This window comes from Leptospira fletcheri, from assembly GCF_004769195.1.
Taxonomy (GTDB): Bacteria; Spirochaetota; Leptospiria; order Leptospirales; family Leptospiraceae; genus Leptospira_B; species Leptospira_B fletcheri.
In genome coordinates, this window is sequence record NZ_RQET01000002.1 from 115344 (window position 1) to 213126 (window position 97783).

At 48.5% G+C, this 97783-nt stretch carries 88 protein-coding genes (1 of these 88 running past the window's edge); 42 read left to right on the forward strand and 46 right to left on the reverse strand.

The window, feature by feature from the left end:
- From omp85 (EHO60_RS02570) to EHO60_RS02600, 7 genes are all read right to left on the reverse strand, one after another.
- On the reverse strand, positions 1–1128 hold the 5' portion of the coding sequence (gene omp85 / locus EHO60_RS02570; protein WP_135766613.1) for an Omp85 family outer membrane protein. It extends 396 nt beyond the left edge of the window; only the first 1128 of its 1524 coding nucleotides appear in the window; its start codon is at positions 1126–1128; its stop codon lies off the left edge, out of view.
- A gap of 21 nt (positions 1129–1149) precedes the next feature.
- A complete protein-coding gene (gene lsa25, locus EHO60_RS02575; protein WP_135766614.1) occupies positions 1150–1839 on the reverse strand; it encodes a surface adhesin Lsa25 in 690 nt (229 codons plus the stop codon).
- A 19-nt stretch (positions 1840–1858) separates the two neighbouring features.
- Positions 1859–3379, reverse strand: coding sequence for an Omp85 family outer membrane protein (gene omp85 / locus EHO60_RS02580; protein ID WP_135766615.1), 1521 nt, complete (start codon positions 3377–3379; stop codon positions 1859–1861).
- A 225-nt stretch (positions 3380–3604) separates the two neighbouring features.
- Positions 3605–4093 (reverse strand): acyl-CoA carboxylase biotin carboxyl carrier protein subunit, encoded by a 489-nt coding sequence (locus EHO60_RS02585; protein ID WP_167880139.1) that lies wholly within the window; start codon positions 4091–4093, stop codon positions 3605–3607.
- Complete coding sequence (locus EHO60_RS02590; protein WP_135766617.1) at positions 4090–5565, reverse strand: acetyl-CoA carboxylase biotin carboxylase subunit; 1476 nt, start codon at positions 5563–5565, stop codon at positions 4090–4092. The genes EHO60_RS02585 and EHO60_RS02590 overlap by 4 nt, the downstream gene beginning before the upstream one ends.
- Positions 5562–6359 (reverse strand): lysophospholipid acyltransferase family protein, encoded by a 798-nt coding sequence (locus EHO60_RS02595; RefSeq protein ID WP_135766618.1) that lies wholly within the window; start codon positions 6357–6359, stop codon positions 5562–5564. The genes EHO60_RS02590 and EHO60_RS02595 overlap by 4 nt, the downstream gene beginning before the upstream one ends.
- A 173-nt stretch (positions 6360–6532) precedes the next feature.
- Positions 6533–7657 carry an LIC11274 family protein gene (locus tag EHO60_RS02600; protein WP_135766619.1) on the reverse strand — a complete coding sequence of 375 codons (1125 nt, stop codon included), beginning with the start codon at positions 7655–7657 and terminating at the stop codon, positions 6533–6535.
- A gap of 137 nt (positions 7658–7794) precedes the next feature.
- Between EHO60_RS02600 and EHO60_RS02605 the strand changes: the two genes are divergently transcribed.
- Genes EHO60_RS02605 through EHO60_RS02620 form a run of 4 tightly spaced genes read left to right on the forward strand, consistent with a single transcriptional unit; the run spans position 7795 to position 11679 of the window.
- Positions 7795–8676: a DUF2225 domain-containing protein gene (locus EHO60_RS02605; protein WP_135766620.1), complete on the forward strand. Its 882-nt coding sequence runs from the start codon at positions 7795–7797 to the stop codon at positions 8674–8676.
- A gap of 44 nt (positions 8677–8720) precedes the next feature.
- Complete coding sequence (gene truA, locus EHO60_RS02610) at positions 8721–9557, forward strand: tRNA pseudouridine(38-40) synthase TruA (protein ID WP_135766621.1); 837 nt, start codon at positions 8721–8723, stop codon at positions 9555–9557.
- Positions 9558–9583: 26 nt separating this feature from the next.
- Entirely contained in the window at positions 9584–10381 is a 798-nt protein-coding gene (locus EHO60_RS02615; protein ID WP_135766701.1) for a hypothetical protein, read from the forward strand.
- On the forward strand, positions 10378–11679 hold the full coding sequence (locus tag EHO60_RS02620; protein WP_135766622.1) for an LIC11270 family surface protein: 1302 nt from the start codon (positions 10378–10380) through the stop codon (positions 11677–11679). The genes EHO60_RS02615 and EHO60_RS02620 overlap by 4 nt, the downstream gene beginning before the upstream one ends.
- 3 nt (positions 11680–11682) lie before the next feature.
- Here EHO60_RS02620 and EHO60_RS02625 read toward each other — a convergent pair whose 3' ends face one another.
- From EHO60_RS02625 to EHO60_RS02640, 4 genes are all read right to left on the reverse strand, one after another.
- On the reverse strand, positions 11683–12678 hold the full coding sequence (locus EHO60_RS02625) for an adenosine kinase (protein WP_135766623.1): 996 nt from the start codon (positions 12676–12678) through the stop codon (positions 11683–11685).
- Between the two features lie 78 nt (positions 12679–12756).
- A complete protein-coding gene (locus EHO60_RS02630; RefSeq protein ID WP_135766624.1) occupies positions 12757–13668 on the reverse strand; it encodes a 50S ribosomal protein L11 methyltransferase in 912 nt (303 codons plus the stop codon).
- The gene (locus tag EHO60_RS02635) at positions 13658–14431 is read right to left on the reverse strand and encodes a PrsW family glutamic-type intramembrane protease (protein WP_135766625.1); all 774 of its coding nucleotides are present in this window, start codon (positions 14429–14431) and stop codon (positions 13658–13660) included. The genes EHO60_RS02630 and EHO60_RS02635 overlap by 11 nt, the downstream gene beginning before the upstream one ends.
- Positions 14428–16107, reverse strand: coding sequence for an energy transducer TonB (locus EHO60_RS02640; RefSeq protein WP_135766626.1), 1680 nt, complete (start codon positions 16105–16107; stop codon positions 14428–14430). The genes EHO60_RS02635 and EHO60_RS02640 overlap by 4 nt, the downstream gene beginning before the upstream one ends.
- Positions 16108–16211: 104 nt before the next feature.
- On the opposite strand from EHO60_RS02640, the gene EHO60_RS02645 reads away from it, so the two are divergent.
- Entirely contained in the window at positions 16212–17609 is a 1398-nt protein-coding gene (locus EHO60_RS02645) for a glycine--tRNA ligase (protein ID WP_135766627.1), read from the forward strand.
- A 15-nt stretch (positions 17610–17624) separates the two neighbouring features.
- On the opposite strand, the gene EHO60_RS02650 is transcribed toward EHO60_RS02645, so the two are convergent.
- The gene (locus EHO60_RS02650; protein ID WP_135766628.1) at positions 17625–18437 is read right to left on the reverse strand and encodes a hypothetical protein; all 813 of its coding nucleotides are present in this window, start codon (positions 18435–18437) and stop codon (positions 17625–17627) included.
- Between the two features lie 126 nt (positions 18438–18563).
- Here EHO60_RS02650 and EHO60_RS02655 point away from each other — a divergent pair, with 126 nt between their 5' ends.
- The gene (locus EHO60_RS02655) at positions 18564–19046 is read left to right on the forward strand and encodes a GNAT family N-acetyltransferase (protein ID WP_135766629.1); all 483 of its coding nucleotides are present in this window, start codon (positions 18564–18566) and stop codon (positions 19044–19046) included.
- 242 nt (positions 19047–19288) lie between these two features.
- A complete protein-coding gene (locus EHO60_RS02660; protein ID WP_135766630.1) occupies positions 19289–20578 on the forward strand; it encodes a hybrid sensor histidine kinase/response regulator in 1290 nt (429 codons plus the stop codon).
- A 48-nt stretch (positions 20579–20626) separates the two neighbouring features.
- Here the strand turns inward: EHO60_RS02660 and EHO60_RS02665 are convergent, their stop codons facing one another.
- Positions 20627–21100 (reverse strand): hypothetical protein, encoded by a 474-nt coding sequence (locus tag EHO60_RS02665; protein WP_246028102.1) that lies wholly within the window; start codon positions 21098–21100, stop codon positions 20627–20629.
- Between the two features lie 295 nt (positions 21101–21395).
- Positions 21396–23510 (reverse strand): sodium-translocating pyrophosphatase, encoded by a 2115-nt coding sequence (locus EHO60_RS02670; RefSeq protein ID WP_135766632.1) that lies wholly within the window; start codon positions 23508–23510, stop codon positions 21396–21398.
- A 145-nt stretch (positions 23511–23655) separates the two neighbouring features.
- Between EHO60_RS02670 and EHO60_RS02675 the strand changes: the two genes are divergently transcribed.
- The 3 genes from EHO60_RS02675 to EHO60_RS02685 are packed head-to-tail and all read left to right on the forward strand — an operon-like array spanning position 23656 to position 26033.
- Complete coding sequence (locus EHO60_RS02675) at positions 23656–24825, forward strand: tetratricopeptide repeat protein (RefSeq protein ID WP_135766633.1); 1170 nt, start codon at positions 23656–23658, stop codon at positions 24823–24825.
- 32 nt (positions 24826–24857) lie between these two features.
- Positions 24858–25499 (forward strand): hypothetical protein, encoded by a 642-nt coding sequence (locus EHO60_RS02680; RefSeq protein ID WP_135766634.1) that lies wholly within the window; start codon positions 24858–24860, stop codon positions 25497–25499.
- Positions 25500–26033 (forward strand): hypothetical protein, encoded by a 534-nt coding sequence (locus tag EHO60_RS02685; protein WP_210409311.1) that lies wholly within the window; start codon positions 25500–25502, stop codon positions 26031–26033.
- Here EHO60_RS02685 and EHO60_RS02690 read toward each other — a convergent pair.
- Together EHO60_RS02690 and EHO60_RS02695 are read right to left on the reverse strand one after the other, a co-directional pair.
- A complete protein-coding gene (locus EHO60_RS02690; protein WP_135766636.1) occupies positions 26009–26890 on the reverse strand; it encodes an alpha/beta hydrolase in 882 nt (293 codons plus the stop codon). The genes EHO60_RS02685 and EHO60_RS02690 overlap by 25 nt on opposite strands.
- Complete coding sequence (locus EHO60_RS02695) at positions 26853–29030, reverse strand: Lnb N-terminal periplasmic domain-containing protein (RefSeq protein ID WP_135766637.1); 2178 nt, start codon at positions 29028–29030, stop codon at positions 26853–26855. Before EHO60_RS02695 ends, EHO60_RS02690 begins: the two co-directional genes overlap by 38 nt.
- 401 nt (positions 29031–29431) lie before the next feature.
- On the opposite strand from EHO60_RS02695, the gene EHO60_RS02700 reads away from it, so the two are divergent.
- Both EHO60_RS02700 and EHO60_RS02705 read left to right on the forward strand, forming a co-directional pair.
- Complete coding sequence (locus EHO60_RS02700) at positions 29432–29929, forward strand: DUF3015 domain-containing protein (protein ID WP_135766638.1); 498 nt, start codon at positions 29432–29434, stop codon at positions 29927–29929.
- A gap of 12 nt (positions 29930–29941) precedes the next feature.
- Positions 29942–30427 (forward strand): DUF3015 family protein, encoded by a 486-nt coding sequence (locus EHO60_RS02705; RefSeq protein ID WP_135766639.1) that lies wholly within the window; start codon positions 29942–29944, stop codon positions 30425–30427.
- Positions 30428–30491: 64 nt separating this feature from the next.
- Here the strand turns inward: EHO60_RS02705 and EHO60_RS02710 are convergent, their stop codons facing one another.
- Entirely contained in the window at positions 30492–31010 is a 519-nt protein-coding gene (locus tag EHO60_RS02710) for a hypothetical protein (protein WP_246028103.1), read from the reverse strand.
- 15 nt (positions 31011–31025) lie between these two features.
- Between EHO60_RS02710 and EHO60_RS02715 the strand changes: the two genes are divergently transcribed.
- From EHO60_RS02715 to EHO60_RS02740, 6 genes are all read left to right on the forward strand, one after another.
- Complete coding sequence (locus tag EHO60_RS02715) at positions 31026–31466, forward strand: hypothetical protein (protein ID WP_135766640.1); 441 nt, start codon at positions 31026–31028, stop codon at positions 31464–31466.
- Entirely contained in the window at positions 31463–32839 is a 1377-nt protein-coding gene (locus EHO60_RS02720) for a class I SAM-dependent RNA methyltransferase (RefSeq protein ID WP_135766641.1), read from the forward strand. Before EHO60_RS02715 ends, EHO60_RS02720 begins: the two co-directional genes overlap by 4 nt.
- 58 nt (positions 32840–32897) lie before the next feature.
- Entirely contained in the window at positions 32898–34016 is a 1119-nt protein-coding gene (locus EHO60_RS02725) for a SpoIID/LytB domain-containing protein (RefSeq protein WP_135766642.1), read from the forward strand.
- Between the two features lie 101 nt (positions 34017–34117).
- Positions 34118–34816 carry an ABC transporter ATP-binding protein gene (locus EHO60_RS02730; RefSeq protein WP_135766643.1) on the forward strand — a complete coding sequence of 233 codons (699 nt, stop codon included), beginning with the start codon at positions 34118–34120 and terminating at the stop codon, positions 34814–34816.
- Positions 34813–37317 (forward strand): FtsX-like permease family protein, encoded by a 2505-nt coding sequence (locus EHO60_RS02735; protein ID WP_135766644.1) that lies wholly within the window; start codon positions 34813–34815, stop codon positions 37315–37317. The genes EHO60_RS02730 and EHO60_RS02735 overlap by 4 nt, the downstream gene beginning before the upstream one ends.
- 93 nt (positions 37318–37410) lie before the next feature.
- Positions 37411–38361 carry a hypothetical protein gene (locus EHO60_RS02740; protein ID WP_135766645.1) on the forward strand — a complete coding sequence of 317 codons (951 nt, stop codon included), beginning with the start codon at positions 37411–37413 and terminating at the stop codon, positions 38359–38361.
- On the opposite strand, the gene EHO60_RS02745 is transcribed toward EHO60_RS02740, so the two are convergent.
- Both EHO60_RS02745 and pyrE read right to left on the reverse strand, forming a co-directional pair.
- The gene (locus tag EHO60_RS02745) at positions 38358–39068 is read right to left on the reverse strand and encodes a hypothetical protein (RefSeq protein ID WP_135766646.1); all 711 of its coding nucleotides are present in this window, start codon (positions 39066–39068) and stop codon (positions 38358–38360) included. The genes EHO60_RS02740 and EHO60_RS02745 overlap by 4 nt on opposite strands.
- A 3-nt stretch (positions 39069–39071) precedes the next feature.
- The gene (gene pyrE, locus EHO60_RS02750) at positions 39072–39629 is read right to left on the reverse strand and encodes an orotate phosphoribosyltransferase (protein WP_135766647.1); all 558 of its coding nucleotides are present in this window, start codon (positions 39627–39629) and stop codon (positions 39072–39074) included.
- 170 nt (positions 39630–39799) lie between these two features.
- Between pyrE and EHO60_RS02755 the strand changes: the two genes are divergently transcribed.
- Positions 39800–40885 (forward strand): acyl-CoA desaturase, encoded by a 1086-nt coding sequence (locus EHO60_RS02755; RefSeq protein WP_135766648.1) that lies wholly within the window; start codon positions 39800–39802, stop codon positions 40883–40885.
- A 94-nt stretch (positions 40886–40979) separates the two neighbouring features.
- On the opposite strand, the gene EHO60_RS02760 is transcribed toward EHO60_RS02755, so the two are convergent.
- The 7 genes from EHO60_RS02760 to EHO60_RS02790 all read right to left on the reverse strand — a co-directional run bounded on the left by EHO60_RS02760 (position 40980) and on the right by EHO60_RS02790 (position 54093).
- Positions 40980–41885: a transglutaminase family protein gene (locus EHO60_RS02760; protein ID WP_135766649.1), complete on the reverse strand. Its 906-nt coding sequence runs from the start codon at positions 41883–41885 to the stop codon at positions 40980–40982.
- Positions 41878–44388 carry a circularly permuted type 2 ATP-grasp protein gene (locus EHO60_RS02765; protein WP_167880140.1) on the reverse strand — a complete coding sequence of 837 codons (2511 nt, stop codon included), beginning with the start codon at positions 44386–44388 and terminating at the stop codon, positions 41878–41880. Before EHO60_RS02765 ends, EHO60_RS02760 begins: the two co-directional genes overlap by 8 nt.
- A 124-nt stretch (positions 44389–44512) precedes the next feature.
- On the reverse strand, positions 44513–46948 hold the full coding sequence (locus EHO60_RS02770) for a TonB-dependent receptor family protein (RefSeq protein WP_135766651.1): 2436 nt from the start codon (positions 46946–46948) through the stop codon (positions 44513–44515).
- Entirely contained in the window at positions 46948–48024 is a 1077-nt protein-coding gene (locus EHO60_RS02775; RefSeq protein ID WP_246028104.1) for an imelysin family protein, read from the reverse strand. The genes EHO60_RS02770 and EHO60_RS02775 overlap by 1 nt, the downstream gene beginning before the upstream one ends.
- 312 nt (positions 48025–48336) lie before the next feature.
- Positions 48337–51636, reverse strand: a complete 3300-nt coding sequence (locus EHO60_RS02780) for a transglutaminase family protein (protein ID WP_135766653.1) — start codon at positions 51634–51636, stop codon at positions 48337–48339.
- A 9-nt stretch (positions 51637–51645) separates the two neighbouring features.
- Entirely contained in the window at positions 51646–52590 is a 945-nt protein-coding gene (locus EHO60_RS02785; protein ID WP_135766654.1) for an alpha-E domain-containing protein, read from the reverse strand.
- A 72-nt stretch (positions 52591–52662) separates the two neighbouring features.
- Entirely contained in the window at positions 52663–54093 is a 1431-nt protein-coding gene (locus EHO60_RS02790; protein WP_135766655.1) for a circularly permuted type 2 ATP-grasp protein, read from the reverse strand.
- A gap of 548 nt (positions 54094–54641) precedes the next feature.
- Here EHO60_RS02790 and EHO60_RS02795 point away from each other — a divergent pair.
- The 4 genes from EHO60_RS02795 to EHO60_RS02810 are packed head-to-tail and all read left to right on the forward strand — an operon-like array spanning position 54642 to position 57967.
- The gene (locus EHO60_RS02795; RefSeq protein ID WP_135766656.1) at positions 54642–54974 is read left to right on the forward strand and encodes an ArsR/SmtB family transcription factor; all 333 of its coding nucleotides are present in this window, start codon (positions 54642–54644) and stop codon (positions 54972–54974) included.
- A 41-nt stretch (positions 54975–55015) separates the two neighbouring features.
- Positions 55016–56080: an ACR3 family arsenite efflux transporter gene (arsB, locus tag EHO60_RS02800; RefSeq protein ID WP_135766657.1), complete on the forward strand. Its 1065-nt coding sequence runs from the start codon at positions 55016–55018 to the stop codon at positions 56078–56080.
- Positions 56077–56706: a low molecular weight phosphatase family protein gene (locus EHO60_RS02805; protein ID WP_135766658.1), complete on the forward strand. Its 630-nt coding sequence runs from the start codon at positions 56077–56079 to the stop codon at positions 56704–56706. Before arsB ends, EHO60_RS02805 begins: the two co-directional genes overlap by 4 nt.
- Complete coding sequence (locus EHO60_RS02810; protein ID WP_246028105.1) at positions 56693–57967, forward strand: circularly permuted ATPgrasp domain protein; 1275 nt, start codon at positions 56693–56695, stop codon at positions 57965–57967. Before EHO60_RS02805 ends, EHO60_RS02810 begins: the two co-directional genes overlap by 14 nt.
- An 8-nt stretch (positions 57968–57975) precedes the next feature.
- Here EHO60_RS02810 and EHO60_RS02815 read toward each other — a convergent pair whose 3' ends face one another.
- From EHO60_RS02815 to EHO60_RS02845, 7 genes are read right to left on the reverse strand one after another with little or no spacing between them, the layout of a single operon-like run.
- Positions 57976–58857: a hypothetical protein gene (locus EHO60_RS02815; RefSeq protein ID WP_135766659.1), complete on the reverse strand. Its 882-nt coding sequence runs from the start codon at positions 58855–58857 to the stop codon at positions 57976–57978.
- Positions 58854–59606: a hypothetical protein gene (locus EHO60_RS02820; RefSeq protein ID WP_135766660.1), complete on the reverse strand. Its 753-nt coding sequence runs from the start codon at positions 59604–59606 to the stop codon at positions 58854–58856. Before EHO60_RS02820 ends, EHO60_RS02815 begins: the two co-directional genes overlap by 4 nt.
- Positions 59603–59932: a TRL domain-containing protein gene (locus EHO60_RS02825; protein ID WP_135766661.1), complete on the reverse strand. Its 330-nt coding sequence runs from the start codon at positions 59930–59932 to the stop codon at positions 59603–59605. The genes EHO60_RS02820 and EHO60_RS02825 overlap by 4 nt, the downstream gene beginning before the upstream one ends.
- On the reverse strand, positions 59929–60285 hold the full coding sequence (locus EHO60_RS02830; RefSeq protein ID WP_135766662.1) for a TRL-like family protein: 357 nt from the start codon (positions 60283–60285) through the stop codon (positions 59929–59931). The genes EHO60_RS02825 and EHO60_RS02830 overlap by 4 nt, the downstream gene beginning before the upstream one ends.
- Positions 60282–60713, reverse strand: coding sequence for an adhesin Lsa14 (lsa14, locus tag EHO60_RS02835; RefSeq protein ID WP_246028106.1), 432 nt, complete (start codon positions 60711–60713; stop codon positions 60282–60284). Before lsa14 (EHO60_RS02835) ends, EHO60_RS02830 begins: the two co-directional genes overlap by 4 nt.
- A gap of 1 nt (position 60714) precedes the next feature.
- On the reverse strand, positions 60715–61122 hold the full coding sequence (lsa14, locus tag EHO60_RS02840; protein WP_135766663.1) for an adhesin Lsa14: 408 nt from the start codon (positions 61120–61122) through the stop codon (positions 60715–60717).
- A gap of 43 nt (positions 61123–61165) precedes the next feature.
- Positions 61166–62230: a saccharopine dehydrogenase family protein gene (locus EHO60_RS02845; RefSeq protein WP_135766664.1), complete on the reverse strand. Its 1065-nt coding sequence runs from the start codon at positions 62228–62230 to the stop codon at positions 61166–61168.
- Between the two features lie 166 nt (positions 62231–62396).
- Between EHO60_RS02845 and EHO60_RS02850 the strand changes: the two genes are divergently transcribed.
- The 7 genes from EHO60_RS02850 (at position 62397) to EHO60_RS02880 (ending at position 69832) form a co-directional block, all read left to right on the forward strand.
- Entirely contained in the window at positions 62397–63731 is a 1335-nt protein-coding gene (locus tag EHO60_RS02850) for a sterol desaturase family protein (RefSeq protein WP_135766665.1), read from the forward strand.
- Positions 63732–63847: 116 nt separating this feature from the next.
- Positions 63848–64477 carry a TIGR04282 family arsenosugar biosynthesis glycosyltransferase gene (locus tag EHO60_RS02855; protein ID WP_135766666.1) on the forward strand — a complete coding sequence of 210 codons (630 nt, stop codon included), beginning with the start codon at positions 63848–63850 and terminating at the stop codon, positions 64475–64477.
- On the forward strand, positions 64459–65199 hold the full coding sequence (locus tag EHO60_RS02860) for a TIGR04283 family arsenosugar biosynthesis glycosyltransferase (protein WP_135766667.1): 741 nt from the start codon (positions 64459–64461) through the stop codon (positions 65197–65199). Before EHO60_RS02855 ends, EHO60_RS02860 begins: the two co-directional genes overlap by 19 nt.
- Before the next feature lie 166 nt (positions 65200–65365).
- Positions 65366–65950, forward strand: a complete 585-nt coding sequence (locus EHO60_RS02865) for an ABC transporter substrate-binding protein (RefSeq protein ID WP_135766668.1) — start codon at positions 65366–65368, stop codon at positions 65948–65950.
- The gene (locus EHO60_RS02870) at positions 65950–68865 is read left to right on the forward strand and encodes an efflux RND transporter permease subunit (protein ID WP_135766669.1); all 2916 of its coding nucleotides are present in this window, start codon (positions 65950–65952) and stop codon (positions 68863–68865) included. Before EHO60_RS02865 ends, EHO60_RS02870 begins: the two co-directional genes overlap by 1 nt.
- The gene (locus EHO60_RS02875) at positions 68862–69458 is read left to right on the forward strand and encodes an MXAN_6521/LA_1396 family lipoprotein (protein WP_135766670.1); all 597 of its coding nucleotides are present in this window, start codon (positions 68862–68864) and stop codon (positions 69456–69458) included. Before EHO60_RS02870 ends, EHO60_RS02875 begins: the two co-directional genes overlap by 4 nt.
- A gap of 107 nt (positions 69459–69565) precedes the next feature.
- The gene (locus tag EHO60_RS02880) at positions 69566–69832 is read left to right on the forward strand and encodes a hypothetical protein (protein WP_246028107.1); all 267 of its coding nucleotides are present in this window, start codon (positions 69566–69568) and stop codon (positions 69830–69832) included.
- A 36-nt stretch (positions 69833–69868) separates the two neighbouring features.
- Here EHO60_RS02880 and EHO60_RS02885 read toward each other — a convergent pair whose 3' ends face one another.
- Positions 69869–70342 carry a PaaI family thioesterase gene (locus EHO60_RS02885; RefSeq protein ID WP_135766672.1) on the reverse strand — a complete coding sequence of 158 codons (474 nt, stop codon included), beginning with the start codon at positions 70340–70342 and terminating at the stop codon, positions 69869–69871.
- 8 nt (positions 70343–70350) lie between these two features.
- The gene (locus EHO60_RS02890; RefSeq protein ID WP_135766673.1) at positions 70351–70923 is read right to left on the reverse strand and encodes a TetR/AcrR family transcriptional regulator; all 573 of its coding nucleotides are present in this window, start codon (positions 70921–70923) and stop codon (positions 70351–70353) included.
- A gap of 120 nt (positions 70924–71043) precedes the next feature.
- Here EHO60_RS02890 and EHO60_RS02895 point away from each other — a divergent pair, with 120 nt between their 5' ends.
- Positions 71044–71535 carry a hypothetical protein gene (locus EHO60_RS02895; RefSeq protein WP_135766674.1) on the forward strand — a complete coding sequence of 164 codons (492 nt, stop codon included), beginning with the start codon at positions 71044–71046 and terminating at the stop codon, positions 71533–71535.
- Between the two features lie 46 nt (positions 71536–71581).
- On the opposite strand, the gene EHO60_RS02900 is transcribed toward EHO60_RS02895, so the two are convergent.
- Positions 71582–72499 (reverse strand): NAD(P)H-dependent flavin oxidoreductase, encoded by a 918-nt coding sequence (locus EHO60_RS02900; protein WP_246028108.1) that lies wholly within the window; start codon positions 72497–72499, stop codon positions 71582–71584.
- A gap of 84 nt (positions 72500–72583) precedes the next feature.
- On the opposite strand from EHO60_RS02900, the gene EHO60_RS02905 reads away from it, so the two are divergent.
- Together EHO60_RS02905 and EHO60_RS02910 are read left to right on the forward strand one after the other, a co-directional pair.
- Complete coding sequence (locus tag EHO60_RS02905) at positions 72584–72898, forward strand: putative quinol monooxygenase (RefSeq protein WP_135766676.1); 315 nt, start codon at positions 72584–72586, stop codon at positions 72896–72898.
- Positions 72899–73062: 164 nt separating this feature from the next.
- Positions 73063–74091 (forward strand): S1C family serine protease, encoded by a 1029-nt coding sequence (locus EHO60_RS02910; RefSeq protein ID WP_135766677.1) that lies wholly within the window; start codon positions 73063–73065, stop codon positions 74089–74091.
- A gap of 6 nt (positions 74092–74097) precedes the next feature.
- On the opposite strand, the gene EHO60_RS02915 is transcribed toward EHO60_RS02910, so the two are convergent.
- The 7 genes from EHO60_RS02915 to EHO60_RS02945 form a co-directional block, all read right to left on the reverse strand.
- Entirely contained in the window at positions 74098–74808 is a 711-nt protein-coding gene (locus tag EHO60_RS02915) for a pirin family protein (RefSeq protein ID WP_135766678.1), read from the reverse strand.
- A gap of 98 nt (positions 74809–74906) precedes the next feature.
- Positions 74907–75260 (reverse strand): hypothetical protein, encoded by a 354-nt coding sequence (locus tag EHO60_RS02920; RefSeq protein ID WP_135766679.1) that lies wholly within the window; start codon positions 75258–75260, stop codon positions 74907–74909.
- Positions 75257–75550: a hypothetical protein gene (locus tag EHO60_RS02925; protein WP_135766680.1), complete on the reverse strand. Its 294-nt coding sequence runs from the start codon at positions 75548–75550 to the stop codon at positions 75257–75259. Before EHO60_RS02925 ends, EHO60_RS02920 begins: the two co-directional genes overlap by 4 nt.
- Before the next feature lie 65 nt (positions 75551–75615).
- The gene (locus tag EHO60_RS02930) at positions 75616–76773 is read right to left on the reverse strand and encodes a DUF445 domain-containing protein (RefSeq protein WP_246028109.1); all 1158 of its coding nucleotides are present in this window, start codon (positions 76771–76773) and stop codon (positions 75616–75618) included.
- On the reverse strand, positions 76758–79253 hold the full coding sequence (locus tag EHO60_RS02935) for a hypothetical protein (protein WP_135766681.1): 2496 nt from the start codon (positions 79251–79253) through the stop codon (positions 76758–76760). Before EHO60_RS02935 ends, EHO60_RS02930 begins: the two co-directional genes overlap by 16 nt.
- Before the next feature lie 103 nt (positions 79254–79356).
- The gene (locus EHO60_RS17305) at positions 79357–79491 is read right to left on the reverse strand and encodes a hypothetical protein (protein ID WP_135766682.1); all 135 of its coding nucleotides are present in this window, start codon (positions 79489–79491) and stop codon (positions 79357–79359) included.
- Positions 79492–79607: 116 nt separating this feature from the next.
- Complete coding sequence (locus tag EHO60_RS02945; RefSeq protein WP_135766683.1) at positions 79608–81731, reverse strand: PP2C family protein-serine/threonine phosphatase; 2124 nt, start codon at positions 81729–81731, stop codon at positions 79608–79610.
- 238 nt (positions 81732–81969) lie between these two features.
- Between EHO60_RS02945 and EHO60_RS02950 the strand changes: the two genes are divergently transcribed.
- The 8 genes from EHO60_RS02950 (at position 81970) to EHO60_RS02985 (ending at position 92303) form a co-directional block, all read left to right on the forward strand.
- Entirely contained in the window at positions 81970–82962 is a 993-nt protein-coding gene (locus EHO60_RS02950) for a sulfate ABC transporter substrate-binding protein (protein ID WP_135766706.1), read from the forward strand.
- 107 nt (positions 82963–83069) lie between these two features.
- Positions 83070–83897 carry a sulfate ABC transporter permease subunit CysT gene (gene cysT, locus EHO60_RS02955; RefSeq protein WP_135766684.1) on the forward strand — a complete coding sequence of 276 codons (828 nt, stop codon included), beginning with the start codon at positions 83070–83072 and terminating at the stop codon, positions 83895–83897.
- Positions 83894–84793, forward strand: a complete 900-nt coding sequence (gene cysW / locus EHO60_RS02960; protein ID WP_135766685.1) for a sulfate ABC transporter permease subunit CysW — start codon at positions 83894–83896, stop codon at positions 84791–84793. Before cysT ends, cysW begins: the two co-directional genes overlap by 4 nt.
- Before the next feature lie 9 nt (positions 84794–84802).
- Positions 84803–85867, forward strand: a complete 1065-nt coding sequence (locus EHO60_RS02965) for a sulfate/molybdate ABC transporter ATP-binding protein (protein WP_135766686.1) — start codon at positions 84803–84805, stop codon at positions 85865–85867.
- 205 nt (positions 85868–86072) lie between these two features.
- Positions 86073–87944 carry an alginate export family protein gene (locus EHO60_RS02970; protein ID WP_342775986.1) on the forward strand — a complete coding sequence of 624 codons (1872 nt, stop codon included), beginning with the start codon at positions 86073–86075 and terminating at the stop codon, positions 87942–87944.
- A 181-nt stretch (positions 87945–88125) separates the two neighbouring features.
- The gene (locus EHO60_RS02975; RefSeq protein WP_135766688.1) at positions 88126–89154 is read left to right on the forward strand and encodes a DUF4384 domain-containing protein; all 1029 of its coding nucleotides are present in this window, start codon (positions 88126–88128) and stop codon (positions 89152–89154) included.
- Positions 89155–89205: 51 nt separating this feature from the next.
- Positions 89206–90108, forward strand: a complete 903-nt coding sequence (locus tag EHO60_RS02980) for a prohibitin family protein (protein ID WP_167880141.1) — start codon at positions 89206–89208, stop codon at positions 90106–90108.
- A gap of 14 nt (positions 90109–90122) precedes the next feature.
- Positions 90123–92303, forward strand: coding sequence for a WD40 domain-containing protein (locus EHO60_RS02985; protein ID WP_135766690.1), 2181 nt, complete (start codon positions 90123–90125; stop codon positions 92301–92303).
- Positions 92304–92308: 5 nt separating this feature from the next.
- On the opposite strand, the gene lfb1 is transcribed toward EHO60_RS02985, so the two are convergent.
- From lfb1 to EHO60_RS03000, 3 genes are all read right to left on the reverse strand, one after another.
- A complete protein-coding gene (gene lfb1 / locus EHO60_RS02990) occupies positions 92309–92668 on the reverse strand; it encodes an LIC10280 family protein (RefSeq protein ID WP_135766691.1) in 360 nt (119 codons plus the stop codon).
- Positions 92669–92714: 46 nt separating this feature from the next.
- Positions 92715–95960 (reverse strand): acetyl-CoA carboxylase family protein, encoded by a 3246-nt coding sequence (locus EHO60_RS02995; protein WP_135766692.1) that lies wholly within the window; start codon positions 95958–95960, stop codon positions 92715–92717.
- Between the two features lie 69 nt (positions 95961–96029).
- Entirely contained in the window at positions 96030–96416 is a 387-nt protein-coding gene (locus EHO60_RS03000; RefSeq protein WP_135766693.1) for a hypothetical protein, read from the reverse strand.
- Positions 96417–97002: 586 nt separating this feature from the next.
- Between EHO60_RS03000 and EHO60_RS03005 the strand changes: the two genes are divergently transcribed.
- Positions 97003–97275, forward strand: coding sequence for an HTH domain-containing protein (locus EHO60_RS03005; RefSeq protein WP_425460263.1), 273 nt, complete (start codon positions 97003–97005; stop codon positions 97273–97275).
- Positions 97276–97783: the final 508 nt, after the last annotated feature.

Here is a 97783-nt window from a genome sequence, read left to right on the forward strand (position 1 = left end):
GAATCGGCTCGCCAAGACCAACTTGTCGAAAACTTTCGGAAAAGGACTATAAAAGAATTTACCCTGGGTAAAAAATTTCTGGAAATCGAAATCGGAGCCGATGGCCTTACTGGACTTTTCATACGTTCCTTCGATGAACATCCCGCTGTTCGGGTCCGGCTCGAAGTCGCGGGTATCGTACACTAGTCCGATCCGGACCGTGTTCACATATCCTCCCCCGTATCCCAGGATTTTTCCCGCCTCCTGATCCTCGGTCAATCTAGTCTTACCGTTCGGAACCTTGGCGCCGGTTTTGAACGGATCTCCTCCCAAAACCGGATCATGACCTTGCACGAATTTTCCGTCGAAGGTATGGACGATATTATTCGAAGCTTTGATCCCAGCGACTAACCTCACCGTTCCGCCTACGTACGACCTTTCCGTACTTAGATTGATCATCGGAGTCTGGATCTCGTACCGATTGTACATCCGGTCCGTAACCACGAATCCCGGCTGACTTGGAATCCCGGTATACGTGTTGCCGTTGTAGCGTACCGGATCCTGAGGTCCCCCGGGACGCCAATAATCCAGATTGTCCGCTTGATTTTGGTACGTCGTATTTGTATATAAATTGCCGCCCGGTTGGTTTCTATCCCGATAACTCAGGTTTTTCATGGAATCTTCCCCGATTCCGAAATACAAGGTGGTTGGGGTGATCGTCATAAAAGCGTCCGCCCTCAACCTCCACTGCGTATTCGCGATGAACGGCATATCCAAACTGAGCTGATGGTACTGCGCGTTCTTATTCGTGTCGAAGTACTGCGCAAAAAAGCGCAGTCGGTACGGGGTATAATCGAACAATGGATCGGTTTTTTTCCCGTTATTGTACGCGTAAGCGCGAACCCCGTATCCGATCCCTTCGTTAGGATCCGAATTGATAAGCGGCAAACCGGTCGGATACCAACCTTCCTTTTTTTGATCCAGGTCCTTTTTACAGAGCTGCTTGGTAGGATCCATAGGAAAAGGAAGGTTCGTTCTGGGAACTGGTTTTTCGCATCCTCCCGAGGGAGGAGGAGCTTCGGAGCGGATCGATTCGGCAGTAAATGCGAATATTAGAATATAAAGAAATTGGATCCTATGAATCTTCATGGCTACAAGCCAATTCGGAGATCAGGGTCGGACGCAACGGATATAATATCGGCTAGTTTTGGACGCCATAAAATCGGCGCCGAACTGACTCTGCGCAAAGCTGACCGCTCTTGCTGTCTGTCCCGAGGAATCCTGCTCGTTGGCCCAGGAACTCCAATAATAATCCTCGATCGTATCCGGAAATTTGAGGAGCATTTCGTTTCTACCCGAAGAACCGAGAGCTTTCAACTCGCCGTACGTCGCCACCCTCCAATCCGTTTTTCCCGCAGTCCTGTCCGAAGAACAGTTGTTAAAAGCTTCCGAAGAACCTCCTACGCCGATTTGGGAAACGTTCGTAAGAGTTTGAGGAGTAGAAACGGTATTGCACGCGTTGGAAGTCTGATTGCAATATTGGTATTGCGCGGCGCCGAATCCGGAATTCGAAATGCCTCCTCCTTCGCAGGAATAACCTCCGGAAGTATTTACGTACGTTTGGCCTTGGGAACAAACCTTCCAGGTCAACCCGGTCGCGGAATTCGTAATCGTTCCGTCTCCGTTGGAATGAAAGACACTGAAAAAGATCGCACCCGCAATCAGGAGACTTGCATCCTCGTTCTGGAACCCCAGAGTGTTTTTTGCCGGTTTTTCCTCGCATCCGATCACGGATAGCCCCAAGGATAAGATCAAAAGTGCCGCTTGGTAAGAGAAACGGAAACGTTCGAATTTTTTCATGACGACTGGCGACCTCTCGTTAGAATGCATGGTTAAAGTTGATGAAGAGCTGCTTGTCTTCTCTAGATACTGCGTAATCCAAAATGATAACCGTAGTTTGATTCCATGCCACTCGGAAACCGACCCCTTTGGAATATTTATAATCCTTTAATCCTGCCTTATGTTCGTCGTCCCAGATTCTTCCGAAGTCGAAGAACGGCACGAGCATCAGCGCGAAGTGTTGCCCCAAAACCGAAAATTGGGTGAATCTCCAACGTACTTCCACGTTACCCCAACCCATGGACCTACCCACGAACCGATCCTGTTTGTAACCGCGCAAAGTCGTCCGACCTCCCAATCCGGAGATCACACCTTCCGTTCCCCACATATTCCTATATTCAAAGAAAGGAGCATCTCCCGAAGTGAGGGAAAATCCCGCTCTTCCCGCCAAAACCAGCTTATCGAATATCTTCGGAAACGGACTAAAAAAGAACTTACCTTGGGCAAAGTATTTGGAGAAATCGTAGCCCGATCCCATCGTCTTGGACGCCTTCTCATAGGTGGCCTCCAGAAACATCCCTTGGTTCGGATCCGGTTCCAAATCCCGGGTATCGTACACGAGTCCCAAACGGACGGAGTTCACGTTTCCTCCGTGGTACCCCAGAATTTTTCCGGCATTATAATCCTGAGTCAGCTTGGTCGTCTGGTTGAATGCGTTTCCGGCCGAGTTGATGACCTGTCCATCCAGAACGGGATCCAAACCTTTGCTCATGGTTCCATCGAACGTCCGAACGATGTTTTGAGACATACGAAGACCCGCCACCAAACGCACCGTTCCGCCGAAATAAGAATGCTCCGCACTTAGGTTCGCGGTAGGAGAGATGATATTGTACCGATTGTATTGCGCGTCCGTTACCTGAAATCCGTTCGCGCTAGGAAAACCGCCGTAGGTCCCTGCCCCTAGAGCCACCGGATCCCCGGGGCCTCCGGGTCTTGTATACGCTAAGTTTTTCTGCTGGTCCGAAAACGTCGCGTTCGTGGTCACAGGAGCTCCGGGTTGGTTCCTGTCCGTATAGCTCAAAGTCTGGAGAGAAGCTTGCCCGATTCCGAAGTACAGAGTATTCGGATTCGCATCGTACACTCCTTCTCCTCTCAGCCTCCATTGGGTACCGAAAACGAAAGGAGCGTCGAAAGCGATATCCTGGTACTGTCTGTTCTTCGACGTATTGAAATATTGCGCGTAAATCCGGAATTTGTACGGAGTATATTCGAAAAACGGATCATCCTTGGTTCCGTTATTGTACGCGAACACCCGAACTCCGTACCCTACACCTGTGTTCGGATCCGAATTCAGAAGAGGAAGACCCGTGGGAAACCAACCTTCCTTTTTCTTTAACAGATCTTTTTTACAAAGTTGTCTCTGTTGGCTGATCGGAAAGGGAAGGTCTTTTCGAGGTTCAGGCTTTTCACAACCTGTGATGATTTCCTGAGCAGAGATCGGTTCATAGAGAAAGGCGGCAACAAGCCCTGTAAAGATAATACGGATCGGGAGATTCTTCATTCAACGCTCGGGAAATTTAAATACGATTTCGCAAGTTATAGAGGCCTCCTAGACCCTGTCAAATTTATTCCAGGAAAAGCAGATGATCGACAAGGTTGGAAAGAGCGGAACTAGAATCTTGGACCTAAAACAAAACAATTGTTCGAAATAGAATTGTAATCTTGGAATGGGAATTCCGAAAGGAAACCCTCAGGTCTTTCCGAAATCCAGAACGATGCGTTTGATTTAATTCTGGAGTATTAGAATTATTTGATCTTGTAAGACCAGGTCTCCGGGGGAAACCCGGACCTCTTCCACTTGGGAATCCGATCCCGCCTTTAAAGCATGCTCCATCTTCATCGCTTCGACCACGGCAAGGATCTGTCCTTTCCGGACAGCATCTCCGGTTGCGACTTCCACTCGAATCACTTTGCCAGGCATGGGACTTTTGATTTCCCTTTGAGCGGAATCGGAGGAACCGCTTTCCCTACCTTTCAGAAGAAATTGAAAACTCCTTCCTCTCGTATGAATGAAAATCCTTCCTCCGGAAAATAGTGCGATGGATCCGTCGGGGAGAGAATAATGTCCTTCCTTTTCCAAGGTCCAAACGGAATGGGCCAAAACGGATTCCCAATTTCCCGTCTCCGAATCCAAGAGCCTTGCGGACGCGGTTCCTTCTCCCAAATCCAACAGAAATTCCCTGTCTTTCCAGCGAAGTCTGTACAAAGTGCTCATTTCCGAATTTCCCATAGATCCTTTGGCCCGATCGCATCCCAAATCGAGGAGGCTTTTTTTCGTCTTCCGAGCAGCAAAGAGGCGACTTTTGCCAAAGCGTCCTTTTCCTCCCCTTCTCCGCCGACGGAAATCTGATGCCGCTCTAAGAAGTGAGTGTTCGTGTTTCCCTTGGTAAATTCGGGATGGGCAAGAATTCCCTTCAGGTAAGAAGCATTCGTGGTCGGCCCGAAAACCACCGTATTTTCCAAAGCCTGGATCAGGTTTTTACGCGCCTCTTCTCTCGTTTTTCCGTTGCCGATGATCTTTGCCAGCATGGGATCGTAATACAGGGAAACCTCGGAGCCGGTTTCCACTCCGCTATCCACCCGTACGTTTTGGATCTCCGGAAAGGAGGCATATTCGATTTTTCCGATAGAAGGGAGAAATTCGTTCTCAGGATCCTCCGCATACAACCTGGCTTCTATCGCGTGTCCGGACTGCTTGACTGCCGAACCTGCTAAGAGCTCGCCCAAGGTTTTTCCTTCCGCGATTCGGATCTGCCATTCTACCAAATCGATTCCGGTTACAATTTCGGTGACTGGATGCTCTACTTGGAGTCGTGTATTCATCTCCAGAAAGTAGAACGCTCCGTCTTCCCCTAAAATAAATTCCACCGTTCCGGCTCCGAGATACCCGATGGAAGAAGCTGCCTTCACGGCGACCGCGCAGATTTCTTCCTTCAATTTCGGATCCAGATTCGGTGCAGGCGACTCTTCGATCACCTTTTGGTGCCTCCTCTGGATGGAACATTCCCTCTCGAAGAGATGGATCACCTTCCCCTTGGAATCTCCGAAAACCTGTACCTCTATATGTCTAGGATTGGATACGTATTTCTCCAAGAAGACGCGCGAATCTCCGAACGCGTTGGAGGCTTCCCTTTGAGCGGATTCCAAGGAAGAAAGGAATTCCTCTTCGGAATATACCCTCTTCATACCTTTTCCCCCGCCTCCCGCGCTCGCCTTGATCATCACGGGAAAGCCGATCTTCTTTGCTTCGTTTAACAAAATTTTAGAATCTTGCGTATTCCCGTCCGTCCCGGGTACTACCGGAACTCCCGCAGCGATCATCGCTTCCCGGGATCGTATCTTGTCTCCCATCAAATCCACGCTTTCCGGTCTGGGGCCCAAAAAAAGGATCCCCGCCTGCGCGAGCGCCTGTGCAAATTCGGTCTTTTCGGAAAGGAATCCGTAGCCGGGGTGCACGGCGTCCGCACCGGTTTCACGGACTGCCTTCAAAACCGAAGGAACGGAAAGATAGGATTTGGACGGCTCGGACTCTCCGAGGTAATAGGAAAGATCCGCGTTTTTCACGAAGGGAGAATTTCTGTCCGCATCCGAATAGACCGCCACGGTTCGGATTCCCAACCGTTTGCAGGTTCTCTGGATTCGAAGTGAAATTTCTCCTCGGTTGGCGATGAGTAGGGTATGGATCACTTCGCCTTTACCGTCTCGGGCTGACGGACGGTTCCGATCTGTTTGTCCAATGCATCTTTTTCCCGAACCATGATTTCTTGTAAGGAATCGCGAAAGGCTTCCCAAGTTTGGAATTCCGTAGGATCGAATCTCCCCACGTATTTGTAGCCTACAGTCACGTTTTTCGGATCGGTTTGGTAGCGAGTAATCCCCGATTTCAGTACGATTACTACCGGTATCTTATTTTCGAAGGCGATCTTGACCATCCCTTTCAGAAGCGGTTGGATCTCCTCCGAATACGAATTGTGTCCTTCAGGATAGACGATATAGGAGGTCGTACCCAGACCTTTCAGCAGGTTTCGTACAGAAACCGCGATGGTAGTCGCTTTGGAGGCTTCGAAGACCTGCGATCCCATCGCTTTCATCCACCAATACGCGACCAGGGTTTTCTTGATCACTTGGTTTGCGAGATAGGGTTTGTTTACGACCAGGCAATCATAGGGAAAATCGATCTCGTTCACGTGATTCAAAAAAATCATATGCCCGGTTTCCGGAATCGGAATTTCATTCGTAAGAATCAGGTTCGTGTTGGTCATCTTACGCACTGCTCCGCCCCAGGTCTTGGATCCTTTCAGGAAGGCTGCATACTGCTTGGAACGGTTTCCGGATAAAGAATAAAAAATTCCTTTGATCATGGAAGGGAAAGCGGTGGTTAACACCAATCGAACGGTGATCACGTAGGTACGGACAACCAGCTTCCTATATTCCTTAGAGAATCGACCCAGCCGACTTTCCATAAACTTGAATGGATTCATGCAAGGCTATGCTCTCGGAAAGGACGCCGCGTGAAAAGTACTTTATGAAGGTCCGGAAATTCCGGGAATCGGTTCGGATCCGAAATCGTAATATTCGATCCGAACCTTTGCTTAACGAACGGCATTCAGCGAAATCCTTTCCTCCGAAAAGGAACGGAAAGGATTCTAGAAAATCATTTGTTTTGGCCGGCCGGTTGGTTCGCTTTGGCCTTGTTTGGAGGAACTTTGTCCCCTAGGAGAGCTTTCCTCTTTTCGAAGTCCCACTTCAGGTACAATCGGTTCGCGATCTCGTCGTCGAACACCCGGCCGAGTACGTCCACTGCATCGCGACGATATTCGTCAGGAATCCGTTTGTCAAACACCGGGCTCATCCTCGCGTCCAAACGGACCAAAGGGTTCTGAGTGAAATCGTACGTAACCCCTTCGATGGAGACCACCTCTGCCGGAGTGATCTCTCCGTATTCGTTCCGAAGTTCTTCGGACTTAGCGTCGGATCTCTGGATGAAATAATTGTCGTACGGATATTTCAGTTTGAATATGTTGATCGCGTTCGATCTCGCGTCCCTACACAGATTGATGGCCGCAAGATAATTTTCGATCCGGAATTTCCGGTGTACCGGTTGCAGCTTCTGGTGTTTTTCCAGATGCTTCTCTATCTTGAGAGCGTTGTTTCTGGTTTCCTTGGCTTCACCTAGGAATTGGTATCCCAGTTCCATATTCTTTTCGATGACATACTTGCTGGTAACGTAATGATACTCGCGCGGGTTATACATCCTTCTGAAAAACGGCGCCTCGCGGTTTTCCTTGATGTCGGCGCGGGCATAGCTTCCCGTTCCATACTCGACGGCTATGTCGACCAAGGCCTTGTCTTGAGGATTGTTAGGATTCTTTTTTTCTATGGCCGTCTTCAGGATCTCTTCCGTGCGTTCCACGTAGGTCTGGGAAATCTCCTCCAGGAGAATTTCCATCCCGAGTTGGGCTTCCAGGAAACGTCTGTAGGAATTCACGTGATTTCCTTCGAAGAAATACAGTAATCCTTCCTGATAGAGCCGTTTGAGTTCCTTGTATTTCGCAAGGCGATCCCCTTCTCCCTGTTGCTGAACCCCGGCCGCAGGTTGGGCCTGTTGGTTCTGCGCGTTTTTGGGATCTCCAGGGTAATTTTTTACGATCGGCTCTATCTCCCGTAAATACGTTAGTAGTTCGACCCGTTTCTTATATGCCTTCATCGAAACGGCTTCGCCGTGGAGGATTGCGGGCGCGACAAACATCGCGATCGTGAAAACGAGAAGTTTCTTCATTGGCGGACCTTTTCTTTACTATCTCCCATCGGAGACCGGGTTCAACCCGAAAATCGTGCTTTTCTTCTTAGTCTATCGGTTAGAATACGGTGAGAATTGACGCTTCCGGAGGGATTTTTCCGGAAATTCTCCTACAAATGACGGCAACTGCACTCGCACAAGGTAAGAAGATCTCCTTTCGGAACAAAGAAGACACGGTATGCCCTGTCTGTAGCGAGGTTCACCAAAGGGAGAGTATGTTCCAGGGAGGAGGCCGACTCATCGCCGGACGCTTAACCCAGGAATTGCGCCGTCTCTACGAAAAAAACAAGAAATTCGGCCGAGTCAATCCGAACGATTATATTCTCTCCGTGTGTCCGCGGTGTTTATACACCGCCTTTCCCAAAGACTGGTCTAGTTTAGATGCGGAAGAAAACGGAAAATTGCGGGAAAGCGTAGACAATCGAAGGAAGAATATAGAACTCATCTTGGGTCCCTTGGACTTTTACCAGGACAGAAACCTGGTGTTAGGATCCGCTTCCTATTTGTTGGCCATCGAATGCTACCAAGTCCGGAAGGGAACCGTGGCCCCCACCCCCAAAAAGGCGGTCTGTGCCATCCGGGGAGCCTGGTACTTCGACGATTTACACACGGAATTTCCGGAAATCGGCTTCGATAAGATCCGGGACCTTCTCTACCAAAAATCGGCGGGTTGGTATACGGAGACCATGGAAATCATGCAATCCGGTTCCGAGCCTGTGGATGCCGCCTCTTATCTTCTGGGACCGGATACCGACAAGAACTGGGGCTTTGACGGCGTCATTTATCTTTCCGCATACCTCACCATGAAATTCAAGGACGAGCTGGCTTCGGACCCGCAATCCAAATTGAATCTTCTCGTCCGCGCCAAACGGACCCTATCTCGCCTGTATGGTTCCGGGAAGGCTTCGAAATCCAAACCATCCGTCATCATCGATATGGCAAAAGAGCTCTACGATAGTTACAATAAGATCATCGACGAGATGGGAGGGGAAAAATAACCCTCTTCTTCTTCCGCCTGCGATCCTTTCCGGGGCAATAATCCATGAAGAAGGAGGAAGCCGCGAAGGAAAATTATGCCCTCCTTGTGGAATACGACGGAGGTTGTTTTTATGGTTACCAAAGCCAGAGACAATCCCCTACCGTCCAAGAGGAAATCGAAAAAGCTCTTGCCATCCTTTTGCGGGAACCCGTTCGGATCTACGGCGCTGGACGTACGGACACCGGAGTGCACGCGAGAGGAATGATTGTGAACTTCCGGACAAAATTTCCGATTTCCGAGCCTTCTCGTTTCTTACTCGGAATCAACGCACTCACAGACCGCGGTCTTTCCATCCAAGGAATCCGTTCCGTTCCGGAATCCTTCCATTCCCAGTTTGCCTGTACCGCAAGAGAGTACGAATACCTGTTGTTGAATTCCCGTTTTCCACAGCCGGTTTGGAAAAACCGTGCCTTTTGGTCCCAACATCGGATTGACGTTTCCCGCTTACGGCAAGAACTGGAACTATTAAAAGGCGAACATGATTTTCGGAGTTTGGCAAAAGCCAATTCCATGAGGAACCGAAAAAGCACGGTACGGGTCATCTATGATGCAAGCCTGAAGGAAAATCGGGAAGAACCCGGATTGTTTCGATTGCGTATCAAGGCAAACGGCTTCCTGCATAACATGATTCGAATCCTTACCGGCACCTTATTTGAAATCGCCATAGGCAAGCGGAACGAGACGAATCTATTGGAAATCTTATCTTCGAAAAATCGTACCATCGCCGGAATGACTCTTCCGGCTTACGGCCTGTACTTTCTGCGAGCATATTACGATTCTTTTCCGCAAATCGATTCCTTGTACGAGGAGCGGGACTCGTTCGGAGGAATTCCTTGGTAAAACGATTCCTTCCCCTCGCCTTTTTGATGTTCCCTTGGTCCGGAATCCTAGCCGTTCCCGACCAACTCGGCAAGCGAGCCCTGAATTATTTGGGAGGAGCCTCCGTACCTGGTACTTGGAATTTGCCGAAATTCGGCAATTCCTTTCGGAACGGGGAGCTAGTCGCCCAGGGAGGAAACCTCCCTTCTTCAGGATTAGTCCGTTCCAACCGAAATGAACCGACGGGAGAAGAGGACGAGGAAGAAGAAGGAGCGGACAAACCCAGCTTCTTTGACAATCGAAAAGCGGAAATCGGCTTTTGGATGGGTGCTTCGAATCCTTTTCCGGGGAGTGTCTCTCAATCCGTTTTGAATACCACTCTGGGTGCCGGGCTGTTTTTGCGGATTCCTTGGCCTTGGATTTTTTATTTGGAATTCGGAGCTTCCTACGCGAACTATCTTTCCCGCTCGGAACGAGCCCTAACTACGATTCCCACGTACGGTGCGCTGGTGTACAAACTTCCCTTCGAGATCCCCATCAATTTCTTGGTAAAAGCGGGAGGAGGAGAATCTTTCGTAGTCGCCAGACCCGCGAATACCTCCCGTTGGGACAAAACCATTTACGCCGGTTTTGAAGCCAGTTTTATCGCTGGAAAAAAAGTCAGAATCGGAATCCGAGTGGATTATTATAAGATCCTGGAAACGGATCTCGAACCTCCTAGCGCCGCAAAGTACAATAATTATATCGGTCCCACGGAAGATTATAGATTGAGCAACCCGGCCAACTATAATAGGGTAAATACGGAATTTTTCAACTTCGGGTTAATGCTGAGTATGTTCCTATGATTCGAAACGTTTATGGTATCTTAATTCTATTCCCGCTTTGGATCGGTTGTCGGGTGGGAGCCTGGCACGGACACCAAACCAGCGATCCAGTCATCAGTACTCTCTTTAACCAGAGAATGCTTCTTTTGTTAAAGGCGACGTACGCCACGGACAATCCGTTAAATTTTACGGACTACAATAACGGTACCGGTGCGCTTTATTTGGACAACCAGGGAGCTACGGGAGTAGGCGACCCGACTCTCAACCTAGGCGGGATTCCTTCCGCGGCAAACCTTCCGATTTACATAGACGTCGGAGAGATTCGAATCTCCTCCAAGTACAGGGACGGCTTGGGGAACCTATCCCAAATCACGACTGCAGCTAAGTCCAAATCCTTCTGGGATTTTATAGCGCCGAATCGGGAAGTGTACTGTACGACGGCCTACACTCTGAATTCGAATACCTGTCAGCAGCAAAACGGATTCGTTAAGATGCAGCAGCTATTTGACGGCGAAGGGGCCCAATACCCTTCCAACGACCCGACCCAAGGTGTGGATTGGTTCTACCCGAGCCAATACTATTATACCGGTGTCTTTTTACGGAACCTAGTTACCGGTTGGGGAGTGCTCCCCGGCGTGGATCTGACCACCATCACTTTCTTTGACAACTACGGAATCAACGGATTCAATATCGTACCCTACAATGCCTACGTTCCCGGTACGGTCAACTATGCGACTACCCCTCTGATATTCCCTGTTCTCTATTCTTTGGGAGCGGATGAAGGAGGTCCGATCGGAAACGGAGACATGGAATTTCGTTCCGGATACGAGCCTTATATTCTGGAAGTCCGGATGAACCTTAAGGAAAACTTAATGGTTCATTCCATTTTCGCGGCGGATGGAGTGTCGACAGCTCAGACCATGGTGGGAATCAGCGACTGGAAATACGACCATCAGGGGCAAATAGACATAGGAGGAAATCTACTCCTCCGTTCCCGCACGATCTATCCGAGTTCCGCCTCCAAGCTGGTCATTTACGGAGGCAGCGGATCCAAAGTGCACTATTACGGAATTTTCAGGGATACGGAAATCAATCTTCTTTCCAAACTTCCGTTGATCGCATCCCCCGCCCTATCCGGCGGAACTCCGATCAAATACATCATGCCGGGGCAATACCAATTGGTGTGCCTGCAGGACACCACCAACGTGATCGACGGAACGTTGGACGGATTTCCGGATACGATCGTACGTCAGATCAATTTTTCCGTCCCCGAAAACGGAAACGGAAACTCGATGGCGGTTTCCCTAAGCTGCCCTTAAATTTCAGGCCTTTCCTAAAATCTCTTCTTGGCGACCCATTAATCGAACGCTCAACCTAGGACCGATTTCTTGTACGATTCGAGAGGCCACGTAGTTTCCCCATTTTGTCGATCTTTCCAGGGAAAATCCTTGCGCTAAACCGTAAAGTGCGCCCGCCGCAAAACTATCCCCTGCCCCTGTCGTATCCAGGAGTTTTTGAACGGGAAACCCCGTAACATGACGTACATTCCCTTTTTCGGATACGAATGCTCCGTTGGAACTGTCCGTCATGAAGACCGTCGGGCAAAGCGAAGACACGAATTTTATCGCGTCTTCCTTGGACTCCGTTCCCGCTAAGGCCTTTGCCTCTTCCACATTACAAAAAACGAAATCACAATAATCCTTGGTCAAACGTACGAAATCCTCTCTGGAGCGATGAACGCAAAAAGGGTCGCTGTACGTGAAGGCGACTTTTACCCCGGATTTTTTAGCTTCTTCCATTGCCAGGACGCAGGCCTGCTTGGTCGAAGGAACGTCCCATAGGTAACCTTCCAAATATGTGTAGGAGGATGCCTTCAACCTCTCCAAGTCTATATCCCCTACCGTCAGAGTGGAGGAAATGCCCAGATGAGTCAGCATAGTACGCTCCGCATCGGGAGTAGTCAAGATCACGCAGGTTCCCGTATGTCCTTCCGATACCGGAGGAACTTCGAATAGGATCCCCGCGTTTTCCATGTCCTTTTTATAAAATTCTCCGTAGGTGTCGGAACTTACTTTTCCGGTATAAGTGCCTGTTCCTCCGGAATTTGCGAGCGCGATCATGGTATTCGCCGCGCTCCCTCCGGACCTCAACTCCTTCTTATGCCCTTCCAAAGCGGTCAGAACCGTACCTTGCGTCTCCGAATCCACCAGGGTCATGATTCCTTTGGTCCAGCCCATTTTTTTTAGGAAGGAATCCTCCGTTAATACGAGGATGTCCACAAGGGCGTTTCCCACCCCGAATACGTCGTAATGCCTCATTTCAATCTCCAGATCAGATAAATATTATAAAAACGGAATTTAATTGCGACGAAGATCCGATTCCCTCGCCCGTGCGCTCTACCGGATTTCCCTCTTCCATTCCACCAATTCCCAACCGTTCCAGGAAGTTTCGAATAGGAGCTTCCCTCCCACGATATTCGAAAGCAATTCCAGGAATTCCGCTTTTCTCTCCGTGATCACTCCGCTGAAAAGAAAATGGTCCGTCTTTAGCGCGGCGATCTTATCCATATTCGCCCTTAAGACCGCAAACGTGATATTGGCGATACATAGATCGAATCGGCCTTCGGCGACAGGAGGATGATCGAATCCCCCTTCTTCCACTCGAAGTTTCGTTTCCGGAATTCCGTTTTCGTCCCGGTTGAATACGGAGGAGCGGACCGCGTTCGGATCTATGTCCACGGCGAGAATTTCGGAAGCCCCGAGTTTGGAGACGGCGACGGATAGGATTCCGGAGCCCGTTCCGATATCGGCGATTCTCTTTCCGGAAATTTCCAGGCTTCCCAGTCTGGACAGGACGAGCCGAGTCGTCTCATGGTGTCCGGTCCCGAAGGCCAATCCCGGATTGATATAGATCGGAATGCCCGCGGCAGGATCCGTTTTTGCCAGCTCCCAGGATTCTTTTTCCCAAGTCGGAACCACCCAAAAAACTCCGATCGAAAAGGGTTTATAGAATTCCTTGTATGCTTCCTCGTATTCCTTGGTTTCGATCCATCTAGATTCCGCAAAAGAGTCTTCCGGCACTCTCGCCTTGAGATAAATCCAGATCTTCGCTTCGGAAGCAGAGTCCTCTTCCGCCAAATATACTCGAATCGGAGTGTTATCCGAAATGATCGCCTCTCCGGATTTTCTGGGTTCTTCCCTGTCGAATAGGATTTCGTAAAAACCCGCGACCTGCCACTCCTCCAAAAGGGAGGAAAACTCCTCCGCAAATTCCTTGGGTATGGATACCTTAATTTCCTTATACTTCACCCGACCGTCCCGGAGAAAGATTGGGAAGAGAAGAATCCTCTTCCCGTATGATTTCGGCATCCATGGGAACCAAAAATTTCCTGCGATCTCTTACGATCCAAACCCAGATCCCTACGAACAACGCCGTCGCGATCCAAGAACCGAAACGACCGTTCGGAAGGACGAAAAAGTCGAAGAGCCCGTGCTGCACTACCGCCAGGAGGAAGGCATATCCGAGATATTTGGCCTTTTCTCCCCCTTCCTTGAAATTGCTCTTAAATAAAAATAGGGAAAAGCAAAGATTGATCAGTAAGTGTGCGTTCGTGGACTTCAGCATTCTCGCGATAAAGGTGGCGACCCTATCGTGCTCGTTCGCGGATTTAATGTAATGGTAATTCTCCACTCCGGCAAATCCGAGCGCGACGAAGCCTCCGATCAGGAATACTTCGGGTAAAAAACGCCTCGCCTTGCGATCGAAGGAAATTATATAAGAAAAAATTAATATTAAAGCGGACTTACACGCTTCTTCCATCATTCCCGCCTGCACGAAAGCGATGTGCAACGTCTGGGACAAAATGGAACTGGAAGTTTTCTTTCCGGGTACGGGAACGTTGGGCCAAAACCAGGAATTGAGCTGTAGCACGAGTTCCGTGGAAAGCCATCCTAAAAGAATGGAACCGGCCACGGTGAGAAATAATCTCTGCACGGAAATTTTGGAATGAATATAAATCAGAACGAAAGCCCAAGGGAAAACGCTAAGGAGGGAAAGCAATTCTACGCTCACAATTCCTCCATGTATCTGCCGTCGAACATTTGAACCAGATCGCTCTGCAGTTTGGTCGGCATACTCTCCGGATTGATGGTCCCGTTCCAGAAAAGTTCCGTAACTCTCACATACCCTTTCGTACCGGGAGGAGGCATCATAGGAGAAAGATTTTCGATCAATTCCAAAGTCCTGCGATCCTGTTCCGGGTAAGAGGAATTTTCCACCAACTCTATGTCCACGACGTCCCCTTCCGGAGTGATGGTGTATGCGACCACGCAGGAATAATTCTGGGGAGCGGTCTTCCAATACTCCATAAAGGATTCGAAGGCCCTCATTTTTGCGGAGATATAATTGGAATACGTGGGAGGAAGTTTTTTCCCACGGATCCGCCGAACGTCTCCCTTGACCCGTCCTTCATCCGACGGTTTCTCGTTCGGGATCTTCTCCCCTTCGTTCTTATTCGGGGTATCCGTTCCGGTGATCACTCCTCCGTTCAATCCCTGTACTTCGTCGGGAACGTTCGGATCGATGAAATAGTACTCCATCGTATTCTCCGGAGTGTAATGTCCGTCCGGTTTGGATTTTTCCTTTTCCGACTTTCTGTTGATCATCGCAGGAATGATCAGAACCAAGGAAAGGAGTACTAGATGGATCAGAATACTCAGTGCCACGTTATTCGCAAACCCGGGACGGAGGCCTCTCCAATACATCGCTTTCCGGAAAGATTTACGTAAGAGCCAGTGCGAAAACGCACCTACGGAAATCAAAAGCAAAAGCGCGACCGCCCAGGGAATAAAAGAGGACGCCACTTCGAAAAACTTCTTATCCGGGATTCCGGGCTTTAATCCCAAAGAAGCCAGGTACCGGATCCCGAAAGCGGGTTCGATCCAGGAGAAAAAGAAAGTCGCAAAAAATAACAGGAGCAAAAGGAACACGAAGAGAATGGGAAATCCCCTCCAAAGGTTTCCGGAATAGATATGCCCCCACCCAGGAACCAAAGCGTCACGAAGGATCGCATATTTCCTCTTCTTTGCGGAAGAGATCGAATCCCCCGATTCATCCGCCCTCGAAACGAAAACCTGTTTAGAAAACCAGGCCCAAGGGCGGCGGAATAAAAAAATCTGTTTTCCTCCGGAGATCATCCCCGCAATCGCGATGAGCCAGGGAAAAAAAATCCAGATGCTTTCCGACAGGACGACGAACGGAGCCATCTTCACCCGGAATTCGTCTTCAAACGCGAGATGATGGGTCAGAATCAGCACACAGAACAAGGACAGCAAAAGAAAAATAGGAGCGAGAATCAGGGGCCGCTTTTCCCCCGAACGCAAATGCGCTTTTACGAACCTTGCCTGAAGGATGAGAAAGACGAGACCGATCACGAAGAAAATCGGCAATAAAAACCAACCGTGCATGCCGGAAACTTCCGGAACCACCAGGACGAAAACGGAAATCCATTGTTCCGCCTTGGTAGAGAACAGTTGCAGGATCTCCAAAGGATAGAGCAGACCTAAAATGGCGACCTGAAGGATGAGAGAAGAAAACGCGTTCCTACGGACATTACGACCCGTAGGAAATGCAAAAAGCACTCCTAACGGGAAAAAGATACCGAATCCGACAAAAGGGGAAATCCAAGAAAGAAAATTGATCCCCCAATCCAATATCCGTCGTCTGCGGGATTGCGTGGTCTCGAACATCCTCCGCCCATTGGATCCCCCTAGTCCCGCAAAGCAAACAAGAATTGGAGGCGTCTCCGGAATTTAATACTTTATCGCGACAAGGATTCGGGAATTCTTGGAGCATGGAGAAGAAAGAAACACTCGATTCCTCGTTAAAAGACATCGTATCTATTTGTAAAAGACGGGGTTTCGTTTATCCCGGCTCGGAGATTTACGGAGGACTATCGAATACTTTCGATTACGGTCCTTACGGAGCCGAACTTCTTCACAATCTGAAGAGACTTTGGTGGAAGCATTTCGTACACCTAAGGGAAGACGTAGTGGGACTGGATTCTTCCATCCTCCTGAATCCGAAGGTTTGGGAAGCCTCGGGGCACGTTTCCAACTTCAACGATCCTCTCATCGATTGTAGAAATTGTAAGGCGCGAATCCGTGCCGACAAATTTTTGGAAGACCAAAAGGGAGAAGGCGCCGCCACCGGACTCTCTCTGCAGGAAATGAACCGTGTGATTCAGGAAGGAAATTTTCCCTGCCCCACCTGCGGAAACAGAGGTACGTTTACCGAAGCCCGAGACTTCAATCTGATGTTCAAGACCTCGCACGGAGCCTCCGCGGAGGACGCGCAGGATATTTATCTTCGCCCGGAAACGGCGCAGGGGATTTTCATCAATTTCAAGAACGTCGTTTCGACCACCAGAAGGAAAATCCCGTTCGGAATCGCGCAAATCGGAAAGTCTTTCCGGAACGAAATCATGGCGAGACAATTCGTGTTCCGAACCCGCGAATTCGAGCAGATGGAAATGGAATATTTCTGCGAACCGGGTACACAAAAGGAATGGTTTACCCACTGGGTGGAATATTGTCTCCGTTTCTTGATCGAGCAGGTCGGTTTAAAAAAGGAAAACCTAAAAATCCGGGAGCACGAAAAAGAAGAACTCTCGTTTTACAGCGAAGCCACTTCCGACATAGAATACAAGTACGGATTCGGCTGGGGGGAACTTTGGGGAATCGCGTCCAGAACGAACTACGACCTTTCCCAACATGAAAAATTTTCCGGGGAAGACCTGAAATACCAGGACCAAGCGGCCAATAAAAAATATGTGCCGTACGTCGTGGAGCCCGCACTCGGATTGAATCGATTGTTTCTTGCTACCGTTACGGATGCCTATGCCGAAGAGACCTTGGCGGATGGGGAAGTCCGAACCGTTCTCCGTTTCTCTCCGAAGATCGCCCCGGTCAAAGTGGGAGTATTCCCCCTGATGAAAAAGGACGGACTCCCAGAATTGTCCCGGTCCATCTTCGGCGAACTTTCGGCATTGGGAAATATGGAATACGACGACGGAGGCGCGATCGGAAAAAGATACCGGCGCCAAGATGAAATCGGAACGCCGTACTGCGTGACCGTGGATTACGAATCTCTTTCGGACAAGACTGTGACCGTACGGGAAAGGGATAGCATGTCCCAGGAACGATTACCGATCGCCGGCTTAAAATCCTTCTTCGCGGACAAGATATTGTAGAAGAGAACGTTCGGTTCAAGGGCGAAAATTTCGGACGTCCCGGATGCATTCGTCCCCGAAGACCAAAGGGTTTTGCGGATTGAAGTTTCCCAATTGGATGGAGTAGTACATTGTGCATTTGATGTTCGTACAATGGGCTCCATGCGAGGAATCTTGATGTCCCGAAGCCAGAGGGATTCCGTTATTTACCAAACCGAAGGCATGCCCTAACTCGTGTACCACGGTGGATTGTTCCGCCGACTTTCTGTACTGAAGCGGGAAGGCATTGATCGCATCCTTAAAAACGAATACTGCGGGGGCGCCTAGATTAAAGACTCCTGAAATCGTGATCGCAACGACGTTACTATTCGCCATTCTACCTTTTACGAAGGCCACGAAGAAATTCGCATTTTGAAAATCGGATTTCTTTTTCCGATATGTCGAAGCGAGAGCCGCCAGATCCGCCGCACTCCAAAGCGATTTTCCCTGGCTTGGAATTTCCTCCATATCTCCGGGATTTCCGGACGGAACGGAAACCGATACGGTATATCCTCTGTCGTCGAAAATGTTTTGTACATTGCGTCGGGTCACTTCCCACACCGGAAGCGAAGGAGAAGTGGAAATAAACCCGTCCTCCGGCGCGGCTCCGAATTCGTATGCCACTTCCATTCCTACGCTTCGCACGGAAGAAAAATAGACGGCGGACCTGTCGGGATCCAGCGAGATCACATAATCGAGAGCGATAAAATCCAACAAAGCGATCGGAAGAGTCGATCCTTGGTTTTGGCAGCCTGCGAGAAGCAAAAGACAAGCCGAGAAGATTGCGAAACGCGATTTTATCCCTTTCATTCCGAATACCACAACAGCCGGTTTCCGCGGTTTTTGACTCCATATCCGGCGCATTTCCGCTTTCACTCCCTTGGTATGGATAAAAAGTGATCCTAAATCAATTTCTTTTTCTCCCGACGAGACTTAATGATTCCGAAAGATTTTACCGTACGACAGATCGGACCGGAGCACAGAAAAGCGGTGATCGAACTAGTGAACCAATTTTTCCGGATGCTCAACAAATTGAAATTAGACGGAGTATTTCGCGTCCGCCCCAGAGCAGCGGCGAAAATGGTAGATGTCTATCTGAAGATCCGAGGTACGGATAAGATTGTGTTCTTAGGCGGATTCCTGGGGGAAGAACTCGTGTCCATTCTGATCGCGAGAGTGGAAGACAAGCCCTACTTGGAGGAAGAGAGAAATCTTTTCATAGACCTTACCGTCACGAAACAGGGAAAAAGAAAATCGGGATTCATGAAACCCTTAGTTGAGGCCGCGTTCCGATGGGCAAAAGAAAACGGAATTCGAGCGGTGGAATTACGGGCAGTTGCCGAAAACGAAAACGCGGTCGCTTTTTGGAAGGCAATGGGATTCGATCCCTTTTACGTCCGCTTTCGCAAACTGGTTTGAATCAGGCTCAAAGTACCATTCGAATCAAACGACGCATTTTTTACCCGATTTCAAACAATCCGATCTTTTAAAACCGGAAATTCTCGCACTTTCAATTTTCGGTCGATATTCCCAAAATCGATGAATTCTGCCACTCCAAAATAAAATCGTAAAATAATAAATTTCTTATTTTCTATATTTCGAATATTTCGTATAATTTTCCTCTTAAAAGCGTCTTTTAGATCAACCCCGGGGGAAATTAGATGAAAGAGAGCGTCGCGCAAAACAACCCGATAAGACAAGAAAGGATAACGCCGAGCAGCATCAATACCCTTCTGGAAGAACCTATTCTGATCATCGAAGACTCCGAGGAGATTTCGATGTTGTACGCTTCTTACTGCAAGCGTTTAGGCTTAACATGCGAATTCGCTACCAACGGAGAAGATGGTTTAAAAAAAGCCCGGGAAAAAAAGTATTCCCTATTCATCGTAGATTTGATGATGCCGATCATGGATGGCAGGACCTTTACTCAAAAACTCAAGGAAATGCAACCGGACGCTTGCATCATTATAGAAACGGCGATCGACGAATCTCAAGCGGTAATAGACGTGATGAAATTGGGCGTATTCGATTATCTGATCAAGCCGATCCATCCCGATTCTTTTTTCAAATCCGTCAAGAAGGCCGCGGACCGGGTCCGGACGCTCAAGACGGAAAAGGAAATAGACAGCATAGGAAGCAAACAATTACGGGAACAGTTGGAATGGCTGACGTTCAAGGAAGCCCAAAGAAAATCCACGAAGGAATCCTGGGAAATCTCCTCTCTTTATTCCCTGAAGACTTCCCTATCCCAAGGATCCGGTATCGGAGCCTTGCTCACTCTATTAGATATATTGAAACTTTCGCAAAAAGAATCGGATGAAGGATATGTAGTCAGCAAAGAAATCATGGATATGATCTACGCGAACCAACAGGCTGCCAAAAACATACTGACCGGGATCTCCGACCTCTTGGACATCGTGAACAGGGATGCGAAGTTGGAACCCATGTCCGCCGGAGATTTGATCGATCAGATCAAGGAAAAAGCGAAAGCGCTTTCTCCGATCCTGCAATCCAGAAATCTCACGTTTTCCTTTTCGGAGCTGAAAAGCAATCCATCCTTGGAAGTGGAAAGCAGTTCCTTATTGATGGCGGTCGAAGAAATTCTGCTGAATGCCTCCAAATACTGCTCGTTGGGAACGAGGATCGACGTGTACACGAGCGTCGTACAGGGCTATTTCTGCATTGCAGTCAAGAATCTAGTGGATCATGAGTCCCGAGGAATAGAGGAAAAATACGAGGACTTAGTGGTTCAACCTTTCTTCCGAGTATTGCCTCCGGTCGAAGAAGCCGCCGATCTGGAAAGGTTCGGCTTCGGACTCGGATTGACTGCCGTGGATCATATCGCTCACAAACATAACGGGATGTTCTTCATCCACAACGCGAAAGATCACACTTCCGACTCGGTCAAAATGTCCGTCATCTCGGAACTCTTTTTGCCCTTGAACGGCTGAGAAAAACGGACGAAAATCCGCTATTTCCGAAACCTGCCACTCTAAGCATCAGCCGCTATCGAAATAGCTGAGAGTTACCGAGCCGAGATTGGTTCCTACGGGCAGTGCCGAGTTATTGGAGGCGCTTACCGTATGGGTATAAATACATGTGTCGACATATCCGAAATTCGCAACGGAAATGGAAATGTTAGAACTCCCGCCCGAAAAATCTCCGGGGTAATTCAGAGTGTACGTATTCGAAGTCGGATTCGATCCGGGAAAATTAAAGGAGTCGGGAGCGCCAAGGGTCGGACAACTTTTCTGGATCGTAATCGTTATATTACTAGCGGAGGCCACGTTCGAAGCTACAATCTGATAATTGAACGTATAACTCGCACTTGTCATGGAGATTAAACCGGTGGGAACGTTCGCAAACGAAAACGATCCTCCGCTCGGGCCGGAATGGGTAAGGGCCAAGAGACTCGCGACATTCTTATCCGTACTCGACGACGGATTCGGAAAAATATTTTTCGAATCCGTCATCAAAAAGGCTCCGCAATGAAAAAGGAAGAGAGTGGAAGCCAAACAAAAGCCCTGCAAAAGCGAGTACTGGACTTTTTGAACAGATCTTGGATTCCGCATTTCTTTTATCCCTGTTTTGCCCCGAAAGAATTGTACACAAAACGAAAAGAGATTCAAATAAAATCCTTCTACATCGCGCTTTGTGAGTCAATAAATTTCCAATTATGTGCCGGAAGATGTGGAAATAAAAAAAGGGACCGTTTCCGGTCCCCTTTGACTCCCTTTCGGGAGACCTTTTATCGGATCATCCGTTCGATCAATGGAAGAGCCGGAGCAACAGTCCACCTTGCTGGACAAAGAATTCCGCAAACACGAGACTCGTAATTGCCATCAATTTGATCAGAATGTTGATCGAAGGACCGGAAGTATCCTTTAAGGGATCCCCCACGGTGTCTCCCACGACCGCTGCTTTATGCTGCTCGGAACCTTTTCCTCCGACAGCTTTTTCGATATATTTCTTGGCATTGTCCCAGCCTCCTCCGGAATTTGCGGAGGAAATCGCGAGCACCACCCCGGCGACCAAGGCTCCGGCGAGCACTCCCGCAAGAGACTTAATTCCGAAAAGATATCCCACTACGATGGGGGTCAAAAGAACCAAAAGTCCTGGGAGAATCATTTCCCGGAGTGCGGCAGAAGTGGAAATGTCCACGCATCTTTTGTAATTCGGTTTCGCTTTTCCTTCCATGATGCCCGGAATTTCGCGGAACTGCTTTCTAACCTCTTCGACCATATCTACGGCCGCTTTTCCGACGGACTTCATCGTCATTGCTGTGAATACGAACGGAAGCATAGCTCCGAACATCAACCCGCCGAATACTTCCGCATTCAGGATATCCAACCCCGTCGTGCCGGTTCTGGTGATAAAGGCCGCGAATAAGGCCAGAGAAGTCAGAGCCGCAGAACCGATAGCGAAGCCTTTTCCGATCGCGGCAGTAGTGTTTCCCGCAGCGTCTAGGGTATCCGTACGATTCCGAACCTCTTTTCCGAGTTCCGCCATCTCTGCGATCCCGCCTGCGTTATCCGAAACGGGACCGTAAGCGTCTATCGTAAGACCGATAGCGATGGTCGAAATCATTCCGAGAGCTGCGATAGCGATTCCGTACATTCCCGCGAGAAGATTCGCGGTCACGATGCTGACCACCAACAGGATCACAGGCACTACGGAACTTTGATAGCCTAGAGCCAATCCGTAAATGATGTTCGTTGCCGCCCCTGTTTTAGACGCGTCCACAACTTCGCGAACCGGCTTATACGAATGGGAAGTATAGTATTCGGTGATCAGACCGATGAACATTCCCGAAAAAAGACCTACGATCAAGGAGATATATACGTTCCATTTGGTGATCGTTTTTCCCGCGATTTCGAAGGAGTCCGCCATATAAGCGTCGGTGACGAAATACATGACTGCCGCGACCAAAAGTGTGGAAACCCAAAGCTGGATCTTCAAAACCTTTTCCACGTTTCCGCCTTCCTTAACGCTGGCGATAAACGAAGTCAAAAGGGATGCTGGAATTCCGAATGCGGAAATCAGCAAAGGATAAAGAAGAGCATCGACATTTCCGGAAAGACCGGCAGCGGTCGCTCCGATCACTAAAGCCGCGCAGGTCGCTTCCGCGCAGGATCCGAAAAGATCGGCTCCCATCCCGGCCACATCCCCTACGTTATCCCCTACGTTATCCGCAATCGTTGCCGGATTTCGAGGATCATCTTCCGGAATCCCTTTTTCCACTTTTCCGACAAGGTCTGCACCTACGTCAGCGGCCTTCGTATAAATCCCGCCGCCTACCCGACCGAAAAGAGCCACAGCAGAACCGCCGAGACCGAATCCTGCGAGAGCTTCCATCAGATACAGTTTGCTTACGTTCGGAAAGAGTCCGGTATACAATAGAAAGAGTCCGATCATCCCGAGTACGGCCAATCCGACTAGGCCGAATCCCATGACGGCTCCGGAATCGAAAGCGACCCGAAAAGCTTTTGCCATGGAAGTCTTGGCTGCTTGAGCGGTCCGCACGTTTCCGGCCGTAGCGATTTTCATCCCGATAAATCCGGAGAGGCAGGAAATCAATGCGCCGGAAACGAACGCGATCGCGGTAAACAATCCGTCGTTAAAATCAGCCGATTCCGGATTATCCAAAAGAAAGAAAATCAGCAGGGCCATAAAGCCGATAAAAAGGGAAATGGTTTTGTATTCCCGCACCAGGAAGGCCATAGCGCCTTCGGAAATGGCGGAGGAGATTTCGACCAGTTTTTTGGATTCCTGGTCTTTACCGCCCTCGGTTCCGATGGTAATCCTGGTGACCTTCAAGGCATATACAACCGCGGTCAAAATGGCCAGGACAGCCAAAGACAAAATAATCGTTACCGAATTCATTCAGAGAAACCTCTTGTTTTTTTCAAAATGTCCGATGGTTTAAAAAGATGGGAATGAGCATATTTTCGATCACGGAAGGCCGGATTCGCGGAGTTTCGCGCCCGGCAGTGAACAGAGAAATTCCGTCAAAAGGCGGATCTCTCTAATGCGACGCACATTTTCCATTTGTTTCTTTCTAGTTATTTGCACTATAAAATCCGTCCTGGCCTTGAATTCAACCTTTTCTTGGGAAGAACTCCTGGAGCAAGCCGCCGAGGAGGTCCAGAGAGGAAGGTACGAGCAGGCGATGGAAAAACTAGCTATTGCCGATGAATCCGGAAAACCTCGAGACTTCAGATATTACTGGGTACTCGGCAAAGCCTTCCGAGGCCAGGGCGAAAATTTAGAGGCGTTGCGGAATTTCCGGATCAGCCTCCAGATGCAGCCGGACCAAGAAGGGTTGTTGCGAGAGATGACGGACCTGTACGACGAACTCCGAATTCCCGACAAAGCCCTGGAAACTGCCCGCGTCTTACTGACAAAACGTCCCGAAGACAGGGACCTCCGTTACCGAGCCCTGCTCTGGGCCTCACGCACCGGTAATCTCGAATATTACAAAAATGCATTGGGCTTGTTGGAATCGAAGCACGCTTATAGCTCCGATGAAAAAGCCGTCCTGCAGGAGATCGGAACCCTGCAAGCGGCAAAAAAGAATCCGGAAGTGGCGGACCGCTGCCGCAAGTTCCTTCCTTTCTTTCCCCGAAACGAAGATCTCCATAGGATCTGCATCTTGGCCAATAAAGGAAAAGACCGAGGATCTCTGGAAAAAAGTCTGACCGAGAGAGCGCTTATCTTCCGGGAAAACCCGATCTTCCATCATATTCTTTCCATGGAATATTTGGACCAAAAAAAATACGTGGAATCCGGCGCTTCCGCTAGACGTTCCCTGCTCCTCGCGTTGCAGAGCGATCGGATCCCGGAAAAGGATTATCTGATTCCGATCCGGAGGATCTACCAGCAAAACGGATCCGTCATAGACCAATTGGCCATCGATATTTTAGAAGAAATAATATTAAAGAAAAGGAAACTCGGCCCTGAGGAATGGGAATCCTTGTTGAAGCAAACTAGGTTCAATTGGGAAATTTTGGTTTTCGCTTTGTCGGAATGGAAAAACCGAGAAAACTCCCTTCGTGCGGAGACGGCCGAGAATTGGCGGGAACGCTACCTAAGTCTCCGTTCCGCGGAACGGGAAAGGGATCTGTCCAGATTTGCCGGTCCGTATTATTTGGATCGAAGTTTCGAACTCTACCTGGAAAATGCGTCCTCCGAAAAGTAAGGATCTCGCTCGACTTAAAGGAATCCTCTTCAATGCTCCGTCTGCTCGTTCTGATCCTTGTATCCGCCTCTCCGCTTTTTCCTTGCGATTTTCTTTCGCGTTGGATTCCCAGAGCTCCCGATCCGACGGAATCGGCGCGGATCGAAAGTTTACGCGCCTTCATACGGTCCTTGGAACCAAAACAACTCGTAGTCGATCGCGATTTCTATCGGAAAACCTCCCGATTCGAAGAGAGGTTCGGCTTTCCGTTCTCGGGCCAAAAACTGGATTCATGGTTCGGAGATCGAATCCGATTTTTTAAAATCGGTCGCACCGATCCATATTTAGCTTACTATAATGGAGAAGCGATCGTCTTAGGAAAAGGATTCTTTCTGCTTTCCAAGATCGAACAGGCCTTGGTTCTGGTCCACGAAGCGAGGCACGCAGACGGCAAAAAGTATTCCCACGTGGATTGTCCGTCAGACTTTCCGTATCTCAGCTTGCGGATTCCGGAAACGAAACCGGCCGGCCTGAAGGCCTGCGACGACATTTCCGACGGAAGCTACGGATTCGGAGCTGCATTTCTGTTCGAAGTGTTCGCCTACGGACTGGCGGAAAGGACGGAAGAAAAATACATATTAGGATTGTATAATTCGGAACTGACTAGAATCCTTCTCCCGAAGGGGGATCGATAATTGGGGAATCGTTTCGGAATTTCTGCTTTTTTAAACTCGGGCTTCGCTTTTGCCTTCCGCCTCCTTTTTCTCTTTTCCGTTTTGGGTTGCACCGCACGGGAGAGATTTTCCTCTTTGGAGATTCCACCTCCTTCCTCTACGATTCTCTATCTGATCAGACCCGTAGGAACGTCCATGGCCATATGGGATTACGATTTGGACGTCTACAAGTACCGCCGCCATTTCAAGGAGGAGAAGGAACCCGAAAAGGTCGCATCCGTTTCCCTATCGAACGGCACCTTTTGGGCGGGGAATTTTCCGGAGGGCTTTTATAAAATCTCCCTTCGCTCGGATCCTTCTGCGGAAAAAATCCTACTGTTGAAAAAGGATAGAATCGTATTTTTGGAATTTCTGATCTTCAATAAGAACGAACTCTCGGGGCCGGAATATTTTCTGAAAGAGGTGGATCAGGCTACCGCCTTGGAAGCGTTGTTGGAAAACGAAAAATTGTTCAAAGAAACCGCGAAATTCTATTCCGGAGGGGAAAGGAATTGATTCAGTAATTTAACGAAATTCTTCGCACCTTCGCTCCTTCCCAATTGCATCCAGTCCACGTGACCGCCGCCTCGTATTTCCCAAAACAATTTCGGTTCCGCCGCCAGACGAAACACCTCTTTTCCGTTGGAAAACGGGACCACAGGGTCCTCCGTCCCGTGGACGACCAAAAGGGGAATCGGAGAAATCTTAGAGATGAAATTCTTGGGACTCATCGTATCGCTGAAGAAAGGTCCGAGTAGATAACCCATCGGCGGGAACAATATCTTGTTCCCGGTCTGAACCGCCACATCCCGGTACGAAGAAAAGGTACCGTCCGCCACTACCAAACTTAAGTGATCTTTCGTCTTCATATCCGGAACTGCGCGCAGGGCCACCGCTCCACCCAAGCTCTGTCCGTATACGATCAATTTCCTATCTATGGAACGGGCATAGGAATGCACTTGTTCCAAGACCAGCAGACTATCCTCGTACAGACTTTCCGGATCTGGTTTCCCTCCCGAGGCTCCGTACCCCCGATAATCGTACGTGTACAATTCATAACCGTAATTGACCAACCAAACCAGAGAAATGAAATGAGTACTCATATTTTCCCCGTTTCCGTGGAACTGAAGTATGATTCCTCTAGGCGATTTGGGAGCGTCCGAGTTCTGCGAATGGATCTTCCAGAGATGTAGTTTTACTCCGTCTTTCGCGTTTAAAAACGAACTCTCGGCCTTGAAACCGAATTTATCCGGAGTAAAGTATTCCAACTTAGTCGGATGATAATAGAGACTTGTGCAACCGAACATCAGGATCGGAAGGAAACAAGGAAGTCGTTTAAAAAAGTAGATTATACGATAATAGAACTTCGTCATAATGTCTCATCGAATTCAGCTCAAGCCGTAACTCGTTTTCCTTATTGAATAAATAACGGATCCTAAGATTCCCCGAATAGTTATCTTCGTTTCCGCTTCCCCTAAAATATTGGTAGGAACCGTACAACTGGAATTTCCAAGCGCCGAATTCCTTTAATACGTTCAGCACGGCTTCCGGCCCGTATCGAACTCCTCCTTCGAAAAACGCTCCGGGCTGCGCCTTGAGACCGCCCAAGAAGGAAATTAGAAAAGGAGCTTTTTTACCGGAAAATTCATCCTGGAAGGAATATCCGTACAGAACCTCCAGATTACCTGCCTGCTTCCGAATGTACTGCCTGCCTTCTCGATCCCCTTGTTGCGTTAGATTTAGATTCGCCGACTGGATCGCGGGGTCGGACGGAAGAACGGAACCGAATCGATTCCAATCCAAATTCTTCTGGAATTTTTCCTTTTCCACCATCACCGTGTCCGTACCCAAATCCACACCGTACGAGAATTGTTTGGAAATCGGATTATAAGGGGAAAGCGACATGAGACGCAGAATGTTCATAGAGGTAAATTCCGCGATACTTCCCTCGTATTTCCGAACGGTCAAATTCAAAAACTGAACCTCGGAATTCGGAACATGACCCCTATCCGTATTCAGAAAATCGTGATACGCGACCCTATATTTCAGTTCCGTAAATGCGCCCAGATTGGATGCCCCGAAACCCATAGCCACCCTACTCAAAGAATGAGATTCCTCGGGAGGAGTAGTCACCTGTATGCTCTCGTCTATCTGCACCTGGTCCTGGGTCTTGCTGCGAAGCAGTAGATATTTCTTATATTTCATCTGCTCTGTGTCCGAACTTTTATCCCTGGATTTCCGATAACGATAGGAATCCAAAAGAGCGTCCAGAACGAGAGATGAACGGATCTCCAGATCGGGAAGCCCGGAAAAGTCCCGGACTTCCGGAGCATCCAAAAGAGACCAATAGAGTTCCTGTTCCTCGGCGGTCATCGAGATCAGTTTTTGTTTTATTTTCGAATATAAGGAAGGTCTGTATTTCCGTTCGACGACCAATCCGGGAACGGAAAGATAGATTTTCACCGTGTCGGGAGGGGAAACGATCCAATTCGCCTTCTGGGTCAGGTCCAAATCGGGTTTGGCCACGTCCAACAGTCCCAACATATGGAAGGAACAATTCTGAGTGAAGAAAAAATAGTCGAAATAGTTCCGACCCATTTCCCAAAGGTGTCTCAGGAATCTGTCCCTTTCCTCCTTGTTCAAAGACAACCTGTATTCCCAGAGATCGCGGCTTTCCATGTCGTTGTATTCGTTTACCTTTAAGTAATAAGGGAAGATCGCGAAAGTGCCGGGATACCCGCCGGTCAATCCGCGGATCGTGTACGTAAAAGGGTTTTGGTCGTCCGTATTCGCCGCGTAATTCACTCCGTAGTCGAGTAATTCCGAATCCGCGTTTTTTGCGGAGTCGATCTTAAAAAGCGTATGCCCTAAGACCGAAGCGGGAGACTGCATATAGTAGGAGGAAAAAACGACGGTAACGCTTTTGGGATCCAAAGAATCCCTCCAAGTTGTAAAACGGGTACATTCGATTTCTTTTAACAACTTTTGATCGAAATGGAGTTTTTCCTTCAACCAAAAATACCTCTCCGGATATGTACATTGGGGATGCATCAACTCCGTCCGATCCGACTCCGGACCGAAAAAGGCGCGAAGCGTCGCCTTCATTTCCGCCTTCGGATCCGATTTTCCGTCGGGGGAAAGAAAATACAAAAGACTGTCCGCCTCGCTCTCCACACCTCCGAAAAATCCCTTTTTGTATCTTTGCATCCTGAACCAATGCGGATCCAGATACAATTTTTCATTTTCCATCCCATGCAAAAGCTCGTTGAGATAGTTCTTTTGTTCCGGAGTTTCGGGTTCGAAGGTTCCGTAAAAATAGTTCCTCTTCAATTCCTCCTCGGGGCTGTGCGTTTGAGAGGGCGCGTTCTCTTCGCTCTTCTCCGTTTCTTCGGGGTCTGGCGCTAGCGTAGGTTTGGCGGGGGAAGTTTCCGAATCCGCCGAGAGATTCATCCAAAAGAAAAATAAGATTGGGAATAAAAGCGGGAAGAATCCGAGGAATTTGACTTTCGTCACAAAAAAAATACCCTAGGGATCATCGGCCCCCAGGGTATTTTCGAAGGAATTCCTATGCAAACACGATTTTCAGATTTTGCAGGAATTTTTAAGTTCGATGTCGCTTCCTACCTGATCGCGCAGGTTGGACAGAACCACACTAGGATTTTTCATTCTTTTTCTTTTTGTCAGAGAATTGAGACTTATCTTATTTACGAAAACGCAATAATGAATATTTTTTCCGATCTCTTCAAGTCACCTTTACAGGAGTCCGATTCATACCCGTTTGTTTCCGAAATTCTAATTTGCTTCCGATTCCGTCTTATTGCACAAAAATAAGCTATATTGGAAAGGTTATTCTTGTTGACACACTTCTTTTAAGGAATCAGATGATCCTCTTTAAAAAAGGAGAAGGATCGTATATGAATAAAAGGCTTATTTCGATCGGATTAGGCGCTTATTTATTACTTCTGACTGGAGCAAATCATTTGTCCGCCGAATACGGCGCCGCCGGATGCGGTTTGGGTTCGGTGATTTTTGAAAAAAATACCGCGATAGTACAGGTACTTGCCGCAACGACCAATCATGCTCTCTCGGGGAATCAGACGTTCGGAATTTCCACAGGTTCGCTGAACTGTACGACAGACGGGCTCGTTAAAAACGAGAAAGCGCAGGAGATCTTCATAGCTCAGAATTTCGAATTCCTCGAATCAGAAATGTCTGCAGGAAAGGGGGAAAGATTGAGTACCCTATCCCATCTTTTGGGATGCCCTACCGAAACGATCCCACAGTTCGGAGCGCTGACCAAGTCCAACTACTCCCGGTTATTCGGTAAAGAGACTACCCCCTCTTCCCTACTAGCCGCGGTGAAAAACGAAATCAAAGATGACGAGCTTTTGGCTCGGAGCTGCGGAATTTAAGGAAATTAAAATATGAAGAAGATATTCATTGCATTTTTATTGGTCGCCATGGCGGGACTTCCGACGATCCTTTCCGCAAGAGACGGTTACGGCGCTGCAGGCTGCGGATTAGGAGCCGTTGTCATCGCTGAAAACAAAAAAGTCCACCAAGTCATCGCCGCTACCGTTAATGTCCTTTTTTCCGGAAATCAGGTGTTCGGGATCTCCACCGGAACGTTGAATTGCAAAACTGCAGGAATTTCCGAAAAACAAAGACAACAGCAAATATTCGTTCACGTAAATTATCGCCTGCTGGAACATGAGTTCGCGCGCGGAAACGGGGAAAGGGTTGGAGCTCTTGCTTCTCTCATGGGATGCAAAGACTCGACCGCCTTCGGCCGTGTAGGTAAGGAAAAATTCGCGACATTATTCCAGGAAAACACTCCGGATTCGTTTCTAGATAAAATGAGAAGCGAAGTTTCCTCAGACGCACGTCTCGTTTCGAGCTGCGGTATTTGATCGAAAGAAAAAAGACCCTTTCTTTTTCGGAAAGGGTCTTTTTTTGCTCCTTCCTTGAGTCCCGCTATTCTCCGACCGGATTTGTCCGGTTCATCCTAGCGCCTTCCAACAAAAATTGAACCGACTCTTCGGTTTCCGCATTCTTAATAAAAATCCCGGGCACGGCAAAGGTCCCTCGATGGAACAACTGGATGAGTAGAAAGATTCTTCCGCCCTCCTTTGCATAAAAGATCTTATCCATATCGCGGCAAACTAGGGAATAAAATCCCGGCCGAAGTTCCATCGAAAAAAAATCGGCGGAGTCCAGGGAAAGTTTCGCGATGGAACTTCGTTTTCCATTCTGGAACGGACCTTCGTAACGAAACAATTCGACGGGAAAGGACCAGAGGGACAAGGCGGTCTGCGCAGGTCGGAGCACGTACAAAAGAGATTTTCCGGAGGAAGGCTCTTCCAATTTTTCGAATTTCGACGTGCTCGCACAGGAACAAAACGCGAATAAGAAAAGACAAGGAAAAAGAAACGGGTTTAAATTCTTCAAAAATCTGGTAGCCCCAAGCCGTACTTGCCTAAAACTGTCCCTCATACCAAGGATTTTCCGATGAAAATTGAATTTACTCCGGAGCAGTACGAAACATTGCTTAAGTCCGTCGCCATTTCGAGCTGGATGATAAACGCCTTCAACGAAGGCGGAGAAGAAACGCCTGCATACTCGGAGCTCGAGCAATACATTCTCTCCTTTGCTACGGATTTTGGAAAGCAGGATTTCGTGGATTACGACGCTGCGGACAATGTGTATTACCCGACGAGAAAATTCGAGGACCAGACCGATATCTTCGACATCATCTCGGATTATGACAACGAACTCTTCTGGGATGAGTTGATACACAGAATGGCAAGAAGGGATTTCGCTTTGGAATACGGAGAGGACGGAATCGCCGGAATGGCGATCGAGGAAAGAATAGAAAAGGAAGCCCCGTTTATAGCCAAGTACGAGGAGATTTTCGCGAACCAAGGCTTGGATAATATAGAGGTCAGATGAGTTCCGATCCCTTTCGGAATAGCGCCCCCTCGCCGAATCCGGAACCTGCAGGTGTCGTTAAGATCGAATCCATCGGTGCGAACCTACGGGGAAAAACGAAACTCGGAAACAAATCCATAGAAATTCCCTATTCCCTACCGGGAGACGTTTACACGGTTTATAAATTCGGAAAACGTAAGATTTTTTATAAGTGGGAAGCGGATTTTCTGGAGAATCGGACATCCGCTCCTCGTTGTCCGCATTTCGGATCATGCGGCGGCTGCTCGGGCCAACATTTGGAATACGAGAGACAATTTGCGCTGAAATCGGAACCGATACTCGGAGGATTGGAAGACTCGGGAATCCGCAAATTCTCTGTGCGTCCGGCAGAGCGGGAATACCATTATAGAAACCGAATGGACTTTGCCGTATTTCCCCGAAAAGTCGTAGGCTTAAGGATGGCGGGGAATTTCAGAAGAATCATCCCCCTGAACGAATGTCCGATCCAATCGGAATGGGCAAACGCGGAACTACATCGCGTCAAACTCCTGTTAGACGAATTTCCTGAGATAGAGTACGATCGAAAAAAGGAAACCGGTTTTTTAAAATACGTCACTTTGCGAAAATCGACTTTTACGGAAGACTCCATGACGATATTCACGTTCACCGAGGATTTCCGAAAAAGTGAATCATTAAGCGAAGTAATGCGATCCGCAGGTCGGATATCGGAAGCCGAAAATGTCGTGTTTTGTTTCAATCGTAAAAAAGGGGAAGTATCGGCTTCGGGAGAAAGCCTCGTAGTCAAAGGAAGGGATTTCCTCGAGGAAAGGATTTTAGGAAGAACGTTTAAAATCCCTTTCGACGGATTTTTCCAACCGAACCCGAAGGAATTCCTGAATATCCTGGAATTCATCCGACCCAGAATCATCGATTCGGATTTCCTAGTCGACCTATTCTGCGGCAGCGGATTCTTTTCCGTTCTATTCGGGGAACGTTTTAAAAACATCTTGGGGGTGGACGTGGTACCTTCCTCGGTTTCCTCGGGTTCGGAAACGATCGCAAAGGAATTCCCGGACAAAAATGCGGAATTACTCGCCTTCGATCTGTTCCATAAAAAGGGACTGGAAAGGATGCAAGCCGCTTCCCTCCCTTGGTCCGAATCCGTAGTGATCGCGGACCCTCCCAGAAGCGGATTGTCCCCCGAACTCTGCTCTTTTCTGAATCGGAACCCGGTAAAACAACTCTTTTACGTTTCCTGTAATCCGGAAAAGATGCTGAACGATCTCCGTATCCTTTCCGATTCCTACGAAGTTTCGGACTGCCTCCTCTGCGACCCGTTTCCCCAGACCCCCCACTTGGAAGCGGTCTCCTTACTCGTCCCTAAAAATCGCTGAAGGAATCGGAAAAATCCTTCGATACTGTACCCAAAGACGTTTTTTGGGGTTCCTAAAGATGAAATTCCGCATTTTATTTTCTATCCTAGCATTCCTTGCCGCGATCGGTTGCAATACCGTCGTCATCAAACCCTGGAATCCACCCCACCAAATGAGATCCGTCGAAACAATCCGGGTCTTTTTGGGAAAAGCGGAATCGGACCTGCTCCTAAAGGCGGAAGGAACCATTTCCGTCTACGACGTAAACAACCTATTGATCAAACGCGCCTACGATATCATCTCTTTGGACGCGCGCAAAGTCAAGGCTCCGATCCGTTTCGTTTCGGAACATCCCGGATTGGAATACAAAGGAAAACGGTATCGGGGAGAAATCCTACTCCAGCCCGATCGTTCCGGATCCGTTCTGATCCTAAACCAAGTTCCGTTGGAAGAATATTTGTATGCGGTCGTTCCTTCCGAAGTCCCCGCTACCTGGCCGACGGAAGCACTCAAAGCACAAGCGATCTGCTCCAGAACCTACGCTGTGCGGGAAATGTTGAATAAAAAGGATTCTCCGTACGACGTCGAAGCCACCGTCAGTTCCCAAGCCTACGCGGGTCTGGATAAGGAAAACCCGAAGACCACAAAGGCAGTACGGGAAACCGAAGGAGTTCTGGCCGTTTATGAAGAAGACCCGATCCACACATTCTTCCATTCCAATAGCGGAGGAAGAACCGAAACCCCCGATCAGGTATGGGGTGGGAAAAAAATTCCGTATTTGGAATCCGTGTCTTCACGCTTTGACGATGCGGGAGACAATTTCATGTGGAAGGATGTACTGAGCCACAACACGATGGACCAAGCGTTGTCTTCCCTAGGAGTCGGTCAGATCCAATCCGTCCAAGTACTTTCCAGAACCGCATCAGGTAGAGTGGATCTGATCGAGGTAGTAGGCTCGAGAGGAACGAGTAAAATCAAAGGGAAAGAATTCCGCAGCCTTCTAGGCGCCTCGGTCAAATCCTTACGGTTCGGAATCAAACGGGATCACGAAGGGTTCCTGATCAAGGGAATGGGTTCCGGACACGGAGTAGGCCTAAGCCAATGGGGAAGTTTCGGAATGGCGAAGCAGAACTATACGTACACGGAGATCCTTCGGCACTATTATCAGGGAATCGATTTTGCGAGGATTATAAAGTAGGTTCTCCCTACAAACCTCGGTTCATTCGTTAGACATCAAACCGAAGATCGCAGATCCCTTTCTTTTCCTTGCATTCGAACGCCGGGGAAGAAAATAGCTGCATGCCCGAATCGTCCGATCGGATCTTGGTCCGAAATCTTCGAAAAGAATACAAAACCGGAAAGCTGATCACCCCTGTCCTGAATGGAATCGAAGTGGAACTTCCGAATTCCTTCATAACCCTTATGGGTCCTTCCGGTTCAGGAAAATCAACTTTTTTGAATATTCTCTCCGGAATTGATACGGCGGATTCCGGAGAAGTATGGGTAAACGGGAAGGAATTGACTTCCCTCTCCGAATCGGAACTGACCGAATACAGACGGTCGGACACCGGAATCATATTCCAATTCTTTCATTTACTTCCCTATCTGAACGCAGTAGAAAACGTCGCCATGCCTTTGTACATAGCCGGCATGGGGAGAAAACGGGCGCGCGAAATCGCGGAAGAATCCCTGTTGAAAGTGGGCCTAGCGGAGCGAAAGACTCATAAACCGGACGAACTTTCCGGCGGAGAACAGCAGAGAGTTGCCATTGCGAGAGCTTTGTGTAAAAAGCCTAGGATCGTACTCGCCGACGAACCTACCGGAAATTTGGACACCGTACACGCCGGCAAAGTATTGGATCTCTTGCTGGAATTGCAGGAAAAGGAAAAATTCTCCCTCATCGTAGTGACCCACGACCGAGAAATCGGAGCGAAGGGTAAAATCAAACTGAAGATGAGGGACGGAAGAATCTTCCGGGAGGGAGAAAAAGTACGGTGAATCTATACCTACTGTTTTTATTCGAATATTTCCGGACCCATGTTCCGAGAGTGATCTTTGCCTTACTGGGAATTTCTCTGGGAGTGGGATTGTTTCTCTCCACCTCCGCCAACGCACTTAAAGCGGAAAACTCTTTGGTGGATTTTGCATTAGGTTATTTTAAAGGAGAATACAAACTGAAACTGGGGCCTTCCCAAGCGGGGGAGCGGATCCCCTGGGATACCCTTTCCAAAATCTTTTCCGACTCGGAACTCCGGAAGATTACGAAGATTCTTCCCCGCACCCAAAGAGAGGCGATCGCTTCGGGCAATCTTAGAATCGTCTATTTGGCGATGGATCTGTTAAAGGAAGTTCCCGGCGATCTCGCTACGAAAGACATGGGGAAAGATCGCTCTCCCTCGGATACCACGTTCGTATCCCAAGCGGTTTGGAATCGATACCGAGGAAAACCCTTCCAGCTCTCCATCGACGGAAAAAACCGGGAAATCAAGGAATACGTACCTATCCGATCCGACGGAGGATATCTTGTCTTTGAGGACTTCTCACTCGCTTCTTCTTGGATCGAATCCGACAAAGGACCCGATTACCTGCTTTTGCGCTGTCAGGAAAACGAAGTGGAATCTCTGAAGAATGTCCTGACCAGGAACCTAGGCGGTAAGTACCAGGTGGAAACCTCCCGGGAAATTCGGGAGAAATCCGAAAACGCGCTGCGCTCCTTCCAATTGAATCTATTAGTGATCTCTTTCATCTCCCTTCTGATCGCATTCTTCATGGTTTCGAATACCATGTCGGGCCTCTACCTGAGTAGGGAGAAGGAGTTGGGAATTCTCAGGACCCTAGGATTGGACCACCGCAAAGCGGTCCTTCTCTTCCTGAGCCAATCTCTGATATTGGGAATCGTCGGAAGCTTTTTGGGACTAGCGCTCGGAACCTTCTTCGCAGGATTGGATTTTTTTCGGCCGGAATCCACCTTAGTGGACCGGGAATTTCTCTCCACGTACGAAAGCATTTCTTGGAAGGATTACGCTACCGCCTTAACCCTAGGAATTCTAGGTTCCGTTTTTTCAGCGCTCCTTCCTTCTCTTCGTGCGGGAAGTGTACCTCCCCTTTCGATCCTACGCGAATCCGAGAGAAACGGAAATTCGTTTAACCGAAAAAAATTCGCGATCGCAGGAACGGTTCTATTTCTGATTTCATTCGGAATTTCTAATCTCCCTTCCCCCTGGAAACTTCCGGTACCGGGATTGCTCGGCATAGGAGGGATCGTGATAGGGATCACCCTCATGTTTCCGTACGGGATCAAAGTGATCACCTCCAAGTCGGTTCTGATGCTCGAAAAAGGAGACAGGGTCTTTCCGTTTCTGAAAATCGGCCTGGAAGAATTGAAGGAAAACCCGGGGAGGAATACCCTCACATCTGCGACCGTAATGCTCTCCGTATCTCTGGTATTATGCCTTACCGTCCTTACCGACAGTTACAAACGATCCTTGAACGATTGGGTGGACTCCGAATATCCGTCGGATATCACGATTATCAACAATCGTTATTTTCATTCGGGGATCCACGGAGGCGTCCCCAAAGATCTGCTCCCGAAAATAGCGGATCTAAGGATCACCTCCTATCTTGACGGCTTTCTGGTGAACACGAGATTCGAAACGGACCAAGGAGTATTTACGGTCCACGCCTACGACTTCAAGGCGTACGCGAATACCGGAGAGAGACCCGAAAAATCCGTAAAGGGAGAAACCGACGTCCTGATTTCCTCCAATATGGCCTATCTTCACGGATTGAAGATAGGAGATGCTCTCGTTTCCGGAACTCCCCAGGGTCCCAAGAAATTCGTCGTCAAGGGCATCAAGGAGCACTTCTTTTCCGAACGCGGCACGGTGATGATGGACATAGACTCCTATGAAAAATTATTCGGAGTACGATCTCTAAATTCCATCAAATTGTTTCTTAAAAGCGAATATAGATCGGAGAAAGGCCTGGAAATCGCGACCGAGTCCTTACGGAAACTCTTCTCATCGGATCCTAGATATTCGGACCTTGCGCTTTTGGATTCCAAGCAATTGCGTTCTTTGTACCTTTACGAAGTAAACAAAGTATTCCGTGTTTTGGATTCTTTAAAAGTGACCGCGCTCCTCATCACTCTTATTTCGCTATTGTCCTCTCTGGTACAGAACCTGTACGACAAACAGAGAATTCTCGGTTTGCTGAAATATCTAGGGGCCTCCTCCGCTCAACTCGCTTCCATACTGAGATCGGAAGCGATCTTCCTGACCGTATTCGGAGTATTATCCGGAATTCTCGTCTCCTTAATGATCTCTCCGATCATTCTGTATGTGATCAATCGTAACGCTTTTGGTTGGACCCTCACGTTTACGTTTCACTTCTGGATGCCGGCCCTCATCTTCTGCCTGGCCCCTCTTTTGGGATGGCTCGCTTCTTTTTACCCTTTACTCCTTTTAAGACGCCTGCATTTCAAACTGAGTCCGGAGTGAATCGCCAAGGAGATCTTGTTTCCGAACATCGGTGTGAAAAAAGGCAGAAATCTCTCTTGATCGAAAAACAGACGGGATTAAGCTGAGAAATCGATGGCTACCCCTCTTGAAACCGCACTGGAAATACTCGAGGAAATCAAAAAGATCAACCTTCAAGAAGACGACCGCATTCCCTATTCGGACATGTTTTTAAAGGATATGATGAGCATTATGTCCAGAGACGCGATGAAAATCCGGGAAACTCTGGAAATGCTGCGCGAATCCAAATACATCTTCATCATCAAAGTGGTGACCCCGGATCCCCATAAGGACTCTAGGAACCAGGATATGGGAGTCGACGCCTATATCTATGCGGATTCAAAAATCGTAAACGATCTCAAGGCCTATGCGGAAAAGAAACTGGAAAAGGCCTACGAAGCCACCTATTACAAACGGAAGTCCCCTTTCCAAATCACGCGGGAACTGTTTCCTAAAATCAAAGAGCACAACAATACCGTTCTAGGACGGTACGTCAACGTAGCCGTGATGTTGGAAGAGTACCAAAGAGTATTGACTGCGAATCCGAACGATTACGAAGAAAATCGGAAAAGAAACAACCTATCCTCCTTATTGGAGAATTCCGGAACTCCGACCGTCATCGCAAGGGATATTCCGGAATTCGAGATCGGACCTTCCTCCGCAGCTTCCGCAAAGTACGGTACGAAAAGAGCCGTAGATAAGATCGAAGCCGACGAAGCGCTGGTCAATCCGAAGAGCCCTTGGTCCAGACTTACTTCCAAGTTTTCCGCGGAGTTTCTGATCCGGATCCATCTACGCAAATACGAGTTCGATACGGTTCGGAAACTCGTGCAAACGGGAAAGATTTCGGAGTACGAGGACCTGAAATTCGTCCGGGATGCCCTTCAGGAAATGGAAGGGAGAACCCACCTAGACCCTCACTTGTCGAACTTCACGGCGGAGATGGTGGATCTGCGGAGACTCGCCCAAAAAAAAATGAATCTCTTAAAAGGGATCACGAATTCCGGATCCATCGGTTCCCTTTAGATCAGACCGAAATATCGGACCGTCAGAACGACCAACAAAATCGCCAAGATAAATACGTACCTTCTTCTCGCGGATCCGCCAGTATTCATTCTGTCCTTAGGCAAATAGAGCAGGAAAAGAAGCAAATTCGCGGTCATCACGATATAAATCAGATCCTGCTTAAAACCCCACGGACCTAGGAAATAAGCCAGTATGATACCGAAAGTCGGTAAAAATGCGAAAGGTGTCTTCCAGGTCAGGATCCTGGAATCCTCTTCGAACACGGTCGCTTTCATTCCCGTTTTCTTTTCCAACTCCGCTAAAAATTCGTTCATGTCCGTCAGATTTAGAATCGGAACGTACGTCCCTTGCTTCAAGACGAGGAGAACGCGATCGTAACCTCGAAATCGATCCTTTTCGATTCCGTTCACTTCTTTAAGATCTAGTTCCATGCATTGCCCTTGTGCATTCCATTGCTTCAGGCTGTTTCCGCTCAATTCCACCTTGGAACCTTCCAAGGTTTTTAACTGGCGGGAATAGTTTTTTGCTAAGAGAAATACCAAAAGTCCTCCCAACACCAGAAACATAGTGAGAAAGGATTCCTTACTCTCGGACGCAACCTGACGAAAATTTACGGCAAGGAACAACCCGAAGACGAGCACTACCATGGAAGTACGTTGGATCAGTTTTTTCTTAAAAACGGGGACGTCGTAGGAATAATTCGCCATGGCTTACTCCACATGACCGAATTCGGATTTTTTAAAAATCGGAAAAACCCGGATTCCTTCCGCTTCGATCGCGTCTCTCCCGCCCTCTTCCCTGTCCACAATACAGATGCAAGCCGTAACTTCCAGGCCCGCGTCCCGCAAACTTTTGACCACTTGCAAAGTGGAAGCTCCCGTAGTTACCACGTCGTCCACGACGACGCAGGTTTTGACGGCATTCACCGCGCCTTCCACCAGATTTTTCGTTCCGTGGTCCTTGGCTTGTTTTCTCACGATCAGAGGAAAAACGTTCCTTCCCTGATGGCGGAATTCCAAAGAAATTCCGTAGCAAATCGGATCGGCCCCCATGGTCAGCCCGCCGTAGGATTCCTTTCCGGAGAGACCGGAATCGGGGATATGTTTCTCCACTAAATACTTACAGAGCAGCTCCAACCGTTCCGGGTGAAGCGTGATTTCCTTACAATTGAAGTAATGCCTCGACTTTCTGCCGCTAGCCAGCGTAAAAGGCTCTTCCCTGAATCTATAAGCGTGATTTTGTAGGAGTCGAAATAATTCCTCTCTCAATTTTGGATCCTCCGAGACGTCTCAAGATTTCTTTTCCATGATCGAAAGCCCCGGAAAAGCAAAAACCGCTTTTTCTTGGCCGGAAAAAAATACGAAAAAATCGTCCTTTTTCCGCAACCTAACGGACACTTTAGGCTCATATCAGACAAACCAGAACAGGATTAACTGATATGGAACAAACGAAAAAAATTGCATGGAAAACGAGCATCTTTCTGATTCTTACCCCGATCGTGGGTATTGTCGGAACGGCTGCTCTAATACTTACCCGAGGAATTCCCACTTATACTTGGATGACCTTCTTTTTTATGGTCGGAGCGACCGGTCTATCCATTACCGCAGGATATCACCGTCTTTTCTCGCATAGGGCATACAAAGCCGCTCTGCCTGTCCGACTTTTTTATCTTTTATTCGGCGCGGCAGCCTTCCAACAATCCGTGATCGAATGGAGTTCAGATCATAGAATCCATCACAGATATGTGGACAAGGATGAGGATCCGTATTCCATTACGAAAGGTTTCTGGCACGCGCACATTTTCTGGCTCTTCAAAGACAGAAGTTACCGCGAACCCACCAATGTGAACGATCTATGGGAAGATAAATTGGTGAAATTCCAACACGACTATTACTACCCGGTGGCTATTTTCATGGGCTTCCTCTTTCCGATGCTCGTCTGCGGTCTTTGGGGAGATTGGTTGGGTGGTCTTTTGGTCGCAGGGAGCCTAAGAATCGCCGTAAACCATCATTTTACGTTCTTCATCAATTCCTTGGCACATTATAAAGGTGCGCAACCTTATTCGGACAAGCATACCGCTAAGGACAATTGGTTCATCGCCTTATTCACATTTGGTGAAGGATATCATAACTACCACCACGAGTTTCAGGCCGATTATCGCAACGGAATCAGATGGCACGATTACGATCCGACCAAGTGGATGATCGACATATTCCACGTTTTCGGATTGGCAAAAGATCTGAAGATGATTCCTGAAGAGCAGATTCTCAGAAAAAAAATGATCATGGACGAAAAACGTCTGCGCAAGAAGCTCGAGACCCAAGCCAGGACCCTAAACCAGGGCTTCGAGGAAAGGTTGGTCTCTCTCAGACAATTGGTCCAAGAAAGGCAGGAGAAACTTCTAGCCCTGAAAGCCGAAGAACTCGAAGTAGACAAAAAAGCGGTAAAGGACGCAAAACAGGATTTCAAAGTCGCGTTAAAAACCTGGCAGAGATTCGTGTCCGGAGACCTCGCCCCCGCCTAACACTAAACGCAGTCAAAGTACCTGAACCCATTCATTCCCCTCCCCTTAAAAAGGAGGGTTTCTTTTTTTCTGGAGTCGATTCGGATCCTTTCCCTCAGCGATCCTTCGAAAGCGATTCGGAGTCTTCGTTTAACGGAATGACGTCCACTTCCACCTTCAATTTGTGTTTTCCCCCTCCGAATAAAATGCCTCGTAAAGGGGAAACGTCGGAAAAATCCCTTCCGATCGAAGTATGAATGTATTCCTCCGTGATCCCTTTGCCGTTCGTAGGATCGAAATCCTGCCATCCGAACCCCGGGCAGTAAACGGAGATCCAAGCGTGAGTCGCGTCGCTTCCCCGCAATTTAGGCTTACCGGGCGGGGGATACGTTTCTATGTATCCCGATACGTAGCGACAGGGGAATCCCATCGAGCGAAAAGCCGCCAAGGACAAATGGGTAAAATCCTGGCAAACCCCTTCTCTACTTTCCAGCACTTCCTCCAGCGGAGTATAGATAGTCGTGCTCCCCGCCTTGAATTTGAACTCCTCGCGGAAACGCCTCACATATTCCAGGCAGGACTCCAAAAACGGCCTGTCCATAGGAATAAGACGCTTTAAGAATTCAGAATATACTTCCGCGCGGGAAACGAAAGGGGAATCCCCCAGAAATTCCACCGCTTCAAGATCGGAATTCGAGGAGGGTTTCCGGAGCCGGTCCAGAACCTCGTATCCGGTGGGAGAATTTCCGAAATCCTGGACGGGCGAAGACGTACGAACCTTGGCCTCCGCGAGAACGGACAATACGGTGTGAGGATCCTCTACGGAAAAGGAATACACCGTATTTCCGAAGTAGTCCCTCCGAAACTCCGTCAACTTAGGCTTGGGCTCTACAGTGATCCTAAGTTCGCGGCAAGTCTGCCTATCGTCGGAATCGGGACATAGGTGCGCCAAATTCAGACAATGGGAGACCGGTTTTTCGTAGGTATAATGAGTCAGGTGCCTCACCGAATACTCAGCCATACGGACCTCCCAAGCGAAATTGATTTTCCACATATCGGAAGTATTTTTTGGCCAGAGAATCGGAAGTCGCTTTCAAAAGTTCCAATATATCCCCGCTCCAACGCCGCAGACCTCCCGCCGGATCCGCGTATTCGAATAGCCGTTTCGCGTCCTCCTCTTTGAATCGGGCAACGAGTTCGTAGAAAATCCGGACCTCGTCCGGGTTTTCCCCGCCGGAGCTCGGCAACATCAATGCGTTCTCCCGGATTCTGGAGACTTGGTATGCGAAAGAACGAGGATTCGTATCGTCGAAAAGAAGAATATCGACCACGGATTGCGCGTCGATCCTGTACTTGTATCTTCTCCTGTATGTGATGCGGATATCGTTCACGTTCAGAAGACTTTCGAACACTCCCTTATTGTAAAGAGTGGTCAGATCCACCAAAGAAAGCATGATTCTGGAAAGGAATTGGGATCTTTCCAAACGTTTTCCTAAATCCAGAAAATAATATCCCGTCTCTCGGCTCATATTCTCGGAAGAGAGTCCGGACAAAGAAGCGAGCAGATGGATCAGTTTTTGCAGATATTCCAGTATTTCCCCGTAGGAATTATTCCGAGGGGATTCGCTTTCGATCTGAGAGATCAAATGTCTGGTATCGTCGGAAATCCGATCCCGAACGGCCTTAGTGGTGCGGATGAAGAAATCCAAATCGTGCCGTATGCTTCCGGAGGAATACTGGGAAGCGACCGTTTCGTAGATTTTATCCCGCACGAATTCCAAGGATTCCCTCGAGGAAAATTCGCCGAACCCTCCGTTATTATGGGACACCCGGGATATGATTCCGAGGAGCACGGAGGATTGATCCCGCTCGTAAGATTCCTCGGATTCCAGCAATTTGTTCAGACATTCTCGGACGAGACGTGCCGTATTTTCGGCCCGTTCCGCATAACGTCCCATCCAGAACATATTGTCTGCAACCCGACTCGGAACTCCCCCGCCTTTTCGTCGTAAGGGAATATGCTCCACTTGTCCGGGGAGAAGACTTACGTCCTTTTTCTCTTCCGAAGAGAGGATCCAAAGATCCTTGGAAACCGCACCTCTTTGGTTCGTAACGATCAGTTCGTCGTGCTTCGGAGCGACCCGAACCAATCCGCCCGGCATGGTGGTATACCCGTTTTCGGAAAGGCAGGTGAAAGTACGGAACACTGCCTTCCCCAAGATCGGCTCTCCCGAGGCGGAAAAAACGGGACAGGTAGAACCGCTCAATATTTCCTGCGCGACGTAACGCTCTGGTCTCGCGAGCAATTTCTTCTTCCACTCTTCTCTCTCGGACTTGGAAAGAAGGGAAAGAAAAACGGAGGGCTCGAAAGGATTCCGGACTGCCGGCTTGAGAACGAATTTTTCCGGTTCGCTAAATACCTCTTCCAGCGCGGCAGGATCTCCCATCCAATGAGTGGGAACGTTCGGAATGATCAGTTCCTCTCCCAGATAAAATTTGCAAAGCGTGGAAAGGTACGCATGGAGGGCGCGATTTTCCAGAAAACCGGAACCGACAGGATTGGCGACGAGCACGGTCCCCGCACGCACGGCGCCTAGTATTCCGGGAACGCCCAAAAGGGAATCCCCTTTCAGTTCCAGCGGGTCCATGAACCAATCGTCCACACGACGGAAAATGACGTCCACTTGCTGGAGTCCTTCCACGGTTTTCAGGAAAACTTTGTTTTCCCGCACCGTTAGATCCTCCGCCTGAGCCAGCACGAACCCCAAATATCCGGCCAGGTAAGCGTGCTCGAAATAGGTTTCGTTTCCCGGACCGGGTGTCAGCAACACGATCAAAGGATCTCTATCCTTGGAGGGTGAAAGAGTATATAATGTTTTTCTTAAGGATCTGAAATACAGAGCAACTCTGTGCACCTGGGAATCCCGATAAACCGACGGGAATACTCGGGAAAGAACGATCCGATTTTCCAGGGCGTATCCGGATCCGGAGGGAGCTTGGATCCGATCACCGATCACGAAGAATTTTCCCGTACCGTCCCGGCTGATATCCGTCGCTACAAAGGCGAGTCGAAAAGTCGAGGAATCATAGATCGGGGCGCAAGCCCTGAGAAATCCGCCGGAATGGAAAAGCAACTGCGGAGGGATTTTTCTCTCGTACAGTAGTTTTCGAGGGCCGTAAACGTCCTTCAGGATTTCGTCCAACAATTCGGATCTCTGGATGAGACCTCTCTCTACTTGGTCCCATTCTTCGCTTTTCATCAAGAGAGGAAACAGGTCCAAGGACCAAATGCGCTCTCTCTCGTCTCCGTATACGTTGTAGGTGACTCCGTTTTCCCTTAGAATGCGGAGGCTGTCCTCTTTTCTCCTCTTCAGCTCGCTCGGTCCCAAACGCTCGAAAGAGCGAAGCAGAAAATCGTATTTCTCCCTCGGGTTCCCCGCGCGAGAGCAGACCTCGTCGAAAATACCCGACAAAGGGGAATATCCCGCCAAGAGGCCGTCGTTTTGGGAAGCTTGCTGGCCCATTTTCCGGAAGTCATTTTCCCTTCCGGTCCCGTTTTTTTCCATCCTTTAGAATGGAGGACTGCCGTTTTTACGCCAAATTCGGACCGATCTCCGCTCCGCCAAAACTGACGGAGCGGAGGGGACTTTAGTCCAACTTCAGAGTAGCACCTATATTGATCTGACGATAAGGCCCTTGTTGGATTCCGACAGGCAGTCGCCCGGAGATATAGACCCGGTCTTCCAGGTTCTTTCCGTTGATAAAAACGGACCACCTTCCGCCCGGAGCCTCGTAACCGAAGTCCGCGTTCCAAATACCATAGCTGGGAACCACACCTTGGCTTCCGTCGGTACTTTGGTTTTTCGTATTCTGAAGATCCGAATATTGTTTATCGAAATATTGGTATTCCAATCTGGCATAGAATCCGCGGGGACTCTTAAAACCGATCGCTCCGATAAAAGTATGCATAGGAACGTACGGAAGGTAATTTCCGTTGGTATTTACCCGGATCGTATTACCGGCCGAATTGACGCTGACCAAAGACTGATTAGTCACACTGACGGTACCGTCCGAGTTCTGAACTGTCCCCACAGGAACGTAAGTGGTCGAAACAGCTCTAGTATAAGAATAAGCCACCTCTAAGGGAACTTCCCAACGCGAGTCCGCGAACTTTCCGAAGTCGAATACGAAATTACTTTCCACGCCTCGGTTAACGGACCTACCCGCGTTGATCGGAACCGCGCCTATGGAGGATCCTGCCTCGTTCGTATTCACGATCTGATTGGAAAAAAACAAAGCGTAAGTACTGACCTGGGTATAAAAGTACCTCGTAATATTTCCCCGAAACCCGGTCTCGTAATTATTGGAACGTTCCGCGTTAAGCTTATAACCCAATCCCAAGGACGGATTCAGGATCGTAGAAAAGGACGGAGGAGAGAAGGCCGTATGAGCTCCCGCGAACCACATGAATCTTTCCGTAAGGTCGTACGTGAGTCCGAACCCGGGAAGCACCACCTTCGTGTACGTTTCGTTCGCCTGGTTGACCAATATATTCTGACCCGCCGAGGTCGCGAGCCCGTAGGCCACGTCGGTCGAAGTGGCGAACTTACGATGAGTGTACACTCCCTGGGAAATGTATTCGTACCGAACACCCGGAATCATCTTGAATCTTTCCGTCAACTTGATGGAATCCTGCACATAGGTCGCGTACGCTTTCGCGTTTCGAGTCTGCTGTTGCGTCGTCAACCCCTGGTCCATTGTGGGATACGGAAATTGGTTGTACGCCGCATTGACGGTTTCGTAATGCGCTCGAGCTCCGACGGAGATCTCGTTTTCGAATCCGAGCAAGGTGAACTTACCCTCCAACTTCGTCTCCAACCCTCCCGTCCTGAAGAATTGGTGGCGATTCGGAGTTGTGTTCTGCATATAGATCACGTCTCCGGGACGGTTTCCTACAGGAGAGGGAGCATAGACCGCAAACACGTTATTCGTAGGAGGCATAGGCAATCCGACGTCGTTCGCACTGTTATAAGAATAGGATTCCTGTTTGAACTGGAAGCCCACGTTGGTCCAATAAGAACGGGTGATTAATTTCCAGTTGTCGTTGAAGGAATGATCATGCCCGATCACTGCGGCCTGTCTTTCCACATGCTTTCTGTCGAAACGGGCGGGGTTCGTCCTAGGATTTTTCCAGTACAGCCCTTCGGTCAACCCAAGATAGGTCGCCTGAGAGTCTTGCTGGTACATCTGGTATTTTAGAAAAACGGTATCCTTGTCCCCGATCTTCTGCATCAATTTTACGTTGAAGTCGTTTACGTTAAATCCCTGGTAATCCCGGAACCCGTTTCCTTGGGTATGCAGGTAAGAAACGTCGTAAGCGGTGTTCGTACTCTGGGCCGTTCCCCCGTATTGCAGAAGATTGGATGCGTAACCGTTCGTGCCTCCGATCAACTTCAGATTCAAGGTCGGTTTTTCCGGAGGTTTCCGCGTCACGAAGTTCACGATCCCTCCCAAAGTGGTAGGCCCGAACAGAATGGAACCGGAGCCTTTTACGACCTCGACCCTCTCCATTCTGTCTATCTGTGGAATGAAATAACTTTCCGGTTGACCGTATGGACTCAAGGAGGTAAAGACCCCGTCCTCGAGAATCAGAGTCTTTCTGGACTCTTCGTTGCTGACCCCGCGGAAAGCGATGTTGGGAGTCAATCCCACGGCATCCTGGTACCGGATCGTGGCGCCCGGGACTCGGCGCAAAGCCTCCATCGAGTCGATCGGATTCGTTTCCTTCAGGATCTTCTTCCCCACGACGTTGGCCGAACCGGGAATCTTTTTCATATCGTCGTCTTTGGCGCCGATCACATTGATCTGGCCGCTTTCCAAAAACTTGCGTCTCTTTTCCTCGATCGTTTCTTGTTCTTTGGAAACCGGTTGATCCGCTTCCTTCGGTTCGCCCCCGTTTCCGTTTTTGGGCTTCTCCGTTCCGGCCTCGCCGCCGTTACTTTCCGGTTGTCCGATCAGGGGAAGGGAGAAAAAAATTACGCATAATAAAAAAAGAATATTCCAAAACGAGAATCTTTTCTCCATCAATCTCCATCTCCGCCGCTGCTACTCACGGGTCCGTTTCCGAGAACGGCCGGAAACTGAACGTTCAAAACGTTCAACAGATCGCTCAGCAAAGCGACCGATTGGCTGATAGAGGACATATTCGCGGAACTGATGTTGGAAAAGGAATTCAAGACTGTTTCCAGTTGAGTAATGTCCGATTTGGCTCTGGTATCCAACGACGGAGAATAGTACCTGATATAGTCCGAAAGTCCGACAGCTCCGTTACCGAGATACAAAGCCTTAAAGCTGGCAAGGTTGTTTCTAAGATTCACCACGCTGTTTCCGCTGAGCCTGGATTCGGAAAGGCTTAAATTGATGACGCCGTTTCCACCGTTGGACAGACCCGCCGGTTTTTCCAACTTGCCGTCCTTCATCGTGCTCAATTGACGCAACGCGCCGGAAAACACGTCGTTTAGAGCGGCCCCGGAGTAGGAGTAGGTAGTCGATCCTTTTCCCGCCGTCGCCAACTGCTCTCCATACTTGGTCGTTCCTGTGGGATCCCATGCATTTGCGAGTGCGTTCGCATTCGATGCATAGTCCGCGATAAGAGCCTGGAGAAGATTCAATCGGATGCTGGTCAAATCGCTACAGGCTTCCTGATTGGCGCCGTAACTTCCGGGTTTGATAAACGCCACGTATTCGATGGCGATCAACCCCTTCGCATCCTTATCTAAGGTTCCTATATAACTCGTAGCTCCCGCGACGGATGCGCCGTACGTACCCGTATAATCGAAATCCAAACTATCCATGTCCCCCGCGCTAGGAGGAGATTCCGGACTTACCGTTTTCATCGCTTCACCCGGCCAGGCATCGAATAACGGGTAGTAGGTGACAAAAGGTCCGAAGTGGAAAATCTCCACCTGCTTTGCGGCGGCAATGTTCGCAAGCCATGCGTTCTGAAAGTTCGTCAGATTCCCCGCAGTGCAGGAGGAGGCCAAAGTCGTTCCTTGGGTCACAAGATTGGCCGTTTGGGTCTTCAAATTCGCAAACAGAGGAGGCGCTATAGTGCGTCCTACGTTCGCCAGAAAATTACTCGGATCATAGGTGTTAAACATCCGATAAAGAAAGCCGTTGACTAGAGAGTTGTCACTGGCTCCCGGATGTCTTGGACTGCAGGACGAGAAAAAGAGAAAATACAGGGGAAAAAGAAGAGAAACAAGACCCCGCAAACGTCTCCAAACAACCGGCTGCTTCATTTGAAAAGCCGTCCACAAAATCGAACTGAAATTCCTGACAACATACCGATTCCTGCTTCAATTAAATTTGTATCTGAGAATCAGGATTAAAAAGAGCCCTTTCCAGGCAAGCATTTTTGAGAAAGATTCTCAGAAATTGACGAATGTCAAGAGGCTCAAAATGGATGACATTTAGGCAGGTTTTTCTGCCCAGCGAAGGTCGAGAGTATAAAAAGGAGAACTCTCTATTCTACGAGGAGGACGCGAAGAGCCGGGAGTATGACCATCCGCAAAAAAGCGGGAATTCCTCCGGCTTTCCGCCTCAAAAGAGTTGATGGGAAAAGAATCATAAGCCCTTCCCCCGGGATGGGAAACATAGTACCTGCAACCTCCTAGAGAACGTTGCGACCAACTATCCCAGATATCGAAGACCAGTGGGTTCTGCACGGGAAGATTCGGATGCAAAGTAAACGGAGGATTCCATGCCTTAAACCGTACGCCGGCCACCGCCTCCCCTTTTTTTTCGGTGGAACGCAAAGGAACTTCGAACCCGTTGCAGGACAATCGGAATCGTTCTGCGACCCAACCCTCCGTCCGAACCTGCAGCCTCTCCAAAGCGGAATCCACGGAACGGGAAGTGCCGAAGGAGGAGGATTCCTCTCCCAAAACGTTCCAAGGTTCCAATGCAAGGCGTAGTTCCAAAAAGACGGCGTCCTTTTTCATAGTTCCATAAACGGGAAAACGGAATTCGAAGAAGGGGAAAAAATCCTCCTCTTCCAACGGATAACCGTGTTCCCGCAAATCGTTTAGGACTTCCTGAAAGTCGCTCCAAACATAGTGAGGCAAAAGAAAGCGATCGTGGAGTTCCGTTCCCCAAAAAACGGGAGGCTTTCGGTAGGGTTTTTCCCAAAACCTTCCCAACAAGGAAAGTACGAGAAGTTGCTGGACCACGCTCATCCTATAATGAGGAGGCATCTCGAAAGCGCGGAGTTCCACCAAACCCAATCTCGGGCCGGTAGGAGGATAGAGCTTATCGATGGAAATTTCCGCACGGTGCGTATTCCCCGTCAGGTCCGTCAGCAAGTTTCGAAAGAGCCTGTCCACCAACCAAGGAGGAAGCCTCTTCGATTCATCCACTTGCTTTGCGGCCAGGGAGAATTCGTACAGAACTTCGTCTCTTCCCTCATCCAGACGAGGAGCTTGGGAGGTAGGACCCACGAATAGACCGGAAAACAGATAGGACAAGGAAGGATGGTGCTGCCAATAACTTACCAGACTACGCAAAAGATCCGGTCTTCTTAGGAAAGGACTGTCCGAAGGAGTAATAGCGCCTACCGTGATATGATTCCCTCCTCCCGTTCCGGATTGTCTTCCGTCGATCTGGAATTTTTCCGCGCTCAGTTTTGTTGCCTTCGCCTCTTCGTATAGAATTCGAGTCTTTTCCTCCAACTCCTCGAAACTAGAAGAAGGGTGAAGGTTCACTTCGATCACTCCCGGATCCGGTGTGATCCTGAAAAGTGAAAGTCTGGAATCGGAAGGAGGTTCGTAACCTTCCAGTAGAACGGGAATCTTCGAATCCGCACAGGCGGATTCTATACTAGCCATCAATTCCAGCCAGACGTCCAGACGTTCTACCGGAGGAAGAAAGATCCGTAGAATTCCCTCCCTAGGCTCCAGAACGAGCGTAGTGCGGATCGGAAGATCCTTCCCGTCGGGAAAAAATGTTCCCTTTTTCTTCGATCGAAACTTTCCTTTTTCATAAAGTTCCTGATAGGAAGGGAGCTTCCCCCGATCGGAAATGTCCGTGAACAACGCGCTGGCCCGGAACGTTTCCGAAATGGATGCGAATGGCAAGCGGAATCCGGCAGGGCTGTCTCCGGGAACAAGATACAATCGATCCCTACGAGATTTCCATTCGGAGCTTTCCCAACGCCGCTCCACATAGTCGTACTGAAGTGGCAAGGCGAAAGCTTTTTGGAGCCGAAAGCCGTCGTCCAAGAGGGAGAGCACCTTTCTTCTTTCGAGAGCCTCGAAGGAAAAATCCTCTTTTTCCGGACTTGCCTCCGCTTTCGAATTCCACTCGGGCAACTGGCCTTCTTTCCAGAGATAATAAAAACCGTCCTCGAACAAAGGATGAAGATGATCCGAAGACAAACCTAGGGAAGAGCAGATTTTTTTTCCCAACCCTTCTGCGGCTGCAAGGTCGCGAACAGGATCCCGCTTTTTTTCCTCTCCCAAGGAGGCCAGAATGTTCTGGTCGGACCATAGGATTTCTCCGTCCTTTCTCCAAAAGACATTTAAGGACCAACGAGGAAGAGGCTCGCCCGGATACCATTTACCCTGGGCGACCTGCACCACCGACCCCGGCGTCATCCGATTTCTCAATTTGGTCAGAAGTTCCTGGGACAAGCGCAATTTTTCCGACCCCAATGCGGACGTATTCCATTGCGGATCCTGACGATCCGTGTCCGAAACGAAAGTAGGCTCCCCTCCGATGGAGATTCGAATATCCTGTTTTTTTAATCTATGATCGATCGTCTTCCCGGCATTCAGGATTCTTTCCCATTGGGGTTCCGAATAAGGTTTCGTGACTCTAGGGGATTCCTGGATTCGCTTCACCTCCATCCTGAAATGGAATTTCGTATCCGCAGGATCCGAGTATCCGAATACGGGAGAGGCGCTCGACGGCTCGGGTACGGCTGCGAGCGGGATATGCCCTTCTCCCGCAAACAAGCCCGAAGTGGGATCCAGCCCCACCCAACCTGCTCCGGGCAAATATACCTCCGCCCAGGCGTGAAGATCGGTAAAATCCTCCTTAGGTCCTTGAGGTCCGTCGGAAGGGACTTCGTCCGGTCTCAATTGGATCAGATAACCGGAAACGAAACGGGCGGCCAAACCGATATGCCGTAAGATCTGTACTAACAAAAAGGCGGAATCACGACAGGAACCCGACTTTCTCTCCAAGGTTTCCGTACAGGATTGCACTCCCGGTTCCATCCGGATCACGTAGGATACGTCCTCGTACACTTTTTGATTCAGACGCACAAGATAGTCTACGGTTCTCGCCGTACTAAGGATTCCTTCCTTTCTCAATTTCGAAATATAATCGGCCAACGCATAACTTCCGTCCGTCGCGCTGAGATAAGGAAGAAGTTCTTTCCTTAATGCATCGGAATAAACGAAAGGAGTAGTCTCGGCTTCGGGCTCCAGAAAAAAATCGAAAGGGTTCAAAACGTGGATTTCAGCTATCAAATCCACCAGAATCCGAAGGCAGCTCGTCTTTTCCGGAAACACCAACCTAGCTTGGTAATTGCCGAAAGGATCCTGCTGCCAATTCAGAAACTGCTTGGAAGGATCCACTTGAAGGGAATAGGATACGATTTTCGTGCGGGAATGGGGAGCCGGACGAAGTCTGATCACATGAGGGGAAAGGGAAACGGGCCTATCGTAAAGATACGACGTTTCATGCGTTAAGGAAACCAATAAGGGCATTCTACGATTCTAATTCCTGAAATATGTTTCGTCCAATTCGGTGGCGATTCCGTTCAAACGTATTTGGAGCCGGTCTAGATATTCGTGCATACCGCTACCGAAAATCTCTTCAATTGACGCGTAATTCATTTCCGATAAGAGAAGTCCGACGCGACGTTCCACTTCGTTCGCATACGAGTCCTTCTCCGTACCGCTCAATATCTTAAGACTGTCGAAAGTCCTATTCAGACAGAATCGGATGGCTCTCGGAAAAAGTTTGTCTAGGATCAGAAATTGAGCGATGTTCTTAGGAGTGATCCTGGTGTAGAATCGGTTGAACATCTCGTGAGCGCTTGCGGACTTGAGAAGAGACAACCATTGCAGCAGATCCAAGGTGGCCCCCGCCTCTTCATGGGAGGGAAGGAGAATGAAATATTTCATATCCAGAATCCGAGTCGTTTTGTCGGCGCGTTCCAGCAATCTTCCTAAAAGTGCGAAGTGCCAGACCTCGTCGTGGGAAATCGTGGCCTCTTGACAACCGTAAAACAGCAGGCATTGGTTGCGGATCGACTTGAAAAACTCGACGATACCGGGCATGTCCGATTCTTCGAATTTTTTCCTCGCTTTGAAATTCAGATAAAACTCGTTGATGACTTCCCACATGGGAGTAGAGATATTCTCCCGGATCGTTCTCGCATTTTCTCTGGCTCTAAGCACACAGTTCACGATGGAGTTCGGATTTTCCGCATCAAGGCTCATGAAATGAATCACGTTTTCCTTGGTTGGATGGGAATATTTCTTCGTAAAAAGCTCGTTATCTCCCGTAGTATAAACCAAGGGCATCCACTGCCGGTTCGCATCCTCGTTCAAATCCAAGGAAAGTTGAAAATTCACATCCAAAAAGCGGGAATAATTCTCCGCCCTTTCCATGTATCTGTTCATCCAATACACGGACTCCGCAACTCGACTCAGCATGGGAAACCTCTCTAGCGTGTTTTTTTACTTCGGTTCCGCTTGCCGGGAATCTTTCCCCCGGTAACTATCTGCCTATTCCTGCCCCATCACCCAAGTATCCTTAGAACCTCCTCCTTGGGAGGAATTCACCACCAAGGATCCTTTCCTCAAAGCGACACGAGTCAGTCCCCCGGGCATAACGTAGATATCTTCTCCGTACAGGATGAAGGGTCGCAAATCCACGTGCCTTCCCTCCAACTTGTCCTCCACAAGAGTGGGAACGCGGGAAAGACTGAGTACGGGTTGGGCGATATAGTTTCTAGGATCCGCATCGATCTTAGCCAAGAATTCCTGTTGCTCCTTTCGACTCGCCGTCGGACCGATGATCATTCCGTATCCGCCGGCGCCGTTCGCGGCTTTTACCACTAGGTTCCCGATATTCTCCCGTACGTAACTCAGATCCTTTTCCCGGGAACAAAGATAAGTGGGAACGTTCGGAATGATCGCATCCTCTCCCAAATAATATTTGATGATTTCCGGAACGAAAGAATAGATCACCTTATCGTCGGCCACTCCGGTTCCGGGAGCGTTGGCCAAAGCTACATTCCCTTTTTTGAAAGCTTCGAAAATTCCGGGAACTCCCAGGAGAGAATCCTTTCGGAATACCTTCGGATCCATAAAGATGTCGTCGATCCTTCGATAGAGTACGTCCACCTGCCGCAAGCCGCGGGTCGTTCGCATGAATAGATAATCATCCTTGACCAGAAGATCGGTTCCTTCCACGAGAGGGACTCCCATCCGAGAGGCCAAAAAGCTATGTTCATAATAGGCGGAGTTATAAATTCCCGGAGTCAACACGGCGATGCTCGGATTCGGTTTTCCGGAGACTCGTTCCAGCATTCCCCTCAATCGGATCGGGTAGTCGTAAATCGGACGGACGGACAAACTTGCAAAAAGTTCCGGGAACGTCTTCTTCATTACTTCACGATTTTCTAATACATAAGAAACTCCGGAAGGACAGCGAAGATTGTCCTCGAGGACGAGCATTCTCCCCTCCCCGTCTCTTACCAGATCGGTGCCGGTGATATGAATCCAGGTTCCTTTCGGAGGAACGATTCCCTTGCACTCCTTCAGATACCCCGTGCTGCTGTGCAGGATCTCGGCCGGAACCACTCCGTCTCGGACGATCTTTTCGTCCCCGTAAACGTCTTGGATGAAAAGATTCAAGGCCCGAATTCTCTGCTTTAAGCCCTCCTCCAATTTCCTCCACTCATGAGCCGTGACGATCCTAGGAATGATGTCGAAAGGCATGATCCTTTCCTCTTCCTCGTCGTCACCGTAGACGTTGAACGTAATCCCCAAAGAAAGGAGTGCTTTTTCCGCGGAAGTCTTGCGGCGAAACAATTCCTTATCGTCCATCCTTTCGATTCTGGACTTCAAGATGTGATAACTTTGGCGAATTCCCCCTTCGGGAGAAAACATCTCATCATAAAAAGAATCGGTTTGGTAATTCGTTAGGAGCATAAACCTCCTCCTTCTCTGCCGAAAGACTGAATCCTCCCTTTCAAGAAACAAGCAGAATTTAAATTATCCGCTTATTTTTTAAACTCAATAAAAATATATGTGCAAATAATAAACATAATAATCTACAAATGAGCAAACTGCAGGAAGTTCAGCCTTTGGACAGAGGGTTTCCGGGTCGAGAGGCACCTCCCCCAACGGGAGGAAGGACCCTAGGATCCAACATCCGGAGAGAGTTTTTTAGAAACGCGAAGAGACGGAAGAGCGGCAAGAATTCAGAAAGTGGGACGGATACCATTCTGCAAATAGGATCGCAAAGGGAAAGTTCCGCAGTCTTGCAGAACCGCGCGACAGATCATGTTTTCTCATTTGTTCTAAAGCCCTAACAAATTTAGCTTTCTTCTTTTGACTTTTTCTGCCGCATTGGTGTGGTAGTTTACTTGCTTCTCCTAAGATACGATCATTCTTCGCGAAACTATTTTTCTATCGGAAGAAGTTGAAAGCGACCGATCCTTCGGCGACGGTCGGAAGAATACCGAAACGGCAAAGAGATGGGAATCACAAAGACTCAGCTATTCAATAAAAGGCAGAATAAAATCGCCTCCTATGCAAAAGCATTAGGACATCCCGCTCGAATCGCGATCTTAGAATCCGTATTAAGGAAAAAAGCCTGTGTCTGCGGAGATTTAGTGGATGAACTCGGACTCGCCCAAGCCACGATTTCCCAACACCTAAAAGCGTTAAAGGAAGTCGGGATTCTCCAAGGAACCGTGGAAGGACCTTCGATCTGCTACTGCATCGATAAGAAAGCGTGGGAAGAAATCGGCGGCTATTTCAATACGCTGCTTTCTCGAATTCCGGAAAACGAAAATTCCTGTTCATAAATTCGCTTGACATTAATCGTAATATTGCGATAAAACGATTAATGGCTTCCGAAACCCTTCCCGAAAAACGATTATCATTTATAGACCGATTCCTCACTCTTTGGATTTTTATCGCCATGGGAATCGGAATGGCCTTGGCTACTTGGTCTCCCGGCTCCGTGGAATGGATCCGACGATCGGAGTTCGGAGGAACGAATGTGCCGATCGCGATCGGTCTGATCTTCATGATGGTCCCTCCTTTAGCGAAAGTAAATTTCCTAAGAATCCCGAAAGCATTCGGTCGAACGGATCTGATTTTTTATTCTCTCGTTTTAAACTGGATTGTCGGACCTCTATTGATGTTCGGCCTAGCATTTCTCTTCTTTCCGGACAATCCGGAATATAGAGTCGGTTTAATTCTGATTGGAATCGCTCGTTGTATCGCAATGGTTCTAGTCTGGAACGATCTCGCGGACGGAGACAGAGAGGTCGCAGCCGGACTTGTCGCTTTAAACAGCATCTTCCAGCTTCTTCTCTACGGAAGTTTGGCCTATTTCTTTGTGAGCGTATTACCTGGAACATTAGGACTTGCAAACTCGTCCATAGAAGTCCGTTACTGGGACATTGCATCTAGCGTGCTGATTTATTTGGGGATTCCGTTCCTATTAGGATGGGGAATCCGGAACGTCAGCATTCGAACGAAAGGAGAGGAATGGACGACGAATCGATTCCTTCCCGCAATCTCTCCGATCGCTCTGATCTTTTTACTCCTGACGATCGTATTCATTTTCAGCCTCAAAGGGGATTCTCTTCTCAACATACCGCTTGATGTGCTGAAAATATCCCTCCCCCTTCTGATCTATTTCATTTTCATGTTTTTCTTCAGTTTCGGTCTCGGGGTTCTGATCAAAGCGGATTATCCGAGAAACATCGCCGTCTCCTTTACCGCTGCCGGAAATAATTTCGAATTAGCGATAGCGGTTGCCATCGGAACGTTCGGACTCGCATCGGGACAAGCCTTCGTCGGAATCGTCGGCCCTTTAGTCGAGATTCCGGTGCTTGTTCTCCTGGTTGAGATCGCAAAGAAGCTTCGAAATAAGTTTTATATGAAGGAAAAAACGATATGAGTTCTCTATATGAATCCATAAAGAACTTTATGGTAAAACGGGAAGCGGAAGAGTCCCTAATACCGAAGGAACGAAGAGAAACACTACTTCGATTTTCGAAGTCCATCAAAGAAATCAGGAACGGGCAGAATTACTCGGAAATGATCTTCGTTTGCACACACAATTCGCGACGCAGTCAAATTGCCCAAATGTTCGCTTTAGCCTGCGCGGAATACCTTGGAATTTCCGGCATAGGATCCTATTCGGGAGGAACGGAAGTCACCGCCTTTCATCCGAACTCCGTCCAAGCTCTCATGGAAATAGGATTTAAAATAGAAAAGGAAAAGAACACCGAAATGAACCCGAGGTATTGGGTTTCTTATAAGGAAAATACCGTACCGATTCTTGCCTTCTCGAAATTATATTCGGATGTCGTAAATCCGAGCAAAAAATTTATCGCAGTAATGGTATGTTCTTCCGCCGACGAAGCCTGTCCTTTTGTTCCCGGAGCCGAAGCCAGAATTAGCCTTCCTTATCCCGATCCTAAATCTTCCGATGACACGCCTCGAGTTTCCGAGGAATATAGAAAGACTTGCGAAACGATCGCGAGAGAGCTTCTTTTTGTGATGAAAAATGTCGCAACGTAAAGGGGAAGCGTTGGTGCCGTCGAATTTGGCCGGAGTGCTGAACGAACATTGTTCCTGTTCCACTTTGGACAGAGAGATTCTCAACAAGAGGAATTTCTCGGAGACAGGAGGCGACCGAATCGAGCATTTTTATTCCGAAACTCCTTCGTTTATCAACGTATCCGAGAAAAAGAGAATCCAAGAGATCCTTCACGCGATTAGAAATGCGGTCGAACTTCCGGAAGTAAAGAATCGGATACTTGCGGATCACGAAGATCAGAATAGAAGCCGGGATATTTCGGGAGGAGTATTTCTAAGTCTGGATTTTCACATCGCCAAAGAAGGTCCGAAACTGATCGAAATCAATACGAATGCGGGCGGCGCTTTTTTGCAGGTCCGACTTCTGGAAGCGCAGATCGAATGTTGCAAGGCGGCGCGCCTTGCATTGCCGAACGCCGAGACGCTGAAAGAAATAGAAGAAAAATTTTACGACTCTTTTATTCGAGAATGGACCGACAACGGCGGCACCGGAACTCCGAACTTTATCGCAATCGTGGACGAGAACCCGTCCGATCAGTTTTTATATCCGGAGTTTCTACTCTTCCGAGATCTATTTAGATCGAAGGGAATTTCCAGCGAAATCCTAGACCCGAGACAAATCGAACGGATCGAAGATGAGCTGTTTTTCGGAAGTAGAAAGATCGATCTAATTTACAATCGTCTGACCGATTTTCATTTGTCAGAACCTTCCCATGCTATGATTCGGCTGGCTTGGACGAAGGGGAAAATTATACTTACCCCGAATCCGATCGATTATGATCTATTTGCCAGAAAGACGAATTTGTCTTTTTTTTCCGATAACGAATTCCTTTTGAGGGCGGGACTGAATCGGAAGGATGCAGAAATCTTAAAAGCTTCCGTGCCCGTATCACAAATCGTAAGTACTGCAAACGCGGAACAACTTTGGAAGAACAGAAAGCGGATATTCTTCAAACCTAAGGAGGGTTTCGGAAGCAAGGCCGCTTATTTTGGAGGGAAATTAACCAAGAATAAATTTTCTGAAATCGTGCAAGGGGAATACATAAGCCAGGAATTCATTCCTCCTTCGAAAAGAATCACGTCCGTCTCCGGACAAGAGATGGATTTGAAAATGGATGTAAGGGCTTATATCTATCGTGACGAAATTCTTCTTTTAGCAAGTCGTTTGTACCAAGGCCAAACGACAAATTTCAGAACACTCGGAGGGGGATTTTCACCCTTATACGTAGTCCCGGACGGATGATGCTAGGATCAACGTCCTTTTTCCATTTCCTTTAGGATCTCGCACTCTCTTGCGGGTCCCTTTCTCAGAGTTTCCGTGGCGCTCCGAGAACCGATGATAAAACCCGGAATGACACTAAAGAGACCGATCACCGGACCACCCACATAGGTTCCGTAAGCAGGATACAACACATGGTAAGCATGAAGTTGTGTTGCTAAGTCGCAACGGTAACGAAAGTACCGAATCGCATCGTCGGAAGCACGCGCTTCCGGATAGAAGGTTCCTAAAATAAAAATCAGCGAATAAGAGAGTGCATACCAAGATCTGTATTTCCGGAGGGAAAAGTCCTTCGCATGACCTCCTTCATGAACTGCCGCTGCGGGGAGATCGGAATAGATGTGAATCGTATTCGTATACGGATTGTAGTGGTCCCCACCGCAGAAGGTATAAATTCCGCAATTGGCAAAGAGACGTTCCGGAACAACCAATTCAACCATCCAAGTCAGCAAGCCGAAAGTCCATTTCAATAACGGATGTACGTTCTTGGATCTCCAAAGCCTCATAAAATCTCCACCGGGAGAATATTGGTTAAAGCGAACCTTCACGTCCTTTAAATTATTGTCTCGGATATATTCCTTCAGGAACCGTTTCGTTTCTTCGGAGATCCGGTGATTGCTCATCCTCTTGTCGCCGATCACGATTTTACTCAAGACCCCGAAGATATTTCCCAAAGAATCTAGAAAATCGACGGGCCTACCTTCCTCGAATTGAGGATCCTCATCCGAAAAATAACTTTCCTCGTTCGGCTCGTACGGCTGTCCCAAGGTATATCTCTTCTCCGCGGAATACAGACAGTTGATTTCAAGAATCGCGACGAGAAGGAATAGGGCCGGAATTTTACTTCTTTTCATTTTCCGATCTCTTGTGCCGGAGCTCGCAACCCGGCGGATAAAATGGGATGGCGTTTCCATCCTTCAAAAAATTCTAATAAAGCGATCCGGCCCAACTGGTTAAGCTGGTCCTCTCGATTTCCGCGAAACCCTAAATAAGGAAGATAAAAGATCCAACCCACTAAAGTTACTGTCGCCAAAACGAACATGCCGTCGGTAACTCCGGAAACGATCCTGTCCTGAAAGTGAAATTTCCAGACCGGTTCCTCTTTTCCGATCGCAAAAACGTCAGCCTCGAAGAGAACGGAAACTTCGTTGGTAAACGGTCTCACGAGCCAACTGTCCCTGGTTTCCAAATCAAAGCGCCTGACGACAACCTTGTAGGCCCCCTTATATTCCTCCGGGTGTTCCGCAAATTCCTTTTTCAAAAGGGAACTGAACGAGCCGTATCCGTTTTCCAAATAATTGGGGGCAAAGACGAGCCAAGTCGGATTCCGTTTCGCAAAACGCCGCGACTGTTCTTCCGGAAATTCGACTTCGATCTCTCCCGGAGAATAAGAGGATCTCAAAAACCCGTCATACAATTCCGTATATTTCTTCCATTGCAAAGGAACTTCGTGCGGATCCTTGTACGTTCTCGGAACATAGACTCTCAAAGAAATACAATTCGTTGCGAAGCAAAGCAGTAAAAAGAAAGAAACGGACCGCAAAACGAGTCGAACGCCTGTCCGAAACTTTCGATCGAAAGGAACGTTACCCGATTCGGTCATTCCCCCCAAACCTCGATGCAATCGAAATAGACCAATCCCATCAGATAACTTTCCGTACTACGATCAACGAGTGCTACCTTGCTGATCCCGCTCTTAAGTAACGTTTCCTTTAAGGAAACTTGTTGTCCGTAATAACCGAAATAGAATAAGGCGGATCCGAACGTGCACGACTCTCCTTTTTTCTGGATTCTTGCGGAAGTAATGGTTTTTCCAGTCGGATCCGTGGACAGGTGGTACTGGTTGCGGGTGTAAATCCAGCCAGGCTCGGGAGAAGAAGTGCAACTACAAACCAAAACGGCAAACAGGAAAAACGGAACCAATTTCATCCCTTATCTCCGACCACAATCGTGCAATAATTCCGGTACAGAATCGTAAGGATCTGCAGGCTGGAGTGATCCACAAGAGCCACTCTCGTAATTCCGTTTCGAAACGCGATCTCTCCCGCCCCGGCGTTTCCGATCGAAATCAAAGTCAGAAAATTATGGATGCACCCTTCCCCTTTCAGCTCTCGTTTGACATTCGGGTCTTCATTGATCGTTCCCGGAAATCCGATTCTGGAATAAAGCAAACCGCTAACCGGACCGGTCGCGCAATTCGGAACGGAAAAAAGAAACGCAAAACAAAGAAAAAGTTTCGCGAACTTCCAAGACTGGGAAAGGCACGTTAACTTGCGATTCATCGAGCCTTCCCTTCCACTCTTACGGAATTCTTTTTTCCCCATGCGATGGTACAAAATGATTGGTACACAAAGCCTCCCAAAACAGCAATTTGGTCGTATTCCACAAAAGCGACCTCCGAGATTCCTCCCTTGCGGACGGAAGAATCAATGCTCGCATCTCCGGAGGCAAAGACTCCGAAAAGGCTGTATGCGCAGGATTCCCCGAACAAAATCGGATCCGCCTGGGAACGATCTCCCGTCCAGGAGCTGGTCTCGAAAAAGAGAATTCCCCCTCTCGTCAAAGACTGCAACGGATTACTTCCGCCTCGGATCGGATGAGTCTCGATTCTGGGAGACCCCGCACTCAATAGATTCCAGCCGGAACAACCCGCAGACAAAAGCGTTGAGAAAAGAATCAGGATTCGGAAAATAAAAAATCCAAGTTTCATTTCATTCTCCCACGATCCTAGTGCAAAAGGAATGATACAGAATCCCCGACAACCAAGTTTCTTGGGAATATTCTACATATGCAATTTTTTGAATCGGTTCTTTTCGGAAAGCTTCTTCCAAGGAAGAGTCCCCCCACCCGACCAGAGAGAAAATACTATGCGAGCAGACTACGGATTCCTTTCTCGTATCTCCTCCGGGAAAAAATCCGCTCGTCTCCCTTTGTTTCCGATAGATCCATTCCCCCCGGAAGACGCTCTGCAAAGGATTCGCATCCCCTTGGAAAGGATGAGTGGAGGAATCCGCACTGACTAACGTGAGAACATTCGTACCCGAGCAGGCGGACAACCAACTGAAAAGCAAAAACAAAACGGAATGCCGGATGAAATTCGAAAAAAAGGATCCGAACATGCTTGGGAAGAATTTCCTACAAAAAAAAAATGTAAAGAAATTTTTAAATGCCTTCCGAAACGAAGTCCCATTTGGACCCTGCAATCTCCAAAATAAAATCCGGACCGAAAGCGAGACTCGGAGTACGAAAACCTTTTCCTCCTTTTCGATTCAGAACTTTCTTTACCGCTGCCAAGGAAGACTCGATCGTAAATTCGTAACCTTCCTTGCATTCCAATAGCAGAATCTCTGTTTTCCCTCCCGGAGACTTTACTCTTCCCCAAACTTTCGCGCGCACGTTATTCCTTGTTTCTTCTCCCGGTCCTGTTATGAGCGAACCTAAGAGAGCCTGCAATACGTTCAGAACCGGCCCGAGTTTCAACAAAAACAAAAACGGCCTCAGAAACTTCATCGCTCGGACTTGTCCCTTGGAAATTTCCGTAAAGACCTGAACGTTCTGGATTCCGGTCGATATGGCCGCCGTAAATACGTCTCCCCAGGGAATTCCGTAGAGCGAATAATTTTTCCCATTCAGAGAAAGTTCGAGCTTCGAGCTCAAATGAGGAACGCCCACCAATTCCCCGTTTCGCCTCATCTTGGATCCGTAAGGAAGCTGGGCTAGGGCGCTTTTTGCGGTTCCGGGAGAAACCTGATTCATCCCGACAAACGCCAACTCCAAACTCTCGGCGGAAGATAGCCTCCTCTTTAAGGCCGCAGCGACGCAATCCGTGGGAACAATATCGAATCCCACACCGGGAAGTAATAAAATTCCCGCTTCTTCCGCAAGTGCATTCATTCCGAACAGAGCTTGAAAGACCGGAATTTCCCCCGTAAGATCCAGATAGTGGACCTTCTCCGCAATGCAAGCCTGAGCCATCGGAACGGATGTGGTCACGAAGGGACCCGCACAATGCAATACCAGGGCGAATGAACGAATGTTCATCCGAACTTCGTTCGGATCTTCCAAATCGAAAATCCTGTATTCCAAACGGAGTTCTTTGGCTAAGGATTCGATTTTAGGCGAGTTGCGCCCCGCCAATACCGGCTTCATTCCCCGGGAAACCGCTCTCCTTGCGATTAGCTCTCCCGTATACCCGTTCGCTCCGTACAAAAGCCAGCCTTGTGTCATAGGCAGTAGATCCTCCGGAAAGATTTCGATTTCGTCAACCGCATATACCCTTGGAACTATTTTTTCGGCCGCTTGTTACGTAAAAAAAAACGAATCGAGCTAAGTGATTCGTTTTGGATTGACCGTTCCAATTTGGATGGATATCCTAGGGTGAGAACTGGAGCTTATGGAAAAAATAAACCTGATAACGATCGCCATCCCTTTCTTCTTTCTGCTCATCGGTTTAGAGCTGGGTTTTTCGTGGTACAAGAAAAGAGAATTGTACCGACTCAACGACTCGATCAACGATCTGAGCGCGGGTGTCTCGAACCAAATCTTTGTAATCCTATTCAAAGCGATCACATTCGCCGCGTATATCTGGGTATACGAAAACTGGAGGATCGTGGATCTTCCTTCGTGGCCCAGCGATCGGGTTTCCTGGATGCCGACCGCCGACTTTTTGGGACTCTCTTCCCAAGCCTGGTCTTGGATTGTGGTACTCGCCATCTGGATCTCCTGCTTTCTGTTATACGACTTCGCTTATTATTGGAATCATAGGCTCAGTCACGAGGTGAACTTCCTTTGGGCGGGGCACGTCGTCCATCACCAAAGCGAAGAATACAATCTTACGGTGGCTCTCAGGCAGGCCAGCTTTCACATGCTTTTCTCCTGGGTATTTTACGTCCCTCTCGCATTGCTGGGATTTTCACCCATCGTATTACTCCTGAACGGTGAATTGAATCTAATCTACCAATTCTGGATCCATACCAAAGCGGTGGATAAACTTCCTTCCTGGTTCGAAGCCGTCTTTAACACCCCGTCCCATCACAGGGTCCACCACGGAATCAATCCGAAATACATAGACAAGAATCACGGTGGAACCTTGATCGTATTCGACAAATGGTTCGGTACTTTCCAAAAAGAGGAAGAGATCCCTGTGTATGGAACGGTAAAACCCCTACGCAGCTTCAATCCGATTTGGGCCAACCTCCATTATTGGTGGGAAATGCTGGAAATTTCCTGGAAGGCCCCGCGTTGGTCGGACAAGATCCGGATCTTTTTCGCCATGCCGGGCTGGAGACCCGCCGAGCTGGGAGGTCAATTCCCTATCCCGGAAGTGAATTCTAGTACATTCAAAAAATATGATGTATCACTCCCCGGTGGACTGACGGCATATTCGCTTGTATGGTTTGCGGCCACCGTGATCGGAACCTTTGCCATGCTGGTAAAAATCGCCTCTATTCCGGTAAACGTGCAGTACACGATCTTTTTCCTGGGCCTCGTTTCCCTATTGACGATCGGCGGAATCCTGGACCTGAAACGATGGACCCTATTTGCCGAACCCCTCAGATTGGCGGCATTGGTCGCAACAGCTTTCATTTTCGGATTCGACCAGGCAGGATTGGCCGTCGTCATAGGCTCTTGCGGATTTTCTCTCGTCTGGCTTTTGTACTACAGGCAATATTTTTCCTCCTGGAAAGACATCGATCCGGCAAAAGAAATCCGAGGCCGAACGGCTTAATCGGAAGCTTCAGAATTTTCCCGTCTTTCCTGCGGATTCGATTTTCCGATCGCAGGAAGACGGAACAATTTTTTTCTTCTCATTTCCGCCCGATCCAGGTTCATTCTTCTTAAAGAATGGAAAATTCGATCCTTCATATTTTCTTAAAAAACCCCGTGCTAGGGAAGGTAAAAACCAGGCTGGCTCGTGACATCGGCGATGCGGCAGCCCTCGAAGTGTATCTAGACTTGGTGGAAACGACCCGATCCGTCGTAAAAAAAATCCCCGTTGCAAAAACGCTTTGGTTCGATACCTTTCTACCGGAAAAAAAGGATCTAGGGGATTGGGGTTCCGGCGAAGTGTCCCTCCGCATCCAGGAAGGACAGGATCTCGGGGAGAAAATGAGAAATTCCTTTTTGGATTCCTTTAAAAGAGGATGTACTTCCTCCGTTCTGATCGGAAGCGATTGCCCCGAATTGCAGGAAGTCCATCTTCGGGAAGCCTTCCGTTTGCTCGAAGAGGACGAAGTCGTTTTCGGTCCCGCTCTGGACGGAGGCTACTATTTGATCGGTCTGAAGGAGGATTTCCCGGATCTTTTTCGAGAGATCCCTTGGAGCAGCGAAAGTGTTTTTGCCGAAAGCAGGAAAAGAACGGAGTCCGCCGGAAAGAGAATCGGTCTCCTTGAGGCCCTCTCCGATTTAGACGATTTAAAGGACCTGAAAGAAGCCCAAGCGAAAGGATTGAAAATTTGGAGAACGAATTCCTAAGAAAGAAGAAAATCTCGGTCATCGTTCCTGTCTGGAACGAAGAAAAATATCTTCCTGTGCTTTTGGAAGCATTGGACGCTTCTCTCAAATCGGATCCGAATTTGGAAGTTCTCGTCGTGGACGGAGGCAGCACGGATCGGACCGGAGAAATCGCCGCAAATCACGGAGTAAAACTTCTCAAGTCCGAAATCAGGAGCCGCTCCGTCCAATGCAATACGGGTGCGATCGCCGCAACGGGAGATATTTTACTTTTCCTGCATGCGGATTGCATGCCTCCTTTCGACTTTCCGGATCAGATCAGAAAGAATACCGACCGCAAAATCAGATCCGGTTGCTTTCGGATCCGTTACGAATCGGGAAATCTGTGGCTACGTTGGAATGCGAAGTACAAGGATTGGGATTGGAGTCTTCTTCGTTTCGGAGACCAGGGACTTTTTATGGATGCCTCCTTGTTTCGAGAATGCGGAGGATACAAAAAAGAATGGAAGGTCATGGAAGATGCTGAGATCGTTCGAAGAATCCGCAGGTTGGCTTCCTTCAAAATTCTGGACTCGAGTATAACCGTTTCCCCTCGCAAATTTTACGAAATCGGAACGATGAGATTGCAATTCTCTTACTTGGTCTGCTCTCTCTTATTTTTGGCGGGAATGAGACCCCAGTGTTTGGAAAAAGCGTATCGAATTCTTGTCGGCTCCGAAAAGAAATCCTCCCGCTTTCATTAGAAAATCCGGATTTGAATCCGATCGAAAGGCCCTGGTCCGCGAGCTATTTTCCGTTGACTTGGATCTTCCGTACGGTTTACTGTACGAAACGTCCGATCCGCTCGGAATCGCGCGAATTCTCGGACGGAAAAAAACCCTCGGATTCCTTTCCGATATCAGGTATCGCGTGAAACAGATTCGTATCCTTCTTGTCACTTTCCTTCTACTCGGTAACGTTTCCGTTTTTTCGGAAGAAGCTCCTCAGACTCCTTCTGCGGAAACGCCGACCGCTTCTCCGGAAGAACAATCCTTATCGACGGTGAAAAAATTGGTCGGCTTCATCCGTTTTAAGAAAAACGACAAGGCATTAGCCCTCATCCACGTCGGCCGTTTTTCCGAACTGCTAGTCGGAAACCACAAAATCACTCCGGCAGAAAGGAAGGACTTCGAAGAAGCCGTAGGAGAATACATCTCAAACAAGGCCTTTCCGATCGCCGTTCAGTATTTCGACAAGATCGATATCACGTATGAAAAACCGATCCTAAAGGATAAGAAAATCCGGATCGGATCCTCCATTTTATACAAAGGCTCCGATCAGATCGCTTTCGCATGGATCCTATCCGAGATAGACGGAAGTTGGTACATTACGGATTTTGAAACGGAAGGAAAGTTGGCCACGGATATCAATCGTACTAAAAACATAGAACCTTCCCTGAAAAAAAACGGAGTCAAAGAAACGATCCTCTTAGTTCGTAAAGCGGCAAAAAGCTGATGAGAAAATTCCTTTCTCGAACAACGGACGCGGTTCTGACCCGTCCCGTCACCGCATCGATCTGCCTACTTGCTCTTCTGGGACTATCCGCCTATTATACGACGCGTCTTTCCATAAACAGCAACAACCTGGAACTGCTTCCGCAAAACAATCCTTCCGTAATCATCACGAGAAAAGTCATAGAGATGGTCGGAGGAAGCGGATTTTATACGGTTGTTCTGAAATTCAAAGACGAGAAGGGAATGACGGACCATCTCGCAAAAGCTTTCCGCGCTAAACGGGACGGAAATCAGGAACTCCAAAAGAAAGAGCTGAATCTCGCCGAGTCGGTCAAACAAAAGAATCTTTCCTATTATAAGGAGAAGGAAAGGATTCTCAAACAGGCCTCCGAAACTTTGGCGAAATCCTTCTTGGCGGACAAGGAATTCGTCCGTTTCGTCTCTTATCGTTATAATGTTTCTTTTCTACAGGATAGGCTTCCCCTATTCCTCAAAACGGAAGATCTCGCGGAAATACGCAAACGCGTCAAACGGAAGATCGACGAGGAAGTGGAACGAGCGAATCCTTTCTTCATCAAACTTACCGACGAGGAATACAACCCGGACTTCACGGATATCGTATCCAAATACCAGAAGCTAGCCAAGCGGGATATATTCGACGAATATAATATATCTCCCGACAAAGGAATGCTTCTCCTTTTGATCAAACCTACCGGTTCTTTCGTGGACATAGATTTCGACAAGCGTCTGGACAAAAGAATCCAGTCGATCGTCGCCGATTCCGGCCTGGAAAAGGAAGGTATTTACGCCGGATACACCGGAACCTACAAGCTGAACCAGGACGACTACGAAACCCTGATCGGCGCCTTAAAACCGATCGGAATCGCTTCGTTTGTGGGGATTACTCTCCTATTGCTTCTCTTTTTCCGGAACCCTTTGTTCATAGCGATGCTCCTCTTTTCCCTTTTTTCCGGACTCCTGATCACGTTCGGAATCACCGGATTTTTCATCGGGGAATTGAACAGCATCACCAGCATTATCGGATCCATCCTGATGGGACTCGGCATCGATTACGGAATCCAATTCCTCTACCGATTCCGGGAGGAATTCACCAAGAAACAGGATTTAGTCCGTTCCATTAAGGACACCATTTACCACACAGGAGTCGCCTCGTTAAGCTCCGCATTAACGACTACTTCGGCCTTCGTCGTACTTTCCTTTTCCGATTTCAGAGGCTTTAGCGAATTCGGAATCATCGCCACCTACGGAACCCTGGTCATCGCGGTCACCATGTACGCCGCCACCGCAGTTCAGATCACCCTGCTTTTAAAATGGTTCCCCGGACTCTCTCGAGTGTTTTTGTTAAACGAAGCGCAACAGACTCCTTCCGGGATCCTGAGAAAATTCTATTCCAGACCGGGACTACTCGCCGCTACGGTTCTGGTTTTCGTACTGGTTTTAGGGGCATTCGCGCCCAAGGTGGAATTCGACGTGAACGGCCGGAACCTGCTCGTCGAAAATCAGGAATCCGTCAACCTGTACGACGAGATTTCGGACAGATTCGATATCTCATCCGACCCCCAAGCGATCGTAGTGAATACTCTGGAGGAATCGGAAGCAGTATTCGATTATATGAATCCGGTTCCGGAAAAAATATCCGGTTCCGTCGACCAGGTGGTTTCGCTCTGGAACTTCGTTCCTCCTTACGGACAACAGGGCGCCAATCGTAAAATCCTGGACCAGATCCAAAAGGACATGAAGCCGGTAAAGTCTGCCTTCTTGAAACCGGAGCAGAGAAAATACCTTCCCAAAGCCAAGGTTTTCCTTTCCGTCAAGCCGTATGGATACCGGGAAGTCCCGGATTATTTCTCGACGCAATTTACGGAAATTCCCACCTCCAAGGAAAAAGGGCACCTTGTCTTCCTGTATCCGAAAGTCGCCTTATGGCACGGAGGAAAGCTCCTGGAGTTCTTTGCCGCAGTCGGCCAATTGGAAGTACCGAAAATTTCCCGCAGGAACCTGAATACGATCCTGTATTCCACTGGAATCGCGGGAAAAGGATTCATCGATCCGGCCAAGGAGAAATATTCCAGAGCGGAAGAAAAGAAGCTTCTTTCCGCTTTGAACTCCTATTCTAAGGAGAAACTTCTCTCTCTCAAAATTCTACCCGGCACGGTGGACACCATTTTGGAACACCGTCCTTACAAAAGCGTATCCGAAGTAAGGTCCCTTACGTTCAAGACGAGTACGGCGGGGAGCTTGATGTTATTCGCGAACCTGATCCTGATCGTGCAAAAGGAAGGGTTTGCCGCCTTCTTTATCACTCTCTTCCTCGTGGTCGTAGTATTAATTCTTTTTTATAGAGCCTTCTTACCTGCGGTACTTTCGTTGATTCCCTTACTTCTCGGAATTCTTATAACCGTAGGCTTCATGACCTTGATAGGATTGAAGTTGAACTTCATGAACGTCTTGGTATTTCCCGTGGTGATCGGATACGGAATCCAGAACGGAATCTATATCTATTACCGTTATCGGGAAGACCACGATATCGTGAGGGCGATGGCAATGGTCGGTCCCGCAGTCATCGCTTCCACCCTCACCACCCTGGTCGGATGGAGTGCGCTCCTGTTAGCGGACCAACGCGGTTTGCATTCCATCGGAAAAGTGGCGACGATCGGGATCGGCGCCTGCTTGCTGATCGCCTTAACCCTATTGCCCGCAATTCTGGAACTCGCATATCGCTCCCGTAAATCCGAAGAATCGGAAACGGTTCCTCTGGGACTCGAATCTGAGGAAGAAGAACCTACCTTGCCAATTCCCGTCGAACCGGCGCCTCGTGGAGAAATACCCGCGGTTTCCAAAGCCAAAGCCAAGAAAAAATCCGCGAGCAAAACTCCAAAAAAGAAAAGCCGATGAACCTATACCGAAAACGAATCCTTTCTCTAGTATTTCTTTTACTCCTAGCGGTTTCCAACTGCACGGTGAGTTACGTGAAAGAGTCTCCCGATCTTACGAAATCTCTGGCTCGATTCAAACGGTTGGTGGTCGTGATGGATCCCAAGTCCACGTTGGGTTCGGCGGAATCCAAAATGGCGAAAGCGATGTCGGAGCAATATCTAGCCCACCACCGGGAATTCATCGTTTATCCCAATCCTAAAAATTCGGGGGAAACCTGTACGGAAATCCCAGGAAAGGCCCAAGGAATTTTTCTACTCAAGATGAGCGAGGAAATCTCCGGTTCTAAAATCAAACTCTCCGCTCTAGGACAGTTGAAAAGTTGCCCCGGCAATTCCGTATTGTGGGAAGCCTTAGCCTCCTCCTCTTATTCCACGACCGGAGAAGAAGAGCAGTCTTTACGAAAGACTTATATTCAGAAATTCGGCGAGTCCGTCGGTCCCAAGGCGGCTCCCTATTATCATTTGCTCAGAGCCCTATTCGACGAAATTACCGGCCCGGTATTAAACGAAGCGGAACAGGACGAAAAGATCGAGATAGAATCCCAAACCTGAATTCGAATAGTGTTCGGTATGAATCCGAAAACTTCTTCTTGACCTGAATCACTTCTGCGTTCGTATAAACTCTCCGGGAAATGACCCGGAGAAGGAGTTCTACAGCAATGATCTTGGTTTCTAAAGTAATTACGGGACTTTTTTGGTTTCTTTGGTTTTCCGTACTCTTCCAAGCGATCCGAATTTTTCCTCAACTCGACGGCTGGATCGTGCTTGCAGGTTGGGTGATTTTAGGTCTACACGTTTTGGAAACCGGAATCTACTCGATTCGCGCCCCGCAAAGAGGAGGATTCCGATTGAACGATGCGGTTCAAGTTTTGTTGTTCGGAGTTTTCCATCTGATTCCCGTAAGTTTTTCCGACAAGAAAGAATAACGGAACGGAAGTCGCGCACGAAAACGCCGGAGTGAATCATCTTTCGGATTCATCCGGCCGATTCAAAACGTAACCGATCTCGGGAGACAAGGGCATCTTACTCTTTACGAAGACTCCGCTCCCGCGAGCAGCCTCCTTGCCTCTCGAATCGTATAATACGGATTCGGCGATGATCTGGTTTCCTAGATTCTGTAGAACTTTCCCCCGCGCAGTCATAAATCCGTCTTTGATCGCCCGAGTTAGCTGGAGTTGGAATGTAAGCGTAAGCACAAAGACTTCCGTCACGATCGAATTCGCCGCAAAAAAAGCCGCATCATCCAGTGCCTTAAAATAAACGGATCCATGAACGGACCGCGCCGCATGAAAGAAATCCTCTCGAACCGGAATTTCCACTTCCGCCTCCATCCGGGAGATCCTGATTGTGGGTTTGAAAAAACCGTTAATCGGCGCTTTTCCATGATACATATTTTCCAGTTTGCGGTAGTGCTCGTCCCAGATCGTGTCGCTCATAAATCTCCCTATTTTAACGTCGCGAATTTTTCGCGAATCAACTTACGTACATGTAACGCAAGTTCCTTGTTTTTCAACGAATGCGTAGCCCAATTATAACTCACTACGAGCGCGATCACTTGATCGGCAAATTCGGCTCCGCTAGACTTGGAGCCCTTCCGTTCCTCGCTCAATTCGGCCGCCATAAATCTCCGGAAAAGATTGAAGAGTCTCCGGATCTCACCGTTCACGGTTTCTCCTAGGGAATCCCCTTCCATGGAAACCCGTCCGAAAAAACAACCTCCGGGAAAGACTTTCCCGTCCACATACTGGATCCAAGACTCGCAAAATGCCCGAGCTCTCGCCGTTCCGGACGGCTTTTTTCTAGCGGGTTGAATGACGTGCTCGCTAAAAACACCCATTGCATATCGGATCGTTTCGATTTGCAGCGCCTCTTTTGAACCGAAAGGACCGTGCAGGCCTGCCTTACTCATGCCGATCGACTTCGCCAGTTTGCCTATCGTAAGATCGTTGAGTCCGTGCAAGGAGGCATAGTCCGCCGCAGCTGCCAGGATCTTTTTTCGGGAATCGGCGATTTCCATCTTTTTTTCAAGATTGCATCCGCCAAAAAAGAACCACAAGAAAAAAACCGTACGAACGTTCGGAAGATATGCATTTTTAGATTTACGAACGAACGTTCGTACTCTATACTTTCAAAGACTATGGAACCTAAATATTATTTTCTTTTGGCTTCGACTATGGGAGCGATCGCTTCTACATTACTTGTCAAGGATGTCCTTTTGCCGAGAGGTAAAGGAAACTTTACGAAAACCCTACAAGGTTTACTGCTCGTGCATGTCTTCCGTTTTGTAGGAATGTCCATGTACATACCGAATGTGGTAGGTCCGGAAATGCCCCAGGCTTTCGTTTTCCCCGCCGTATGGGGGGATTTTGTCGCCGCCTTGTTGGCATTATCCTCTTATCTTCTACTTTCGCGCGGTTCGAGGCTGGCGATACCGGCGGTTTGGATCTTTAATATCGAAGGCTTCGTCGACCTACTCTATGCTGCCGTCCAGGCCTTAACTCTACATATAGCCGCTCATGTCGGGTTGATGTTCGTTATTTTCACCGCGTATGCGCCTTTGCTGGTGGTGATTCATATTACGGTATTCCGTTTACTCTTGCGCAAACGGGATACCGGTAAGACCGAATAAGAAATACGAGTACTCAGAAACGGGTCGCTCTACGGATGTCGACCCGTCACTGAACCTTAGGCAATGCCCCGAGGATTTCTCCGTATTCTCTCGCCATATTCCGGACGATTTCACCCGCGGGAAGCACGGAGTCGATCTGGGCCACTCCTTGACCTGCAGACCAGATGTCCTTCCATCTCTTGAATTCCTGGTCTATACTCATGGAACGGTTCGCATGAAAATCGTCTCCCGCCTTTTCCACCGACCGCTTCAACCAATTGGCGGGGATTCCCGAGATCTTTTCTGTATAAACGATCTCCTCCGGAGGAGAGTCCACGATCATTTGCTTGTATTCCTCGGAAGCGGCGGCTTCTTGAGAGGCGATCAAACGGGTTCCGATATAGACCGCATCCGCACCTAGGGAAAGTGCAGCCGCCATTTGCTGGCCGCCACTGATCGCCCCGGCGGCAAGAACGGGAAGACCGACTTCCTTTTTCAGGTACGGAATCAGACTAAAAGGAGAAATCGCTCCTGCATGACCTCCCGCTCCCTGCGCTACGGCCACCAATGCATCGGCTCCCGACTTGGCTACGATGTTCGCGTGTTTCAGAGTCGTCACGTCGCAGAACACTTTCGTACCTACAGACTTAGCTTCCCCCACGATGCTTCTCGGGCTTCCCAAGCTCGTAATGATCAATTCCACTTTGAACTCCAGCAAAAGTTCGAAATGTTTGGCCCAATTCGGATTGTGGTCCTTATGAAGAATCAAGTTAACACCGATAGGTTTTTTAGTTCTAGAACGGATTTCTTCCAATCCCCTTCTTAACTCTTCTATCGTCCTGTAATTTTGGGAAGGGAAAGTTCCCATTCCTCCCGCTTCCGAAACGGCTACGACCAAATCGGGATAAGAGACCAAAAACATGGGTGCTCCGATGATCGGCAAGTCGATCCGAAGCATATCTGTGATGGGAGTACGTATTTTCATAGAAGAGATGCTTTCCATGCCGTGCTGCTGAATCCATCTTTTTTTTCTCGCAGTCCGGAAATCGAATGTTACTCTGGGTTCGATATGATCGTAACCGTCTCTTCCTATAAAATCCTTCCCGAAAAAATCGACGAGTTCCGGGAAATCAGCACGGAACTGGCAGCAGAATCTCTGAAAGAAATCGGAGTGCACAGATTCGACTTTCTGCAAAACGACGGAGATGACGGTAGATTTTTATTGATCGAAGCTTACGAAAACGAATCTGCTCGGAAGGCCCATTTAGAAACCCCCCACTTTCTGAATTGGAGACGTGCCGTACCGGAAATGTTTTCCCAAGGAACCACCACGGTCCCGTACAAACCCGTCTTCCCTCCTGCTGCGGATTGGAAGAAATCGTAAATACGTTCGATCCTAGCCGATTTTTTTTCGTACACTTCTCCGGTCGCCAAGGGGCCTTACTAGAATAAGTTCGGACCGAGGAAAACTTCCGAAATCGCAAAACTGTAACTATATATGTTACGTTTTTTCTCTCATTTCGAACTTTCCTAGGTCCAAGAATTAGTATGGTTCAGTTCGCAAATTCCGACATTTACAACAAAAACGATCCGGCGCTCTCCCGCAAATCCTCCCCCATACCGGCCGGGGATTCCCGCTCCGTCGGAGACGAATCGGAACTTTTGGATGCATATTCCAATTCCGTAATCAAGGCGGTGGATCGAGTGGGTCCCGCAGTGGTGCATTTGCAAGTGGAATCTTCCTCCGGAGGACAGGCTGGAAGCGGCTCCGGATTCCTACTGACTCCGGACGGATTCATCGCAACCAATAGTCACGTCATTCACGGAGCATCCAAAATCCGGGTCCGACTTTCCGACGGATCCTCTACGGAAGCGGAACTCGTAGGGGACGATCCCTTTACGGATGTCGCCGTACTCAGGATCCGAGGAAACGGATACGGTCATGCTGGATTCGCCGATTCAGGAAAATTGAAAGTGGGACAACTCGTCATCGCCATCGGCAATCCGTACGGGTTCGAATCCACAGTGACCGCAGGTGTGGTCAGCGCCCTAGGAAGAACTCTCCGCTCTCGAACGGGAAGGCTCATCGATAACGTCATCCAGACGGATGCGGCTTTGAATCCCGGAAATTCCGGAGGCCCCTTGGTCGATTCCTTAGGAAGAATCGTGGGTATCAATACTGCAATCATCCTCCCGGCTCAAGGGATCTGCTTTGCGGTGGGTTCCAGCACGGCGGAATACGTGATCACCAGATTGATCACCCACGGAAGCGTAAAGAGAGGATATCTAGGAATCGGAGGGCAGAACCAAACGGTTCCCTCCGCAATTCGAAGTCTGAATCGCCTACGTCAGGAAAGCGGAGTCCTAGTGCAGAGCGTGGAACCCGGTTCCCCGGCGGATCGCTCCGGCATTCGGAACGGAGATCTCGTTATCTATTTATCGGATCGGGAAATTCTAGGAGTGGATGATCTCCATAAGGTCTTGGACGAATCCAGCATAGGTAGAAAACTAACCGTCCGATTGATACGCGACAGTTCTCTGAGAACCTTTTTTGTGGAACCCAGAGAACTAAAATAGGTTTTTTTAAAGTTCCGGAACGTCCATGAGGAGAAGTTCTGAATCTTCCAGGGCCTTCACTTCCAATACGTCGTCTAGAGAAAAACCTGCCCCGTCTCGAGGGAGGAGTTCCACTCCGTTGATCTGCACTTTTCCGCCGATCAGGAATGCGTACACCCCGCCCTTTTGATTCTTACGTTGGTATTCCAACCGGACTCCTGCGTCCAAATTTCCCAGGGAAAACCAAGCGTTTTGGTGGATCCAGAGCGATTCCGAATTCTGATCGGGAGAAACCACGACTTGAAAACGGTTTTTCCTCTCTTCGACGGAATACGTTTTTTGGGCGTATCTAGGAGAAACGGATCTTTTTTCCGGAATCACCCAAATCTGAAGCAAGCTCAAGGGCTCGGAGGCGGAATGATTGAATTCAGAATGCAATATCCCGGTTCCCGCAGACATGACTTGTACTTCTCCGGCACGGATCACTCCATTCGTTCCGATACTGTCCTTGTGTTCCACCGCGCCTTCCAGCGGAATGGTGATGATCTCCATATCCTGGTGAGGATGCATCGGAAATCCCGTACCTCCAGCGATCGTATCATCGTTTAACACACGTAAGGCTCCGAAATGGATCCTGGATTCGTCCGTATAAGAACCGAAGCTGAACGTGTGCTTGGATTTCAGCCAGCCGTAATCAACCTTTCCCCTAGTTTCCGACTTATGCAACACTGCTTCCATGAAATCCTCCTTTTCCCGTTTTTTTCCGGGATAGTATTTAGACGAATTCTAAAATAGATGGTTCAATAATAAAGTATTAGAGTGCAAAAAAATCAAACCTATTCCCTTACCGGAGTCCCCAGGATAACAATGCAGCGAATGTAGATAAGAGGAGGAAGAAAAAAATATTTCGTAAACACTTCTCCGTTCGCCAAGGACTCCGTACCGGGAGGAGACTTTGCGATCGCATTGTCGTACGCGGTTTGCAGATCCGGTTCGAAGGTGCCGAAATAGATCGGGAAAAACCATCCCACGCAATCCTCTCCCTCCACCCTAGATTCCGATAAGGATTGCTTTTCCAGTACCGGACGAAACCGATCGATCTGAAAAAAGAGTTTTTCCGGACCGGCACAGCTTAGACAGAAAAGAAAAGGAACGAAAAAAAAGGGGAAAATGATCGGACGTTTTCTCATCTCGAGATCTCCAATCCGTACCGGACCCTAAGGCAGTGATTTCCGAAACCCAAATCGGTCTTAAAGATCTCCAGATCCCTTACGTTGGTCGCGTTCGGGCTCTTCTTTCGAATCCTTTCCAATATGGCTTCTAGATTTTCCTTACAATCCGATTCCTCTTGTTTGTACAGACCGCTCCTCACCTCGGGAGGAACTTCCTTCATTCTTATATTATCGAAATAAAATAAGGTAGAGGTATAACAATCTCCCAGGAATAAAAATAGGATGAAAGCGAAACCCCTTCCCCACATACGGAAATGATAGAATCCCAAACGGAAGGCTTTTGCAAGAAATTTCTGAGGGAAACTTCGCGTATCTAAAACAGGAAATCCAAAAGTCCGATACCGCAGCCGGAAACGAATCCCAATAGACTACCGTTGATCCGTATTTTCTCGAGAACTCTTCTCGTTTTCGCCTCGAGATTGATCCTGAATTGTCTAGGTTCCAGACGCTTCAACCCTCTCGCCACCTGCTCGCCCAGGTATCTGGAGACGCTCGCATTCGTCTTCTCTCTCAAAAATTCCAATATGGAACGAATCGGTCCGTATTCCCTTAAATTTTCCATTTTTTGAATGTCTTTTACATGGAGAGCGATTAGATCCGTCAACATACGGTTGAGTTGGTCCTTTCCGAAATCCGTCAAGGAACGCACCGCTTCTTCTTTTTTGGATTCGGGAAGTTCGTTCCAGGAACCTATGTACAAATCCGCACAGTCGGAAAACAGGGAAAAAATTTCGAATAAAACCGTATCTTCTTCGGAGTCGAATTCCTGATCCTCTTTTAAACCGACTCCGAATTCGCGAACCCTTTTTTGAGGATCCAACAACCATACCAACGGTTTGGCCAAAAAAGAAAGACTGCGTGTGATCCGATCGATTCGGTCCTTAAAATCGTCCTGGTCTGCGGCCTTGACCAGTGCTTCTCCGACTAAGAAACGGACGGTTCCCAGGATCTCCTTTCTTCTACTCAAATCTTTTAGGATTTCCTGATCGGCTCCGGAAAAGCGGAAATTCGTTAGATATCGTACGATATCCTCTTCCACCTTTTCCCAAACCAGATCCAAAGCCTTACTGATCCTTTCGGGTCCGCCTAGATTTTCTTCAAGCAACTCGGAAAGGGCTGCGATCTGCTCCGGATCGTCCAAAATGCGGTCCATATACTCCCGCAATTTTTCCTCGTTCACCAGATCGGAAGAAACCCATTTTCCGATCTCCTCCGCGATGGTCTCGCTCTCTGTTTCCACCGCCCGGTACGTTTTCCATACGGCAAACCAATCGCAGACGGCTCCCACCAAACCTCCTTCCAATCCATGTAGGAGGACGCCTCCCCAAGGGAACCGATCCCATTTTCCTAAGAACCCCCAAAAAAGAAGCCCTCCGAAGAGAAGCAAAAGAAAATTGGAAAATAGCTGGAGTCTCGCGTAAGGCCTGTCTCTCGTTCCCGCGCTCATATCCCGGCTCAACGAAAGAACCACCTTCCTTTTACTAGCGAAGCCAAGATAAATAATAAGGGAAGAAGGTACATAATGCAGGTAAGCCAAATCGAATTTCCCTTGGAAAACTTCAGATCGAAATGACCCTCTTTAGAGCAGAGAAGGATTTCGTTCCTTTGGGTTTGGAATAGGATTCCTCCGTTCACATCCTCCCATTTCGGGAAAAAACTCCTGCGAACCAGATAACAATACTTAGGTGAAGATGTTTCTATCTTGCCCTTCAGGTTCGCGGCAGGATACGGATCTTCTTCGGAAATGATCCTTTCGTCCGAGAGAATTTTAGACGATACCGGCCATTCGGGTAACGAGACGGATTCCTGTAAAAGCTTCCCGGGGACGGGAAAGAAAAGGCCCAAAAACTCGGATCGGTCCATAAAAGGAAGATTTCCGTATTTTTCCCGGATTGCGGTTTTCCAATCCTCTTTGTTCGGCGGGGTATTGATTACCAAAATTCCCTTGAACCATTTGTTCAAATCGGTCCCCGCGGCCTCTATCTCGTTCTTTCCGATCCTCGCAAATACGATGCTCGGATCCAAGCCTTCGTATAAAATCGCTTCGTTCGTACTGTGGAGAAAACGCTTCGGCCGCAATCCTTTTCCGCCGCTCAATTCTTTGTAATCCGCGACTCCCCAAGCTTTTTCCCTCAAGCGGGAAAGGTCCGTGCCCGAGTCCTTTACGGAAAACAGATACAACGAGCTCTTATCTTCGGTTTCCTTCTCGTATCGGGCGTTTGCGTGTTCCGGAGTGGCCAAGGGTTGGATCCCTTCGGAATTCACCCACCCGTCCACCAATGAGAACTTATCGGGATTTGACTTTAGGATTTTATAAAGTTTCTTCGTCGACCCTAAAATATAGGAGGTCCCGGTGGATTGCAGATAACGATGTAAACCTTTTCCTGCCTCCTCGGGAGAAAGCTCTTCCTCGTAGACTCCTTCCTTTTTCCAAGCTGTCCAAGGAAGGTATCGACTCAGGTAGGGTTGGACGGCGAGGGAAGTCAAGGAAGCCTCCGCTTCCATTCCGATCAGATTCCTATGGCCCGCCCTGCGGATCAGAAGTCCTAAAGTAAAAGGGCTGTCCCCCCATTTTTTGCGGGAATCCGTCTCCGGAAATATTTTGGAATTCTTAGGCAGTTCGGAAAGAGACTTTTCCACTTCCTGCATTTCGAGAGCGGATAAACTTTCCTTTAAAAAAGCGGAATTCTCTTTCCATTCCAATTCGGGATGCCAGAGAAAAAAACGGAGCAGCGCAAAGAACAATAGACCGCTGATGGAATATTGCGCCAAGAGTTTGTATTTGAAATTCTTCAGCAAATGAACTGCGGTTTCCAGAGCGGATAACGTCAAAAAGAGCAGGGAAAGATCCAAAGCCCGATACCAGGGAAAGCCTATGCCGGGAAAAAATTTACCGGGCGAAGTATCCACTCCCATCCAGTAAAAAATCAAACTCGCAAAAAAAACGAACCTGGAAGCGGGGGGAAAAATCTTCCTCCTTAAAATGGAACGAATCCCGAGGAGAAATAACACAGGGAACACCGCCTGGATCCAGTACAGCCCGAGGAGGAAATTCGAGAGAAAGGCCAAAATTCCCTTGCCTTCCCAAATCGGTGCGAGAGCTCCCGGACCGAGGATGGAGATCAGCCCCGGATTCGCTTCCATCGGAAACGTCTCGGCCCGATAGGAGGAGTATTTCAGAAAATTCCACCATACCGGAGTCGCGATCAGTATGGGAATAAAAAACGCCAGGGCAAAGGCTCGTTTTCCCAATTCCTCGCCTAGAAAAAGGAAATAGATCAATAGAGAAACGACGTAAAAAAGGGAAGAGGGAAAATCCGAATAAAAAACGCAGGCGCTTACGACCACATATTTGGAAAGCGCAGAGATTTTTCCCGTCGTCCTATATTTCTCAAGATAATAAAATCCTAATAAACTCCAACTCAGACCGAAAAATCCGGTTACCGTTCCGCTAAACAGGCCGACGAGAGAAAGTCCGAAAGGCTCCTCCCCCGAACAAAGAAAGAAAAACAGGAGTCCGGACATGGCCAGCATCACCGTATTTGCCTTATGATTGGTTTCGCTTAATAACAAAAGACTGAATTTAATGAAAGCATAAGTGAATAGAAGGACGGAAAGCAGGATACCCACGTTGAACGAAAGGGTAAGCGGAGCCCAAAAAAGAAGGGACTTGTGCAGAAGAGCGACCGTGAAATAAAAGAAAGGAGGCTCGAAATAAAAAACCGGCATCCCGGAAAACCACCTCGTATCGTAACCCAAGGATTCTCCGCCGGAAAGAAGGGAATCATACGTTTCCGCAAGATGCGTTTGCGCATGCAGACTCCAGCCGGATAAGGCTTCGGCAGTCAGTAAAAATCTGAATTTCAGGATGATTACGAGAAAGGAGGCAAGAAGGAGAAGAGGTCTCCGCCAAGCCGGAGCGAGTCTCCACTTCTTAAATTGAAAAGCCATTGCGAGAAGGTACGGAAAGTGGGTCGACTTGACAAGCAAAACTAGGGAAAATCACCCCGAGTTCCGATCGGCTCGCAATATGAAAATCGACCCCAAGGAGGAATTACTCCTCCTTGGCATTCTCCTGAACGTATTTCCGAAATTCCGCTTCGCTCATTTTATCCGCATAGAGGGGATAGAGCGCTGCGATGAGTTCCTCCAGAGTGGGAAATTTTGCCCCGTCGAGCTTGTATGCCATAAAGAGTCCTCTCTCGGCTTCGATTGAAAGGGTTGTCGGACGAATCCTCCCTCCCCGCCGTCTTCTATACCATGTATTTCATAAGGCAAAACAATTAAACCAAAAAAGGGGATGAATCAATCGGACACTTGCGCCCTTTTCGATTCGATTCCCAATAAAAGAACGTCATCCTTCGGCCCCCCGCCGCCCATAAATTTAAGCAGTTCGGAGTAGATCGTAGCCAATAAAGAGTTTAATTCCGTATTTTTTCCCTGTTCCATAAGACGGACCACGCGTTCCGTTCCGAAATAATCCCCCATATCTCGGGATGCTTCGGTCAAACCGTCCGTGTAGCAGAGAATCCTGAACTCTGAGTTCAATTCGATTGTTCGATTCTTATAAGCGAAATCAGGAAGTAGACCCACCAGAGGATTCTCGCACTCTAGAATACTGACTCTCGAAGCGTCCTGCAATACGATCGACGGTGCTCCGGCCAGAGAGTATCCCAAAGTTTTTCTATCGGAGGATATCTCCAAGGATGCGGCGGCAAAGAACGTACCTACGTTCTTATATTTATTATGGAACTCCGTGCTCAAGGAGGAGATCAATTCCCCGGGGGAGTCGGACACAAGCCTATGATCTTCGTATGCTCTCCGGATCAGGATCGTTAATAAAGCGGCCTGCACTCCATGACCGGTGGCGTCCGCGAGAAACACTCTGATTCTTCCGTCAGGGAACTCGACTATATCGTAAAAATCTCCCCCTACCTCTGCCAAAGGTTTATTCAAAACGTCGAATATGAGATCCGAAAATTCTTTCCGCTCTTGGTCGTTCAGATGAAGGAGATCCTTCTGTATTTCCCTCGCCACGGTCAGATCGTTCCGGATCACCCTTAAAGCGTTGCGAAGTTGTTTGGTCCTTTCCTCCACTCTCTTTTCCAGATTTTTGGAAAGATCCATGATTCTATCCATATTCTCTGAACTTCGAACGGACAAAAATATGGATTGCGCCAGTAGAAAAACGAAGGAGCCTACATGCGCGAAATATCCGGTATCCAAAAAAAACGTCGCGTAAAAAAGATCGTGAACCATCGCCACATACACGAAAATGAATCCACCCAAGATCGTGATCGCTCCCTGTCTTTTTCGTACGGCAGCCTTCGTCAGGGAATACAAGCCCAAGGTTCCGGCCAAAAACGCCACTAGATAATAGATGGTGATCGTAAAGGTAAAGATACGAACCGGCAGGACAAGAGCGATCAGAGTCGCGAGAATTGCGATCCACCAAATCAGATCCACCAGTATCCGCTTCAACTCTCTAGGAAAAACGGCGAGGATATAGCTCAAAAAAACCGGAATCGCGAGGTAGAAGGTAATATATTCAATTCTTATAAAATGCCCGAAACCTAAAAACGGTAGATAATCCGCGGCAATCCGAGTCCCCGCAAAAATCCCTCTGGTAGCCATGATGATACAGAAAAAACCGAAATAGAGCGAGGCGGATTCCCCTTTGCGCACCGAAGCGAAAAGCAAATGCAACATCCCGATGCAAAAAAGTCCCCCCGCTAAAAACACGTCCAAATAACGTTCGTTTTCCCAAGCTTTATGCAAGGATTCGGATTCTCCCAATCGGATCGGAGCCCAAAATCCTCCGAGCCTATGATCCGTATTTGCGATCATCATCTCTATGTGGAACGAATCCGACTTGGGAAAGAATCTTACGAATCGGTTGCACCAAGCCGGATCCACTTCGAAAGAAGTCCGATCCGCGGGCACCGGGAATCGGACAACACCGCATTCCGCTGCGGGCTCGCCGTCTATAAATAACCGATACGCGGAACTTTGTTCCGGAACGAGAAGAGCGAGCTCTTTATATTGTCTCGCCAGCTTTACCTCCAACTCATAGGTTCCGTAGCCTGCGCCGAGTCTGGTTCCGTTCTTGCCGTTCCAAGCCGAGGGAACATTGAGGATTTCGGCGGGGGTTTCTTCGCCCCCATTCGCTTTCCAGTACAACCACCGGAATTTCCAGAGACCGGCGAGCAGAATCGGATCCTGAGTGTCCAGATCGTAATTCTTTAAATCGATTTCTCCCTGGATCGCGAACGGACGGAAAGATGTCGGATACGATTCCCCGTCTTCGCAGGAGATTGTAGAAAGGAAAAAGCAAAGCAGGACGAAACAGATTCGAAGAAGGATGGTGACTCCAAATTTCGAATCTCCCTTTTCCCGACTGGATAGACCTTTCCCTCCGAATGAAAACACGAAGTTCTATCTATCACTTGTCCAAATCGCTTACGATCGAAAAACAATCTCCGAACTCGAAAAAAAAGTCAGGTGCGCAAAACCTAGATTGACAATTTCTGAGTGACTCAAAAGTATAGCAGATAAATATCCAATAAATTAGATTTTTATCCGGTTTATTACGGAAAGAGGTAGGAAAATGAACCCAAAAAGATGGAATCACAGCAAAATTGGTCGGTTTTTTTCTCCATGCATTGCTATGACCCTGGTGCTAGCAAGCCTTGTCCCAATCTCGGCGGAGGAGCCTCTTTTAAACGTATCCTTTGATCCCACGAGAGAATTGTACGAGGACGTGAACAAACAGTTCATAGAAGGGTGGAAAAAGAAAACCGGACGCTCCCTGCAAATCCAGCAATCTCACGGAGGTTCCGGAAAACAGGCTCGAGCCGTGATCGATGGATTGGAAGCGGACGTCGTTACCTTGGCTCTCGCCTACGATATCGATAGCATTGTGGACCACGGAGGCCTTGTCTCCAAGGATTGGGAGAAAGCTTTTCCCCATCACTCCGTACCGTATTACTCCACCGTCGTATTCCTAGTCCGAAAAGGAAACCCGAAAGGGATCAAAGACTGGAACGACGTGGTAAAACCCGGAGTCGGAGTCATCACCCCGAACCCGAAGACCTCGGGAGGAGCTCGCTGGAACTACCTCGCCGCTTGGGGATTCGCTAAGAAAAAATACGGATCCGAAGAAAAAGCGAAGGAATTCGTCAAAGCCCTGTATCGAAACACCTCCGTTCTGGATACGGGCGCCAGAGGATCCACGACCACATTCGTACAAAGGGGAATTGGGGACGTTCTACTCGCTTGGGAAAACGAAGCCGAATTGGCCTTAAGCGAATCCAAAAAGGCGAACGGAGGAAACTCCCAATTCGAAGTGATTTATCCGACCTCGAGCATTCTGGCCGAAACCCCCGTGGCAATCGTGGAAAAAGTCGCTAGAAAAAAAGGGACTTGGGAAGTCGCAAAAGCCTATCTGGAGTTTCTATACACCAAGGAAGGCCAGCAGACGATCGCGAAACATTTCTTCCGCCCCATAGACGAAGCGGTCCTGAAATCGAACTCCTCCAAATTTCCGAAAGTCAAGTTGTTCGACGTAAGAGAATTGGAAGGCTCCTGGAAGACAGCGCATAAAAAACATTTCGCCGACGGAGGAATCTTCGACGGAATCTATTCCGAGGCGAAAAAATAAGGGATTCGGAGGACGAACGAAGAGCCGGAAAAACGGCTCTTCGTTTGACGAAATTCCGCTTTCGACTAGGATCGTCAGCGGACCTCCGAAATCCGAGAACGTAAAAATTGAAACTGAACCTTCGCCCGTATTCCAAAACGACCTTCGGTCTTTCCTTAGGCATGACCGTCTTTTACCTGAGTTTTCTGGTCATCGTTCCATTATCCGCGCTGTTTCTCAAATCCGCGAATCTAGGCTGGTCCGGATTATTGGAAGTGTTTTCCGAGGATCGTATTCAAAAAGCCTTATGGTTAAGTTTCAGTGCCGGAGGAGCGGCCGCAGCGATCAACCTGGTCGTAGGTTTTCTATTCGCATGGGTTCTGGTTCGTTACGAATTTCCGGGTAAAAAAATCCTGGATACTTTGGTGGATCTCCCGTTTACTCTTCCGACTGCGGTCGCAGGAATCGCACTGACGGCGATCTACTCTCCCAATGGATGGATCGGAAAATACCTGGACCCTCTCGGAATCAAGGTGGCGTATACTCCTCTCGGAATCGTAATCGCCTTGGTGTTTATCGGTTTTCCGTTCGTCGTACGTACCGTTCAACCTGTCCTCGAGGAACTCCCGAAAGAGTTGGAGGAAAGCGCGTACTGCCTTGGGGCGAATCGCCTCCAAACTTTTACACGAGTTTTGTTTCCCGAAATCTGGCCTTCTCTCCTCGCCGGAACATCCATGGCTTTTGCTAGAGGAATCGGGGAATACGGCTCCGTAGTCTTCATCTCGGGAAACCTTCCGGGCAAAACGGAAATCCTCCCTTTGCTCATCGTCACCAAACTGGAACAGTACGAATATGCAAAGGCAACGGGAATCGCTCTCTTGATGTTGGTACTTTCCTTTTCCATCATGCTGGCGATCAATTTCTTCCAGAGTAGATCCTCGAGGAGACTCGGATGAGAACGGAACCTGTGTGGCTGAAAGTCTTGTTGATCGGAACCGTATTTTTTTTGGCGGCCCTCATTCTTCTTCTTCCGATCGCCATCGTTTTTGCGGAAGCCTTCTCGCAGGGAGTCGACGGCTATCTCGTCGGATTGCAGGATCCGGATACGATCTCAGCACTACTGATGACCTTGAAAGTGGCGGGAATCGCGGTCCCGCTAAATACGTTCTTCGGACTCGCAGCGGCGTTTTTGATTTCTAGATTCGAATTTCCCGGAAAGAACATTCTTCTGACGATACTCGATTCCCCTTTCGCGGTCTCTCCCGTGATTTCCGGACTGATCTTTCTTCTTCTATTCGGAAGACAAGGTTGGTTCGGGGAATTCCTGAGCGAGTACGGAATCAAAATCGTATTCAATACTCCAGGCCTAGTGTTGGCTACCCTCTTCATCACCTTACCTTTCGTGGCAAGAGAATTGATTCCTTTGATGCAGACCCAGGGAAAAGAGGAAGAAGAAGCCGGAATCCTCTTGGGCGCCTCCTTTCCTAGATTATTTCTAAGGATCATCGTTCCGAACATCAAATGGGGATTACTGTACGGAATTATACTTTGCAACGCGAGAGCCATGGGGGAATTCGGAGCCGTCTCCGTCCTTTCCGGACATATCCGGGGAAAAACGAACACCCTTCCTTTGCAGATCGAAATGCTTTACAATGAATACAATTCGGTCGGAGCTTTTTCGGCCGCATCCCTTCTCGTGTTTCTTTCCCTCATGACTCTATTGGTCAAAACAGCCCTGGAAAAGAATCTGAAAAACGCGGAGAAGGAAGCTCCTCCCGACGAGGACAACAAGGAATCCTCCGAAACTTCTCTTCCTGTCGGACAGGGAGCGGGCAAAACCGGAAAACCTTAGGAGAGAACCATGTCTATAGAAATCAAAAACGTAAGCAAACAATTCGGAGAATTTCAGGCGTTAAAAGACATCAACCTTACGATTCCTGACGGAAATCTGGTCGCGTTATTGGGCCCTTCCGGGAGCGGCAAGACAACTCTCCTACGTATCATCGCAGGCTTGGAAGTCGCGGACCTTGGGGAAGTTTATTTCAACGGGGAAAAAACGGGGAAAAAAGACTCCAAGGAGAGAGGAGTCGGTTTCGTATTCCAACATTACGCGTTGTTTAGACACATGACGATTTTCGAAAACATCGCCTTCGGTTTGAAAGTCCGGCCCCGTGCCACCAGACCGTCCAAGGATGAAATCCGCGAGCGTGTCTTCCGACTTTTAAAGTTGGTACAATTGGAAAATTTCCACGACCGGGTTCCTTCGGAACTTTCCGGAGGACAGAGGCAGAGAGTCGCTTTGGCGAGAGCTCTGGCCATAGAACCCAAATACCTGCTTTTGGACGAGCCGTTCGGAGCTCTAGATGCGAAAGTAAGGAAGGAACTCCGAACCTGGCTCCGAAGACTGCACGACGAAATCCATATCACCAGCGTATTCGTTACCCATGACCAAGAAGAAGCCTTGGAAGTCAGCGATTCCGTCGTCATCCTTCGCGCGGGACAGGTAGAACAGATCGGGAGTCCCGACGAAGTCTACAACAAACCCAAGAACCCATTCGTGTTCCATTTTCTCGGAGACGTGAATCTATTTCACGGCAGAGTGCAAGGAGGCGTGGCAAGAATCGGAGACCAGCACGTGGATTCCCCTGAGCATTCCCAAGTACAGGATGCGGAAGCCGTCGCCTACGTAAGACCCTATGATGTCGAAATTTTAAGAACCGCAGAGAATGGAATTCCGGCGGAGATCCAGTACATCCATTCCACCGGAAGAAATGTTCGAATCGAATTGAAACGATTGGATTCCGGTTCCCTGATCGAATCCTTAATCGACCAAACCACTTTCCGTGAGTTGAATCTCTTGCCCGGTGAAACCGTGTACCTTCGGATTCGACACGCGAAAGTATATGTAGAAGATTTTTCGATCTAAAACGAGATCCCTTTCTCCCACTTCTCTTTGAAAACAATCCCGCCTTGCTGGTTGGGCCCTTCTATTTCACCCCTCCCACCCTCTCTTATAACGGATTTTATTTGCTATAACATATTTATATCCCATATAATAAACTAATTGACTCCAGATACCCCTTAAATCTGTAATAACGAATAAAAGAGGCAATAAAATGACGAAAATCAGGATGAAAATCGTGCGCGTGGCTCTTGGAATTGCCACCCTGTCCGCACCAATCTGGGTCAAAGCTGCTCCCTTAGAATCTCCTCCCGGGAACGAAAGCAAAGCCCCGGAATTCGGGCAAAACCAATCTCTCCCCGCCGGTTCCGACAAGATAGAGCCTAAGGATTCTTCTAAAAATCCCCCAAGCGTCTCGGAAAAGACGGATACGAACGAAACCGGTTCGGCTCCGCAGAAGAAAGAAAAGGAAATTTACAAGAGCCCTCTTATAGGAAATACACCGGGAGAATACTTAAGAAGTTTGCAGGTCACTCCCGAACAGAACAAGGTCATCCGTTCCAACTCGGATCTCTGGTTTCAGGACAGGTTCCGAGTGGGATTTTTAGTCCGTCCTCGGTACGAATCCGTCAATAATACGGACTTCAATAAGACTACTGCGGACAATTCCAACGTACTCACCGGATTGACCCAGTTTTATCTGATCGCCGACATCAATCCTTATGTTCTTTTCAAAGCCACATTGCAGGACTCCCGTATCTGGGGTGGAGAACAATCCCCCGCATACACAGGAACCTCCCGATTCGAACTAGGCACGAACGGAGGAGTGATTTATGATACCACTAAGACGAGTCAAAACCAGGTTCCCGTATTGAATACGACTTCCTTTCGGGAGGCGTTCTTCGATCTACGTACGCCGGACCAATCCCTTAGACTCAGATTAGGAAGGCAAATCATCGACTTCGGAGACGGAAGAATCCTGGGCGCGGCAAACGACAATCAGATCGGAAATTCCAGCGACGGATTACGTTTTACGGCCAAATCCGGAAACAACACCCTAGACACGTTCGGAACCGTAGTCACCTCTCAATACAATTCCTCCGGATTGGTCAGCGCGAATACGACTCTTCCCAACTCCTATCTAGTCGGAGCGAATAATTTTACGAAATTTGCAAGTTGGTTGGCTTTGGATATCTACGATTTCACGGTAATACGGAGATACAACCCCGCGAACAATAGTACGGTCGTGACCAAGCCGACGGACCAACAGAATACGTACGGTTTCAGGCTAACGAATCGGACGGAAAACAATTCTCTTCCGGAAGGAGTTCCTTTCGACTGGACCGTAGAAGCCGCTTGGCAAGGAGGCTATAACGGACTCAGAGTCGGAACGAGCTGGCTGCAAAACGCGACGGATCCAACTACAGGCACCGGAGCAATCAATGCGTTTAACAACAAAAATCTTTTGATCGAAAACGAAAACCAGAAGTACGCCTCGCATTTTCTGACCTTACAGGTGGGAGTCCATCCGAGTAAGAATCTCAGAATCGGTCTTCAATACGTTTATGCCTCCGGAGATCCGAACAGAAGCGATTCTTCCGTAAGCACTTGGAACGCCCCTTTTCCGACGAGACGGATCGCAAGCGGTTTTATCCCTTATAGCGGAAACGGAATTGCGGGAACTTTCTTTTGGCAGAATGCGAAGGATTATTCCGTTCACATAAAATGGACCTCGGGAAAATGGGGCACGTTCATCTTCAATCCGCATTTCTATTATAAGGCGAAATTGCAGGACGCTTATTATAATAATAACGGAATCGTCACCGGCGGTCTCGCGGGAAGTACCGAGGACTTTTCCAATAACCAACAATATAATGCGAATTCACAGCATCTGGGAAAGAAAATCGGAACCGAGGTGGATTTCATTTATATGGTGACTCCTTGGGAGAATGTCTCCATTTGGGGAGGCATCGCATTCTTAAGGGCCGGAGATTCGATCCGGAACGCCCACGTGACCGTACCTACTTCCAATACTCCCAGTACATATACCGGAAAGCCGGACGCCTCCTATTTCTTTCTACAGACAGTATTCGCGATCTGATTCCAAAAATCCCGTTCCTACCTGCGGAACGGGTCCTGTTCGAAAAACGTAGTTTTTCTTTCTCGACGATCCCGGCAAAAAGATAATTTTTTTACAAAAATGGAAGAAATGCATGTGCCGACAGGTCTTAATGTCAGATAGATTCCAAAAACGGGGTTTTGCCCGAAGGAAGGAGCATCGGATGAAAGGAAGGCTCTCGCACGAGATTCGGTTTTACCCCGGAAAGATCGAATACGCTTCTTACGATTCCTTCCAAAGGAAGGGTTTCCTTCTTGCATGCGTTCTCCTTTTTTCCTGCGCCACCCCGTCCTCTTCGATTACGGATCCTTCTCCCGCTCGTCCTGCGGAAAATTACCAGACGAATTCCGGAACGGACTTATTGGACAAATACAGGGTCGCGATTTTAGAATCTTCGGAAAGAGCCGTCCCCTTCGAGGAGGACCTGAAAGGGGCGCTTTTGGAATCCGGGAAAATCGTGGTGATCGATCGTAAGAAGACGGCGGATGCGTTAAACGAAATCACTCTTAGCATGCAGGGCTTGGCGACCGCGGAAAACGCCCCTAAGATCGGCAAACTATTATCTGCACAAAAGTTGATTCAGATCCGGGAGTCCGGCAAGAAATGGGCGCTCGAACTTTTGGATGTACAAACCTCTAAAGTGGATTTCAACCGTTCCTTTTCCGAAAACGGATCCGGTAGGGTCTTTCAGGAGCTGGTCCAATACCTCTCACAAAACCTTCTCCTGAGGAATTTAAGCGGACTCAAGCCCACGGTTTCTTCCTTAAAGGTCACTCTTACCTCGTCCCAAAAGACCTATAAAAACAACGAACCCGTGAATTTCCAGGTAAGGGTCTCGGAGGATTGTTATCTCTATCTCATTCTATTGCAAAGCGACGGAGATACCATTCTTCTCTTCCCGAACGACAGCTCCCCTTCCAATTTCGCGAAGGCAGGATCTACGATCCAGATTCCCGACGGTAAGTCCGGATATATTCTTGCGGCCGGAGAACCTTTCGGACGGGACATGATCAAGGCCATAGCCTCCAAAAAGAATCTGGATCTATTCAGCGCGATCCCGGTACCCGGTACTCCCTTCGGGCGTATAGCAAATCCTTTCGACGTAGTAGCGAGAGGAATCAAAAAAATAAACACGGAAATACGCGAAGAAGAATGGAACAGCGCAGAAATCACGATCCAGACGGATCCATAAAGAATTACGGAAATTGAATGAAATAAAATTATAGAATAGAGGATTATGAGTATGTTTAGGAAATTAATTATTGCCATCCTGGCGATTCCTTATTTGATTTTGCAGTTAGGCTGTACTACCATCTCTCCGGGGCAAGCAGGAATCGTTTTTGCCCCTTTTGAAAACAAGATCCAGAAGGACATTCTCACGGCAGGGACCTATTCCATTTCGCCTACTAAGACCGTCTTCGTATACAATCTCCAATGGGAACCCTATAAGGAAACGATAGATGTAATCACTCGGGACGACCTCAGGATAGACGTGATCGCCTCCATTACGATCCGTCCTATCCAAAGTCAGATCATCAATCTCCACACCGAAGTGGGACCGCAATATTATGCGAACGTAGTGCGCCAAGACTTCAGAACCAGCGTCAGGAACGCTTTTACGAACTATCCGATGATACAGATCTCCAAAAACAACCAGCAGATCGTAAAGGAAATAAAAACGATGATGGAGGATAAGCTATCCGCGAGACATATAGAGATCGGCAACGTGAATATAGACGATATTTCGTTCAGTCGTCAGGTAATGGAAGCGATCCAGAAAAAACTCACCAAAGAACAAGAACTCGAAACGATGAAATTCGAGATAGCGATCCAGAAAAAAGACAACGAGATCGCAAGAATGAACGCCCAACGAGACGCGGAAATCGTGACGATTAAAGCCAAAGCCGAAGCGGACGCCATTAAGATCGTAAACGATTCCCTTTCCGCGAAGTACATACAGTACAAAGCGTACGATAGCCCTCAAAACAAATTGATTTTCGTTCCCGTAGGACCGAACGGTCTGCCGGTTACGGTCAGAATGAACGTTTCGGAACCTACCAATACTCACCAACCCGCAAAAACGGGGGTTTCGTCCGTGCTTTCCAAGCCTTCTAACGCCAATCAAGATTCCGACGACGGAAATTAGGGAAGGATCATCCCATGGTTCTCCGCTTTCTATTCGTTTGGGTCCTACTGCAGAATTCGATTTTTGCCGTAGAATCTCTGCTGCATCCTTCCTGGAAGGAATCCTCCGGAATCACAACCTTCTCGGATTTGAGGGGAGGTAGAATCGCGACGGGTTTGGAAAATAAAACCGTGGTAATCTGGAGTCTGAAAGGAAGATTCTTCCGGGTTTTGCAAGCCAATACTTCGATCGTCTCCTCTATCGCCTATTCCCCGTTTGGTGAAAGAATCGCTTACCAAGCGGATGATAGTAAGATCAGAATATACTCGCTTGACACGGACGAATTCCAGGAGATCGCAAATACGGGCGGAGGTTCCATAGCCGCCTTTGACTTTTCCCCCGACGGAAAATTCCTCGCAGGAGGAGATGAGAACGGAAAGATCCGAATTTGGGACTCGAAAGGAGAAATCGTCGAGTCGATTTCCGCCCACGACGGTCCTGTCACGGATCTGAAATACGCCTCGAACGCCAAATACATCGCCTCCACTGCGGAGGACGGTAAGTTGAGGATCTGGTCGCCTTCCGGGAAAATGTTAAACGAATATGTGCTCCACAACGGTTCCGTACTTTGTCTTTCGATTTCACCCGATGCAAAAAGGATCGCCGCAGGGGGGGACGACGGGAAGGTGCGATTGGTAGATGTGCAGGCCGGGAAAATCGTCCCGCTTATAGGTCATACATCCTCGGTTCATTCTACATCCTTTTCTTCGGACGGGACGTATCTATTGAGTTCCTCCGAGGATCTGACCGTGAGACTCTGGAAGGAGGGAAAAGAGATCTCCGTCCTCAAAGGACATACGGATACCGTGAATCGGGCCGTTTTCATCAACGGAGGAAAAAACGTACTTACGGGAAGCGACGACGGAACCCAAAAGATATTCGATCTGAAAGGAAATTTGAAGACCAATATCGTGCTTACGGACAAGGGAAAAATCGTCTTCAACCCCTCGGGTCGTTTCGACTATGATTCCGAAACATTGGAGAGTTATTTTTTCTTCAACTCCGAGGAGTCCCCTGAGGGATTCGGCTTGGAGACTTTTTTTAACCGCTTTTACAGCCCCGAACTCATACAGACTTCTCTTTCCGAAATCGGAGGCGAACAGACCCTATCGGAACTATACCGATCCTCTCCCCCTCCGAAAGTACAAATCCAAATCCAGCCCGACCCGAATACGGATTCCGCTTCGATACAAGGCACTGTCTGCGACGCGGGCGGGGGAATCGAGGATGTATACGCGTACCACAACGGCTCGCTCATTTCGAAGGAAAACTCCAGGTCGGTGCGAATGATCCGAACGGGAAATTGCCTGCAGGTAATGTTCAAATCCGCGCTTTTACCCGGCTCCAATTCGTTTCGAATCGGCGCGGAAAGTAAAGCAGGTCTGGTCGCTTATTCGGAAACGAAAAACTATCAGTCTCTCCGAAAATCCGCCTCGAAGACGACTCTTCATCTTGTGTTGATCGCGATAGACGATTATCCCGGTTCGTCTATGGATCTAAAATACGCGGTCAAGGACGCTACCGCGATTATGAAAAAAGTTTCTTCCGCAGGTGACGGTACGTTCGATAAGGTAGTCGCTTATACGGCGTATAACGGACAAGCCACGAAATCCGGCATCGAAGAGTTATTCCAAAAAGTTGCCCGATCCTCAGGCCCGGAGGACGCTTTGCTGGTTTTTATCGCGGGTCACGGCACGGAGAAGTCCGGAAATTTCTTTTTCTTAACGAGTTCCTATCGGGTCGATACACCGGAGGACGTCCGATCCGGATTTAGCCAGCAGGAATTCATCTCTTCGATCTCCAAGATTCCCGCCACAAGAAAACTGATCATCTTCGATACCTGCGATTCGGGCGGGGAATGGATCACTCAATTCAAAGACATCAGTTCCTTCGCCAAAACCGCAGGGGTCTGCGTAATCGCCTCCACCCTCGAAAAGGAGGAAGCTTACGAGTCCTCGGAACTCGCACACGGAATCTTGACTACGGCCCTATTGGAAGGTTTGGAAGGCAAGGCTAGGACGAACGGAAAAATCACCGCCGCGAGTCTGATCTCGTACGTCAATTTACGCGTTCCGGAATTGGCCAAAACCGTCCTGAAAAAGGAGCAGTATCCCTACTCCTCTCAAAGAGGCCGTGACTTTACGTTAAACGAATAATAAAGTTATTTATATAAAATCTCCGTTCCGGCTCCGTTTCCCCAGGTTCCTTCCAATCTGGCGCCTCCGTTTTTCACATTATAGATCACCGGATAAGTGTCGCCCCAGTCCACGGATAAAACGTTTCCTTGCAGAGATCCCGTTCCGCTATAATTGTTCCCGACGGACCAGTCGAACGTATAACTTCCGTCGTCGTTCTGACTGATTTGGACGGAACCCTGGTACCTACTTCCGTTCGGATTCGTTCCGCTAACCTTATACATTCCCCCGATCATAAAGGACTGAGCAAACGTTCCCGACAAGGAAATGACCAAACCGACAATGGCGAAAATAGCCAGTAATTTCGAAACGGATTTATGCGACATGAAAACCTCCGACGCGGAGGGAATTCTAACCCGGTTCGGATGCGAATCAAGAAATTTCCGAGGCCAATCCTCGCAAAATCCATTTTCTTGAATCTGCCGGATCGATGACCGCGTCTATTTCCAGGTACGACGCCATATTTATCGCCTTCCCTCTTTCGTAGGCTTCCTTGACAAGACGCTCGAACAGAAGTTGGCGTTCGTTCCAGTCCTTGACTTCCGCCAATTCCTTTTGGTATCCGGTTCGAATTTCCCCCTCGATCCCCATGGCCCCGAATTCTCCCGAAGGCCAGGAAATCGTAAACACGGGAGAATGGAAACTTCCGCCTGCCATAGCCATAGCCCCCAATCCGTACCCCTTTCTGAGAACGATCGTGAAAAACGGCACTTTTAGACCTGCGCCCTCCTGAAACAATCGCCCTGCTTTCCGCACCAATGCCAGTCGCTCTGCGTCCGGTCCTACCATGAAACCCGGAGTATCGCAAAGAGATAATATCGGAAGACGGAAAGATTCGCAGAGTTTCATAAAATCGGCAGCCTTCTCCGCGCCTTCCGCATCGATCGCTCCACCTAAATGCATAGAGTGATTCGCGACCAGTCCGATGGGTCTTCCTTCGATTCGGATAAAAGCGGTGACGATTCCGGGAGAAAAACCGGATCTGAGCTCCAAAACCGAATCCTCATCGGACAAAATCTCGATCAAAGCTCTCACATCGTAGGATCTCAAACGATTCTCTGGAACGATAGAACGTAGGAGCCTTTGGTCCTTACAGGAAAAGGCTTCCACCTTCCCCTGAAAATACGCCAAGGAACGTTTCGCCGCGCGGACCGCTTCGATCTCGTTCTCTACGACTAGATCGATCACACCGTTTTTGGATTGGATCTCCGCGGAGCCGATCTCTTCGGCGCTGAAATTTCCAAGACCGCCTCCCTTCACCATGACCGGTCCTCCCATTCCGATATTGGAATCCTTGGTCGCAATCCGAATATCGCTGGAGCCGAATAGTGCGGCGTTTCCGGCAAAGCAACGTCCGGACGCGACCGCGATTCTCGGGGCCGCTCCGCTTAACTCCGAATATTGGCGAAACGTATGCAAGTCCAATCCGGCGACTGCAGGTACGTCCACTTCTCCCGGTCTTCCCCCTCCTCCTTCGGTAAAGAAGACCAAAGGAAGCTTCAGGTTTTTAGCGACTTGCAAAAGGCGATCCGTCTTTTTATGATTCATGGCTCCTTGGGTTCCCATGAAGACCGTGTAATCGTAGGCAAGGACTGCGCACTTAGTAAGCGAGGAATCGAACAAATCCCCGTTTACGCTGCCGATTCCCGTCACCAATCCGTCGGCAGGACTCAGTTTGATCAACTCTTCGAGAGATCTCCTCCTCCTCTGAGCGGCGATCGCTAGAGCGCCATATTCGACGAATGTGCCCGGATCACAAAGATCCGCGACATTCTCTCTAGCCGTCCTCTGCCCTCGTTTGTGACGCTTAGAGACCGCTTGCGGGCGAGAGCTATCTTCGTTTAACGATAATCGATTCAAGACATCCTGCAGATCCGTTCGGACAAAGTCGATCTCATGACTTAAAATATCCTCGTGAGAAGGACCTTCCTCCTCGGAGGGTCGCAGAACCAGGATTGCTTGATCGACCGAAACGTTCTTTCCCGGAGAAACAAGTACGGCTTCCACGATTCCGCTCTCGTTTGCTTTCAGCAAATGCTCCATTTTCATCGCGGAAACCACGGCCACTTTTTGCCCTTTTCGAACGAAATCTCCGGCGACCACGTCGATTTCCGTCATTCTTCCGGACACGGGAGAAAGGACGGGAATCGTTCCCAAGGGGATCTCATGAGTTTCCGGTTCGGCAGAGCCCTCGTTTTTATGGTTCGATTCGAAGCCGAATCCTACCTTCTCCTCATCGACTTGGAAAGCCAATCTCGCAAAGTTTTCGTCGATAAGTCCCGTGTAGACCTTGTATTCTTCCATCTCGGAAAGTCGTAGAAGATGATTTAGAAAACTTTGATTCGTTTTACTCCCTTGGATCCGAAATTCGCGTAAAGTTCTTCTGGCTAGCGAGACTGCATTCTTGAATTCGGACGACTGGGTCCGGATGATTAATTTTGCCAAAAGAGGATCGAAAGAGGGATTCATCGCATAACCGGTATAAGCCGCGGTATCGACGCGAATTCCGGGACCGCTAGAAGGCTCGAATACGGAGAGACGCCCTGCAGAAGGTTGCACATTCCCCTTTTCGTCTATCGTTTCCGCATTTAGGCGGAGTTGGATGGCAAACCCCTTCGGCTTCGAGATCGTTTCCTGATTCAAACCGAATTCCTTCAGAGTACCTCCTTCCGCAATCCGAAGTTGAAGCTCCACCAGATCGACTCCGAGAGCTTCCTCCGTAACGGTATGCTCCACCTGCAATCTGGGATTCGCTTCTATGAAATAGAAATCTCCTTCCGAGTTCTCATCCAAAAGAAATTCAAAAGTTCCTAAACTACGATACTTCAGATTCCGGGCTAATCGGAGCGCCGAATCTACGATTTTATCTCTAATCAAAGGTGCGAGATTCGGAGCCGGGCAAACTTCGATCAGCTTTTGGTTCCTACGTTGTAGAGTACAATCCCTTTCCCAAAAATGCAGTACATTCCCGGTACCGTCTCCTAGGATTTGGATTTCTATATGCCTGGCATTAAGTAAGAGCTTTTCCACGTAAAGCTCCCCGTTTCCAAAGGCGGCTTTCGCTTCCGAAGAGCATCTGGAAAATTCCTCCCGGATCCGATCGGGAGATTCGATCCTGCACATGCCGCGCCCGCCTCCCCCGGCTAAGGCTTTGATCATTAAGGATCCATGCTGATCGAAAAAATCTTCGACCTGCGAAAGTTCCGTGGGCTTTCTGGTTCCCGGAAGAACGGAAATCTGTAGGGATTCCGCTAAACGAAGAGCGCCCAACTTATTTCCTAAATTTCGGACGATTTCCTCCGTCGGACCGATGAAGGTAACCCCGGCGCGATCACATTCTCTTACGAAGTCGGCATTCTCGCTTAAAAAACCGTAGCCCGGGTGAATCAGACTGCAGCCCTGCTCCGACGCGATGCGTAAAATCCGATCCGCATTCAAATAAGCCGAACTTCCATAACCGGGGATCGGAAATGCCTGGTTCGCATAATAGCGATGTTTCGAATCCGAATCGTCCTCCGAAAAAATTGCGACCGTTTCCCAACCTAAAGCCGCTGCGGCCCTTGAGATTCGAATCGCAATTTCTCCTCTATTTGCGATCAGTACCTTTTTAGAAGTCATAGTAGATTGGGCAGTATCTTGGATCGAATCTCCATAGAGTCGATCATTATTCGGCCGAATCTCTACGGTCTATCTTCTCGTAGGAGGAGGGGGAAGAGCCGCTTTGCAAGCTGCAGACAATTCCGATTCATGGGAACGAAGGCAACCCATCGGACCGCCATGTCCATGACCTGTATTCGAGCAGAATTTTTGTTCGTCCGCGGAGCAAGCCTGTTTGACTGCGTCGTGTTTCGCTTTCATTTCGGAAAGATGGGACTTACATGCCGCAGAAAACTTGGACTCGTTCGCATGCATGCAATCATGAAGTTCCGGGCCGTGGGGAATATTTTTACAATATGTTTGCCGATCCGCCGCACAGGGGTTCCTGGAATCGTCCGGAGGAGCTGGCTGTGCCGAAAGAGAGCATAATGCCAAAAGGACAAATGCGATGGCGGAAGTTCCGAAAAATTGTTTCATGCAATACTCCTGATCGAAAGAAGGTTTATCTTTCGATCCTTGCGTTAGAACTTATCTTTCTCTAGATCGTTCCCTCCGTATAAGAAAAGTTTCCTGTCGATGCGGCGGGAATTCTACTGTGGAGCTCCTACAGGTTTTCGGGGGCCCCCACCCTAATATTTGGGTGGTGGAGGAGGGCCCGTGGGAGAAGGTCGGAAAACCTATATCATAAAATTATATTATTCTCAAGCAAAACTCGGCTTTCTCTCGGAATTATGATTACCCACCTTAAAATAGCGCAATAGAATCATGTGCGTTCCCCGCACTCAAATCTGAGGCTGAAAAATATATTCTGCGCTCCGCGGGTCGGGCTACTCCAGGCTCCGCTTCGCTTCGGACTCCTCGGCCGAACGGCCTGCGGGGTCCGCATTCTGCGCCTTGCGTATCCCTAACGCAAGCGAGCGACCAAAGATCGCAAACGATTATTGAGAAATCCTCCAAACCCGACATTAAAATCGAAAACATGATTCGAATCAACTCATTGGATTTTAACGCAAGAAAACATAAATCAGTTTACAATTTCAATATATAAAAGAAATCTTTAAAGATGCCGGAATTCCCTTCCTTTCTCGAAATAGCAGAAAAAGCGCTCAATACTACCGGAAAACCGATGAGCACCTCCGAGATCTGGACACTTGCGAAAGAAATGAAATGGAAAACCGATTCCGTAGGACAAACGCCTTGGGCCACTATCGCGGCGCAAATCTATATGAGCATCAAGACCAATCCCCGTACGCCATTCCGACAAGTCAGCAAAAGACCCACTAGATTCGCACTGACTCTATGGGAAGATACCTCAGAAAGAGGCACCTCTGTCTGAGGTGATTCGAATCGGAAAAGGTCCTCTCAAAGAATGAAAATATTATTCGTATATTCCCCCATTCGTATTTTCGAGCCTATGTAAAACGATTTACCATGAAAGATCGACAAATTTTAAATAGGTAGAAATATCCGAATGAGCCGGAGTCAAATTCCATTTTCATGAATAGGGGGTGATGACGATCTAACAGCCTGCTATCGATTCTCGCTCGAAGTAAAAGTAAACCTGCACTTCCTTTTCTCCGGGCATCTGGGGATGAACCCGAGGGTGGGGACGCCACGAACTTTAGTGACTACCTTTTCCCCACATGCGTGGGGATGAACCGGACTGGAAGTTCGTGATCCTAATCTCTTCCACCTTTTCCCCACATGCGTGGGGTTCTCCTTTCTCATGGATCAGTCCAGTCCGAATGTTTTAGCGAGAAGCTCAGCCTAAAACAAAAAAGCCGAAGATTTCTCTTCGGCTTTTGTTGCGTTCTTAGAAACAGTATAACTGCGAATTGATTGTT

Bases quoted from the DNA above. Each gene is read 5' to 3' on its own strand.
- lsa25 (WP_135766614.1), bottom strand. From the start codon at position 1,839: ATGAAAAAATTCGAACGTTTCCGTTTCTCTTACCAAGCGGCACTTTTG.
- omp85 (WP_135766615.1), bottom strand. From the start codon at position 3,379: ATGAAGAATCTCCCGATCCGTATTATCTTTACAGGGCTTGTTGCCGCC.
- EHO60_RS02585 (WP_167880139.1), bottom strand. From the start codon at position 4,093: ATGAGCACTTTGTACAGACTTCGCTGGAAAGACAGGGAATTTCTGTTG.
- EHO60_RS02595 (WP_135766618.1), bottom strand. From the start codon at position 6,359: ATGAATCCATTCAAGTTTATGGAAAGTCGGCTGGGTCGATTCTCTAAG.
- EHO60_RS02600 (WP_135766619.1), bottom strand. From the start codon at position 7,657: ATGAAGAAACTTCTCGTTTTCACGATCGCGATGTTTGTCGCGCCCGCA.
- EHO60_RS02605 (WP_135766620.1), top strand. From the start codon at position 7,795: ATGACGGCAACTGCACTCGCACAAGGTAAGAAGATCTCCTTTCGGAAC.
- truA (WP_135766621.1), top strand. From the start codon at position 8,721: ATGAAGAAGGAGGAAGCCGCGAAGGAAAATTATGCCCTCCTTGTGGAA.
- EHO60_RS02615 (WP_135766701.1), top strand. From the start codon at position 9,584: ATGTTCCCTTGGTCCGGAATCCTAGCCGTTCCCGACCAACTCGGCAAG.
- EHO60_RS02620 (WP_135766622.1), top strand. From the start codon at position 10,378: ATGATTCGAAACGTTTATGGTATCTTAATTCTATTCCCGCTTTGGATC.
- EHO60_RS02625 (WP_135766623.1), bottom strand. From the start codon at position 12,678: ATGAGGCATTACGACGTATTCGGGGTGGGAAACGCCCTTGTGGACATC.
- EHO60_RS02640 (WP_135766626.1), bottom strand. From the start codon at position 16,107: ATGTTCGAGACCACGCAATCCCGCAGACGACGGATATTGGATTGGGGG.
- EHO60_RS02645 (WP_135766627.1), top strand. From the start codon at position 16,212: ATGGAGAAGAAAGAAACACTCGATTCCTCGTTAAAAGACATCGTATCT.
- EHO60_RS02650 (WP_135766628.1), bottom strand. From the start codon at position 18,437: ATGAAAGGGATAAAATCGCGTTTCGCAATCTTCTCGGCTTGTCTTTTG.
- EHO60_RS02655 (WP_135766629.1), top strand. From the start codon at position 18,564: ATGATTCCGAAAGATTTTACCGTACGACAGATCGGACCGGAGCACAGA.
- EHO60_RS02660 (WP_135766630.1), top strand. From the start codon at position 19,289: ATGAAAGAGAGCGTCGCGCAAAACAACCCGATAAGACAAGAAAGGATA.
- EHO60_RS02665 (WP_246028102.1), bottom strand. From the start codon at position 21,100: ATGACGGATTCGAAAAATATTTTTCCGAATCCGTCGTCGAGTACGGAT.
- EHO60_RS02670 (WP_135766632.1), bottom strand. From the start codon at position 23,510: ATGAATTCGGTAACGATTATTTTGTCTTTGGCTGTCCTGGCCATTTTG.
- EHO60_RS02675 (WP_135766633.1), top strand. From the start codon at position 23,656: ATGCGACGCACATTTTCCATTTGTTTCTTTCTAGTTATTTGCACTATA.
- EHO60_RS02680 (WP_135766634.1), top strand. From the start codon at position 24,858: ATGCTCCGTCTGCTCGTTCTGATCCTTGTATCCGCCTCTCCGCTTTTT.
- EHO60_RS02690 (WP_135766636.1), bottom strand. From the start codon at position 26,890: ATGACGAAGTTCTATTATCGTATAATCTACTTTTTTAAACGACTTCCT.
- EHO60_RS02700 (WP_135766638.1), top strand. From the start codon at position 29,432: ATGAATAAAAGGCTTATTTCGATCGGATTAGGCGCTTATTTATTACTT.
- EHO60_RS02705 (WP_135766639.1), top strand. From the start codon at position 29,942: ATGAAGAAGATATTCATTGCATTTTTATTGGTCGCCATGGCGGGACTT.
- EHO60_RS02710 (WP_246028103.1), bottom strand. From the start codon at position 31,010: ATGAGGGACAGTTTTAGGCAAGTACGGCTTGGGGCTACCAGATTTTTG.
- EHO60_RS02715 (WP_135766640.1), top strand. From the start codon at position 31,026: ATGAAAATTGAATTTACTCCGGAGCAGTACGAAACATTGCTTAAGTCC.
- EHO60_RS02720 (WP_135766641.1), top strand. From the start codon at position 31,463: ATGAGTTCCGATCCCTTTCGGAATAGCGCCCCCTCGCCGAATCCGGAA.
- EHO60_RS02725 (WP_135766642.1), top strand. From the start codon at position 32,898: ATGAAATTCCGCATTTTATTTTCTATCCTAGCATTCCTTGCCGCGATC.
- EHO60_RS02730 (WP_135766643.1), top strand. From the start codon at position 34,118: ATGCCCGAATCGTCCGATCGGATCTTGGTCCGAAATCTTCGAAAAGAA.
- EHO60_RS02740 (WP_135766645.1), top strand. From the start codon at position 37,411: ATGGCTACCCCTCTTGAAACCGCACTGGAAATACTCGAGGAAATCAAA.
- EHO60_RS02745 (WP_135766646.1), bottom strand. From the start codon at position 39,068: ATGGCGAATTATTCCTACGACGTCCCCGTTTTTAAGAAAAAACTGATC.
- EHO60_RS02755 (WP_135766648.1), top strand. From the start codon at position 39,800: ATGGAACAAACGAAAAAAATTGCATGGAAAACGAGCATCTTTCTGATT.
- EHO60_RS02760 (WP_135766649.1), bottom strand. From the start codon at position 41,885: ATGGCTGAGTATTCGGTGAGGCACCTGACTCATTATACCTACGAAAAA.
- EHO60_RS02765 (WP_167880140.1), bottom strand. From the start codon at position 44,388: ATGGGCCAGCAAGCTTCCCAAAACGACGGCCTCTTGGCGGGATATTCC.
- EHO60_RS02770 (WP_135766651.1), bottom strand. From the start codon at position 46,948: ATGGAGAAAAGATTCTCGTTTTGGAATATTCTTTTTTTATTATGCGTA.
- EHO60_RS02775 (WP_246028104.1), bottom strand. From the start codon at position 48,024: ATGTTTAACACCTATGATCCGAGTAATTTTCTGGCGAACGTAGGACGC.
- EHO60_RS02780 (WP_135766653.1), bottom strand. From the start codon at position 51,636: ATGCCCTTATTGGTTTCCTTAACGCATGAAACGTCGTATCTTTACGAT.
- EHO60_RS02785 (WP_135766654.1), bottom strand. From the start codon at position 52,590: ATGCTGAGTCGAGTTGCGGAGTCCGTGTATTGGATGAACAGATACATG.
- EHO60_RS02790 (WP_135766655.1), bottom strand. From the start codon at position 54,093: ATGCTCCTAACGAATTACCAAACCGATTCTTTTTATGATGAGATGTTT.
- EHO60_RS02795 (WP_135766656.1), top strand. From the start codon at position 54,642: ATGGGAATCACAAAGACTCAGCTATTCAATAAAAGGCAGAATAAAATC.
- arsB (WP_135766657.1), top strand. From the start codon at position 55,016: ATGGCTTCCGAAACCCTTCCCGAAAAACGATTATCATTTATAGACCGA.
- EHO60_RS02805 (WP_135766658.1), top strand. From the start codon at position 56,077: ATGAGTTCTCTATATGAATCCATAAAGAACTTTATGGTAAAACGGGAA.
- EHO60_RS02810 (WP_246028105.1), top strand. From the start codon at position 56,693: ATGTCGCAACGTAAAGGGGAAGCGTTGGTGCCGTCGAATTTGGCCGGA.
- EHO60_RS02815 (WP_135766659.1), bottom strand. From the start codon at position 58,857: ATGAAAAGAAGTAAAATTCCGGCCCTATTCCTTCTCGTCGCGATTCTT.
- EHO60_RS02820 (WP_135766660.1), bottom strand. From the start codon at position 59,606: ATGACCGAATCGGGTAACGTTCCTTTCGATCGAAAGTTTCGGACAGGC.
- EHO60_RS02825 (WP_135766661.1), bottom strand. From the start codon at position 59,932: ATGAAATTGGTTCCGTTTTTCCTGTTTGCCGTTTTGGTTTGTAGTTGC.
- EHO60_RS02830 (WP_135766662.1), bottom strand. From the start codon at position 60,285: ATGAATCGCAAGTTAACGTGCCTTTCCCAGTCTTGGAAGTTCGCGAAA.
- lsa14 (WP_246028106.1), bottom strand. From the start codon at position 60,713: ATGAAACTTGGATTTTTTATTTTCCGAATCCTGATTCTTTTCTCAACG.
- lsa14 (WP_135766663.1), bottom strand. From the start codon at position 61,122: ATGTTCGGATCCTTTTTTTCGAATTTCATCCGGCATTCCGTTTTGTTT.
- EHO60_RS02845 (WP_135766664.1), bottom strand. From the start codon at position 62,230: ATGACACAAGGCTGGCTTTTGTACGGAGCGAACGGGTATACGGGAGAG.
- EHO60_RS02850 (WP_135766665.1), top strand. From the start codon at position 62,397: ATGGAAAAAATAAACCTGATAACGATCGCCATCCCTTTCTTCTTTCTG.
- EHO60_RS02855 (WP_135766666.1), top strand. From the start codon at position 63,848: ATGGAAAATTCGATCCTTCATATTTTCTTAAAAAACCCCGTGCTAGGG.
- EHO60_RS02870 (WP_135766669.1), top strand. From the start codon at position 65,950: ATGAGAAAATTCCTTTCTCGAACAACGGACGCGGTTCTGACCCGTCCC.
- EHO60_RS02875 (WP_135766670.1), top strand. From the start codon at position 68,862: ATGAACCTATACCGAAAACGAATCCTTTCTCTAGTATTTCTTTTACTC.
- EHO60_RS02880 (WP_246028107.1), top strand. From the start codon at position 69,566: ATGATCTTGGTTTCTAAAGTAATTACGGGACTTTTTTGGTTTCTTTGG.
- EHO60_RS02885 (WP_135766672.1), bottom strand. From the start codon at position 70,342: ATGAGCGACACGATCTGGGACGAGCACTACCGCAAACTGGAAAATATG.
- EHO60_RS02890 (WP_135766673.1), bottom strand. From the start codon at position 70,923: ATGGAAATCGCCGATTCCCGAAAAAAGATCCTGGCAGCTGCGGCGGAC.
- EHO60_RS02895 (WP_135766674.1), top strand. From the start codon at position 71,044: ATGGAACCTAAATATTATTTTCTTTTGGCTTCGACTATGGGAGCGATC.
- EHO60_RS02900 (WP_246028108.1), bottom strand. From the start codon at position 72,499: ATGAAAATACGTACTCCCATCACAGATATGCTTCGGATCGACTTGCCG.
- EHO60_RS02905 (WP_135766676.1), top strand. From the start codon at position 72,584: ATGATCGTAACCGTCTCTTCCTATAAAATCCTTCCCGAAAAAATCGAC.
- EHO60_RS02910 (WP_135766677.1), top strand. From the start codon at position 73,063: ATGGTTCAGTTCGCAAATTCCGACATTTACAACAAAAACGATCCGGCG.
- EHO60_RS02915 (WP_135766678.1), bottom strand. From the start codon at position 74,808: ATGGAAGCAGTGTTGCATAAGTCGGAAACTAGGGGAAAGGTTGATTAC.
- EHO60_RS02920 (WP_135766679.1), bottom strand. From the start codon at position 75,260: ATGAGAAAACGTCCGATCATTTTCCCCTTTTTTTTCGTTCCTTTTCTT.
- EHO60_RS02925 (WP_135766680.1), bottom strand. From the start codon at position 75,550: ATGTGGGGAAGGGGTTTCGCTTTCATCCTATTTTTATTCCTGGGAGAT.
- EHO60_RS02935 (WP_135766681.1), bottom strand. From the start codon at position 79,253: ATGGCTTTTCAATTTAAGAAGTGGAGACTCGCTCCGGCTTGGCGGAGA.
- EHO60_RS17305 (WP_135766682.1), bottom strand. From the start codon at position 79,491: ATGGCATACAAGCTCGACGGGGCAAAATTTCCCACTCTGGAGGAACTC.
- EHO60_RS02950 (WP_135766706.1), top strand. From the start codon at position 81,970: ATGACCCTGGTGCTAGCAAGCCTTGTCCCAATCTCGGCGGAGGAGCCT.
- cysW (WP_135766685.1), top strand. From the start codon at position 83,894: ATGAGAACGGAACCTGTGTGGCTGAAAGTCTTGTTGATCGGAACCGTA.
- EHO60_RS02965 (WP_135766686.1), top strand. From the start codon at position 84,803: ATGTCTATAGAAATCAAAAACGTAAGCAAACAATTCGGAGAATTTCAG.
- EHO60_RS02970 (WP_342775986.1), top strand. From the start codon at position 86,073: ATGAAAATCGTGCGCGTGGCTCTTGGAATTGCCACCCTGTCCGCACCA.
- EHO60_RS02975 (WP_135766688.1), top strand. From the start codon at position 88,126: ATGAAAGGAAGGCTCTCGCACGAGATTCGGTTTTACCCCGGAAAGATC.
- EHO60_RS02980 (WP_167880141.1), top strand. From the start codon at position 89,206: ATGTTTAGGAAATTAATTATTGCCATCCTGGCGATTCCTTATTTGATT.
- EHO60_RS02985 (WP_135766690.1), top strand. From the start codon at position 90,123: ATGGTTCTCCGCTTTCTATTCGTTTGGGTCCTACTGCAGAATTCGATT.
- lfb1 (WP_135766691.1), bottom strand. From the start codon at position 92,668: ATGTCGCATAAATCCGTTTCGAAATTACTGGCTATTTTCGCCATTGTC.
- EHO60_RS02995 (WP_135766692.1), bottom strand. From the start codon at position 95,960: ATGACTTCTAAAAAGGTACTGATCGCAAATAGAGGAGAAATTGCGATT.
- EHO60_RS03000 (WP_135766693.1), bottom strand. From the start codon at position 96,416: ATGAAACAATTTTTCGGAACTTCCGCCATCGCATTTGTCCTTTTGGCA.
- EHO60_RS03005 (WP_425460263.1), top strand. From the start codon at position 97,003: ATGCCGGAATTCCCTTCCTTTCTCGAAATAGCAGAAAAAGCGCTCAAT.